The sequence below is a fragment of the Actinokineospora sp. genome (assembly GCF_052390155.1).
In the GTDB taxonomy this organism is placed as follows: Bacteria; Actinomycetota; Actinomycetes; order Mycobacteriales; family Pseudonocardiaceae; genus Actinokineospora.
Genome location: NZ_JBQTHF010000007.1, coordinates 1 through 114,898, shown reverse-complemented (window position 1 = coordinate 114,898; position 114,898 = coordinate 1). Strand labels below are relative to the sequence as shown.

The 114,898-nt window shown below is 71.8% G+C and carries 104 protein-coding genes and 1 tRNA gene (1 of these 105 cut by a window edge); 37 read left to right on the top strand and 68 right to left on the bottom strand.

From position 1 onward, the window contains the following. The 5 genes from ACT4N7_RS03775 to ACT4N7_RS03755 form a co-directional block, all read right to left on the bottom strand. Positions 1-594, bottom strand: the 5' portion of a protein-coding gene (locus tag ACT4N7_RS03775) for a hypothetical protein (protein WP_444827148.1). 837 nt of this gene lie to the left of the window's left edge; the window shows 594 of its 1,431 coding nt (coding positions 1-594); the start codon lies at positions 592-594; its stop codon lies off the left edge, out of view. A gap of 176 nt (positions 595-770) precedes the next feature. Continuing rightward, positions 771-1,106, bottom strand: coding sequence for a hypothetical protein (locus ACT4N7_RS03770; RefSeq protein ID WP_444827147.1), 336 nt, complete (start codon positions 1,104-1,106; stop codon positions 771-773). Further along, positions 1,103-1,468 carry a YbaB/EbfC family nucleoid-associated protein gene (locus ACT4N7_RS03765; protein ID WP_444827146.1) on the bottom strand — a complete coding sequence of 122 codons (366 nt, stop codon included), beginning with the start codon at positions 1,466-1,468 and terminating at the stop codon, positions 1,103-1,105. The genes ACT4N7_RS03770 and ACT4N7_RS03765 overlap by 4 nt, the downstream gene beginning before the upstream one ends. Before the next feature lie 18 nt (positions 1,469-1,486). Beyond that, on the bottom strand, positions 1,487-2,584 hold the full coding sequence (locus ACT4N7_RS03760) for a WXG100-like domain-containing protein (protein ID WP_444827184.1): 1,098 nt from the start codon (positions 2,582-2,584) through the stop codon (positions 1,487-1,489). A 127-nt stretch (positions 2,585-2,711) separates the two neighbouring features. Further along, entirely contained in the window at positions 2,712-4,454 is a 1,743-nt protein-coding gene (locus ACT4N7_RS03755; protein ID WP_444827145.1) for a DUF2207 family protein, read from the bottom strand. Between the two features lie 554 nt (positions 4,455-5,008). Between ACT4N7_RS03755 and ACT4N7_RS03750 the strand changes: the two genes are divergently transcribed. Next, complete coding sequence (locus ACT4N7_RS03750) at positions 5,009-5,725, top strand: neutral zinc metallopeptidase (protein WP_444827144.1); 717 nt, start codon at positions 5,009-5,011, stop codon at positions 5,723-5,725. A 2-nt stretch (positions 5,726-5,727) separates the two neighbouring features. Here the strand turns inward: ACT4N7_RS03750 and ACT4N7_RS03745 are convergent, their stop codons facing one another. From ACT4N7_RS03745 to ACT4N7_RS03725, 5 genes are all read right to left on the bottom strand, one after another. After that, positions 5,728-6,150, bottom strand: coding sequence for a hypothetical protein (locus ACT4N7_RS03745; RefSeq protein WP_444827143.1), 423 nt, complete (start codon positions 6,148-6,150; stop codon positions 5,728-5,730). 29 nt (positions 6,151-6,179) lie between these two features. Beyond that, the gene (locus tag ACT4N7_RS03740) at positions 6,180-7,226 is read right to left on the bottom strand and encodes a potassium channel family protein (RefSeq protein WP_444827142.1); all 1,047 of its coding nucleotides are present in this window, start codon (positions 7,224-7,226) and stop codon (positions 6,180-6,182) included. A 58-nt stretch (positions 7,227-7,284) separates the two neighbouring features. Further along, positions 7,285-10,569, bottom strand: coding sequence for an ATP-dependent helicase (locus ACT4N7_RS03735; protein WP_444827141.1), 3,285 nt, complete (start codon positions 10,567-10,569; stop codon positions 7,285-7,287). Positions 10,570-10,585: 16 nt separating this feature from the next. Continuing rightward, positions 10,586-11,161, bottom strand: a complete 576-nt coding sequence (locus ACT4N7_RS03730) for a Uma2 family endonuclease (protein ID WP_444827140.1) — start codon at positions 11,159-11,161, stop codon at positions 10,586-10,588. Between the two features lie 70 nt (positions 11,162-11,231). After that, entirely contained in the window at positions 11,232-14,417 is a 3,186-nt protein-coding gene (locus ACT4N7_RS03725; protein ID WP_444827139.1) for an ATP-dependent helicase, read from the bottom strand. 248 nt (positions 14,418-14,665) lie between these two features. Between ACT4N7_RS03725 and ACT4N7_RS03720 the strand changes: the two genes are divergently transcribed. Continuing rightward, positions 14,666-15,760: an alpha/beta fold hydrolase gene (locus tag ACT4N7_RS03720; protein WP_444827138.1), complete on the top strand. Its 1,095-nt coding sequence runs from the start codon at positions 14,666-14,668 to the stop codon at positions 15,758-15,760. 2 nt (positions 15,761-15,762) lie between these two features. Then, complete coding sequence (locus tag ACT4N7_RS03715; protein ID WP_444827137.1) at positions 15,763-16,083, top strand: MGMT family protein; 321 nt, start codon at positions 15,763-15,765, stop codon at positions 16,081-16,083. Positions 16,084-16,108: 25 nt separating this feature from the next. On the opposite strand, the gene ACT4N7_RS03710 is transcribed toward ACT4N7_RS03715, so the two are convergent. Together ACT4N7_RS03710 and ACT4N7_RS03705 are read right to left on the bottom strand one after the other, a co-directional pair. Beyond that, positions 16,109-16,300, bottom strand: a complete 192-nt coding sequence (locus ACT4N7_RS03710) for a hypothetical protein (protein ID WP_444827136.1) — start codon at positions 16,298-16,300, stop codon at positions 16,109-16,111. A gap of 376 nt (positions 16,301-16,676) precedes the next feature. Further along, positions 16,677-17,591: an oxidoreductase gene (locus ACT4N7_RS03705; protein WP_444827135.1), complete on the bottom strand. Its 915-nt coding sequence runs from the start codon at positions 17,589-17,591 to the stop codon at positions 16,677-16,679. Positions 17,592-17,674: 83 nt separating this feature from the next. On the opposite strand from ACT4N7_RS03705, the gene ACT4N7_RS03700 reads away from it, so the two are divergent. From ACT4N7_RS03700 to ACT4N7_RS03690, 3 genes are all read left to right on the top strand, one after another. Further along, a complete protein-coding gene (locus ACT4N7_RS03700; RefSeq protein WP_444827134.1) occupies positions 17,675-18,214 on the top strand; it encodes a TetR/AcrR family transcriptional regulator in 540 nt (179 codons plus the stop codon). Positions 18,215-18,578: 364 nt separating this feature from the next. Then, positions 18,579-19,208, top strand: coding sequence for an ArsR/SmtB family transcription factor (locus ACT4N7_RS03695; protein WP_444827133.1), 630 nt, complete (start codon positions 18,579-18,581; stop codon positions 19,206-19,208). Positions 19,209-19,210: 2 nt separating this feature from the next. Then, positions 19,211-19,921 (top strand): SRPBCC family protein, encoded by a 711-nt coding sequence (locus ACT4N7_RS03690; RefSeq protein WP_444827132.1) that lies wholly within the window; start codon positions 19,211-19,213, stop codon positions 19,919-19,921. A gap of 187 nt (positions 19,922-20,108) precedes the next feature. Here ACT4N7_RS03690 and ACT4N7_RS03685 read toward each other — a convergent pair. From ACT4N7_RS03685 to nirB, 7 genes are all read right to left on the bottom strand, one after another. After that, a tRNA-OTHER gene (locus tag ACT4N7_RS03685) sits at positions 20,109-20,190 on the bottom strand. Between the two features lie 87 nt (positions 20,191-20,277). After that, positions 20,278-21,261 (bottom strand): pirin family protein, encoded by a 984-nt coding sequence (locus ACT4N7_RS03680; RefSeq protein ID WP_444827131.1) that lies wholly within the window; start codon positions 21,259-21,261, stop codon positions 20,278-20,280. Between the two features lie 50 nt (positions 21,262-21,311). Further along, complete coding sequence (locus tag ACT4N7_RS03675; RefSeq protein WP_444827130.1) at positions 21,312-22,604, bottom strand: BtrH N-terminal domain-containing protein; 1,293 nt, start codon at positions 22,602-22,604, stop codon at positions 21,312-21,314. Positions 22,605-23,033: 429 nt separating this feature from the next. Continuing rightward, entirely contained in the window at positions 23,034-23,714 is a 681-nt protein-coding gene (locus ACT4N7_RS03670) for a sirohydrochlorin chelatase (RefSeq protein ID WP_444827129.1), read from the bottom strand. 14 nt (positions 23,715-23,728) lie between these two features. Further along, positions 23,729-24,883, bottom strand: coding sequence for a uroporphyrinogen-III synthase (locus ACT4N7_RS03665; RefSeq protein ID WP_444827128.1), 1,155 nt, complete (start codon positions 24,881-24,883; stop codon positions 23,729-23,731). Then, a complete protein-coding gene (gene nirD / locus ACT4N7_RS03660) occupies positions 24,880-25,224 on the bottom strand; it encodes a nitrite reductase small subunit NirD (RefSeq protein ID WP_444827127.1) in 345 nt (114 codons plus the stop codon). The genes ACT4N7_RS03665 and nirD overlap by 4 nt, the downstream gene beginning before the upstream one ends. Next, entirely contained in the window at positions 25,221-27,734 is a 2,514-nt protein-coding gene (gene nirB / locus ACT4N7_RS03655; protein WP_444827126.1) for a nitrite reductase large subunit NirB, read from the bottom strand. The genes nirD and nirB overlap by 4 nt, the downstream gene beginning before the upstream one ends. A 202-nt stretch (positions 27,735-27,936) precedes the next feature. On the opposite strand from nirB, the gene ACT4N7_RS03650 reads away from it, so the two are divergent. Both ACT4N7_RS03650 and ACT4N7_RS03645 read left to right on the top strand, forming a co-directional pair. After that, entirely contained in the window at positions 27,937-28,521 is a 585-nt protein-coding gene (locus tag ACT4N7_RS03650; protein ID WP_444827125.1) for a hypothetical protein, read from the top strand. A gap of 129 nt (positions 28,522-28,650) precedes the next feature. Then, on the top strand, positions 28,651-29,460 hold the full coding sequence (locus tag ACT4N7_RS03645) for a DUF1206 domain-containing protein (RefSeq protein WP_444827124.1): 810 nt from the start codon (positions 28,651-28,653) through the stop codon (positions 29,458-29,460). On the opposite strand, the gene ACT4N7_RS03640 is transcribed toward ACT4N7_RS03645, so the two are convergent. The 3 genes from ACT4N7_RS03640 to ACT4N7_RS03630 form a co-directional block, all read right to left on the bottom strand. Further along, positions 29,457-31,001, bottom strand: a complete 1,545-nt coding sequence (locus ACT4N7_RS03640; protein WP_444827123.1) for an MFS transporter — start codon at positions 30,999-31,001, stop codon at positions 29,457-29,459. The genes ACT4N7_RS03645 and ACT4N7_RS03640 overlap by 4 nt on opposite strands. A gap of 118 nt (positions 31,002-31,119) precedes the next feature. Beyond that, positions 31,120-32,562, bottom strand: a complete 1,443-nt coding sequence (locus tag ACT4N7_RS03635) for an FAD-dependent oxidoreductase (protein ID WP_444827122.1) — start codon at positions 32,560-32,562, stop codon at positions 31,120-31,122. After that, positions 32,559-34,622 (bottom strand): molybdopterin oxidoreductase family protein, encoded by a 2,064-nt coding sequence (locus tag ACT4N7_RS03630; RefSeq protein WP_444827121.1) that lies wholly within the window; start codon positions 34,620-34,622, stop codon positions 32,559-32,561. Before ACT4N7_RS03630 ends, ACT4N7_RS03635 begins: the two co-directional genes overlap by 4 nt. 326 nt (positions 34,623-34,948) lie before the next feature. Between ACT4N7_RS03630 and ACT4N7_RS03625 the strand changes: the two genes are divergently transcribed. Then, entirely contained in the window at positions 34,949-35,653 is a 705-nt protein-coding gene (locus tag ACT4N7_RS03625) for a lipase family alpha/beta hydrolase (protein ID WP_444827120.1), read from the top strand. Positions 35,654-35,715: 62 nt separating this feature from the next. Here ACT4N7_RS03625 and ACT4N7_RS03620 read toward each other — a convergent pair whose 3' ends face one another. The 4 genes from ACT4N7_RS03620 to ACT4N7_RS03605 all read right to left on the bottom strand — a co-directional run bounded on the left by ACT4N7_RS03620 (position 35,716) and on the right by ACT4N7_RS03605 (position 40,092). Further along, a complete protein-coding gene (locus ACT4N7_RS03620) occupies positions 35,716-36,507 on the bottom strand; it encodes a TIGR02569 family protein (protein WP_444827119.1) in 792 nt (263 codons plus the stop codon). A 229-nt stretch (positions 36,508-36,736) separates the two neighbouring features. Next, positions 36,737-37,915, bottom strand: coding sequence for an adenylyltransferase/sulfurtransferase MoeZ (gene moeZ, locus ACT4N7_RS03615; RefSeq protein WP_444827118.1), 1,179 nt, complete (start codon positions 37,913-37,915; stop codon positions 36,737-36,739). Between the two features lie 98 nt (positions 37,916-38,013). Continuing rightward, positions 38,014-39,057, bottom strand: coding sequence for a DUF3152 domain-containing protein (locus ACT4N7_RS03610; RefSeq protein WP_444827117.1), 1,044 nt, complete (start codon positions 39,055-39,057; stop codon positions 38,014-38,016). A gap of 54 nt (positions 39,058-39,111) precedes the next feature. Next, entirely contained in the window at positions 39,112-40,092 is a 981-nt protein-coding gene (locus tag ACT4N7_RS03605) for an alpha/beta fold hydrolase (protein WP_444827116.1), read from the bottom strand. Between the two features lie 49 nt (positions 40,093-40,141). On the opposite strand from ACT4N7_RS03605, the gene ACT4N7_RS03600 reads away from it, so the two are divergent. The 4 genes from ACT4N7_RS03600 (at position 40,142) to ACT4N7_RS03585 (ending at position 42,868) form a co-directional block, all read left to right on the top strand. Beyond that, on the top strand, positions 40,142-40,612 hold the full coding sequence (locus ACT4N7_RS03600; protein WP_444827115.1) for an SRPBCC family protein: 471 nt from the start codon (positions 40,142-40,144) through the stop codon (positions 40,610-40,612). A 139-nt stretch (positions 40,613-40,751) separates the two neighbouring features. After that, positions 40,752-41,387 carry a TetR/AcrR family transcriptional regulator gene (locus ACT4N7_RS03595; protein WP_444827114.1) on the top strand — a complete coding sequence of 212 codons (636 nt, stop codon included), beginning with the start codon at positions 40,752-40,754 and terminating at the stop codon, positions 41,385-41,387. Positions 41,388-41,405: 18 nt separating this feature from the next. Beyond that, a complete protein-coding gene (locus tag ACT4N7_RS03590) occupies positions 41,406-42,179 on the top strand; it encodes a PP2C family protein-serine/threonine phosphatase (protein WP_444827113.1) in 774 nt (257 codons plus the stop codon). Further along, positions 42,167-42,868, top strand: coding sequence for a hypothetical protein (locus ACT4N7_RS03585; RefSeq protein ID WP_444827112.1), 702 nt, complete (start codon positions 42,167-42,169; stop codon positions 42,866-42,868). Before ACT4N7_RS03590 ends, ACT4N7_RS03585 begins: the two co-directional genes overlap by 13 nt. A 51-nt stretch (positions 42,869-42,919) precedes the next feature. Here the strand turns inward: ACT4N7_RS03585 and ACT4N7_RS03580 are convergent, their stop codons facing one another. The 3 genes from ACT4N7_RS03580 to ACT4N7_RS03570 all read right to left on the bottom strand — a co-directional run bounded on the left by ACT4N7_RS03580 (position 42,920) and on the right by ACT4N7_RS03570 (position 45,340). Beyond that, the gene (locus tag ACT4N7_RS03580; protein ID WP_444827111.1) at positions 42,920-43,234 is read right to left on the bottom strand and encodes an SH3 domain-containing protein; all 315 of its coding nucleotides are present in this window, start codon (positions 43,232-43,234) and stop codon (positions 42,920-42,922) included. A gap of 181 nt (positions 43,235-43,415) precedes the next feature. Next, positions 43,416-44,636, bottom strand: a complete 1,221-nt coding sequence (locus ACT4N7_RS03575; protein WP_444827110.1) for an NADP-dependent isocitrate dehydrogenase — start codon at positions 44,634-44,636, stop codon at positions 43,416-43,418. Positions 44,637-44,776: 140 nt separating this feature from the next. Then, a complete protein-coding gene (locus ACT4N7_RS03570; protein WP_444827109.1) occupies positions 44,777-45,340 on the bottom strand; it encodes a GNAT family N-acetyltransferase in 564 nt (187 codons plus the stop codon). Positions 45,341-45,399: 59 nt separating this feature from the next. On the opposite strand from ACT4N7_RS03570, the gene ACT4N7_RS03565 reads away from it, so the two are divergent. After that, the gene (locus ACT4N7_RS03565; RefSeq protein WP_444827108.1) at positions 45,400-46,209 is read left to right on the top strand and encodes a metal-dependent hydrolase; all 810 of its coding nucleotides are present in this window, start codon (positions 45,400-45,402) and stop codon (positions 46,207-46,209) included. A 49-nt stretch (positions 46,210-46,258) separates the two neighbouring features. Here the strand turns inward: ACT4N7_RS03565 and ACT4N7_RS03560 are convergent, their stop codons facing one another. Next, positions 46,259-47,551, bottom strand: coding sequence for an MFS transporter (locus ACT4N7_RS03560; protein WP_444827107.1), 1,293 nt, complete (start codon positions 47,549-47,551; stop codon positions 46,259-46,261). A 219-nt stretch (positions 47,552-47,770) separates the two neighbouring features. On the opposite strand from ACT4N7_RS03560, the gene ACT4N7_RS03555 reads away from it, so the two are divergent. Both ACT4N7_RS03555 and ACT4N7_RS03550 read left to right on the top strand, forming a co-directional pair. After that, the gene (locus tag ACT4N7_RS03555; protein WP_444827106.1) at positions 47,771-48,763 is read left to right on the top strand and encodes a Fic family protein; all 993 of its coding nucleotides are present in this window, start codon (positions 47,771-47,773) and stop codon (positions 48,761-48,763) included. A gap of 23 nt (positions 48,764-48,786) precedes the next feature. After that, positions 48,787-49,356: an HhH-GPD-type base excision DNA repair protein gene (locus ACT4N7_RS03550; RefSeq protein ID WP_444827105.1), complete on the top strand. Its 570-nt coding sequence runs from the start codon at positions 48,787-48,789 to the stop codon at positions 49,354-49,356. Here the strand turns inward: ACT4N7_RS03550 and ACT4N7_RS03545 are convergent. Beyond that, a complete protein-coding gene (locus tag ACT4N7_RS03545; RefSeq protein ID WP_444827104.1) occupies positions 49,325-49,987 on the bottom strand; it encodes a spermidine synthase in 663 nt (220 codons plus the stop codon). The genes ACT4N7_RS03550 and ACT4N7_RS03545 overlap by 32 nt on opposite strands. A 41-nt stretch (positions 49,988-50,028) precedes the next feature. On the opposite strand from ACT4N7_RS03545, the gene ACT4N7_RS03540 reads away from it, so the two are divergent. The 3 genes from ACT4N7_RS03540 to ACT4N7_RS03530 are packed head-to-tail and all read left to right on the top strand — an operon-like array spanning position 50,029 to position 51,052. Further along, positions 50,029-50,502: a protein kinase domain-containing protein gene (locus ACT4N7_RS03540; protein ID WP_444827103.1), complete on the top strand. Its 474-nt coding sequence runs from the start codon at positions 50,029-50,031 to the stop codon at positions 50,500-50,502. Beyond that, a complete protein-coding gene (locus ACT4N7_RS03535) occupies positions 50,444-50,632 on the top strand; it encodes a DUF1918 domain-containing protein (RefSeq protein WP_444827102.1) in 189 nt (62 codons plus the stop codon). The genes ACT4N7_RS03540 and ACT4N7_RS03535 overlap by 59 nt, the downstream gene beginning before the upstream one ends. A gap of 39 nt (positions 50,633-50,671) precedes the next feature. Further along, positions 50,672-51,052: a bacteriophage spanin2 family protein gene (locus ACT4N7_RS03530; RefSeq protein WP_444827101.1), complete on the top strand. Its 381-nt coding sequence runs from the start codon at positions 50,672-50,674 to the stop codon at positions 51,050-51,052. A gap of 62 nt (positions 51,053-51,114) precedes the next feature. Here the strand turns inward: ACT4N7_RS03530 and ACT4N7_RS03525 are convergent, their stop codons facing one another. Both ACT4N7_RS03525 and ACT4N7_RS03520 read right to left on the bottom strand, forming a co-directional pair. Then, positions 51,115-51,519: an SsgA family sporulation/cell division regulator gene (locus tag ACT4N7_RS03525; protein ID WP_444827100.1), complete on the bottom strand. Its 405-nt coding sequence runs from the start codon at positions 51,517-51,519 to the stop codon at positions 51,115-51,117. 131 nt (positions 51,520-51,650) lie between these two features. Next, positions 51,651-52,238: a TetR/AcrR family transcriptional regulator gene (locus ACT4N7_RS03520; RefSeq protein ID WP_444827099.1), complete on the bottom strand. Its 588-nt coding sequence runs from the start codon at positions 52,236-52,238 to the stop codon at positions 51,651-51,653. Positions 52,239-52,407: 169 nt separating this feature from the next. On the opposite strand from ACT4N7_RS03520, the gene ACT4N7_RS03515 reads away from it, so the two are divergent. Beyond that, complete coding sequence (locus tag ACT4N7_RS03515) at positions 52,408-53,334, top strand: zinc-binding dehydrogenase (RefSeq protein WP_444827098.1); 927 nt, start codon at positions 52,408-52,410, stop codon at positions 53,332-53,334. Positions 53,335-53,373: 39 nt separating this feature from the next. On the opposite strand, the gene ACT4N7_RS03510 is transcribed toward ACT4N7_RS03515, so the two are convergent. After that, positions 53,374-54,357: a malate dehydrogenase gene (locus ACT4N7_RS03510; protein WP_444827097.1), complete on the bottom strand. Its 984-nt coding sequence runs from the start codon at positions 54,355-54,357 to the stop codon at positions 53,374-53,376. Positions 54,358-54,559: 202 nt separating this feature from the next. On the opposite strand from ACT4N7_RS03510, the gene ACT4N7_RS03505 reads away from it, so the two are divergent. After that, a complete protein-coding gene (locus ACT4N7_RS03505) occupies positions 54,560-55,456 on the top strand; it encodes a helix-turn-helix domain-containing protein (RefSeq protein WP_444827096.1) in 897 nt (298 codons plus the stop codon). 4 nt (positions 55,457-55,460) lie between these two features. On the opposite strand, the gene ACT4N7_RS03500 is transcribed toward ACT4N7_RS03505, so the two are convergent. From ACT4N7_RS03500 to ACT4N7_RS03480, 5 genes are read right to left on the bottom strand one after another with little or no spacing between them, the layout of a single operon-like run. After that, a complete protein-coding gene (locus ACT4N7_RS03500; RefSeq protein ID WP_444827095.1) occupies positions 55,461-55,763 on the bottom strand; it encodes a DUF3017 domain-containing protein in 303 nt (100 codons plus the stop codon). Then, positions 55,760-56,605 carry a bifunctional methylenetetrahydrofolate dehydrogenase/methenyltetrahydrofolate cyclohydrolase gene (locus tag ACT4N7_RS03495; RefSeq protein WP_444827094.1) on the bottom strand — a complete coding sequence of 282 codons (846 nt, stop codon included), beginning with the start codon at positions 56,603-56,605 and terminating at the stop codon, positions 55,760-55,762. The genes ACT4N7_RS03500 and ACT4N7_RS03495 overlap by 4 nt, the downstream gene beginning before the upstream one ends. A 10-nt stretch (positions 56,606-56,615) precedes the next feature. Next, a complete protein-coding gene (locus tag ACT4N7_RS03490; protein WP_444827093.1) occupies positions 56,616-57,560 on the bottom strand; it encodes a DMT family transporter in 945 nt (314 codons plus the stop codon). Between the two features lie 4 nt (positions 57,561-57,564). Then, entirely contained in the window at positions 57,565-58,551 is a 987-nt protein-coding gene (locus tag ACT4N7_RS03485) for a helix-turn-helix domain-containing protein (protein ID WP_444827092.1), read from the bottom strand. Positions 58,552-58,583: 32 nt separating this feature from the next. Then, positions 58,584-59,795, bottom strand: coding sequence for an MFS transporter (locus ACT4N7_RS03480; protein WP_444827091.1), 1,212 nt, complete (start codon positions 59,793-59,795; stop codon positions 58,584-58,586). A gap of 130 nt (positions 59,796-59,925) precedes the next feature. Here ACT4N7_RS03480 and ACT4N7_RS03475 point away from each other — a divergent pair, with 130 nt between their 5' ends. After that, entirely contained in the window at positions 59,926-63,567 is a 3,642-nt protein-coding gene (locus tag ACT4N7_RS03475; protein WP_444827090.1) for a glycohydrolase toxin TNT-related protein, read from the top strand. A 74-nt stretch (positions 63,568-63,641) separates the two neighbouring features. Here ACT4N7_RS03475 and ACT4N7_RS03470 read toward each other — a convergent pair whose 3' ends face one another. The 12 genes from ACT4N7_RS03470 to ACT4N7_RS03415 form a co-directional block, all read right to left on the bottom strand. Continuing rightward, positions 63,642-64,229 carry a pentapeptide repeat-containing protein gene (locus ACT4N7_RS03470; RefSeq protein ID WP_444827089.1) on the bottom strand — a complete coding sequence of 196 codons (588 nt, stop codon included), beginning with the start codon at positions 64,227-64,229 and terminating at the stop codon, positions 63,642-63,644. Positions 64,230-64,407: 178 nt separating this feature from the next. After that, complete coding sequence (locus tag ACT4N7_RS03465) at positions 64,408-67,722, bottom strand: error-prone DNA polymerase (protein WP_444827088.1); 3,315 nt, start codon at positions 67,720-67,722, stop codon at positions 64,408-64,410. A gap of 112 nt (positions 67,723-67,834) precedes the next feature. Further along, positions 67,835-69,394, bottom strand: a complete 1,560-nt coding sequence (locus ACT4N7_RS03460; RefSeq protein WP_444827087.1) for a DNA polymerase Y family protein — start codon at positions 69,392-69,394, stop codon at positions 67,835-67,837. A gap of 173 nt (positions 69,395-69,567) precedes the next feature. Then, on the bottom strand, positions 69,568-70,449 hold the full coding sequence (locus tag ACT4N7_RS03455) for a hypothetical protein (RefSeq protein WP_444827086.1): 882 nt from the start codon (positions 70,447-70,449) through the stop codon (positions 69,568-69,570). Positions 70,450-71,057: 608 nt separating this feature from the next. After that, the gene (gene purH, locus ACT4N7_RS03450; RefSeq protein WP_444827085.1) at positions 71,058-72,632 is read right to left on the bottom strand and encodes a bifunctional phosphoribosylaminoimidazolecarboxamide formyltransferase/IMP cyclohydrolase; all 1,575 of its coding nucleotides are present in this window, start codon (positions 72,630-72,632) and stop codon (positions 71,058-71,060) included. Continuing rightward, positions 72,629-73,249: a phosphoribosylglycinamide formyltransferase gene (gene purN, locus ACT4N7_RS03445; RefSeq protein WP_444827183.1), complete on the bottom strand. Its 621-nt coding sequence runs from the start codon at positions 73,247-73,249 to the stop codon at positions 72,629-72,631. Before purN ends, purH begins: the two co-directional genes overlap by 4 nt. A gap of 64 nt (positions 73,250-73,313) precedes the next feature. Continuing rightward, positions 73,314-74,690 carry a cell division protein PerM gene (locus tag ACT4N7_RS03440; RefSeq protein WP_444827084.1) on the bottom strand — a complete coding sequence of 459 codons (1,377 nt, stop codon included), beginning with the start codon at positions 74,688-74,690 and terminating at the stop codon, positions 73,314-73,316. Positions 74,691-74,820: 130 nt separating this feature from the next. After that, positions 74,821-75,489: a DUF5336 domain-containing protein gene (locus ACT4N7_RS03435; protein ID WP_444827083.1), complete on the bottom strand. Its 669-nt coding sequence runs from the start codon at positions 75,487-75,489 to the stop codon at positions 74,821-74,823. A 172-nt stretch (positions 75,490-75,661) separates the two neighbouring features. Next, entirely contained in the window at positions 75,662-76,552 is an 891-nt protein-coding gene (gene sucD / locus ACT4N7_RS03430) for a succinate--CoA ligase subunit alpha (RefSeq protein WP_444827082.1), read from the bottom strand. Between the two features lie 13 nt (positions 76,553-76,565). Then, complete coding sequence (sucC, locus tag ACT4N7_RS03425) at positions 76,566-77,738, bottom strand: ADP-forming succinate--CoA ligase subunit beta (protein ID WP_444827081.1); 1,173 nt, start codon at positions 77,736-77,738, stop codon at positions 76,566-76,568. A 100-nt stretch (positions 77,739-77,838) separates the two neighbouring features. Next, positions 77,839-78,126: a hypothetical protein gene (locus ACT4N7_RS03420; RefSeq protein ID WP_444827080.1), complete on the bottom strand. Its 288-nt coding sequence runs from the start codon at positions 78,124-78,126 to the stop codon at positions 77,839-77,841. Next, entirely contained in the window at positions 78,123-79,919 is a 1,797-nt protein-coding gene (locus tag ACT4N7_RS03415; protein ID WP_444827079.1) for a hypothetical protein, read from the bottom strand. The genes ACT4N7_RS03420 and ACT4N7_RS03415 overlap by 4 nt, the downstream gene beginning before the upstream one ends. 546 nt (positions 79,920-80,465) lie before the next feature. Here ACT4N7_RS03415 and ACT4N7_RS03410 point away from each other — a divergent pair. Further along, positions 80,466-81,146, top strand: a complete 681-nt coding sequence (locus ACT4N7_RS03410; protein ID WP_444827078.1) for a M23 family metallopeptidase — start codon at positions 80,466-80,468, stop codon at positions 81,144-81,146. On the opposite strand, the gene ACT4N7_RS03405 is transcribed toward ACT4N7_RS03410, so the two are convergent. Beyond that, positions 81,136-81,444, bottom strand: a complete 309-nt coding sequence (locus tag ACT4N7_RS03405; RefSeq protein ID WP_444827077.1) for a hypothetical protein — start codon at positions 81,442-81,444, stop codon at positions 81,136-81,138. The two genes, ACT4N7_RS03410 and ACT4N7_RS03405, sit on opposite strands and share 11 nt — an antisense overlap. A 79-nt stretch (positions 81,445-81,523) precedes the next feature. Continuing rightward, the gene (gene pcrA, locus ACT4N7_RS03400; RefSeq protein ID WP_444827076.1) at positions 81,524-83,902 is read right to left on the bottom strand and encodes a DNA helicase PcrA; all 2,379 of its coding nucleotides are present in this window, start codon (positions 83,900-83,902) and stop codon (positions 81,524-81,526) included. Positions 83,903-84,160: 258 nt separating this feature from the next. Between pcrA and ACT4N7_RS03395 the strand changes: the two genes are divergently transcribed. The 7 genes from ACT4N7_RS03395 to ACT4N7_RS03365 all read left to right on the top strand — a co-directional run bounded on the left by ACT4N7_RS03395 (position 84,161) and on the right by ACT4N7_RS03365 (position 90,937). Further along, positions 84,161-84,457, top strand: coding sequence for a chorismate mutase (locus ACT4N7_RS03395; RefSeq protein WP_444827075.1), 297 nt, complete (start codon positions 84,161-84,163; stop codon positions 84,455-84,457). Between the two features lie 64 nt (positions 84,458-84,521). Further along, positions 84,522-84,830, top strand: a complete 309-nt coding sequence (locus ACT4N7_RS03390; RefSeq protein WP_444827074.1) for a hypothetical protein — start codon at positions 84,522-84,524, stop codon at positions 84,828-84,830. Positions 84,831-84,938: 108 nt separating this feature from the next. After that, positions 84,939-85,649, top strand: coding sequence for a PIG-L deacetylase family protein (locus ACT4N7_RS03385; RefSeq protein WP_444827073.1), 711 nt, complete (start codon positions 84,939-84,941; stop codon positions 85,647-85,649). Between the two features lie 57 nt (positions 85,650-85,706). Further along, entirely contained in the window at positions 85,707-86,615 is a 909-nt protein-coding gene (locus tag ACT4N7_RS03380; RefSeq protein WP_444827072.1) for a hypothetical protein, read from the top strand. Between the two features lie 215 nt (positions 86,616-86,830). Continuing rightward, positions 86,831-87,661, top strand: a complete 831-nt coding sequence (locus ACT4N7_RS03375) for a hypothetical protein (protein WP_444827071.1) — start codon at positions 86,831-86,833, stop codon at positions 87,659-87,661. Between the two features lie 242 nt (positions 87,662-87,903). Continuing rightward, positions 87,904-89,214, top strand: coding sequence for a serine/threonine-protein kinase (locus ACT4N7_RS03370; RefSeq protein WP_444827070.1), 1,311 nt, complete (start codon positions 87,904-87,906; stop codon positions 89,212-89,214). A gap of 13 nt (positions 89,215-89,227) precedes the next feature. Beyond that, positions 89,228-90,937 carry a protein kinase domain-containing protein gene (locus tag ACT4N7_RS03365; RefSeq protein WP_444827069.1) on the top strand — a complete coding sequence of 570 codons (1,710 nt, stop codon included), beginning with the start codon at positions 89,228-89,230 and terminating at the stop codon, positions 90,935-90,937. 3 nt (positions 90,938-90,940) lie between these two features. On the opposite strand, the gene ACT4N7_RS03360 is transcribed toward ACT4N7_RS03365, so the two are convergent. Further along, positions 90,941-91,837, bottom strand: a complete 897-nt coding sequence (locus tag ACT4N7_RS03360) for a LysR substrate-binding domain-containing protein (RefSeq protein WP_444827068.1) — start codon at positions 91,835-91,837, stop codon at positions 90,941-90,943. Between the two features lie 118 nt (positions 91,838-91,955). Between ACT4N7_RS03360 and ACT4N7_RS03355 the strand changes: the two genes are divergently transcribed. After that, on the top strand, positions 91,956-92,855 hold the full coding sequence (locus ACT4N7_RS03355; RefSeq protein WP_444827182.1) for a DMT family transporter: 900 nt from the start codon (positions 91,956-91,958) through the stop codon (positions 92,853-92,855). On the opposite strand, the gene ACT4N7_RS03350 is transcribed toward ACT4N7_RS03355, so the two are convergent. Then, entirely contained in the window at positions 92,852-93,556 is a 705-nt protein-coding gene (locus ACT4N7_RS03350) for a response regulator (protein ID WP_444827067.1), read from the bottom strand. The genes ACT4N7_RS03355 and ACT4N7_RS03350 overlap by 4 nt on opposite strands. After that, entirely contained in the window at positions 93,553-94,869 is a 1,317-nt protein-coding gene (locus ACT4N7_RS03345; protein ID WP_444827066.1) for a PspC domain-containing protein, read from the bottom strand. The genes ACT4N7_RS03350 and ACT4N7_RS03345 overlap by 4 nt, the downstream gene beginning before the upstream one ends. A 118-nt stretch (positions 94,870-94,987) precedes the next feature. Here ACT4N7_RS03345 and ACT4N7_RS03340 point away from each other — a divergent pair, with 118 nt between their 5' ends. Together ACT4N7_RS03340 and ACT4N7_RS03335 are read left to right on the top strand one after the other, a co-directional pair. Continuing rightward, on the top strand, positions 94,988-96,181 hold the full coding sequence (locus ACT4N7_RS03340) for a PspC domain-containing protein (protein WP_444827065.1): 1,194 nt from the start codon (positions 94,988-94,990) through the stop codon (positions 96,179-96,181). Further along, on the top strand, positions 96,174-96,392 hold the full coding sequence (locus ACT4N7_RS03335) for a hypothetical protein (protein WP_444827188.1): 219 nt from the start codon (positions 96,174-96,176) through the stop codon (positions 96,390-96,392). The genes ACT4N7_RS03340 and ACT4N7_RS03335 overlap by 8 nt, the downstream gene beginning before the upstream one ends. 59 nt (positions 96,393-96,451) lie before the next feature. Here ACT4N7_RS03335 and guaA read toward each other — a convergent pair whose 3' ends face one another. Then, positions 96,452-98,005 (bottom strand): glutamine-hydrolyzing GMP synthase, encoded by a 1,554-nt coding sequence (gene guaA, locus ACT4N7_RS03330; RefSeq protein ID WP_444827064.1) that lies wholly within the window; start codon positions 98,003-98,005, stop codon positions 96,452-96,454. A 53-nt stretch (positions 98,006-98,058) separates the two neighbouring features. Between guaA and ACT4N7_RS03325 the strand changes: the two genes are divergently transcribed. Further along, the gene (locus tag ACT4N7_RS03325) at positions 98,059-99,516 is read left to right on the top strand and encodes an aldehyde dehydrogenase family protein (RefSeq protein WP_444827063.1); all 1,458 of its coding nucleotides are present in this window, start codon (positions 98,059-98,061) and stop codon (positions 99,514-99,516) included. A gap of 60 nt (positions 99,517-99,576) precedes the next feature. On the opposite strand, the gene ACT4N7_RS03320 is transcribed toward ACT4N7_RS03325, so the two are convergent. The 3 genes from ACT4N7_RS03320 to ACT4N7_RS03310 all read right to left on the bottom strand — a co-directional run bounded on the left by ACT4N7_RS03320 (position 99,577) and on the right by ACT4N7_RS03310 (position 103,959). Beyond that, positions 99,577-101,118, bottom strand: coding sequence for an FAD-binding oxidoreductase (locus tag ACT4N7_RS03320; protein ID WP_444827062.1), 1,542 nt, complete (start codon positions 101,116-101,118; stop codon positions 99,577-99,579). Positions 101,119-101,449: 331 nt separating this feature from the next. Then, positions 101,450-102,997, bottom strand: coding sequence for an FAD-dependent monooxygenase (locus tag ACT4N7_RS03315; protein WP_444827061.1), 1,548 nt, complete (start codon positions 102,995-102,997; stop codon positions 101,450-101,452). Continuing rightward, complete coding sequence (locus ACT4N7_RS03310; RefSeq protein ID WP_444827060.1) at positions 102,994-103,959, bottom strand: MBL fold metallo-hydrolase; 966 nt, start codon at positions 103,957-103,959, stop codon at positions 102,994-102,996. Before ACT4N7_RS03310 ends, ACT4N7_RS03315 begins: the two co-directional genes overlap by 4 nt. 163 nt (positions 103,960-104,122) lie before the next feature. On the opposite strand from ACT4N7_RS03310, the gene ACT4N7_RS03305 reads away from it, so the two are divergent. Together ACT4N7_RS03305 and ACT4N7_RS03300 are read left to right on the top strand one after the other, a co-directional pair. Then, complete coding sequence (locus ACT4N7_RS03305) at positions 104,123-105,673, top strand: amidohydrolase family protein (protein WP_444827059.1); 1,551 nt, start codon at positions 104,123-104,125, stop codon at positions 105,671-105,673. 47 nt (positions 105,674-105,720) lie between these two features. After that, positions 105,721-106,326 carry a plasmid pRiA4b ORF-3 family protein gene (locus ACT4N7_RS03300; RefSeq protein ID WP_444827058.1) on the top strand — a complete coding sequence of 202 codons (606 nt, stop codon included), beginning with the start codon at positions 105,721-105,723 and terminating at the stop codon, positions 106,324-106,326. A gap of 15 nt (positions 106,327-106,341) precedes the next feature. Here ACT4N7_RS03300 and ACT4N7_RS03295 read toward each other — a convergent pair whose 3' ends face one another. From ACT4N7_RS03295 to guaB, 6 genes are all read right to left on the bottom strand, one after another. Next, entirely contained in the window at positions 106,342-106,533 is a 192-nt protein-coding gene (locus ACT4N7_RS03295; RefSeq protein WP_444827057.1) for a DUF397 domain-containing protein, read from the bottom strand. A gap of 20 nt (positions 106,534-106,553) precedes the next feature. Beyond that, positions 106,554-107,093: a DUF5753 domain-containing protein gene (locus ACT4N7_RS03290; RefSeq protein ID WP_444827056.1), complete on the bottom strand. Its 540-nt coding sequence runs from the start codon at positions 107,091-107,093 to the stop codon at positions 106,554-106,556. Between the two features lie 223 nt (positions 107,094-107,316). Further along, the gene (locus tag ACT4N7_RS03285) at positions 107,317-109,044 is read right to left on the bottom strand and encodes an FAD-dependent oxidoreductase (RefSeq protein ID WP_444827055.1); all 1,728 of its coding nucleotides are present in this window, start codon (positions 109,042-109,044) and stop codon (positions 107,317-107,319) included. Between the two features lie 96 nt (positions 109,045-109,140). Then, positions 109,141-109,629 carry a GNAT family N-acetyltransferase gene (locus tag ACT4N7_RS03280; protein ID WP_444827054.1) on the bottom strand — a complete coding sequence of 163 codons (489 nt, stop codon included), beginning with the start codon at positions 109,627-109,629 and terminating at the stop codon, positions 109,141-109,143. Then, positions 109,626-110,768 carry a GuaB3 family IMP dehydrogenase-related protein gene (locus ACT4N7_RS03275; protein ID WP_444827053.1) on the bottom strand — a complete coding sequence of 381 codons (1,143 nt, stop codon included), beginning with the start codon at positions 110,766-110,768 and terminating at the stop codon, positions 109,626-109,628. Before ACT4N7_RS03275 ends, ACT4N7_RS03280 begins: the two co-directional genes overlap by 4 nt. 23 nt (positions 110,769-110,791) lie before the next feature. Then, entirely contained in the window at positions 110,792-112,303 is a 1,512-nt protein-coding gene (gene guaB, locus ACT4N7_RS03270) for an IMP dehydrogenase (protein WP_444827052.1), read from the bottom strand. Positions 112,304-112,537: 234 nt separating this feature from the next. Here guaB and ACT4N7_RS03265 point away from each other — a divergent pair, with 234 nt between their 5' ends. Next, a complete protein-coding gene (locus tag ACT4N7_RS03265) occupies positions 112,538-112,906 on the top strand; it encodes a DUF5319 domain-containing protein (RefSeq protein ID WP_444827181.1) in 369 nt (122 codons plus the stop codon). 54 nt (positions 112,907-112,960) lie between these two features. On the opposite strand, the gene ACT4N7_RS03260 is transcribed toward ACT4N7_RS03265, so the two are convergent. Continuing rightward, positions 112,961-113,998: an anti-sigma-D factor RsdA gene (locus tag ACT4N7_RS03260; protein ID WP_444827051.1), complete on the bottom strand. Its 1,038-nt coding sequence runs from the start codon at positions 113,996-113,998 to the stop codon at positions 112,961-112,963. Between the two features lies 1 nt (position 113,999). After that, positions 114,000-114,572 (bottom strand): sigma-70 family RNA polymerase sigma factor, encoded by a 573-nt coding sequence (locus ACT4N7_RS03255; protein ID WP_444827050.1) that lies wholly within the window; start codon positions 114,570-114,572, stop codon positions 114,000-114,002. Positions 114,573-114,898: the final 326 nt, after the last annotated feature.

Here is a 114,898-nt window from a genome sequence, read left to right as displayed (position 1 = left end):
GTTCTCGTGGATGCGCAGGAACAGGCCCGGCGCCAGCTCGATGCTCTCGTACGCGGGGGAACCGTGGATCTCCAGCGCGAAGGTGCGCACCTCGTCGCTGCCCGGGTTGGCCACGACGAAGGTGACCAGGCCCCAGCCTGCCTTGCACTGGACCTCGATGTCCAACTCGCCCTTGCCCGGGTCGAGGTCGGCGCACGGCTTCACCACGACCGGCACGCCGTCGGCCGCCGAGTCGGCGCCCTCGATCTCGACGGTGTACTCGCCGACCGGAACCGGGCTGAACACGGTCCGGTGCACGGCGTGGTCCTCGTCGAACTCGGTCTCCCTGGCGGGCAGGTCGGAGCCCTTGAGGATGACCTTGTACGGCTCCAGGCGGTCCTCGATGATCACCTCGACGCCAGACTTGCCGCCGTCGCACACGGCGATCGCGCTGGTGATCGTCGGCTGGGGAACCTCGACCGGGTCGGCAGGCTCGGGCTGCGCCACGACCGAAGACTCGGCGGGCTGCTCCTGAGCGGCGGCGGGCAGCGAGGTGGCGGCCATGGTGAGGCCGACAGCGGCCGCCAACACGACACGGGTCACTGTGGTGAGCAACGAGCCTCCCCAGAACACCATTCGAGTGAATGGTTGACGGTGAAAGTGGGCGAACGGTACCCCGTGTATCGATAGGTCCGCCAGGCGCCCCCCGAATGAGGTTTTCGCTGCTCAAACGGGGTAACGCGATCAAGATCACTAGCGATATTCCGTGTCCGCAGGTGATCGGATACGCGCTAGCGCAGGCCCATCGACCGAACACCGGCGAACTGCCTGGCCGCGTCCGCGTCGGTGCCCACGTACTCCGTCGCCGACGCGGTGCCTGCCGCCGAGGTCGCGCCGAACGCGCCGGGAATGCGCCCGGCCGCCGCCCGCACCGACTCGGCGGCAGGCCCGTAGTTCGGCCGGAACGCCGCCGCGAGCCTGCCGCCGCCGATCGCACCCTCACCCGCGCTGATCACTCCTTGGTGGCTCTGCCACTCGACGCCGAAGCGCTCCCCCGCGGCGGACAGCAGCCGCATGGCGTCCCCCAGTTCCGCGGGCGCCATCGACACGCCACCGACGTCACTCATGTCGGGTCCCCGTTCATCTGTCGGTCCAGTTGGTGCAGGAAGGGGTCGAACACCACGTCAGTGCTGTCCACCCGCGCGGTGCTGGGCAGAAACGGGCGGCAGTGCTCGAACGCTTGGCGCCGGGCCGATTCGACAGCCTCGGCGAGGGTGTCCTTGATGGTCGAGGCCAGCGCCGCGGAGTCGGTGCCGCGGTAGATCCGCGGGTCCAGCGCCAGCGTCAGCAACTCGCCCCGGCCGCTCACCGTCACGCTGACCAGGCCATCATCCGAATAGGCGATGGCCGACGCCTCATCGAGCTTCCGCCGCGTCTCGCGCACGTCCCGCGCGAGCTGCGCGTAGTCGTCGTAGAGCCCGCCGCTCATCAGGTCCCCCATCCCGCGTCAGCGCGGCGCCGATCGGGTGTGGCCGTTCTGTCCGAGGCCGGGAAACGCGTCGCTGATCACCGGTGAGGTTTCCTTCCACGGCGACATCTCCTTGCTGCCCAGGAGCCGGGTGCCGCTGTCGCGGTACTGGATGAACTCGCCGTCCGGGTAGTCGTCGCCTCGGTTGCTCACGTGGATGCCGTCCGGTTCCAACTCGATCAACAGTCGCCCGTTGGCCTCGCCGACCGGAACCGGAACGCCGCTGTTGAGCACGTTGTATTCGACGTTCAGCCGGTCGGGACCGGCCTCGTGCACGATGAAGTTGTTGGGCGAACCGCCCGGGTCGGTGTTGATCGGATGGGCACCGATCGGGTGGTCCTCAAACGCCCTGGTGCTCGGCAGGACAGTGAGGCTGACCTCCCCGGTACGGGTGTCCCAGGCGACCGAGAACCGGTGACCGGCATTCGGATCGGTGCTGGGGCCGCGACCATCCCCGTGCAGGAGGCCGAACGCCGCTCCCTCGTCGGCGATGAAGAAGCGGCTGACGATGATCCCGTCCCCGCCCCCGGGGACGATGGCGCCGGTCTGCAGAATCATGCGCTGCGCGCCGGGCGGGGGCTGGCCGAAGAACACGTCTCGGGCCGCCGCCAGGTCCGCCGCGCCTGGCTCGCCTTGCGCATAGGCGGCGGGGTGCGCCGACGAGTAGCCCGCCACTTCGGCCACTTGCTGGTCGATCACGCCGTTCAGGTGTCCGGCGACGGCGGTGACAAACAGTTGCGAGGCGCTCCCCGGCAGTACGAGCGCGAGTTGGTACAGATGCTCGTTGAGCGCCATCGTGTCGGCGATCGCCGACTTCGTGGCCAGGACGGCTCCGGCGAAGTGCCGAGTCTGCCCGGCCAACCTGCCGAACTCGTCCTTGACGCGGGTGGTCTGCGTCGGCGTGCTCAAGGCAGTGGCCAGCGTGCTGCCCGCCGAGTCCAGCCAGGACGTGGCAGTGGCCGTGGCCGACGCCTTGGCGCTGTCGAGCGCCGATTGCGCGCTGCCCGCGGCCGCGTCCCATGCGCCCGCGACAGCGGTGAGCTGGTCCTCGTCGCTGTCCGGCCAGCCGCCGATCATGGGCTTGACCTGGCTCCAGAGCTGACCCGACGGCTCAGCGACGACCATTACCCACTCCCCAGCCGATCCGATTGTCAGCAGAGTGCACGTCCGCACAGGCGGAACGGTCGGCGATGGCCTGTTCAGGTCACCGCGTCGTGCGAAGGCTGTCGAAGACTCCGTCGAGGGCGTCGAGCAATGCCTGGAAGCGCGCGGCGAACCGGGCCTGGTCGTAGGTCTCGTCCTGGGTGCCATACCAGTACAGCCCCGGCGTGCCGTCCGCGGCGGCGTCGAGCCCGGCGTACCTGGCCAACCACTGCTCGGTCTCGCCCAGCGCGACGGCGTAGGGCAGCGACCTGGAGAACACCAGCTCGCGGTCGGCGGCAGGCACCGCGTCGGGACGCGCCCCGCGCAAGTAGCCCAGGACGCCCCGGACCTGCTGCACCAGCACGCTGCCGCGCCTGGTCCGCGCGGGCAAGAGCCGCGCCCCCAGCGCCAGCGCGATGCCGCCGATCACCAGCGCGACGCCGAGCAGCGCGTGCGCCGCGGTCAACGCCAGCGCCGCCGTGACCCCCGCGCCCAGCACGGCCAGCACGACGCCGACGACGACCAGACGGCCGGGCCCGCGGGCGAGCCAGCCGTGCGCGACAGCGTCGGTGTAGACCGCCGCGCGGACAGCGGAGACGTCCGGCGGCGTGGCGCGCAGCGTGGACACGGTGACCGACTCGGCGCCTTCGGGCAGCAGCGCGCGGTAGACGGCGCGCTCATAGGCCGTCAGCGCGTCGTCGGCAGGGTTGCGGCGGACAAGCTGCCAGTCGTCGCCGGTGACCTCGGCGATCCACAGGTAGTTGCGGACGGCTAGGTCGACCACGGTCGCGCTCAGGTCGCGCGCGTCTACCCGCTCGTCGACGACGGTGCCCGCCTGGCCGGGCAGCACCCCGTCCGGCGAGGCGAAGGCCACCCGGTCCCCGTCGCCGACCAGTACGTCGACCGGGCCGACCTCGGTAACCAGGGCCTTGGTGTCACGGCCGCGGGCCAACCACAGCGCGGCGAACCCGCCGAGCAGCAGCAGGGTGAGCAGGCCCAGGCCCGCACCGCTGAGCGGGGTGAGCGCGAACGGACCCGCCACGCCCGCGGACCGCTCGAACCGCGCGTTGACCGGGACGGTGCCCGGCGGCAGGTCGGCGGCGAGGTCGACCCGAGCCCCGGAGTCCAAATCGGACTGGATGACGCGCAGCACGCCGCCGGAGTCGGTGAGCGCGGACTGGCAGCGCCGCTCGGTGCCCGCGGGGCCCGCCAGACAGACGAAATCGCGGCCCTGCTTGGGAGTCAGCAGCGAGGCGCGCAGGAAGACCAGCTTGGTGTCCCACCCGCTCGCCACCTGCCAACGGAACTGCAGGTGGTCGCCGAAGTCGGCGATCGCACCGTCCACTGTGTACTTGACGGTGGTCGCGCCCTCGCCGAGCCGGATGGTGAACGTGTCGCCGCTGACCTCGGCGGTGCCGTTGCCCTCGACGGTCGCGTCCCGGACGGTGAACACACGGTCGCCGACGCGCAGCGGCGCCGTGCGGGTCATCGACCCCCGGGCCTGCACGATGACCTGCTCGACCACCGTCAGGCTGCCGTCGCGCTCCACTTTGAGCTGGATGTTCACACTGCGCGGGAGCACCGGCCTGCCGACGCCCGGCGGTCGCGACGGCCTGCCCTCGGTCGCCGTCGGCGGGATCGGGTCGATGGTGGGCGGCGTCCTCGTGCCGACCGGGCCGGGCTTGGGCACCGGGAATCCGATACTCGGCGCGTCCGACGGCGGCGCCGGGAACGACGGCTGAGCAGCGGTGAAGGTGACTCCGGCCGCCAACACCGTGGCGGCCACCCCCCATTTGGTGAACACGCCGGCGAACGATAGCCGAGCGCCAATATGCTCACCGGCGGTCCGCCGAAAACGGTCGGGCCCGGGGATCTCGACACCGGGGGAACGATGACTCAGCCGCCAGTGGGGCCGTGGCGTCCACACGGGCCGTATCCGCCGCCGAGGCCGGTGGCGCCGCCGCCGCGGGTCCAGCCGCTGCCGCCCGCCCCGGGCTACCCCCCGCGTCAGCAGACCGCGCCCTACCCGTACGGCCCGCCCCAGTACGGGCCGCCGCAGTGGGTTCAGCCGTATCCGCCGATGCCCCGCAAGTCCAACGCCGGGCCGATCACGGCGATCATGGTCGTCGCGCTGCTGCTGGTCGGCGCGGGTGTGTTCGGCACGATGCAGCTCACCAGGAAGAAGCCGAACGCGGGCGACGTCGGCTACTCGTACCCGACCACGAGCTACGCGCCGTACTCGACTTCCGAGCGCCCGACACGACGACGCGCACGACCACGACCACGACCACGACAGCCCGCACCACCCGGTCGACCCCGACGACCACGACCCGCACCACGCCCGCGGGCCCGCGGCCGGTGTTCGCGCTGGCCGACAACCCGGTGCACAGCCCGAACAACGGCGTCAGCGTGGTCACCTGCACGCTGCCCGCGTGGCGCACCGACCCGCGGAGCGCGGCGAACTTCTTCACCGCCGCGCTGCCGTGCATGGAGCAGGCGTGGGCGCCGGTCATGGCCCGGGCGAACCTGCCCTACCGCACCCCCGGCCTGCAGTTCCCGACCGGGAACCAGTGGGAGAGCCCGTGCGGCTCGGCGAACGGGGCGACCTGGTCGGCGTTCTACTGCTCCCGCAACAACACCATCTACATGCCGTTCGAGGGCCTGCAGACCACCCTCTACGGCAACCAGTCCGGCGTCTACCTCGGCGTGCTGTCGCACGAGTTCGGACACCACATCCAGGCGCTGTCAGGCATCTCCGACACCTACTGGGACGCCCGGTACGAGGCGGGCGACCAGACCGCGGCCGGGCTGGAGCTGTCACGACGCTCGGAGCTGCAGGCGCAGTGCTTCGGCGGCATGTGGTTCGCGGGCGGCCAGCAAGGCGGCGGCTCGGTCAACGACAAGGTCATCCGCGAGGTACTCGCCGACGGCTACACCCGCGGCGACTGGAAGCAGGGCGCGCCCGCGGACCACGGATCGCCCCAGCACTACGGCGCGTGGCAGGAGCACGGGTTCACCAACAACCGCACCGCGCCGTGCAACACGTGGGCGGCCCGCCCGCAGGACGTGGCCTGACGTCAGGCCGCCCGACGCCACAGGTCGACGAATCCGGCGCCCGCGATGCCCGCGAAGACCAGCAGGACCAGCCCCATCGGCCGAGCGTCGGTGGCCGCGCCCGTCGTCGCCCGCGCGAGGTGGACCACCGGGTCGTCGTCGCGCACCGCGATCTCGACCGACTCGCCGGACTGGTGTCCACAGGCATCCAGCGGCGCGCGACGCTCGGCGCCGTCGCGGCTGTAGGTGACTTCCTCGGTGGCCCCCGGCGGGGTGCACGGGACGCCGGTGACGACGGTGGCCGTCGTCCGCGCATGGGTCAGCGGTGCGCTCGACCACAGCCCGAGCGCACCGGTCAGCGCGATGAGAACGGCCACGAACACGGCGAACACCGCCACACCAGCCACCTTGGCGGCGGGCCCCTGGAATCCCGGCGGCACACGCACTCTCGGATCGTCGCAGACCGCGCAAGGGGTCAGTCGTCGGCGGGCGTGACCTTGCGGATGTAGAGCAGGCGGTCGCCGACCTCGATCGCGTCGGCCCCGGAAGAGTCGACCCGGTACAGCTTCCCGCCGCGGACCAGACCCAGGACGATGTCGGACAGGTGCCGCGGCGAGCCGCCGACCTCGCTCGGCTCGACCTCGCGCTCGGCGATGGCCAGCCCCTCGTCCGGGGTGATCAGGTCCTCGACCATGTCGACCAGGGTCGGCGTGTGCGTGGCCATGCCGAGCAGCCTGCCCGCCGTCTCGCTGGACACGACGACCTGGTTGGCGCCGGACTGGCGCAGCAGATGAACGTTCTCGGTCTCGCGCACGGCGGCCACGATCTGCGCCTTGGGCGCCAGCTCACGCGCGGTGAGTGTGATCAACACCGCCGAGTCGTCCCGGCTCGCCGCGACGACGACCGACCGCGCCCGCGGCACCCCGGCGACCCGCAGCACGTCCGACCGGGTGCCCGAGCCGTGCACGGTGACCAACCCGAGCAGCGACGCGGCGTCGAGCATCGCCTGGTCGGTGTCGACCACCACGATCCGGCTGGGTTCGACGCCGTCGGACAGCACCGCGCTCACCGCCGAGCGACCTTTGGTGCCGTAGCCGACGACCACCACGTGGTCCCGCACCTTCGACCTCCAGCGTTGGATCTTGAAAACCTGGCGTGAGCGTTCGGTCAGCACCGCGAGCGTGGTGCCGACCAGGACGATGAGGAACAGGATGCGCAGCGGGGTGATCACCAGGATGTTGATCAGCCGCGCGGAGTCGCTGACCGGCGTGATGTCGCCGTAGCCGGTGGTGGAGAGCGACACCGTGGCGTAGTAGACGGCGTCGAGCAGGGAGATGCCGTCGTCGTTGAGGTCGCGATAGCCGTCGCGGTCGAAGTAGACCAGGGACACGGCCACGGACAGCGCGAGCAGCGCCCAGAGGATGCGCCGGATGATGGAGGTGACCGGGCTGACCCGGCTCTCCGGCATTCGGATGATGCCGGACAGGTCGGTGTCGGCGCGGACCGGCCGCGGCCTGCTCATCCTGTGCTTCCCAGCGATATCCGATCCACGGCGGAAGGTTAGCCCCCTGCCCGTGCCCTCAGGCGTCGGGGACGGTTCTGAGCAGGGCGCGGATTCCATCGGCGTCGAGCAGGTCGGCGGGGCGCAGGGTGGCGTCCTGGCGGACGTAGTGGAACGCGGCACGCACCCTGGTCACGTCCACATCGGACAGACCGGCCCAGGCCAGCCGGTAGGCGGCCAACTGGACGGTGAGCGCGGGCAGCCGCTCGTCGTCGGGCAGCCGCCCGGTTTTCCAGTCGACCACGGTCCAGCCGCCGCCGGGTTCGGCGAACACGGCGTCCATGCGGCCGCGGATGACGATGCCGTCGATCTCGGTGGAGAACGGCACCTCCACCTCGTGCGGCACCTTGTCGGCCCAGTCACTGCGCAGGAACGCCTCGCGCAGGGCGTCGAGTTCCTCGTCGGGGGCGGCGTCGTCGTCGGCGGCGCCGGGGAGTTCGTCCAGGTCGAGCAGGGCGCGGGAGCCGAAGCGGCGCTCCAGCCAGGCGTGGAACGCGGTGCCGCGCCGGGCGACCGGGTTCGGCGGGTACGGCAGCGGCCTGCGCAGCCGCCGGGCCAGCGCCGCCGGGTCGGCGGCCAACTCGACCAACTGGCTCACCGAGAGCTGGTCGGGCAGCGTCACCTGCTCGCGGCGGCCCGCGAACGCGGCGCGCTCGGCGAGCAGCACGTCGGTGTCGCGGACCCAGCCATCGGGGTCGTCGGGGTCGTCGCCCGCTTCCTCGCCGTCGCGCAGTGCGGTCAGCTCGGCGCGGACCAGCGCGGCGCCGATCGCCACGTCGGGGCGTCGGTCGCGCAGCGGGTCGGCGGGCCAGCTGGCCGACTTCACGGCTGTGGCCAGCGGGTTGTCCGCGCCGTCGACGGGCTCGGGCTCCCACAGGTCGAGCACGTCGGGCGGCCACCCGCGCTCGGTGATGTGCTCGGCGAGGTCGGTCAGGAACTCCGACGGGCCGCGCGGCTTCGTGCCGGTGCGGCCCCACCAGTGGCCGGAGACCAGCAGCACGCGCTCGGACCGGGTGAGCGCGACGTAGCAGAGCCTGCGTTCCTCGACGAGGCCGCGCTCGGCGAAGTCCTCGTTGTGCGCCTTGAGCGCCAGCTCGACGTCCTTGCGGTTCTCGGCGCTCTCCAGGGCCAGTTTGGGTAGGTCCTGGGCGTCGCCGCGCAGGTCGGCAGGCAGCTCGGTGACCGCGCGCAGCCAGCTCCCGCCGCGCCGCGAGCTGGGGAAGACCTCCTTGACCAGGTGCGGCACGGCGACGACCTCCCATTCGAGGCCCTTCGCCGAGTGCACGGTGAGGATCTGCACCCGGTCCTCCGCGACCTCGACCTCGCCGGGCTCCAGGCCGTCCTCGGCCTGCTCGGCGGTGGCCAGGTAGTCGAGCAGCGCAGGCAGGCTCGCGGACGGGCTGGCCCGGGCGTAATCGGCGACGACGTCGGCGAACGCGTCGAGGTGCGCCCGGCCCGCGCCGCCCCGGCGGGCGGTGGCCTCGATGTCGAGCTGCATGGTCCGCTCGACGTCGGCGACGAGTTCCGGCAGCGGCTGGTCCAGCCTGCGGCGGAGCATGGTCAGCTCGGCGCCGAGCGCGCGGATGCGGTGGTATCCGAGTTCGGAGTACGCCTGCGCGGGGCCGGGATCGTCGATCGCGTCGACGAGCCCGGCCTGTTCGGCGCCCTCGCCGGGCAGGACGTCGAGCGGGCCCGCGTCGGCGGGCTTGGTGGCGTAGGCGCCCGCGAGTTCCCCGGCGCGGCGCCAGAGCGCGGCGAGGTCGGCGGCACCGACGCGCCAACGGGAGCCGGTGAGCAGCCGGGCGGCGGCGGTGCCCGCGAGCGGGTCGATGAGCACGCGCAGCGCGCTGACCAGGTCGCGCACCTCGGGTTCGTCCAGCAGCCCGCCGAGGCCGACCACCTCGACCGGCAGACCGCGCTCGCGCAGGGCGGTAGCCAGGTCGGCCATGTCGGCCCGGCGCCGGACGAGCACGGCGGCCGTCGGCGGCTGCTCCCGTTCCTCGATGGTGGCGTACCAGCGGTCGGCGACCTGGTTCGCCACCCACTGCACCTCGGTGTCCACATCGGACAGCAGGGCGAACCGGATGTCACCCGGCGGCGCGTCGTCGCGGGCGCGCAGCTCGTCCACCTCGATGCCCTGGGCGCGCAGCGGGGCGCAGATGGCGTTGGCGAGATCGAGCACCTCGGGCGGGTTGCGGAAGCTGGTGAGCAGCCCGTAGCGCGCGGCGGGAAGTAGTTTTCCGTTGTCGCGCTGGGGAAAGTCGGTGGTGAACCGGGGCAGGTTGGCCGCGCTGGCGCCGCGCCAGCCGTAGATGGCCTGCGCCGGGTCGCCGACGGCGGTGACCGTCATCGGCTTGGCGTTCGGGTGTTCCAGCGAACTGCCGAACAGCGATCGGAGCAGCACGCGCTGGGAGTGCCCGGTGTCCTGGTACTCGTCGAGCAGCACTGCGCCGAACCGCTCGCGCTCGCCCCGCACGACCTCGACGTGCCCGGCCGCGAGCCGGGCGGCCAGCGACATCTGGTCGCCGAAGTCGACCGCCCCCGTCCGCCGCTTGCGGTCGGCGTAGGCCGCCACGAGCGGCAGCAGAGCTACCCGAAACCGTTGGGTGACAAGGACTTTCTGCAAGTCCTGGGACATGTCCGCCCGCTGTCGGGGCGCCCGGGGGGCGGCTTCGACCAGCCCGCACATGATCTCCGCGTGCCGCGCGAGGACCGCGTCATCGACCATGTGCTCGGACAGTTCGCCCGCGAGGGCGAGCAGGTAGCGGGTGATGGTGGCGGGCACGAGGTCGGTGTCGAGATCCTGGCTCCAGGTGGCCACGACCCGGTGGGCGAGCTGCCAGGACGCGGTCTCGGTGAGCAGCCGCGCCCCCGGCTCCACCGGCAACCGCAACCCGTGCTCGGCGACGAGCCTGCCCGCGTACGCGTGGTAGGTCAGGATCGTCGGCTCCCCGGCGAACACGGCGGCACGGCGCTCGCCGGTGGGGTCGAGCTTGTCGAGCAGCCTCGACCCGGCGAGCCTGCGCAGCCGGGAGCGGACGCGTTCGGCGAGCTGGCGGGCGGCCTTGCGGGTGAAGGTCAGGCCGAGCACGCGCTCGGGCGTGACCAACCCGTTGGCCACCAACCACACCACGCGGCCCGCCATCGTCTCGGTCTTGCCCGCCCCCGCCCCCGCGACGACCAGCGCGGGCTCCGGTGGCGCGGCGATGACGTCGGCCTGCTCGGCGGTGGGCGCGGGCAGGCCGAGTTCGTAGGCCAGCTCGCGCGGGTTGACCAGGGCGAGACCGGGCAGGGGCAGACTCATGACCGATCCCACCCCCTCACACGGTCAGCGCGTCGAGGTCGATCCGCAGCGGACACGGCTCCTCGACAACCAGCACATGCTCTGCCCGCTGCGACTCCTCGTAGTGCCCGTCGACGAGCATGAAGACGTTGATGGTCACCGGCGGCTCAGGATCGACCAGCCAGTACTGCGGAATGCCCGCCTCCGCGTACTCCACTGGTTTGATCACCGTGTCCGTTCGCCGCGACCCAGGCGACAGAATCTCCACGGCGATCAGGATCTCCGCGGCGACAGTCAACCCCGGCCCGTCCAGCGCGCAGGCGAGAGCGATCGTGACGTCGGGCGCGCGCACGACCGGAGGTGTCGACTGGAGATCGACATCGATGTCCGGGAGCACCAACAACCCCGCCGGTAGCTGCGGCCGGATCTGCATGTGCAGGTCACCGACGAGGAGCATGTGGCGAGGCACTGGCGTTGGACTCGCGATGACCACGCCTTCTTGGAGTTCGTACCGACGGGACCGGTCCACCGGTAACGCCGCGAACTCCGCCACTGTGTAAAGGCGTCGCGAATCGTGCACCTCGTGCCAGTCGTCGTGTGGTGGCGAACTCATGGGACTTAATCTACCCCCGGGGTCCGACGATTCCGGGCCGTCCGCCATTCGATCACCTGTTCGAGTGGATTTACTCCGTTACCTGCCTGCCGCTGGGGTGGATGGGGCATGCGGTGCGGACCGGACACCGAGGACAGTCCGGGTTCTCGACCGCCGTGTACTCCGGCCCCACGGTCGACGCCGCCGCGTCGCGGACCACCGATAGCCAGTGCTCCAGCACTTCACCCTTGACCGGTTCCTGGACTCGTTCCGTGGCACCGGTTTTCTTGTTCGCCTTGGACACGTACAGCAGCCGCGCCCCGCCCGGTTCCCGGCTGAGTCCGTCTTCCGCGAACGCGCCGTAGGCGACGGCGAGCTGGTACACCGCCATCTGCGGGTGTTCCTGGGCGTTGCCCGCGCTGACCGGAGCCTTGCCCGTCTTGACGTCCACAATCACCGGGCGCCCCCGCGCGTCCACCTCCAGCCGGTCGACCCGACCGCGAACCGTGATGGCGTCGGGAAGTTCGACCGACATGTCACGTTCCACGGCGACCTGGGTGAGCTCGGCGCGGGTGGCGTGCAGCCAGGTGAGGAAGGTGTCGACCATGCCGCGCACGCGCTGCTGTTCACGCCGGGAGAACCACGGCGCGCCCGCGTCGACCGACGCCCACGCCCGGTCCAGTTCCGCCATCAGATCTTCGCGGGTCGCGCCGGACGCGGCGGCCTGGGCCAGTGCGTGCACTAGGGTGCCGGTGATGGCGGCCAACTCCACCGGGTCCTGGCCGCCATGTCGCTCGACGACCCACCGCAGTGGGCATTTCGCCAGTATCTCCACAGTGGACGGTGAGACCCGAACCGGGTCGCCCTTGCCGCGCAATGGTTCCACTGTGGACACTTCGGGCAGGCCGTACCAGCTATCCGGGTGCGCGCCCGGGATGCCCGCCTCCGCGAGGCGGGCGAGCTGGCGGGCGGCGAGTCCGCGGCGGCCCTGGTCGACGCCGTTGTCGCAGACCACTTGGCGCAACTCGCCCACCAGGTCGGCCAGCACCAGTGCGCGCTCCGGCTTCGCGATCGGCACCAGCGCCTCGGCGTCGTCGGTCGCCTCCACGCCCGCGAGTTCGGCGAGGAATCGGGACGGCTGCTCCTCTTCCCCGCGCACCGCGCTGACCAACAGCTTGGTCCGCGCGCGCGACGCGGCCACCAACAACAGCCTGCGCTCCTCGGCGAGCAGCGGGGCCGTCGCGGACACCGGGTCGGTTATGTTCACCCCGGACACCAGGTCCACCAGCCGCTCGACGCCGAGCAGGGAGCCGCGCAGGCGCAGGTCCGGCCAGGCACCCTCCTGCACCCCGGGCACCGCCACCACTGTCCACTCGCGACCCGCCGCCGCGTGCGCGGTGAGTACGACGACGGCTTCGCCCTGCGGCGCGGTGGGCGCGAGGGTGTCGCCTGCGATGCGGTGTCCGATGAGGTGGTCGGCGAACGCGGCGATGCCCGCGCCGGGCAGCCGCTCGGTGTAGCGCTCGGCCGCGTGGAACAGCGCGACGATCGCGTCTAGGTCGCGATCCGCCTGCGCGCCAACGGGTCCGCCGCGGGTGGCGGTCGCCACCCAGCGCGCCTCCAGGCCAGCACGCTGCCAGATGTCCCACAGCACCTGCTCGACGCTGACCCCGTCCGCGATTCCCTTCTGCGCCAGGGTGAGCAGGCCCGCCACCCGGCGGACGGGCGCGGCCTCGGCGTCGCCGAGCGCGGTGAGCTGGTCGTCGGCGGAGAGCACCTCCACCAGCAGGTCGTCGCTGGACTTGTCGCCGCCGCCCGCGAGCTCCAGCCTGCGCAGGCCGCGCCGCAATCGCCGCAGTGCCAACGGATCGGCGCCGCCGAGCGGCGAGGACAGCAGCAGCTCGGCCATCGCCGGGTCGAGCAGCGCGGGGGTCGCCGCGCACCGCAGCAGGGCCAGAAACGGCCGCACGGCAGGCTGTTGCGCGAGCGGCAGCTCGTCGCCGGGCGCGGCCACCGGGACCCCGGCCGCCGCGAGCGCGCGGTGCAGTACCGGCACCGATCGGGTCGCCGAGCGGACCAGCACCGCCATGTCCGACCACGGCACGCCGTCGAGCAAGTGCGCGCGCCGCAACTGATCGGCGACCCAACTCGCCTCCGCCGCCGACGACGCGTGCAGCCGCACGGTGACCGTGCCGCCTTTGTCGCGGCCCTTGTCGACCCGGCGCCTGCCGCCGCCCGGCAGCCGCGCCGCGAGGTGCGACACCGCGCGGCGCACGGCGGGCGCCATCCGGTGGCCCGTCCCAAGATGCACGGTGTCGCCCGCCGCGTCGCGCAGCAGCCGGGGATCGGCGCCACGGAAGGAGAAGATCGCCTGATCCGGGTCGCCCGCGACGACGAACTCCGTCGCCGCCGTCCCGATGCCGCGCACCAGCCGGTACTGCAGCGGGTCGAGGTGCTGCGCGTCGTCGACCAGCAGGTAGCGCACCCGCGCGCGCTCGGCGGCCAGCAGCTCGTCGTCGGTCAGGAACGCCAGCACCGCGCTCGCGACCAGCTCGGCGGCGTCGAGCGCGGGCGCGCTGGTGTGCGCGACGGCGCTGTCCGATGCCCCGCGCAGCAGCGTGACCTGCTCGTACTGCTCCCAGAACCGGCCTGCCGCAACCCATTCGTCGCGAATGTGCTGGTGGCCGAGGTCGATGAGGTCCTCGGGGCCGAGGCCGCGCTCGGCGGCGCGCAGGATCAGGTCGCGCAGTTCCTCGGCGAACCCGGGCACCGCCAGCGTGGGCCGCAGCCGCTCCGGCCAGTGCTCCGCGCCGAACTCCAGGTCGCCTTCGAGCAGTTCGCGGATGACCGAGTCCTGCTCCGGGCCGGACAGCAGCCGGGGCCCGGGGCCGCCGTGCAGCATCGCCTGGATGCGCAGCACGGCGAAGGCGTACGAGTGCACGGTCCGCACGAGCGGTTCGCGGACGGTCCGCAGCGGGCCGTCGTCGCCGTGTTCGGTGAGCAGCACCGTGATCCGGGAGCGCAACTCGGCGGCGGCGCGACGGCTCGCGGTGAGCACGAGGAGCTGTTCGGGGTCGACGCCGCCACGCAGGATGCGGTCGGCGGCCACCTCGGCGAGCAGCGTCGTCTTGCCGGAGCCGGGGCCGCCGAGGACCCGCACGAAGCCGCCGATGCCCGCGAGCACCCGCCGCGGTTCGTCGTCCCACTGGTGCGCGCGCCGCTTCGCCGCCTGCCGCCGCACGAGCAGCGGCGCACGAGTCGACTTCCCGGCTGCCACGGTGACGATTGCATCACGGCCACCCCCGAACCCCGGCAGCGGCACGCCCAACGCGGCGGACGCAATGCCGCATCGCACCGACAACGACAGTCGGCGCGGACGCAACTCCGCCGCCCACCTTCCCGCAAAGCGCAACCACGCACAGCAACCGCCAAACGAAGACATCAGGAGCAACGACGCCGCTCCCCGCACGATGCAACCGCGCACGGCAACCGTCAGCGGAGACGACGGATGCGATGATGCCGCCCATGTCCGACTCCCTGCACGTGCACACCTTCGGCCCAGAGGACGCGGCGCCGCTGTTGGCACTGCACGGCATCACCGGCCACGGCGGGCGCTATCGGCGCCTCGCCGAGCACCAGCTAGCGGGCCGTCGGGTGCTCGCGCCCGACCTGCGCGGCCACGGCCGGTCGCCCCGGCTGCCGCCCTGGACACTGGAGCAGCACGCCGCCGACCTGCTCGCCGTTCTCGACGCCCATCGGCTCGACTCGGTACCGGTCGTCGGCCACTCGTTCGGCGCGCTGGTCGCCATCCATCTGGCCCGGCTCGCGCCGCAGCGGGTGCGCAAGCTGGTGCTGTTGGACCCGGCCGTGAGCGTGCGGCCCGCCGACGCGCTGGCGTGGGCGGAGACCCCGGTGAAGACCTGCGCCGACCGAGCCGAGGCACTGGCGACCCAGCGCAACGACTGGCCGGACGCCGTCGACCCGGAACTCATCGAGGAGGAGGTCGACGCCAACTGGGTGCCGATAACCCGCGCTACCGCCCAGGCCAACCCCGAACAAGACCCGGCCCACCAGCCCGACCCCCACCAGACCAATCCCCCACAAGTCACCCCCGCACAAGGCACGCATGCCCGGCCCACACAAAGCCCTCCCGCACAGAGCCCCCGCAGCACACCCCCGCACGCCACTCCCCCACCAGCCGCTCCCCCACAACGCCCGACCCCGGCCACCCTTTCGCAAGGCAATTCCCCCCAAGACAAACCCCCACCCACCTCGGGGGGACAGCCCTGCTCCAGTCTATCGGCGGGTGGGGGTGGGGGAAGGGGGGCGCGAAATCTGTGGATGGATTCGGGGGATGTGGACTGGCGGCCCCGGTATTGCCCGGCGGCGGTGACCACGGCGTGGAGTGAGATGTGTCGGGCCACCCGGCTTCCGCCGCCCGGCACGCCGACGCTGGTGGTGCGGGCGCTGCGGGAGGCGTTCGTCGGGCCCGAGTTCCTGCAGGCGTGCAAGGTGGAGTTGGGCGCGGATTTCACGCTGGTCGACCTGGATTCGGGGCACATGGTCTACCTCGAAGAGCCTGATCAGGTCGCCAGGCTCATCGACGGGTTCCTGGAGTGAGCGTGGACGAGGATCTGCACGAGCGGATCCGCGCCGCCGTCCGGTCGATCCCGGCGGGCAGCGTTGCGTCCTACGGCGACATCGCCGACCTGACCAGGGCACCGTCGCCCCGGCTGATCGGCCGCATCCTGGCCGAGGACGGGCACGACCTGCCGTGGCACCGCGTGCTCAGGGCGAACGGAACCCCCGCGCCGCACATCGCCCGCGAGCAGCTCGAACGGCTGCGCGCGGAAGGCGTGCTCGCGAACGGCGAGAAGGTCGACATGCGGACCTACCGCTGGTCGGCGGTCCGGCCCGACCCGGAACCCGGATTGTTCGACTGAGCTCCCGCGCCAGTCGAACCCGGCGTCAGGAGCGTTTGGCCGCCGCCGGGTCGAGGCCCAACATCTCCAGCAAGTGCAGGCAGTCGGCCACGTCGGCGGCGTGGTCGGCGACGGTACGTGCGGCCTTGCTGCACTGTTCGGCCATGTGCATGGACTCGACTTCGCGGGCAGCGGCGATCCGGCTCACGGCGGGGCCGGCATCGTGGGCAAGCGTCATTGAGCACCTTCCTTGGGGCGGCCGCCGCGAGGAAGAGCATCGAGGTTGCTCACAGGGTTTCCAACGGCGTGCCGGCCGGGAGTCCATTCACTCTTTCAGCCGAGTGTTGGCCGCACAACCCCCCGAACGGAAGCGCCTCGAAGGGTAAGCGACGCGTCACTGCCCGCTACAGTCGTGCCTGGTCAGGCCCGCCGGGCGAACGCGATGAGGCCGGCGAGGAGGAAGACCCCTCCGAGCACGACGGCGATCAGTCCGATTCCCATGTCCTGTGGACGCGCGGGAGCGGCTGAGGTTCACCGCAGGCCCGGAGGCGCTGTCCGCGCCGGCACGGCTCAACCACGCGGTTTTCGTACTTCGGTCCGATGTGGAGCGACGATCACCAGGAGACCTTCGCGGGGGCGAGCAAGTCCATCGACAGGTCCCAGAGCTTCGCGGCCAACTCCGCGTCGCGCGCGGTCCGGCTGGGCGTCTCGGGGACGGCGGTGCCGAACGCCATCATCCGCGGGCCGTAGAGCGCGCCCTGGACCGCGTCGGGATCGGTGGCGGCGCGCAACGTCGGGACGGCGCCTGCTGCGGCCGACTGGGCAACGATCCGGTCGCTGAAGCTGAACAGCGTGGCGCGCAGCCCGGGATCATCCTTGCCGAGTTCGGTGCGGGAGTAGCCGGGGTGGGCGGCGGTGGACAGCGTGCCGGCGCCCGCCGCGTCGAGGCGCCTGCCGAGTTCGGCGGTGAACAGGATGTTGGCCAGCTTCGACTGGAAGTAGGCCCGCCAGCGGCCGTGGCGGCCCTGCTCGAAGTTCGGGTCGTCGAGCCGGATGCGGCCGGGCCGGTGCCCGAAGCTGGTGACCGTGACGACCCGCGCGCCCGCCGTCTCGTTCAGCACGGGGAGCAGGCGCAGCGTCAAGGCCATGTGGCCCAGGTGGTTTACGCCGAACTGGGTGTCGAAGCCGTCCGCGGTCTTGGACTCGGCGAGGCCCATCAGGCCGGCGTTGTTGATCAGCAGGTCGAGGCTGTCGTACTCGGCCTTGATCTCGTCCGCAAACGCTTCGATGGACCCCTGGTCGGCCAGGTCGAGGGCACTGACGCGGACCCGCTCGGGCGCGACGCCGTGGCTGAGCACCAGGTCACGGGCCGCGTTCGCTTTCTGCTGGTTGCGGCAGGCCATCACCACCGTGGCACCGCGCTTGGCGAGCACCCGCGTGGTCTCGAAGCCGAGGCCGACGTTGGCGCCGGTCACGATCGCCACCTTGCCCTCGACGGCGGGTACGTCCTGTTCGGTCCATCCGGTCATGCCATCTCCCTCGTAACCTGAACCTGCGTTCACCCTCTATAGTGAGCCAAGGTTCAGGTTCTGGCAAGCGGGAGGGGGACGCCATGGTCCGGGCCGACTCCGTCCGCAACCGCTGCAAGATCCTCGACGCCACCCGGCGCCTGTTGTCGACGCGCGGCAACCAGGTCGGCATGGACGAGATCGCCTCACACGCCGGGGTCGCGGTCGGCACCCTGTACCGGCACTTCCCGACCAAGGCCGACCTGATCGACGCCACCGTGGCCGAGCTGAGCCAGGACCTGGTGACCAGACTGGCGGCCGCGGCCGACCGGGTGGCCGCGGGCGCGGACCCGATCGCCGAGTTGGGCGTGCTGCTGCGCGAGTTCACCGAGATGGCCGCCAACGACCGCGCGGTCAAGGCCGCGGCGACCGGGCTGGCCGCGGAATCGTTGCGGCAGTTGGAAGAGCGCGGACTGGCCCAGTTGCAACGAATCATCGACGCTGCGCGCGCACGGGGCCTGCTGCACCCCGACATCACCACCGCCGACTTGGCGCTGCTGGTCGCCACCGCCCCGTCGGACACCGTTCCGGCGGTGGCCCGCGAACGCTGGCTGCAACTCGCGCTGCGCTCCCTGACGCCCTGACGCACCGCGCGGTGTCCACACCCACCCACTGACCTCGCGACACCGCACCCGACCGGCGCTCGCTTGCGTGGCCCCTTCCCGACGGCGACCTCACCGCCACACCCACACCCGCCGGCGACTTGACCGCCGCACCCCGCGCGCCCCTTCGGCTATCCCCGCAGGCGACCTCGCCGCCACACCTGCGGCAGGCGGCCGCGCATCCACCCCCGCCGAGGTCCGAGCACCGCTCATCCCATACCCGCATCGCACAACCGGGCCAGGGCCGCCCACGCGGACCAGTCCTGCCGGTCGAATTTCCTGGCCACCTTCCGCCGACAAGTCTTTCCGCCTTGACAACTTTTCTGTTCGGTGAGACCGTTGTCCCATGTTCGAAGTAGGAGTGATCGACGACCCGGCCGCGGCCGAGGTCTCCCTGGACCCGGTGCGCGCCCGGCTGCTGGCCGCGCTCGCCGAGCCGGGTTCGGCCAGTTCGCTGGCCGCCCAGACCGGTCTGACCAGGCAGAAGGCGAACTACCACCTCAAAGAGCTGGAGAAGCACCGCCTGGTCGAACTGGTCGAGGAGCGGCGCAAGGGCAACTGCACCGAGCGGGTGTTCCAGGCGACCGCCGCCTCCTACGTCATCACCCCCGCAGCCCTCTCCGCGGTCGCCCCTGACCCGTCGCGGGCGCCGGACCAGCTCAGCGCGCGATGGCTGCTGGCCGTCGCGGCGCGGCTGGTGCGGGAGGTCGGCGACCTGATCACCGCGGCGACCAGCGCCCAGCAGCGGCTCGCGACCTACGGCATCGACGGCGAGGTGCGCTTCGCCACCGCGGCCGACCGGGCCGCGTTCGCGGGCGAGCTGCAGGACGCCGTGGCCGACCTGATCCGCAAGCACCACAACGAGGCCGCGGCAGGCGGCAGGCCGCACCGGCTGATCGTCGGCCTGCACCCGAGCATCACCAAACCGTTGAACACCAAGCCGTCGAGCGCCACACCGTCCACTGAGGAGCGTTAGCCATGTCGAAGAACTTCGAGATCCGCCGCGAGGTCGTCCTGGCGGCGACCCCCGGGCAGGTGTTCGCCGCGGTGACCGGCGGGACGTCGGGTTGGCTGTTCCCGACCGCCCAGCCCAGCCCGGACGGCACCCCGGACGAGGAGGGAAACCGGGTCGTCACTTGGGAACCGCCGAACCACCTGCTCGTGCGCACCGACGGCGCGGACGGCTGGTTCAACGCCTTGGAGCACATCATCGAGGGCGAGGACAACGGCACGACCGTGGTCCGGTACGTCCACAGTGGAATCTTCGTCGACGACTGGGACACCCAGTTCGACGGCGCGGGCAAGCACACCGACTTCTACCTGCACTCGCTAGGCCAGTACGTGCGGCACTTCGCGGGCCGCCCCGTCACCTACGTCGCGGCAGATCCCGAGGGCCCGGCCGCCCGCGCGCCGGGCGCCACCGAGGTGCTGCGCAAGACGCTCGGTGTGCGCGCCGTGGGCGACCGTGTGCTGATCGACGTGCCGGGCCTCGACCCGGTGGACGGCGAGGTCGACTATCTGACCGAGCACTTCATCGGCATCCGCTCGGCCGACGCGCTCTACCGCTTCTACGGCCGCGAGTCCTGGGGCGCGCCGGTTTCGGCCGCGCACCACCTGTTCGCCGCCGACGCCGATGCGGAGAAGGCGACCAACGCCTGGCAGTCCTGGATCAACAGCAGCTACGCCTGAACCGAGAGATGGGGCTTTCCGATGGCAACGACCGACCTCAAGAAGATCAACCTGGACCGGCTCGTCGGGCCCGTGCTGTCCGCGACCCGAATCGTGGGATTCCTGTTCGTGTGACGGTACGTCGTGGGCCGGGGCTGGGTAGCAGGGGAAACCCACCCCCGGCACACGGTGCGCGCCGATGGTCCGGCGGAGAGGGCAGGATTCGAACCTGCGTGGGCCGAAGCCCTTCCTGAAACAGGAACCCGTTGAGCCGCTCCGGGCACCTCTCCCGTTCTTCTTGCTGGAACCCACAATGCCAGGCGGCGCTGACCCGCCGCTGACGGTGAACTGATCACCGTCAGCGGCGGTCGCGATGGTCAGCTCAGCTTCTCGTCGGCGCTCGTCCGGTGGGCGGCGGGGATCTTGCCCAGCCTGCCCGCCTCGTAGTCCTCGAACGCCTGGATGATCTCCTGCCGGGTGTTCATCACGAACGGCCCGTAGCGGGCGATCGGCTCGTTGATCGGCCTGCCGCCCAGCACCAGGATTTCCCAGCCGGTAGGCGAATTTACGGGCTGGACGTCCGCCGCCCGCAGCGTCAGCGCCTCACCTCCGCCGAACACGGCGAGCTGCCCCTCGTCGAGCGGCCGCCGCTGCGCGCCGACGGTGCCGTGTCCGGAAAGGACATACACCATCGCGGTGAAGTCCGCGGGCCACGGCATGGCGAGCCGCGCGCCCGCGTTGACCGTCGCGTGCAGGTAGGTGATCGGCGTGTAGGTCGACCCCGGACCCTGGTGGCCGTCCAACTCGCCCGCGATGACGCGGACCAGCGCGCCCCCGTCGTCGCTCGACAGCAGCCGGGCGTCGCGGGCCGCGATGTCCTGGTAGCGCGGCTGCGCCATCTTCAGGGTGCGCGGCAGGTTGACCCAGAGCTGTACGCCGTGGAACAACCCGCCCGCGGCGACCAACTCCGGTGGCGGCACCTCGTTGTGCAGGATGCCCGCGCCCGCGGTCATCCACTGGGTGGAGCCGTCGGTGATCAGGCCGCCGCCGCCGATGGAGTCGGTGTGCTGCATGGCGCCGTCGATCATGTAGGTCACGGTCTCGAAGCCGCGGTGCGGGTGCCACGGGGCGCCCTTGGCCTCGCCGGGGCCGTACTCGACCGCGCCCATGTGGTCGAGCAGCAGGAACGGGTCGGCCAGCGAGAGATCGACACCCGGGAACGGCCGACGCACCTGGAAACCCTCGCCCTCCAAGAACTTGCGTGCCTGCACGACCCTGCGCACCCCGCGCCAGGTCGTGACCGACTCGGGCAGGTTCGGCAGGCGGGGCAGGGTCAAGGTGTCGGCGGTGATCGCAGGCATCTCGTGCCTCCTCATCACATTCGGCCGCCCGGGCGGCGACCACTCGAACCCTACAATGTAGTTGCGATCTCAATTATTCCCGCGATCCCCGCCACCTCGGCGTCGTGGATCTCCGCCACCGCCGCACCGACTCCCGCGAACACGCCATCAATATCAGGGAACGGGCTGGTCCGGGCGTATTCGGCGCGCAGTGCCCACAGTTCCGCGGCGGCCTCGGCCCGCTCGTCCGCGCCGTCGTCGCCGTCGCCGATCGTGGTGGTGACGGTCGCCGTCAGCGTGCGCAGGCGCTCGACCACCGGCAAGTCCGCCGGCAGCGCGGTCTCGGCCAGCGCGTGCCACCGCTGCGCGATCTCCCGCCAGCGGGTCGCCTCGGCAGCCAGGGCCGGCCGGTCGAGGATCAGCGCGGCGCGGTCGAGGAAGTCGGCGAACAGGCCGCGCAGATTGCCGCCTGTCATCCCCGCCGGCTCGACGGCCTCCCACACCGACGCGAGGGCGTCCAGCACGCCGACGCGGTCGGCGAAGACCTTCGGCCACGCCTTGGCGGCGCGCTGGTCGGTCATCATCCGAGACCACTTTCGCCACGCGGGCAACGAGAACGAGTCCGAAGCCTGCGACAGATGCTCGCCGACGTCGACCAGTCCCGCGGCGACCGCGTGCCGCAACCGCTCGGGGGTGACGATCTTGTCGGTGTCGGCGATCGTGACGGCCAGGTTCTGGTACGACCCGACGCGAGCACGCGCGCGCTCGAAGTCGGCCGCGGCCACGGTGAGCGGGGCCAGGTTGCGGTCGTCGAGGTGGACCCGCCCGTCGACGTGGGCGTAGGCGACGACCGGGTGGCCGCCGTGTCCGTCGAGGTGGTTCGGGACGTTCCAGTAGCCGATGTGGAAGCGGTCGGGCCAGACCAACGCGGGCCTGCCCACGTCGTGCAGGTGCCGGGCCGCGGCTTTCGCGCCGCTGGTGCGGTGTTCGGTGATCGCGATCCCCAGCCGGTCGGCGACCTTGCGGCTGGGGACGGCGATGCGCTGCCACTGGTTGGTGAAGGCGAGGACGACCGAGCGGGAGTCGTCGTGCTTGAACTCCCAGAGGATGTAGCCCGCGCCGATCCCGCCGCCGATCCCGAACAGCAGCGGCTCGTCCAGTTCGTGGCTCGACCTGATGTCCGCGTGCGCCAGCATGCCGACGAGCGCGGCGGACTCGGGCTCGACCCCACCGCGCAGGGCCCAGCCGTGGTCGAGCACCGGACCTTGATCGCCGACCAAGTGGGCGCGGGCCGTGGAGTAGCGTTCGCCGGTCTTGGCCATGCGGGCCCGGATCCGGCCTTTGAGCTGCTTCTTCGACGTCATCGCAGATCGCTTCCCGGCTGCGTGTTTGGGCACGGACGGACCCCACGCGCCATCCCGCCCCGCAGCCAGTGCGTTTCGCGGTCGTCGGTCACGTCCCGAGGCGCTGTGCGTCCCCTTTGCCCCCGCATCCGCCCGGCGGCGTGGGTACCGGGTCTGGAGGTTCGGCGCGGAACTCGCCGAACCCAACGATAACCCGGCCCCAGGCTCCCGGCTACACCCCCGACCGACCGGGGCCACCCCTTTTTCAATCGCACGAGCCCCCCAAGGACACCCCCCGCCCATCCCTTGGGGGCACTGCCCTTGGCCAGTCTATCGGGGTGGGGGCGAGTTTGGGGTGGTGGGCGTTTGGCTGTGGATGGTTGTGGGGCATGTGGACAACGGTGGGGTGGAGGCGAGGGACGCCGGTCCGGCAGCAGGTGGGCGAAGCGGTCAGGCGGCGGCGCGGTGGATGCGGGCTTCGGTGTAGCGGCGGACGATCAGGTCGGCGATGCGGGGGTGGGGGCCGAGGGGTGCGGCGATGACATCGGCTCCGCAGTCGGCGACGATGGTGTGGAAACGGCCGGGGGCGAGTAGCCAGGAGGCGACCGCGATCCGGGTGGCATCGCGGCGCACCTCCGCGACGACATCCCTGATAGCCGGCGATGACGTTGCGGCGTAACCGATTCGCACTACCGAGCCGGTGCGCGCGCCGAGCAGCAGGGCGGCGCGGCGGATGTCGGCGTGGGCGTGGTGGTCGGACGAGCCTGCTGCCGCGAGCACCACCGCGTCCCCAGGGCGCCAGCCTGCCTCAGCGAGGCGGTCGTGCATGGCGGCGACCAGAGCAGGCGCGGGGCCCAAGGCCGCCGTGATCACCGTCTCATATGGACACTCCGCAGCGGCGACCTGTCCAGGTACGTCGACCCGAACGTGATAGCCCGAGGCCAGGAAAGCAGGGACAACGACAGCGTGGCCGCGCACCGACCGCAGGACCGTGGTCACGTCCGGCGCCCGCACATCGGCGAACGCCACCTTCACCGGGACCTCGGGCAGCAGCTCGCGAACCTCGTCGGCGAGGGTGTGGGTTGATCGCACGCCTGCGTCGGACCTGGTGCCGTGGGCGACCAAGACCAACGGCCAACCACTCCTCACACTGCCACCGCCAGACGGTATCCGCGTTTGACCACGGTCTGCACCAGGCCGGGCTCGCCGAGCGCCGAGCGCAGCCGGCCGACCGCGGTCTCCACCGCGTGTTCGTCCACTCCAGACTCTCGGCCGGAGTGCCTGCGCAGCACGCCGACCAGCGCGGGGCGCGACTGCACCCGGCCCGGTGCGGCGGCCAGCGCGCGTAGCAGGGCCATCGGGGCCGGTGGCACGGGCCGTAGCTCGCCGTCGACGACGACGGCCTGGCCGCGCAGCTCCAGGTCCAATCCGCCCACCGACAACCGAACGGCCCGTGCGGGCAGCGCCACGGCCAGTTCGCGCACCAGTGCGCCGACGCGGGCGCGGTCGGGCTGGGTGACCGGAATTCCCAGACGCACCAAGGGACCTGCGGTGATGGAGCCGACGCCGACCACGAGTACGCGGTCGCGCAGCATGGCCAGCAACGGGTCCAGGCGGCCCAGGCGGTCGGCGGTCTCCAGCACGCTGGCGGCGGCAGGCGCGCTGGTGAAGGTCAGGGCATCGATCTGACCGGCGAGCACGGCATCGATGAGCCGCTCCAATGGACCCGAGTCCGCCGGGCCGGTCCAGCGGTACACCGGAATCTCGACCACTTCGGCACCGGCCGCGCGCAGGATGTCGACGAACTCGCGCAACGGTTCTCCGTGCAACTGAACGACAATCCGCTTACCGTCCACACCGGACCGCAGCAGGTAGTCCAACAGCTCCGGGCTCGCCTCCGACTCAGGAGACCAGGTCTCCACCAGACCGGCCGCGCGGACCGCGCCCTTGGCTTTCGGGCCGCGGGCGAGCAAGTCCGCCGTGCGCAGGACTTCGACCAGTTGCGGACCGAGGCCCCAGCCCTCGGCCGCCTCGATCCAGCCGCGGAAGCCGATGCCGGTGGTGGCCACGGCCACGTCGACCGGGCCGCGCAACAGACTCGTCGTCGCGGCCAGCAGGTCGCTGTCGTCGGCGAGCGGGATGATCCGAATGGCGGGCCCGTACAGCACGCTGGCGCCGCGCCGTTCCATCAGCGCGCCCAGTTCGTCCGCCCGGCGCGCGGCGGTGACGCCCACCGTGTATCCCGCGAGCGGGGCGATCTGCGGACCGGTCACCTCGGGCACCTCCAGGAGCGTCGTCACGGCTGCCCCAGCAGGATCGTCGCATCCACCACGCGGACCGGGTAGGTGGCGACCGACACAGCCGGGTCGTCCAGGCACACCCCGGTGCGCAGGTCGAAATGCTGTTTGTGCATCGGCGAGGCCACCACCGGGATACCCGCCAGGTCGCCGACTATGCCGCGGGAGAGCACCGCCGCCCCGCTGAACGGGTCCACATTGCCCACCGCGTACACCTCGTCGTCGTGGGTGCGGAACACCGCGACCTGGTTCGCGTCGGGCAGCAGCGCCGCGACGCCCTGTTCCCTTGTCAGCTCGGCCATCGCACACACCCGCAGCCACACTGTCTCGGCGAGAGCGGTCATCGGGCGAACACCTCCGGGGTGCCGAGCAGCACCGGGACCCGCTGGCCGCGTTCCTCGCGGAAGGCGATGGTCGGGTCCGGCGTGCCGGGCGCGTTGACGAACGAGCTGAACCGGGCGAGTTTGTCCGGGTCGGCGAGCACGTCGGCCCACTCGTCGGCGTAGCCCGTGATGTGCGCGGCCATCTGGTCCTCCAGTTCGGCGCACAGGCCGAGGCTGTCGTGCACCACGACGTCACGCAGGTGGTCTAGACCGCCCACCATGGCGTCCAGCCACACCGAGGTGCGCTGGAGCCGGTCGGCGGTGCGGATGTAGAACATCAGGAAGCGGTCGATGACCTTGAGCAGCGTCTCTTTGTCCACTTCGGACACCAGGAGGTCGGCGTGCCGGGGCAGCATGCCGCCGTTGCCGCCGACGTAGAGGTTCCAGCCGTTCTCGGTGGCGATGATCCCGAAGTCCTTGCCGCGCGCCTCCGCGCATTCCCGCGCACAGCCCGAAACCGCGGCCTTGAGCTTGTGCGGCGCGCGCAGGCCGCGGTAGCGCAGTTCCAGTTCTATCGCCAGACCGACGGAGTCCTGCACGCCGTAGCGGCACCAGGTGGAGCCGACGCAGGACTTCACCGTGCGCAGCGCCTTGCCGTAGGCGTGGCCGGACTCGAAACCGGCTTCCACCAAGCGTTTCCAGATCGCGGGGAGCTGATCGACCGTGGCACCGAACAGATCGATCCGTTGCCCGCCGGTGATCTTGGTGTACAGCCCGTAATCCTGGGCAACCTGGGCGATGGCCATCAGCTTGACCGGGGTGATCTCCCCGCCGGGGATGCGCGGCACGACCGAGTAGGTGCCGTTGCGCTGCAGGTTCGCCAGGAACCGGTCGTTGGTGTCCTGCAGGCCCGCCTGCTCGCCCGCGAGGATGTGCCCACCGCCGAGGGAGGCCAGGATCGAGGCCACCGCGGGCTTGCAGATGTCGCAGCCGCGGCCCGTGCCGTACCGGGCGACCAGCTCGCTGAACGTCGTGATCCGGGTGACCCGGACGATCTCGAACAGCTCCGCCCGCGACTGTCCGAAGTGTTCACACAGCGCCTTGGACTGCTCGACGCCGCATGCCGCGAGCAACTGCTTGAGCATCGGCACGCACGACCCGCAGGAGGTGCCCGCCTTGGTGCGGCCCTTGATCTTCGGCACGTCGGCGCAGCCGCCTTCGACGATGGCCGCCTTGATCGCGCCCTTGCTGACCGCGTTGCACGAGCAGACCTGCGCGTCGTCGGGCAGCGCGTCGATCCCCACTCCCCCGCCGCCCGCCGGGGCGAGCAGCGCGCTGGGCTCGCCGGGCAGCGCGCGGCCGACCATCGGACGCAGCGTGGCGTAGTCGGCCGCGTCGCCGACGAACACGCCGCCGAGCAGCGTGCTGGCGTCGTCCGAAATCACGAGTTTCTTGTAGGAGCCCCGAACCGCGTCGTTGAGCACGACCTCCATGGCGCCCTCGGTCGCCGCGTGCGCGTCGCCGAAGCTGGCGACGTCGACGCCGAGAAGCTTGAGTTTGGTGGACATGTCGGCGCCCGGGAAGCTCGCGGTGCCCCCGAGCAGCCGGTCGGCGACGACCTCGGCCATCGAGTAGCCGGGCGCGACCAGGCCGTAGGTCCGGCCGCCGAGGCTCGCGCACTCGCCGATCGCGTAGATGTCAGGATCGCTGGTGCGGCAGCCGCGGTCGACCGCGACACCACCGCGTTCGCCGACCGCCAGTCCCGCGTCGCGGGCGAGCTGGTCGCGCGGCCGGATGCCCGCGGAGAACACCACCAGGTCGAGGTCCAGCTCGGTGCCGTTGGCCAGCCTGGCGAGCAGCCTGCCCCGGTCGCGCTCGATGGCCGCGGTGGACGTGCCCGCGTGCACCGTCACGTCGAGGCCCTCGATGAGCCGCTTGAGCAGCGCGCCGCCGCCCTCGTCCACCTGCAAGGGCATCAGGCGCGGTGCCAGCTCTACCACATGCGGCGACAAACCTATGTCCCGCAACGCTTTCGCCGCCTCCAGGCCGAGCAATCCGCCGCCGACGACCATCGCGGCGCCGCGACCGCGGCCGCCGCTCGCGCGCCCGGCGGAGGCCCGGATGGCGTCGAGGTCGTCGATGGTGCGGTAGACGTGGCAGCCGGGCAGGTCGCGGCCCGGGACCGGCGGCACGAACGGAGCGGAGCCGGTGGCCAGGGCGAGCGCGTCGTAGCGCCGCACGATCCCGGACGCGGAGCGCACCGTGCGGACCGCGCGGTCGATGGCGACCACTGGATCACCCAGGTGCAGCTCCACCGCGTCGTCGCCGGGGAACTCGGCGCCGTCGAGCTGCAGCGCCGCCGGGTTCCAAGTGTCTACATAGGACGTCAGCGCCACCCGGTCGTAGGCGGGCCGGGATTCCTCGGCGAACACGGCGACGCGCCAGCTTCCCCCGGCGTCGCGGTCGCGCAGCGCCTGGACGAGCCGGTGACCGACCATCCCGTTGCCGACGACGACGAGTGTGCGCGCCATCCGGTTCCTCCTCGCGGGGTGCGTGGGCTGTGCACACCATGCTGTGGTCCGCCCGTGTCGCACCCGCGTCCCCACTGTTGCGCCCCGGTTACGGAGCCCTCTCTGCGCAGGTCAGCCCCCCGTGCGGGTGACCGGTGCCACGATCGGAGGAATTCCGGCCGCTGCCGGGGCACGAACCGGGCGGCCGGCCTACGGTCTGCGGGTGCTCCCCCGACGTACCGCGTGGCCCGCCCTGCTGCTGGCCGCGCTGACCCTCCCCGCCTGCGCCACCCCCGCCGCGAGCCCCCGCCCGCCCGCGCCCGCGCGCTCGACGACAACCGCCCCGCCCACCACGACGAGCACCGAGGTGCTGTCCGCGGTCCTCGCGACCGTGCGGATGCCGAAGCGGGTGCCCGCGATCCTCGACTGCGCCGAGTTCGTGCCCGCGCTGGCCCGCGTCACCGGGACGAGGGTCACGGTCAAGGCCGACGAGTCCTCGGCCGAGCTGTGCCGCTACCGCCTGCCCTACCCGCGGGGCACCACCGGCGCGTCGATCCTGTTCCGCGCCGAACCGCCCGGCACCCCCAGCTACCAGCCGATCGGCGACCTGTTCGGCAACACCGCCTACCAGGTCGGCGGCGTCGGCGGGAAGGACTGCGGGCTGTCGGTGGCGCTCGACCCGGGCAGGCAGCCGCACGAACACGGCTCCCACCTGACCGTGCTCGGCACGTACGAGGGCGTCGAGCAGCCGTGCGCGCTCACCCGCAAGGCGATCGAGGCGGTGTTCAACCTGCTCGCCGACGGTTGACCGACCCTTTCCGGGGGTACGTAGCGCCCGGGCAGGGTGGGCGAGGAGGGCCGTCGTGAGCGTGCTTGCGAGCGAACCACTGTCACAGGGCGTCCGCGAGCGGCGTCACCGAGCCTGCGAGGGGACGTCGTGAGCACTGCGGCGCACGAGGTCAGGCGGAATCCGGTGGTCCAGGTGCTGGGCCGGGTCGGCATGGTGTTCTACGGCGGCGTGCACATCATCATCGCGTGGCTCGCCGCGCAGGTGGTGCTGGGCGACACGGGCGAGCAGACCGACTCCAAGGGCGCGCTGGCCGAGATCTCACAGACCACCGCGGGGCCGGTGCTGCTGTGGGCGTTGACGGTCGGGCTGTTCCTGTTCGCCGCCTGGCAGTTCATCGAGGGTATAGCCGGCTACAACTATGTGAGCAAGCCGCGCAAGCGCTTGTACAAGCGGATCGGCGCAGGCGCGCGGGGCATCACCGGCACCGCGATCGCCATCGGCGCACTGCAGTTCGCGATGGGTGAGGGCAGCACCGACTCGACCGGCAAACAGCAGGAACTGACCGCGAAAGTGCTCGCGCTGCCGTACGGACAAGTGCTGGTGGGGGCGGTCGCGGTCGGCATCCTGGTGATCGCGGTGGTGATCCTGCGCAAGGGCGTCAAGCGCTCGTTCGAGCAGGATCTCGACATGGACTCGCTGCCTGACGGCTCCCGGCGCTGGGTAGAGCGCGTCGGCCGGATCGGGTGGATCGGCAAGGGTTTGGCGTACGCGGTGATCGGCGGACTGGTCGGCCTCGCGGCGGTCAACGCCGACCCCGAGCAGTCGGGCGGGATGGACAAGGCGCTGCACACCGTGGCGGACCAGCCCTACGGCGTGCTGCTGCTCGCCGTGATCGCCTTCGGACTGGCCGCCTTCGGGGTGTACTGCTTCCTCGCCGCCAAGGCCCACCGGGACTAGACCCCGGCGTAGGCAAGGCTCGGGACGCGGGCGGATTCGGTTGTCTTGCGCAGGTAGAAGAACCACGTCATCGCGGCGAACACGACGTAGCCGACGATGAAGATGCCCAGGGCCGAGGTCGACCAGTCGGCGTTGGCCACCGCGGCGGCCGCTTTGTCCTCAATGGACTTCGCGCTCGACACGGCAGCACCGACCGGCACGCTGGCGAGCCGGAAGACCTGCTGGATGAGGAACCCGCCGAACGCGCCGATCGCGCCCGCGATGCCGATGACGGCCGCCGCCTCGCGCTTGAAGCGCAGGGTGGTCGCCGCCGGGTCGGCGCCCTTGTCCGCGATCTCCTTGCGGCCCAGCGCACCGAAGATGACCGGGATCATCCGGTAGGTAGAGCCGTTGCCCGCGCCGGACAGCGCGAAGATGACCATGTACGAGCCGAAGAAGACGGCGAAGCTGCGCTGGTTCACCCCGTACATCGCGAGCAGGGTGAACGCGGCCATCGCGACGAACACCCACAGCGTGACCCGGGCGCCGCCGATCCGGTCGGACAGCCAGCCGCCGAACGGGCGGGTGACCGAACCGATGAGGGCGCCGAGGAAGCCGAGGCCGGCGAGATAGGTGCCGATGAACGGGTTCTGCGCGAGGAACTCCGGGAAGGTCAGCTTGATCACCAGCGGCAGCGCGAACGAGAACCCGATGAACGAGCCGAACGTGCCGATGTAGAGGATCGACATGATCCACGTCTGCGGCTGCCGCAGGCACGACAGATACGAGCGGCTGTCGGCTTTCGCCATGGTGAGACTGTCCATATAGAACCAGGCGGCGACCATCGCGGCGATGATGAACGGCATCCACATCAGCCCGGCGTAGGCCAGATGCACCGGGTGGACCGGATTCTTGGCGATGGCGAACGGCACGCCCACGATGATCACCAGCGGCGTCAGCAACTGGACGACGGCGACGCCGAGGTTGCCGCCCGCGGCGTTGAGGCCCAGCGCCAGGCCCTTGCGCTTCTCCGGGTAGAAGAAGGAGATGTTGGCCATCGACGAGGAGAAGTTGCCACCGCCGAAGCCCGCCAGCGCGGCGATGACCAGCATGATCGTGAACTGGGTGTCGTGCGATTGGTTGCGCACGTAGTCGAAGTGCACCATCGCGGCCAGCGCCGCAGTCGGGATCAGCAGCAGGGCGGCGCTGATCACTGTCCACAGGCGACCGCCGAACTTGGGCACGGCGAAGGTGTACGGGATGCGCAGCGCCGAGCCGACCAGGTTCGGCAGCGCGGTCAGCAAGAACAGCTCACTCGGCGAAAACGGTGTGCCGCCACCGAAACCCGCGTTGGACAGGTTGAGCACCACCACCGACCACAGCACCCAGATGGAGAACCCGAGGTGCTCGGCGAAGATCGAGAAGATGAGGTTGCGGCGCGCGACGGTCTTGCCGGTCCGCTCCCAGAACTCCTCGTTCTCCGGGTCCCAGTGCTCGATCCACCGCCCCCTGCGCAGCTTGCCCGGCTGGTCCGTTGGCGGGGTCTCGACGGCGACGCTCATGGACATCCTCCTCGTGCTGACGTTGCGCAGACGCTACGAAGCGGGGATTTCCCGGGCATGGCGGGCGGTGACGCGCAGGGCACGTTGTCCGCACGCCGCCCCCGACCGGGCGGTGAGGTCATGCGCGCGTCAGCCAGTCGGCGATGCCGCGGACGGCTTCCGCACAGCCGCCGCAGCCGGTGGTGGCCCGGGTCGCGGTGGCCAGGTCGGGCACCGTCACCGCGCCGGAACGCCACGCCGTGACCAACTGGCCCTTCGTGACGGAGTTGCAGCGGCAGACCACCGCCGACGCGGGCAGGTCGGCCGGGCTGTGCGCGACGACACCCGCCGACGGCAGCGCCCGGCCCAGCAGCAGGGCCAGCCGGTCGGTGGGGACGGGGGTTTTCGCGTCGTAGAGCTGGGTGATGGTGGCCGCGGCGTCCGGCAGGCCGAGCACGATCGCGCCCACCACGCGGTCCTCCCGGATGACCAGCTTCGCGTACCGTCCGCGCACCGGGTCTTGCAGGCACAGCACTTCCGCGTCCGCACTGTCCACTTCGGCGTGCACGTCGCCGAGCGCGGCGAGGTCGACGTCGCGGGCCTTGAGCCGGGTGACGACCGGCGTGCCCCGGTAGCGGGCGGCCGGATTCGTGCCGGTGAGCAGGTCCGCGAGCACCTCGGCCTGCTCCCACGCGGGCTGTACCAGCCCGGCCACGGTGTCCGGGTGCTGCGCGCAGTCGCCGATGGCGTGGACCCGGGAATCGCTGGTGCGCAAGGCATCATCCACGATCACGCCGCTGTCGACGGCCAGGCCCGCCGACGCCGCGAGTCCCGTCTCGGCCCGCACCCCCGCGGACACCACCACCAGGTCGGCGGGGACGTGGCTGCCGTCGTCAAGCTTGAGGCCGTCGCCGGGGACGTAGCGGGCGGCCGTGCGGCCCAGCCGGAACTCCATGCCCAGCGCGCCAAGAGTGCGGGCCAGCACGCCGCCGCCCGCCGGGTCGAGTTGCCGTTCCATCAGGTGGCCCACGGGATGCACGACCGTCACCAGGTTGCCGCGGCCCGCCAGTCCGCGGGCGGCCTCCAGGCCGAGCAGTCCGCCGCCGAGCACCGCCACCGGGGCGCCGGGACGGGCCGCCGCCACGATCGCGGCGCAGTCGTCCAGGTCGCGGAAGGTGACCACGCCGGGGGCGAGCGCGCCGCCGTCGCCGCGCAGCCCCTCGGTGGGCGGCACCCAGGCACGGCTCCCGGTGGCAAGCACCAGCGCCTCATAGTCCACAGTGGACTCATCAGACAGCGTCACACACCGGGCCGCGCGGTCGATGGCGCGGACCGAGACGCCCAGCCGCAGGTCGACCGCGTGCTCGGCCGCCCAGTCGGAACCGTGCAGCCGCACCGAATCCGGCGACATCGCCCCGGCGACGACCGCCGAGAGCAGCACCCGGTTGTAGGCCGGATGCACCTCGGCGCCGACGACCGTCACCGCGACCCGGTCGCCGCCGCGGTCGCGCCGCCGGATCTCCTCGGCCAGGCGCGCCCCCGCCATCCCATACCCGACAACGACAACCCGGCGCGTGCTCACGCGGCCTCCAACCGAACAGCACAGACCTTGAACTCGGGCATCCGACTGGTCGGATCCAGCGCCGGGTTGGTCAGCAGGTTCGCCCGCTGATCGCCGGGGAAGTGGAAGGGCAGGAACACCGTGTCCGTGCGCATCGACGGCACGTGCCGCACTCGCGCGCGCATCGCGCCGCGCCGGGAGGACACCGTGGCCCAGCCGCCGTCGGTGAGCCCAGCGCGGTCGGCGGTGTCCGGGTGCACCTCGACGAACGCCTCGGGAACAGCGTCGTTCAGCTCGCCGACGAGCCGGGTCTGGGCGCCGGACTGGTAGTGCTGCAGTACCCGGCCGGTGGTGGCCAGCAGCGGGAACTCGTCGTCCAGCGGCTCGGCTGGTCCACTGTGGTCGACCGCGACGAAGCGCGCGCGGCCGTCGAGATGGGCGAAGCGGTCGAGGAAAACCCTTGGCGTGCCGGGATGATCCTCGGACGGCACCGGCCAGTGCAGTGCCTCGCCCGCACGCAGCCGCGGGTAGGTCACGCCCGCGTAGTCGGCCGGTCCGCCCGCCGACGCGCGTCGCAACTCGGCGAACACCGTCTCCGGGTCGACCGGGAACCGCTCGGCGGGCTGTCCCAATCGGACGGCCAGGTCGTGCAGCACCGCGAGGTCGCTGCGCACGCCGTCCGGCACGTCCACTGCCCTGGTGCGCAACAAAACCCGGCCTTCGAGGTTGGTCATCGTGCCGTCCTCCTCGGCCCACTGGGTGACCGGGAGCACCACGTCGGCGCGCGCCGCGGTCTCGGACAGCACGAAGTCGGCGACCACCAGGAAGTCCAAAGCGGACAGTCGCTCGGCGATGTGCGCCGAGCGCGGCGCGGACACGATCACGTTGCTGCCGAAGACAAGCAGCGCCCGCGGCCCGGCGGGTGTGCCGAGCGCGTTGAGCAGTTCGTAGGCCGAGCGGCCGGGGCCGGGCAGCGATTCCGGTGGTATCCCCCAGACTCCGGCCACATGCGCGCGGGCCGCCGGGTCGTCGATCTTGCGGTACCCGGGGAGCTGGTCGGCCTTCTGGCCGTGCTCGCGGCCGCCCTGCCCGTTGCCCTGCCCGGTGAGGCAGCCGTAGCCCGAACCGTGCGTGCCGGGAAGTCCCAGCGCCAGCGCCAGGTTGATCCACCCGCCGACCATGTCGGTGCCGCGGGCATGCTGCTCGGTGCCGCGCGCGGTGAGGACGTGGGCGTTGCGTGCGCGGGCGAGCAGCGCCCCCGCGCGCCGCTGGTCGGACGCCGCCACCCCGGTAACCCGCTCGGCGCGCTCCGGCCACCACGCCGCCGCGATCCGCCAGGCCGCGTCGAACCCGATCGTGCGCTCGGCGAGGTAGTCGTGGTCCAGGTGCCCATCGGCGACGACGGCGTGCAGGATTCCCAGTGCCAGCGCCAGATCCGTGCCAGGCCGAGGTTGCAAGTGGAGGGTCGCCTGCTCGGCCGTTGGCGTGCGGCGCGGATCGACCACGATCAGCCCGCCCGACCCGGCGGCGTGCCCGAGGTGCTGGACGAACGGCGGCATCGTCTCCGCCGGGTTGGCGCCGACCAGCAGCACCGCGTCGGCGGCGGCGACATCGCTTACCGGGAAAGGCATTCCGCGGTCGAGGCCGAAAGCGCGCAGCCCCGCGGCGGCGGCCGAGGACATGCAGAACCGGCCGTTGTAGTCGATCTGCGAGGTGCCCAGCGCGACCCGGGCGAACTTACCGAGCTGGTAGGACTTCTCGTTGGTGAGCCCGCCGCCGCCGAACACCGCGACCGAGTCGGCGCCGTGCGCGGCGCGCAGCGCGGACACCTTCGCCGCCACCAGATCGAGCGCGACCCCCCAGGACGCCTGCCGCAGTTCGCCGTCGACGCGGACCAGCGGCGTGGTCAGCCGGGCCGGGCTACGCAGCAGCGCGCCCGCCGTCCAGCCCTTCTGGCACAGGCCGCCGCGGTTGGTCGGGAACTCGCGCGGCTCGACCAGGGCGCCGGTCATCCGCATGCCGCACTGCAGGGCGCAGTAGGGGCAATGCGTGTCGACGGCGGGCGCGGCCACCTGAGTCATACCCGGCTCCAGGGTCGGGGGTGGGGTCGGGTCCGACGGTAGGCAGATCGTGTTACCCGATGATGCGGCCGTGTTTCGGGCGTGCGAACTTGCCTGCGCGGCGGCACCTTACCGGCCGTGAGCAGTGGCCCCGTTCCCATTCCCAGTTGGCTCCACGATGGCGGCGACAGGTGGCAATAAACCCGTGATCGATTGTGGTTGTGAACCGCTAACCACTAACGCTACGGTGAGCCGAATCACAGTTACCGGTGGGTAACCACCGTTAGGGCAAGGAGGCCCAGGTGATCCGTCGTCTCGTCGGGGTATTAGCCGTCACACTCGGAATGGTGACGGCAGGCGCCGTCACCGTGCCGGCGACCGCCGCAGCGGCCGCACCCACTCCGGTGGTCATCGTGGCAGGCACGTTCGGACCGGCGTTCTTCTATGAGCCGCTCGCCGCCAGACTGCGCGCGGACGGCCACCGGGTCGCGATCTTCCAGTTGACCGCCCTCGGCACCGTCGACATCCGCACCACCGCGCGCAACCTCAACTCCTTCGCCGACGGCTTCCGGTCGAGCATCGGCGCGTCGAAGGTCGACCTGATCGCACACTCGCAGGGCGGGCTCGTCGCCCGGCAGTACATCAAGTTCGAGGGCGGCGCGAACGAGGTCGGCGCCCTGATCAACATGGCCGCGCCCAACTACGGCACCGTGGTCGCCACCATCGCCGACTTCTTCGGCGGCGGCAACTGCCTGACGATCGTGGCCTGCCAACAGATGAAGGTCGGATCGAGCTTCCTGAACACGCTCAACGCGGGCGACGACACCGTCGGCTCGGTCAGGTACACCAACTTCTACACGCTGCTCGACGAACTCGTGCGGCCGGTGGGCAACGCGGCGATGAACGACGGCGCCACCAACGTACTCACCCAGTCGCAGTGCCCGTTCCGCGTGATCGACCACATCAACATGCCACTTGACGGCACCGTTTACTCTGGAATCCGCGACGCCCTCGCCCGGGCGCCGATCAGCCTCAACTGCTTCGCGCTCTGACCACGGCACAAGGTGGCTTCCCCCGGGGAAGCCACCTTGTTTCGTGTCAAGAGAAAGTCGTGTCAGGAGAGCAGCGCGGTCACCTGCCGCGCGGCCCGCTCCAGGCCCAGCATCGACCGCGGCGTGGACTTCGGGTGCAGCGCGTGCACGGCGAGCCGGAACAGCAGCGCGTGCAGCAGAACCTGCGGCCACTGCGCGAGATGCGACCACCGCTTGCCGAGCGCGTCGTCCGCCCCGCCCCAAGCCAGGGCGTCCACCACGACCACCGCCGCCGCCCACTCGGCGGGCCGGTGGAAGGCAGTGAAGTCGATGATGCCCGGCGCGGCGTCGCCCGCGAACAGCACGTTGCCGAACAGGTCGCCGTGCACCACCTGGTTGGGCAGGCGCACCTCGCGCCGCGACTCGGCGTGCAGGTCGAACAGCCTGCCGCCCAGACCCGCGTCCAGCGGCGCCTTCTCCTCGCCCCACGCGGCGCGGTCGGCCATCGCGAAGACGTCGGCGCGGGCGTTGAGGAACCGCGGTTTCGGCAGGTCGGCGGTGGCCTTGTGCAGCCGCAGCGACGCGGCGACAACCTCGTCGTAGCGCGGCTCCGCCCGGCCCTCGATGAACCGGAAGCCGACCCAGCCGCCGACCACGTACCGGCCGTCGCTGGCCCGCACGGGCTGGGCTATGCGCAGATCGGGAACGTCGAGGTCGCCCAGGGTCTGTGCCACCCAGGACGCCTCGGCGGGACTGCTCGCCGGACGCAGGGCCACGTCGTCACACCGCCACACCGGCCCGTGCTCGATCAGCTCGGGCTCGGCCGACTTCGCGCCGAACGCGGCCCGAACATGCTGGGGAGGCGGAGTACTCACGACGTCCCCTCGCAGGCTCCGTGACGCCGCTCGCGGACGCCCTGTGACATTGGTTCGCTCGCAAGCTCGCTCACGAACGCCCCCTCGCAGGCTCCGGGACGCCGCTCGCGGACGCCCTGTGACATGGTTCGCTCGCAAGCTCGCTCACGGGCCCGCACGCTACCCGCCCATCCGCCTGTCCCCAGCCATCCGCAAGCGTGTCCCGCCGTTCGGCCCAGCGGTGCGCGCCTCAGTAGGTGGGCAGGCTCGGGTCGATCTCCCGCGCCCAGCCCAGGACACCGCCGCCCACGTGCACGGCGTCGGAGAAGCCCGCCTTGTGCAGCGCCGCCAACGCCTCCGCCGAGCGGGCGCCGGACTTGCAGTGCAGCACGATCGGCTTGTCCTGCGGCAGTTCGGCGAACGCCTCGCCCGAGAGGATGCGGTCCTTCGGGATCAGCACCGAGCCCTCGATCTTGACGATCTCGTACTCGTGCGGCTCGCGGACGTCGATCAGGGCGAAATCGTCGCCGCGGTCGAACTTCTCCTTCAGCTCGCGCGGGGTGATCGTGCTGCCGACAGCCGCGGCCTGCGCGTCGTCGGACACCACGCCGCAGAACGCGTCGTAGTCGATCAGGCCCTCGATCGGCTTGCTCTCCGGGTCCTTGCGGATCCTGATGGTCCGGTACGACATCTCCAGCGCGTCGTAGACCATCAGCCGGCCGAGCAGCGGATCGCCGATGCCGGTGAGCAGCTTGATCGCCTCGGTGACCATGATCGAGCCGATCGACGCGCACAGCACGCCCAGCACGCCGCCCTCGGCGCACGAGGGCACCATGCCCGGCGGCGGAGGCTCGGGGTAGAGGTCGCGGTAGTTGAGGCCCTGGCCGTTCGGGGCGTCCTCCCAGAACACGCTGACCTGGCCCTCGAACCGGAAGATCGAGCCCCACACGTACGGCTTGCCCAGCAGCACCGCGGCGTCGTTGACCAGGTAGCGGGTGGCGAAGTTGTCCGTTCCGTCCACGATCAGGTCGTAGTCGCGGAAGATGTCGAGGGCGTTGGTCGAGTTCAGGTGCTCCTGGTGCAGGTTCACCGTGACCAGCGGGTTGATCTCCGCGATGGATTCCTTGGCGGACAACGCTTTCGGCTTGCCCACGTCGGACTGGCCGTGGATCACCTGGCGCTGCAGGTTGGACTCGTCGACGATGTCGAAGTCGACCACGCCGAGGGTGCCCACGCCCGCGGCGGCCAGGTAGAGCAGCGCCGGGCTGCCCAGCCCGCCCGCGCCGACGACCAGCACCTTCGCGTTCTTGAGCCGCTTCTGCCCGTCCACGCCGACATCGGGGATGATCAGGTGGCGGCTGTAGCGGGCGACCTCGTCCTTGGTCAGCTCCTGCGCAGGCTCCACGAGCGGCGGCAAACTGCCTGACATCGGCTCCTCCTAGAACACGGTGTGCGCGGCGATTCTGCTCCGATACAACGCCGCTCTCCCACCCAGTCTTCCCCGCCTCCCACGATCCGGGACGGAGGTCACCGCGCCAGCGGGTTGGGCCACGCGTTGGGCTTGCACACCAGACCGTCGGCCTTCACCAAGTCGCGCACGCCGACGGCCCGGTTGAGCTGGGCGACGTAGTCGTTGGCCACGCCGAAGCTCTGCTGCATCATCACCGGCGCCAGCGCGCCGTCCTGCCCGCAGCCGACGTGGCTGTTGCGGAAGGCGTGGCCGACCTCGTGGTTGATCGCGTACTGCCGGTAGGTGAGGATGTCGCCCGCGAAGGCGACCGCGCCGCGCACCCAGCGGGCCAGGTTGATCAGCACCCGCTTCTCGCTGCCGCGATAGCAGGACGCCTCGTACTTGATCGAGTAGCCGCACATGTCCGGCCGATGCGCGGTGTCCGGGCTGGCGAGGCTGATCCGAAAGCTCGGGTTCGGCACGGTCGGCTCGACCCGCTGCACCGAGATCTCGCCGAGGCCGGTCCACCCGCGCGGGTCGGCCAGGGTCTGGTCGATCAGCTTGGCGAAGGCGTCGTCGCCGCCGTAGGACGCCGGGTCGATGCCGTCCTCGACCTCGACGGTATAGGTGTAGAACTTCGGCCCGGTGCCGACCTTCGGGCCGTTGCCCGGCACACCGTGCCACGTGACGTCGCCCGCCTGGGTGAACGGGCCGCCGTTGGGCAGCTCGGCCGACGGGATGTTCACGTCGATCGGGCCGGGCGGCTTCTCGGTCGCGTCGGGCGGCAGCGACTCCTCGGTCGGCACTTGGGCCACCAGGCCGTCCGCGGCGGCGGTGTTCTGTCCGGCGGGTACCTGCTCCCCCGCCGTCTGCACCACGACGAGCGCGGTGACCGCGAGCAGCACTGGCAGCGCGTACACCCGCCAGCCGTAGGCGGCGAGCACGCCCCGCACCCCGCGGCGGCGCTTGGCCCGGCGCCCGGTGCGCTCGGCGGGCCGCGGCCGCCAGGACGCCTGCAGCGGCTCGGCGGACGTGCGCCGCGCGCCAGGGCGGTACCGGTCGTGGGTGCTCGCTGCGGAGCGTGACTGTCCAGGGGGCGCCTCGCGCTCACCTTGCGTCATCCGGCTCACGGGACCAGGGTGCCACATCACTGTGCGCGAGCACCGCGACCCGCGTCACCAGCGGTCCGCGGCGGCCGCCTCCCACAGCCCCAGTACGGCCCTGGCGACCGTCGCGGGCCGCTCCATCTGCGCGACGTGACCGACCCTGGGCAGTACCAGCAGCCGGGCCCGGGGCAGCAATCTGGCGGTACGCGGTGCTTTTCGCACGGTCATGAGCCGGTCCTCGGTTCCCCAGACGACCAGCGCGGGCGTCCCGATGCGCGGCGCGAGCGTCCACATCGAGCGCGACGGGGGCGCGAGCCACGCCCGGATCAGGCCCATCGTGCTGCGCGCGAGCGCCGGATTGGCCCACGCCAGCGCCGCCCGATCGGCGTATTCTCGCTCGGCTTCCGCCACCCGTTCGGCCGATACCTGGCTCGGGTCGGCGAAGCACAGGTCGAGCAGCTGCATGGCGCGCTCACGCGGGGTGAGCCGGGCGAGCTGCCTGCGGACCGGCGGGCCGACCAGCGGCAGGAACGCCAGCGCCAGCCGCGGATCGGACATCCGGTTGACGCTGGGCCGCAGGTCGGGGACGGCGGGCGAGATCAGCGTCAGGGTGCGCAGCAGGTCGGGGTGCCGGGCGGCGAGCACCATGGTGATCGCGCCGCCCATGGAGTTGCCCAGCAGGTGCACGGGGCCGAGGTCGAGGCCGCGCAGCCAGGCCGCGAGGGCATCGGCGTGCGCTTCGAGGGTGTAGTCGAAGCCCTCGGGCGGGGCCGAGCGGCCGAAGCCGGGCAGGTCGACAGCGATGCCCGGGGCGTGGCCCGCGAGCTGGCCCGCGAGGTCGGTCCAGTTGGTCGCCGAGCCGCCCAGGCCGTGCACGTAGAGCGCGGTGACCGGCCCGGTGCCCGGCGTGCGCCGCACGTGCAGCCGGATGCCCGCGGACTCGACCTCCTCCCCCGGCCACGGCGGGGACGTCAGGTCGACCGGGGGCAGCTCGGCCGCCGACAGCGGCACCTGGGTGAGCGGCGCCCGGGAGGTCGCGGCGGGGTTCATCGGTCAAGTCTGCCTCGCGGTCGCACGGGCGGCCATGAAAAGGTGCCGCATGACCATTGAGACAACTGAGCGGGTCGAGGTACAGCGGGAGATCGCGGCTGCCCCGGCGAAGGTGTTCGAGCTGCTGTGCGACCCACAGGGGCACGTGGCGATCGACAGCTCCGGGATGCTCCAGTCCGCCGAGGGCGACCCGGTGCGGCAGGTGGGTGACACCTTCGTCGTGCACATGGACCGGGAGGCGCTCAACGACCTCCCGATGGGCCGGTACGACGTCACCGTGATCATCACCGAGTTCGAGCCGGACGCCCTGATCGAGTGGACGGTGTCCGGCGTCATCCAGCCGCCGATCAAGCACCGCTACGGCTACCGGCTCGAACCCAGCGCGACCGGGACCCGGCTGACCTCGTACTACGACTGGAGCCAGATCGAGGAGCGCTACCGCCCGCACCTCAAGTTCCCGATCCTGCCGGAGGGCGCCCTGCGCGCCACCCTCGGCATCCTGGCCCGGACCGTGGAGTAACTCACACCGAGCACTCGCCAGGGCGACTTTCCGGTTGGGCACATACCCCGATCGGGTCTACTGGCAAGTATGGTCGAAACCACCTGCGCGGGTTGGCGATCCCGGTCGGCGCGAGGCACGTGAGCGAGGGTGGAGACGGATGTCTGAGACGGTTCAGCAGATCGGCATCGGCCGTGGGGCCAGACTGCCCCGGACCGCGCGGCGGGCCCAACTCCTCGCCGCCGCCCAAGACGTGTTCGCGGCCAACGGCTACCACGCGGCGGGCATGGACGAGATCGCCGAGCGCGCGGGCGTCAGCAAGCCCGTGCTGTACCAGCACTTCCCCGGCAAGCTGGAGCTCTACATGGCGCTGCTGGAGAAGCACGTCGACGAGCTGATCCGCCGGGTCACCGACGCCATGGACTCCACCACCGACAACAAGCTGCGGGTGCGCAACGCGGTCGGCGCGTACTTCGATTTCGTCGACGGCGAGAGCCAGGCGTTCCGGCTGGTGTTCGAGTCCGACCTGCGCGGCGAGCCGCTGGTGCAGGACGCCGTGGAGCGGGCGACCAGCGCCAGCGTCGACGCGATCACCGCCACCATCACCGCCGACGCGGGCCTGGACGAGCAGCGCGCGCGGCTGCTCGCGGTCGGGCTGGTCGGCGTGAGCCAGGTGGCCGCGCGGGCCTGGCTGGCCGAGAACCGGTCCATGCCGAAGGAGGAGGCCATCGCGCTGATCTCCAACCTGGCCTGGCGCGGCATCGGCGGCGGCTTCCCGCTGCACCCGCACGACTGATCGACTGATCGACTCCGGGTGGGTGAGCGCTCCCCCTACCGGTCCGGCCGCCCGGCAGGCACCTTGGTGGGTATGGACATGCGGCTTTCCGTTGCCGGGGTGAGCGTCGTCGGCGGACGTGAGATCAACGAGGACGCCTGGCACGCGGACACCAGACTGGTCGTCGTGGCCGACGGCGTGGGCGGCTCGCCCGCGGGCGAGGTGGCGTCCCGGCTGGCGGTCGACACGGTCGCCGCGGCGCCGGTGAGCACGGACCCGGTGGTCGCGGCCTGGCACGCCAACTCGGCCGTGCGAGCCCGTTCCACGGCCGACCCGGACACCGCGGGCATGGCCACCACCCTGGAGATCGCGGTCCTGCTGCGCCGCGACGACGGCTGGTGGCTGCGCGGCGCGCACGTCGGCGACAGCGTCGCCTTCGGCCCCGGCGGGCGGCTGACCGAGCCGCACACGCTGGCCGCCGAGCTGGTCGCGGCGGGCCACCTGACCGAGACGCAGGCCGCCCGGCACCCCAACCGGACCGCGCTGGTGCGCGCGGTCGGGATGGAGGCCGCGGTCCGCCCCGACGCGTGGGAGCGCCCCGCGGTGCCCGGCGAGCGCTACCTGCTGTGCAGCGACGGCCTGACCGACGCGCTCGGCGAGGCCGAGGTGCTGTCCCGGCTGGCCGACCTGACCGGCGCCGACCCCGCGGCCTGCGCGCACACGCTGGTGCGGCTGGCGTGCGCGGCGGGCGCGCGCGACAACGTCACCGCGGTTGTCGCCGACGTGACCGGAGGTGCGGGTTGGCCTGCCTGACCGTCGACTACCACGCGCTGCCCGAGCCGCGGGCGGTCTCCCCGGACGAGCAGGTCTCCCTTGACCGCGACTTCCTCAGCGGCGGCACCGACGAGGCCATCTCCCGCGCCCCGAACGCGCCCTACCTGCGGCACATGGACGGGCGCTGGTGGCTGGTCAACGGGCACGCCAAGCAGGCCCCGCTCGCGGTGTACGTCGCCGCGGAGAGCAGGCGCTTCACCGTCGGCGAGCGGTGTGCGTTTCCCTTGCCGGACGGCGAGTCCGAGGTGTACGTCTGGGATTCGCGCTACCGCGTGCGGCTGGTCGTCAGCGACTCACCGGCCCGCCCGGAACTCGCGATCACCGGGCCGGAGACGACGATCGGGCTGTCCGGGGCGGCCGTGCGGGTGCAACTCCTGCTCAGCCGCAAACCGCGCCACCGGGCGGTGCTCGCCGCGTACTACCGGGAGTACTTCACCCCCGGGATCGCCTCGCCCAGGCCGCAGGACCGGATGCGCACCCGGCTGTGCCTGGGGCTGCCGTCGTTCACGGCGCTGGAGCGGGCGCTCAACGAGGTGGTCACCGAGATCTGGGGCGAGCCACAGGGCCACCGGCACGAACTGCCCGACTACCTCATCCGGGAGCGGCTGCTGGTGGCCGCCGACCAGGACCTGGTGCCGCACAAGCTGTGCGGCCACCTGCCGAAGTGATCGAATCCTGGTCGCACCTCGAACTCCACGAGAACGTCGACATCGCTGGAACTAGCCACAGGTGCGGCCTTCGAGCGGCTTGAGGTACTCGGTGGCGGCCCAGCGGTTCGCGGCGAGTTTGCGGAACCCGTTCTGCACCACGATGTCGGCGTCGGTCTCGGCGCCCTGCTTGAACTTGCCGACGATCTCGGCCTTGGCGTCCGGCGCGGAACGCACATTGAGCACGTCGGCGGTGACCGAGACGCGGCACTTGGCGGTGCCGCTGGTCGGCGAGCTGCCGTTCGGCGCGTCGACCGACGACGAGTACATGACGACCACGGCTACCAGTGCACCGCCCACCAGCAGTGCTCGCTTCGGCACCAGCACGTCCCACGCTCCTTGTCGCCAACCGTTGGTACCACGGTCCCGCATCGATACCGGTCCGCGCCAGTCTTCGGATTGCCAACCACCCGCTGGGGCCAACGCCCGCCACGCTAGGTGATGAAAACCGTTGTCGCAGACGCCGGGAGGCCCCGGTCGCGACCGGGGCCTCCCCAACGAGCGAAACTCAGCCTGCCATCTTCTTCTGCAGGTTCTCGTCGAGGGTGTTCAGGAAGTCCTCGGTGGTCTGCCACTCCTGGTCCGGCCCGACCAGCATCGCGAGGTCCTTGGTCATCCGGCCGCTCTCGACGGTCTCGATGACGACCTGCTCCAGCTTCTCGGCGAACTCGGTCACCTCGGGGGTGTTGTCGAGCTTGCCGCGATGCATCAGGCCGCGGGTCCAGGCGAAGATCGACGCGATCGGGTTGGTGGAGGTCGGCTTGCCCGCCTGGTGCTGGCGGAAGTGCCGGGTCACCGTGCCGTGCGCGGCCTCGGCCTCGACGCATTTGCCGTCCGGGGTCATCAGCACCGAGGTCATCAGGCCCAGCGAGCCGAAGCCCTGCGCCACGGTGTCGGACTGGACGTCGCCGTCGTAGTTCTTGCACGCCCAGACGTAGCCGCCCTCCCACTTCATCGCGGCGGCGACCATGTCATCGATCAGCCGGTGCTCGTAGGTGAGGCCGTTGGCGTCGAACTCGGCCTTGAACTCGTCCTCGAACACGCGCTGGAAGATGTCCTTGAAGGCGCCGTCGTACGCCTTGAGGATGGTGTTCTTGGTCGACATGTAGACCGGGTAGTTGCGCTGCAGGCCGTAGGCGAACGAGGCGCGCGCGAAGTCCTCGATGGACTTGTTGAAGTTGTACATGCCCATGACGACGCCGCCGTCCTCGGGCATCTCCACCACGGTGTGCTCGATCGGGTCGGAGCCGTCGGTCGGGGTGAAGGTGATAGTGACCGTGCCCGCGCCGGGAACCTTGAAGTTGGTCGACTTGTACTGGTCGCCGTGCGCGTGGCGGCCGATGATGATCGGCTTGGTCCAGCCGGGGACCAGCCGCGGCACGTTGGAGATGATGATCGGCTCGCGGAACACCACGCCGCCGAGGATGTTGCGGATCGTGCCGTTGGGCGAGATCCACATCTTCTTCAGGCCGAACTCCTCGACCCGCGCCTCGTCGGGGGTGATGGTGGCGCACTTGACGCCGACCCCGTGCTTCTTGATGGCGTTCGCGGCGTCGATCGTCACCTGGTCGTCGGTCGCGTCCCGGTGCTCGATGCCCAGGTCGTAGTACTCCAGGGTGACGTCCAGGTACGGGTGGATCAGCTTGTCCTTGATGAACTGCCAGATAATGCGGGTCATCTCGTCGCCGTCGAGCTCGACGACGGTTCCCTGGACCTTGATCTTGGCCATGAGCCGCGATGCTCCTCTCGCCTGTTTCTGCCGCGCGCGTGTAAACGGTACAAGCGTACTGCTAGCTGGTCGCGCGGCTCGTGCATGTGTGCACAGTCACCTGCCGCCGATCGTAGAGCGCGGCTCTCCGGGCGCCCCTGTCAGGAGTTCAGCTCGCGCCATTCGTGGGCGAGCATGGCGTAGACGGCCTCGTCGGCCCAGCGGCCCTTGACGAACTCGTTCTGCCGAAAGTGGGCCTCGTGGCGCATGCCGAGCCGTTCGAGCAGTCGGGCGGACGCGCGGTTGTCGGCGTCGAGGCGGCCGACGACGCGGTGCAGGCCCAGTTCCTCGAAGGCCAGGCGCAGCAGCGGCGTCGTGGCCTCGGCCGCGTAGCCCTTGCCGTGGTGGTCGGGGTGGAAGATGAAGCCGATCTCGCCGCCGCCGTGCTCGGCGCTGAGCCACATCAGGTTGACGTAGCCGATCAGCTCGCCGGTCGCGGCCAACTCGACCGCGAGGACCAGCCCATCGCCCTCTTCCTCCAGCGTCGTCAGCGCCATCCGCTCCGGGTGGCCCGCCACGACCTCGGCCAGGGTGCGCGGCTCCCAGTAGAGGTACTTGGCGACGTCCGGGCGAGACTGGATCATGAACACCGCGTCGAGATCGTCTTCGGCGAACGGGCGCAGGATCAGTCGGTGGGTCGTGATCGGATACGCGGGGCGCAGCACCCCGCCGATCCTAGGGCGGTCGCGCCGATTCGGCTTTCGAGTTTCGCAGGGGGTAAGCGGTGGCGACGGGACCGACGCACGCGATGAGCGGGCTGACGGCGTGGGCGGCGGTCACCGCGTTGGCCGCGGACAGCGCTATCGGGAACCTGTCGGTGAAGGGGTGGCTGGTCGGCGCGGTCCTGGCCGCGGGGGCGGCGCTGTTACCCGACCTCGACCACCCGGAGTCCACGGTGTCGAGCACGTTCGGCCCGGTGTCCGCGGCCGGGTCGAAGCTGATCAACGCCGTGAGCCATGGCGTCTACCGGGTCACTCGGACCAAGAAGGACTCCAACCGCGACGGCGGCCACCGCGGCCTGACGCACACCCTGGTGTTCGCGGCGGTCGCGGCGGTGGTGACGACGGCGATCGTGCAGACCAGCCAGAAGTGGGCGCTGCCGGTGCTGATGTTCTTCTTCTGCGGCCTCGCGGTGCGCGGGATCATGCACAAGTGGTGCCCCCGCAACGATGCGCTGTGGATCACCGGCACCGCCCTGGTGCTCACCTTCGCCTGTCTCAAGTGGACAGACCAGACCTCCGCCGACGCGGCGGCGTGCGGCGTGGCCGTCGGCATCGGCTGCATCGCCCACTACCTCGGCGACGCGATCACCGAGCAGGGCTGCCCGATCCTCTGGCCGGTCCCGATCGCGTGGAAGACGTGGTACCCGGTGGCGCCGCCGAAGATCATGCGCATGCGCACGGGCGGGAAGGTCGAGATGGCGCTGGTCGGGCCGGTCCTGACGCTGCTGGCCATCTGGATGTCGGTGATCGCACTGCACCGCGCGGGCGCCCTCCCCATCCTCGACGGCATCCCGCTGGCCCCCTGGGCGTGACCCGTGCGACCCGATCCGACTCGCCATCGCCCAGGTTCCCCCCGGCTGATCAACTCCGGGTCTTGGTGCGCTTGCGCAGGGCGGCGATGGAGAACAGCGACACAACCGCCAGGATCATGATGTAGCCCGAGACCGACAGCGACGTCCCGGTGGACTCCAGCAGCAGCACCATGATGAACGGCGCGAGGCCGCCGCCCAGTACGGAGGCGAGCTGGTAGGCGAGCGAGGCGCCGGTGTAGCGGATCTCCGCGTCGAACAGTTCGGCGAACAGGGCGGCCTGCGGGCCGTAGATGCAGCTCAGGAAGGTGGCGCCGATCAGTTGGGCGATGATCAGCCCCGCGATGGTGGCCGTGTCGATCAACAGGAACATCGGGATGGCCCACACCAGCAGGCCGACCACGCCGATCGTGTAGACCCGGAGCCTGCCGAACCGGTCGGAAAGCTTGGCCGCCAACGGAATCGTCACCATCTGCGCCCCGGCCACGATCATCGTCACGACCAGCACCGAGCTGCGCGCCATCCCCAGCTCGCGCGTCGTGTAGTCCAGCGCGCCGGTGATCAGGATGTAGAAGGTGGCCAGGTGCACCGCGAACGAGCCGCCCGCGAACAGGACCGTGCCCCGGTGGTGGCGCCACACCTGGCGCAGCGGCGAGCGCTGGGGGTTCTGCCGGAACTCCGGGGTCTCGTCGATCTTGGTGTGGATGAACCAGGCGAGCAGCAGCACCAGCGGGCCGACCAGGAACGGGATGCGCCACCCCCAGCTCCCGAACGCCGACCCGGTCGACTGCTGGATCACCACGAACGAGAAGTTCGCCAACACCACCCCGACGACCACGCCGACCTGCACGAAGCTGCCGTACAACCCACGTTTGCCCGGCGGCGCGTACTCGGTGGCCAGCAGCATCGCGCCACCCCACTGCGCGCCGACCGCGATGCCCTGCAACAGCCGGAGCAGCACCAGCAGCACCGGGGCGGCGATGCCGATCGCGGCGTAGGACGGGATCAGACCGATGCCGGTGGTCGCCACGCCCATGATGATCAGCGCCAGGACCAGCGCGGGCTTGCGCCCGTACCTGTCCCCGAGCTGACCCGCGATGGCCGCCCCCACCGGACGCACGATGAACCCGACCGCGAACGTCGCGAACGCGGCCAGCACCCCCGCCACCGGGCTGACCGCCGGGAAGAACACGTCGCCGAGCACGAGCGCGGCGGCGGTGCCGAAGATGAAGTAGTCGTACCACTCGAAGGTGGACGCGAGGAAAGCCGACACCGCCACCCGCTTGTGGCCTTTGGCGCCCGTCGAGGTGACGGCGCCCGGAGCTGCTGCGGTGGTCTGGGACATGGTGGACTCCCACGGAGGTCGGCTGCCCGATATCCCCGATCGTGATCTTCCGCGCCGCTGACAGCATCTCCGTCGATGCGCAGGTCGATCCCCTCGGCAACGAGACCCACCGTCCCGAGCGAAAGTTGTTCGGTTCAATTAGCTGAGCGACTACCGAACAACCGAGCTAGTTGTTCGGTACAGTTAGTTCAGCGCATACCGCACAACTAGGAGTTGGGTGTGGCCGGACGACCAAGCCGAACGGCCGTCTACCAGCGACTGGACGAAGCGGTAGCCGATCTCCGCGGTCGCCTGGGTGGCCTTCCAACTCCTGCCGAGGCCGATGCCATCTGGGCGGACATCTGGCACCAAGAGGCCCACAACAGCACCGCCATCGAAGGCAACACCCTGGTGCTCCACGAGGTCGAACGACTGCTGGACGAGGGGCAGACCGTAGGCGCCAAGCCCCTCCGGGACTACTTGGAGGTGCAGGGCTACGGCGACGCGGCCAAGTGGGTCTACGGACAAGCTGCCGAATCGAGCGAGTGGGCGGCGGGCGACCTGGTCACCCTGCAAGAGATCCGCCATGTCCACCACCTGTGCATGACTCCGGTGTGGACCGTCGCTCCACACCCCCATGCCACCGACCACGAGGAGCCCGGAAACTTCCGACAGCACGAGATCGCAGCCTTCCCGGGCGGGATGAAACCGCCGACGTGGCCTGACGTCGACGCGCTCATGCGCGACTGGGTCACCGAAGTCAACGGCCTACGGAAACCGACGGCGCCACTCCCGGAGGAACTGGGCCGGATCCACAACCAGTTCGAGCGAATCCACCCTTTCCTCGATGGCAACGGCCGTACTGGTCGCCTACTCCTGAACCTGTTCCTGGGGCGACTCGGCTACCCTCCGGCGATCATCTTCAAGCGGGACCGAGAGCGTCACCTGCAGACCATGCGGAAAGCCGACCGAGGCGACTACGGCCCACTGGGCGAACTCATCGCCCGCAGCGTCACAACCAACCTCTACAAATTCGTCATGCCCACCGTCGCGGGTCCCGTCAAACTGGTCCCGCTGGCAGCCTTGGCAACCCACGACCTCTCCGAGAACGCCCTCCGCGTCGCCGCCAGCCGCAACCGCCTCAAAGCCGTCAAGGGCGATGACGGCCACTGGCAGAGCAGCCGAAACTGGGTCGACGAGTACCGCGCCACCCGTCACCAGCGCATCAGGTGAGCATCCGTGTCACCATGGCGTCCATGAGCGTCAAGCTGTGCATCGCCCAGAACCCGGAGGCGGACGCACTCCTCGAACGCGAGCCCCTCGCGCTGCTGATCGGGATGCTGCTCGACCAGCAGATCGGGATGGAAGTCGCGTTCCTCGGGCCGAAGAAGCTGGCCGACCGGCTCGGTGGGATCGATGCGCGCAAGATCGCGGAGCACGACCCCGAGACGTTCGTGGCGCTGGCCTCGACGCCGCCCGCGGTGCACCGGTTTCCCGGGTCGATGGCCAAGCGCATCCAGGCGCTGTGTCAGTACCTGGTCGACAACTACGACGGCGACGCCGCGGCGGTCTGGACTCGCGATGCGCCGTCCGGGGCCGAGATTCTCAGCCGGCTCAAGGCGTTGCCGGGTTTCGGGGAACAGAAGGCGAAGATATTCCTTGCCCTGCTTGGCAAGCAGCGCGGGTTGACCGCCGACGGGTGGCGCGCGGCCGCGGGCGCCTACGGCGACGATGGCTCGCACCGCTCGGTGGCCGACGTGGTCGACGCGGCGAGTCTGGCCGAGGTGCGCGCGTTCAAGAAGGCCGCGAAGGCGAAGAACGCCTAGCCAGAAAGACGACGTCCGGCTCGCCCCGCGCGACCGGGACCGCCAGCGTCTCGACGTCCTCGAACCGGCTGCCCAGCCGATCGGCGAACTCGGGGCTCGCCGCCGCGCTCCACACCGCGAGGACGCCGCCGGGCGCCAGTCGGGTGGCGAGGAGGTCGAGGCCGGAAAGCGAGTAGAGGGAAGCGTTGTCGGCGCCGAGTGTCCACTCTGGACCGTTGTCGATGTCGAGACAGACCGCGTCGAACCGGTCCTCGACCGACGCGAGCCAGCGGACCAGGTCCGCGGGCACGCACCGCACCCGCGGGTCCGCCAGCGGGCCCGCATTGCCCAGCGCGCCGCGATTCCAGCCGATGACCGCCCGCTCCCGCTCCACCACGACCACCGCGCCGACCCGCGGCTGCGCCAAGGCTTCGCGCAGCGAGAAACCGACGCCGAGGCCGCCGACGAGCAGGGTGCCGCCGGGGCGCATGCGCTCGGCCGCGGCCCGCACCAGCAGCCGCTCCGACTCGCCCGCGCGGGTGTCCATCAGGAACATGCCGTTGGCGATGATCTCGTGGTGCTCACCGACCCGGCGCAGCACCAGTTCGCCGCACTCGCCGTCGGCGCGGTCGATGATCGCGCTTCCGTCCATCCGCGCCACCTTAGTGATCATCAAGGTCGTAGATTGCCCCCGTGCACCCCACGATCCCCGGCCTGACGCTCGGGCGCCCGCTCGGCCAGGGCGGGTTCGGCACCGTCTTCCTCGCCCGCCAGGTCAACCTCGAACGCGACGTCGCGGTGAAGGTGGACAACCGGGTGCTCGCGGGCGAGCGCGACCGCGTCCGCTTCCTCCGCGAGGCCCGCGCCGCCGCGCGGCTCTCCGGTCACCCGAACGTGGTCAACGTCTACGACGCGGGCGTCACCGCGGACGGCCGCCCCTTCATCGTCATGGAGCTGTGCACCGGCGGCTCCCTGGCCGACGAACTCGCCCGCGACGGCGCGCTGCCGGTCGAGCGGGTGATCGAGATCGGCGGGCAGCTCGCCGACGCGCTGGCGCACGTGTGTTCGTCGGCGGATAGCCGTACGCTGGGAACCCGGAGGTGGCCCTATGCGAGCAGCGGTAGGCGATCGGCTTCACGTCCACGGTCGCAAGGTCGGCAACCCTGATCATCTCGGCGAGATCGTCGAGGTTCGCGGTGCCGACGGTGCCCCGCCCTACCTGGTGCGCCATCCCGACGGCCACGAGAGCCTGGTGTTCCCGGGTCCAGACTGCGTCGTGGAGCAGGCGCCCGGCTAACCTGGCCCCCAGGTTTCCCACTCCTCACCTGGGGGCACGATGCGTTCTCGGCTTGCGACCGTCCTTGCCGCTGCGGCACTTGTCGGCGGCCTGACCGGCTGCGAGTCGGTCCGCGAGGCCACCAGTGCGGCGAACGCGGCGACCGACCAGGCGAGCATCTGCCTGGAAGCGGTGAAGCTCGCGGGCTTCTACCCCGACCTGTCGAACCCCGAGCAGGCCGCCAAGGACGCCGAGCAGACCGCGGCGGACCTCAGCACGCTGGCGGAGAAGGCCGCGGACACCACGCTCAGGCAGGCCCTGACCGACATGTCGGAGAAGGTCGGCGAACTCGGTCCCGGCAACCTCGACCCGTCGAATGTGGCCCGGTGGGCGAACGACAAGGTCTCCGCGGTAGACGCGCTGAGCCAGGCCTGTCTGTAGACCGTTGACGGCCGCCTGTCCCAGGTCGGGACAGGCGGCCGTCGCACGCCGCGGGAACGGGTCTAGACGTTCGTGATCTCCTCGATCAGGGCATCAATGTCAAAGTGGTCGCTCTCCGTGCCCAGCGGAACGATCTCCGCGGTGGCGTCGAGGAAGGACTCCACGGCGTCGTGCTCCATTTCCAGCCGGGCGTGCCCCTCCGGCGAGGAGATCTCCAGCACGAGCATGGTGCGCCCGCCGGAGAAGTCGGGCCGCATCCGCACGTCGCCTTCGCCCGCGGGGCAGGTCAGGCCCTCGACCAGCAGATCGCGGGCGAACACCCACTCGACCCAGCGGTCGCGGTCGGTCTGGAACGCGGCGGTGATGGTGAACGGCTCACCGGCCCGGTACGTCCACCGGGAAAGCACTGGGGTGCTGCCGCCGTAGAGCGAGATGAGCTGCTCGGAGTGCTCGGCGTTCCTGTCCATCTCGTCGACCTCCTGTCCCGCTGTTCGCTCGTGGTGGTGGCGAACTCGTCAGCAGGGAAACGTGCGTCCCGGCGATCCGTGATGCCGAGACCGACACGTTCACGCTTTTGGGGGATACAGCCACGACCGGGTTACATATCGATCACGGCATCGACCTCGGCGCGGTAGAGCTGCGCCCCGTCGAGACCCATCACCTCGAACTGGCCCTCGACCTCCAGGCTGAGCACGCCGTGCATCCGCGTCCACCCGGCCACGGCTCGCCGCAGCGCGGACGGCGACAGGTCGCCGTCCCGGTTCTTGAGCCACGTGGCGAACATCCGGTCGAGGCCGGGGTGGGCGGTGGTCTCGGGGATGTCGGCGAACGCGCGGGCGAACGCGGCGAGGGTGCGGTGCGCGGCGTCGGCGGTGGCGTCCGGCGCGCGGTAGCCGGGCACGGGGGTGCCGAACAGCAGCAGGTAGCGGTGCGGTTCGGCGATCGCCCAGACGCGGAAGGCTTCGGCCATCTCCCGCACTCGTGACTTCGGTGAGCGCCGGGCGGCCCGGTCGGCGGCGGCTTCGACGGCGTCGGCGAGGTCGGTGTACGCGTCGGCGATGAGGTCGGTGAGCAGGGCGTCGCGGCAGGCGAAGTAGCGGTAGAGCGCCGGGCCGGTCAGGCCCATGGCCTTGGCGATGGCGTTGACCGAGATCCCCGCCGCGCCGAACTCCGCGAGCTGCGCCATGGCTCGACCGCCTCCCCGGATTTAACCCTGGTGGGAACGTTTGTGTTGACACTGTCCGGTTTGGCGGATGCCGGTGGCTGGGTCGCGTCCCGTTCCCCTTAGGTGCGGCTGGCAGCCACGTGGTGCTGCCTGGCGACCTGATGTCGACACCACGCGCCACGGCGGTCCCGTGGTGCTCCGGCTCCAGCGCCACGAGTTCACCCGGGACCCGGCGAAAGCGCTGGTCCGGGTCGAGGCGGCGGGGATCGCGCCGGTGGATCTGGAGATGATGCGGGGCCGGTTCGTCACCCAGCCGAAGCTGCCGTTCATCGCCGGGTACGACGTGGTGGGCACCGTGGTCGAGGGGCCCGCCGAGCTGGTCGGGACGCGGGTGGCGGCGATGCCCAGGACCGGCGGATGGGCGAGCCAGGTGGAACTGGACCCGGCGACGCTGGTGCCGGTGCCGGCAGGGCTCGACCCGGCGGAGGCCGTCGCGCTGGTCACCAACGGCGTCACGGCCTGGCAGTTGGTGCGCGCCGCGCGGATCAGGGCGGGCGCGACCGTGCTGGTACACGGCGCCTCGGGCGCCGTCGGCTCGCTACTGGTGCGGTTCGCGCTGCGCGCGGGCGCCCGGGTGATCGGCACGGCGTCGCGACTCGACGCGGTCCGCGCGGCGGGCGCCACGCCGGTCGACTACCGGGGCGACGTGGCGGCGGCCGTGCGGGCGGCCGCGCCGGGCGGAGTGGACGCGGTCTTCGACCCCCTCGGTGGGCGCTCGCTGGCCACGTCGTATCGGCTGCTGGCCCCGGGCGGGACGGTGCTCAGCTACGGCGCTCAGTCCACAGAGGACGGTCCGAGAATGGCGCCGTACCTGGCAATGGGCCTCCGGGTGGCGGGCTGGGAGGCGCGCAGGCTGGTCGGTCTCGGCCGAGGCAGGCGTGCGCGGATCTACAGCGTCACGCCGGACGCGCGGTTCCGGGCGGACCTGGCCGAGGTGCTGGCACTGGCAGGCGAGCTCCCGGTGGACGTGTCCCGCTACGCGCTGGCCGACGCCCCGACGGCGATCCGGGACCTGCTGGCGCGCGAGGTGAAAGGCAAGGCGGTCCTGCTGCCCTGATGGTGCCCTTCGCGGAAGGACACCATCAGGGCGCGGGGTTCAGAGCAGGCCGAGGCCCTTGACCGCGTCGCGCTCCTCGGCCAGTTCGGCCACGGACGCGTCGATGCGGGCGCGGGAGAACTCGTTGACCGCCAGACCCTGGACGATCTCGTACTTGCCGCCCGCGCAGGTCACCGGGAACGACGAGATCAGGCCCTCGGGCACGCCGTAGGAGCCGTCCGACGGGATGGCCATCGACGTCCAGTCGCCCTCGGCGGTGCCGTTGACCCAGTCGTGGATGTGCGCGAGGGCGGCGTTGGCGGCCGACGCGGCCGAGGACGCGCCCCGGGCCTCGATGATCGCCGCGCCGCGCTTGGCGACGGTCGGGATGAAGGTGTCGGCGAGCCACGCCTCGTCGTTCACCGCCTCGGCGGCGTTGCGGCCGCCGACCTCGGCGTTGAACAGGTCGGGGTACTGGGTGGCCGAGTGGTTGCCCCAGATCGTCAGCTTCTTGATCTCGGTGACCGGCACGCCCAGCTTGGCGGCGAGCTGCGAGATGGCGCGGTTGTGGTCGAGCCGGGTCATCGCGGTGAACCGCTCGGCCGGGACGTCCGGCGCGTGCGCCTGGGCGATCAGCGCGTTGGTGTTCGCCGGGTTGCCCACGACGAGAACGCGCACGTCGTCGGCCGCGCCCGCGTTGATGGCCGCGCCCTGCGGCTTGAAGATGCCGCCGTTGGCCTCAAGCAGGTCACCGCGCTCCATCCCCTTCGCCCGGGGGCGCGCGCCGACCAGCAGGGCCACATTGACGCCGTCGAACGCCTTGGTCGCGTCGTCGGTGATCTCGATGCCGCGCAGCAGCGGGAAGGCGCAGTCGTCCAGCTCCATCGCCGTGCCCTCGGCCGCCTTGACCGCCTGCGGGATCTCCAGCAGGCGCAGGCTGACCGGGGTGTCGGCGCCGAGGAGCTGGCCGGAGGCGATGCGGAAGAGCAGGGCGTAGCCGATCTGGCCGGCCGCGCCGGTGACCGTGACGTTGACAGGTGCCACTTTGGCAATTCCTCCCGAAATGAGACGAGTGAGTCCTCGGGCGCGTCCACGCGGCAGGGCTGCCCTGTCAGCAGCGTCGCCCGGCACGGGGAGGCTACCAAGGGCCCGGACGGCCCCGACCCGCGCGGTGAGCAGCGTCTCGGTGTTCCCCATCGGGTGGTTCTGCGCCGACAGGCCCCTGAACTGCGTGTTCCGGCCGCCCGTGACCTCGATCATGAACGTCACCGACCACCGCGCGAGGGGATCGCACCTGACCATGGTTCCGCACCACCCGGATTCGACCGTCCGGCTCGAACTGCTCGGCGAGGATCTGCGCGCCCACCGGGAGGCGGCCGGGTTCAGCCTGGCCGACGTGGCGGGCAAGATCGGCATCAGCACGTCAAAGCTCAGCCGGATGGAGAACGGCCGCAAGCCGCAGAAAGCCGAGGACGTCGCCGCCCTGCTCGCCATCTACGGCGTCAAGGGCACGCGGCGCGAGGACCTGCTGGCCCTGGCGCGCAGCGCGGGCGACCCGGCGGGCGGCCCGGGTATCGCGCCCGCGAGCAGGCTCGCGACGCTGCGCATCCTGGAGGCCAAGGCCACCATGCTGGTCGACTACCAGTCGTCGCTGGTGCCCGCGCTGCTGCAGACGGTGCCCTACGCGCAGGCCGCGCTGCGCGAGGTGGGCATGGTCGACGAGGACTCGGTCGAGGAGCAGTGGACCACCCGCATCCACCGGCAGGCGGTGCTGCGCCGCGTGCAGCCGCCGCAGTTCTTCGCGATCATCGCCGAGCCCGCGCTGCGCGTGCCGGTCGGCGGCCGCGAGGTGCTGCGCGGGCAACTGCGATACCTGCTGGAGGCAGGCCAGAAGAAGTCGATCGCCATCCGGGTCGTCCCCGACCGGGGGCACGGCCACCCGGGCCTCGGCGGACCGTTCGAGCGCCTCCAGTTCGACCAGCGCGGCGCTGTCGTCGTGCTGGAGAACCGGACGTCGACGCTGTTCGTGGAGGATCTGGCGGAGATCAAGCTCTACGACCGCGTCTTCGTGGAACTGCTGAGCGTGTCGCTGGGCAAGAAGGACTCGCTGGCCATGATCGCCGACCTCGCGGACGCCCTGTGACGGCTCACCGGCTGAGCGGGCCGCCTTCGATGGTCAGCGCGACGGCGATCACCAGGACACCGAAGATGGTGTAGCTGAGCACGTCTATCGCTCTCGACCGGATCGCGATCAGGCCCGCCTGCTCGTCGCGGAGCAGGGCGCGCAGGCCCGCGGCCAGCAGCAGCGCGAGCCCGATCCACACCGTGCCCTCGCGCCAGTAGTACTGCAAGATCCGTACCAGGCCGACCACGACCACCGCCATCACCAGCCCGAACGGCAGGTGCACCAGGGCCGGATGCTTACCGCTGCGCTGAGGACTGCCAGTCACGCGCGCTCGGCCGCCTCGACGGTGTTGCGCAGCAGCATCGCGATGGTCATCGGGCCGACGCCGCCGGGCATCGGGGCCAGGAAACCCGCGACCTCGCGCACGTCCGGGTGCACGTCGCCGATGAGGCCCGCGTCGGTCCGGGTCACCCCGACGTCCAGGACGGCGGCGCCCGGCTTGATCATGTCGGCGGTGATCAGGCCCGCGTTGCCCGCGGCGGCCACCACGATGTCCGCGCGCCGGACCTCGGCGGCGAGATCCTTGGTTCCGGTGTGGCACAAGGTGACCGTCGCGTTCTCGCTGCGCCGGGTCAGCAGCAGCCCGAGCGGGCGGCCGACCGTCACCCCGCGGCCGACGACCGTGACCCGGGCGCCCGCGATCGGGACGGCGTAGCGGCGCAGCAGTTCCACGATGCCGACCGGGGTGCACGGCAGCGGGCCCGCGTCGCCGAGGACGAGCTTGCCGAGGCTGACCGGGTGTAGGCCGTCGGAGTCCTTCGCCGGGTCGATGCGCTCCAGCACCCGGCCCGCGTCGAGGTGGCCGGGGAGCGGGAGCTGCACCAGGTAGCCAGTGCAGTCGGGGTTGGCGTTGAGCTCCTCGATGACCGCTTCGAGTTCGGCCTGGGTGGTCTGCGCGGGCAGGTCGCGGCGGATCGAGTTGAGGCCGATCTTCTTGCAGAAGTTGTGCTTGCTGCGCACGTACGCCTGCGAGCCGGGGTCGTCGCCGACCAGCACGGTGCCCAGCCCGGGGACGATGCCGCGCTCGGCGAGCGCGTCGACCCGCAGGCGCAGTTCGGCGAGGATGGCGTCGCGGGTGGCCTTGCCGTCAAGAATCGTCGCGGTCACGGCGCCCATCCTAGGCGGGGCGCCCCCGACTACTCGGGACGGCCGCGATGCCCGCCGCGAGCAGCGTGACGACGACGCCGACGACCGTGGCCACCTCGACACCCCCGCCCGGCGGCGGCGCGACGATGTCGAGCAGCAGCGCGCCGAGCACCTGGCCCGCCACCGCGCACAGGCCGAGCAGCAGCACGCCGATCTGGCGCACGGCGAAGACCGCCGTGCACAGCGCGACGATCCCGAGCACGCCGCCCGCGTAGAGCCACCACTGCCCGGGCAGCGGCGCGGGCAGCCCGCGCACCGCGATGTCCACAGTGGACGCGAGCAGCAGCGCGACGGTGCCGACGCCGAAGTTGACCGTCGTCGCGACGACAACACTGTCGGCGGCCGCCCGGACCAGCCCGTTCACCGCCTGCTGCCAGCCCAGCGCCGCACCCGCGAGCGCGGGCACCAGCGCGAGCCAGAGCTGCGCGGGCGTGCCGAACTCGTCGGACACCGCGACCCCGACCGCGACCACGGCGAGCGCGGCGCCGACCGCGCGGGTCGGGGTGATCGGCGCGGCGTCACCCGGACCGATGCCCGCACGGTCGACCAGCAGGCTGCTGACCACCTGCCCCGCGACCACCGCGACGGTGAACACCGCGACGCCGAGCAGCGACACCGTCAGCCCCTGCGAGGTCACGTAGCAGGCGCCCGCCGCGCCGCCGAGGCACTGCCAGGGCCGCAGCCTGCGCGTGCGGAGGCTGTCGACGAACCTCGCCATACCCGCGCGCAGCACCGGCACGGCGGCCACCGCCGCACTCAGGATGACCAGCCCGACCAGGAACGAGATCAACGCGGCCACCAGGCCGTCGCCGAGCAGGCTGCCGAGCTGCCCGTTGACCCGGCTCTGCACGGCGAGCATCACCCCGCCGAACGCCGCCAGCACCGCCCCGACCACCCGCACGCCCGGGCGTCGCACCGCCCTAGATCCAGCGGTGCCGCACGGCGTGCACGGCGAGTTGGAAGCGGGACGTGGCGCCCGCGTGGTCCATCAGCCGCTGCAGGTGCCGGAACACCGTGCGCCTGCTGACGCCGAGCTGGCGGGCGATCGAGTCGTCGTTCGCGCCCGCGGCGAGCAGGCCGAGCAGCCGCTGCTCGATCGGCTGCACCGGCGACGGCGCGCGGGCGCCCGCGTGCAGCGGCACGGCCAGCCGCCAGGACGCCTCGAACAGGCCGACCAGCGCGGACAGCAGGCTGCTCGGCCGCACCACGAGCAGCGAGCGGTTGACGTCGGCCTCGGCCACCGGCAGCGACACCGTGGCGAACTGCTGGTCGACGATGGTCAACTTCACCGGCACCTCGGGCAGCACCCTGGCCTGTTCCCCCGCCGCGACGCACGGCTGGATGTTCTGCGCGTAGCGGCCCGGGTCCTCGATGGACGCGCGGGCGTAGACGACCTTGTAGGTCACCTCGCCGCGGCCGAGCTGCTCCAGCTCGGCGTTGTTGACGTGGCCCTCGGTGAAGTACGGCGGCGAGTCGAGCCTGCGGATCTCCTTGCGGGCGCTCAGTTCCATCTGCTGGATGCGCTGCGCGATGGCGGTGCCGGTGACCACCTCGATGAGGTCGTCGGTGCGCTGCGGGGACACGGCGCGGCGGAACGTGTCGTAGGCGTTGAGGGTGGCGACCCTGGCCTGCTCCAGTTCCGACTCGCGCCTGCGGCTGAGGATCTGCAGGCCGGACGCGGGCGGGACCGGGGTGACGATCGAGCCGTCCGGGCCGCCGGAGCCGACCAGGCCCGCGTCGACCAGGTTGCGCATGGCCTTGCGCACGATGACCATCGGCTCGGCCGAGCCGACCGCTGTCTCCTCCACTGTGGACGGACCGGTGCGGAGCAGGTACAGGTAGGCGCGGATCTCGTCGTCGGGCAGCCCGAGACGGGACAGGTGCGGCGCCAGATCGCCGTCGGACATGGGCCCAGATTGGCACAGTTGGGACGCTGGCATCAAATGGCGTTCACCGGCACCTTCGTCGGCACGTTCTTCGGCATCGCGACCGCCAACCCGGCCGCTGCCAGCGCCAACGCGCCCGCGGCCGCCGCGACGGCGGCCGGGCCGAGGTGGTCGAGCAGCCAGCCCACCATCGGCAGGGTGGCCGCCGAGCCCAGCGTCGCGGCGGTGACCAGCCAGCCGAAGGTCTCCGCGGCGCGGCCCGGCGGCGAGAGGGCGCCGACCACGGAGTTGGTCGTGGCCAGCGCGGGCGCGATCGCCAGGCCGCCGACCGCGAGCACCGCGCCGATCAGCCACGCCGGGCCGTCGTTCACCGGGGGCAGCACCGGCACCAGTGCCAGGATGCCCACCGCCATCAGCAGCACACGGCGGGCGAGCCGGGGCGCGGCCGTGCGAGCGCCCGCGACGAGCCCGCCGACCATGGAGCCGATCGCCCACACCGCGACCAGCACCCCGGCCGCCGCCGTGGAGCCGTACTCCCTGGCCCAGGCGACGATCATCATGTCGAGCGTGGTCAGCGGCACGATCAGGCACAGCGACAACAGGATCGCGACCGGCACCCCCGGCGCGCCGAGCACGGAGCCGCGGCGCCCGGACACCGGCACCGGCTCGCGCAGACCCACCCGGTGCATCGCCGCCGCGAACCCGACCGCGCCCGACAGCGCGAGACCACCGCACAGCAGTACTGCCGCCCGCGCGTCGATGACGGCTACCGCCATCGCGGTGAGCACCGGGCCGACGACAAACAGCACCTCCTGCAGCGTCGCCTCCACCGTGAACAACGACTCCCGCGCGGCGCCCTCGGTCAGCCGGGGCCACGCCGCCCGGCTGATCTGGGTGACCGGGGGCTGGAGCAGGCCGGTGACCAGCGCGGGCGCGGCCATCAACGGCCAGGCGCCCGCGGGAAGTAACGACGGCGCGAAGGCCAGCGCGACCATGCCCGTCGCGTACGCCGTGCCCAAGACCAGCAGGATGCGGACCGGGTCGCCCCGGTCGGCGGAGCGCCCGCGCAACGGTCCGCCCAGCGCGACGCCGACCGTGTAGGCGCCGCCGATGACGCCCGCCGGGATGTAGGAGCCCGTCCAGCCCGCGACCAGGAAGGCCATGGCCAGCGGGGTGCCCGTGAGGTGCAGCCTGCCCAGCAGCGACCAGGTGAGCAGGCCCAGCAGACCGGGCACGGCGGCGAGTTGACGGTAGGGACCGAACATGGGGGTCACTGTGCCGTATGGCACCGACAAGACCCGACGGGCTGATAACCGTGTGTCATCGTCGCAGGCAGAGCGTTACCGTCCCCCTCCACCGTATGCCGATGGCATCCCGACAGGAGAAGATGTCCGGGTGGCACAACCGACGCAGCTTAACCCGACCGAACAGGACGCCTTGGTCAAGCAGATCGGGCTGGCGTTGCTCCGCGCGGCACCGGAGGACTGGGAGTCCATCAGTGTCGACTTCCGGGCCATCGGCAGATACACGGAGGCCACCGGCCGGATCACCTTCGCCGACGAGTCCACGGAGGAGATGCCGATCTCCCCGGACCTCGCGGGCCTGTTCGCCCGGCTGCGCGCGGGGATGTACCGGGAAGGCCGCGGCACCTGGTACAACGCGCGCTACCAGCTCGACCAGCCCTCGGCGTACAACCTGGAGTACGACCGGGAAGAACCCCGGTGGGCCGCGATCCCGCCGCCCCCCGCCTTCGCCGACGACCTGCGCATGTTCCCCCGCGACGAGGAGAACGTCCCGGACTGGCTGGTGCGCCGCATCGCCGCCGCCCGGCCGCCGTTCCGAATGGCCCGCATCTTCGACGGCACCGGCCCGACCGGCCGCCCCGCGATCCACCGCGCTCCCCTGGACGAGTCGTCCCGCGACGACCTGCTGCGCTACCTGGACACCGCGCCCGTGGTCGGTCCCCCGCGCGGTTTCGACACCGACCACCTCGACGAGGAGGGCAGGCAGTCGGTCCCCGTCGCCTTCCACACCGACGGCGTCTGGATCTGGCCCGCGGCCGTCAACTACTACCTGCGGACGCACGGGGTCCCCCCGGAACCCGACCTGCTCGACCACATCCGGCGCGCGGGCTTCACGGTGCCGGAGGTCGAGGACCAGGCCCGCGCCGGTGCGGCGGCGTTCGTCGGCCGCGGCCCGCGGCGACCGGTCGGTCCGCGTCCCGGGATCCCCGGCGGGCCGCCTGGGATGGGTGCGCCGATGCCTGGTGGATCTGGACCCCACGGGGTCGGCGGGCCCGGGATCGGCGGACCTGGTGGGCCCGGGATCGGCGGGCCGGAGGGCCTCGGTGTCGGTGGACCGGGCGCAGGCGGGCCCGGGATCGCTGGTCCTGGTGCCGGTGCTCCTGGGATCAGTGGGCCGGGCGTGGTGGGAATCGGTGGCCCTGATCCGGTTGCCCCTGCCCTGCCGGACAGTCGCGACTTCGCGGGCAAGCAGGCGAGCCCGGCCGACTTGCCTGCCGACCCGACCGTCCTCGATGAACCGTCCCACTCGAATGCGCCTGATGCCGAGGCGGACGAACCCGCGCTGGACAGCCCCGACACAGCCGAGTCCGACTCCGCTGAACTGTCCGAAGATCCAGCAGGCCCGCACGACCCCGAAGCCGAGTCCGGTGCGCCCACAGGCGCCCATGCCGCGGACGACGACATTGCCCACGACGACCTGGCCCACGACGACCTGGCCCACGACGACCTGGCCCATGACGACCTGGCCCATGACGACGTTGCCCACTACGACCCGGTCCAAGACGACCCGGTCCAAGACGACGTTTCCCATGACGACCTGGCCCACCACGACCTGGCCCACCACGACCTGGCCCACGACGTCGCCGTCCAAGGCGTCGAGGACGCGGGTGTGCCTGCCGAAAGTTGGGATTCCGGTCTCTCGGAGTCCTGGGGCCGGACCGCGCCGAGTGAGTCCGCGACCGCCGAGGAGGCCACGGTCGCGCCAGTCGGGACGTGGTCTCCGGCGGCGCAACACCACGACGTAGCCGCGCCGGCACCGGACACGCCCGCCGTGGCGCTGCCGGTTCAGCGGCCGACCGCGGAGACCGTCGACACCGTGCGCGCCCGTCTGGCCGACCTCGGCGTGCCCGACTCGCGGTACCGAATCGGCTCGCCAGAGGGCGCGGCGTGGACGATGGAACAGACCGGCGACGGCTGGCGAGTCGGCTGGTTCGACCGGCAGTTCGTGGCGCCCGCGGTGTTCACCGACGCAGCCGACGCGGCGGCGTTCCTGATGGGCAAGATCCTGCTCGACCCCACGCCCGCGCAGGCGCCCGATCCCGGCCCCAGCACGGTCCGCGCGTCCATCGCCGACCTCGAAGACGACGACGATGACGAGTACGACCGCCGCACCCGGCGCCCAGTGTCACCGTCGCCGCGACCAGTCCAATCCGGCCCCACGGGCGACGACCTGTTCCAACCCGCACACGTCGGCAGGCGGTCGAGCGGTGCGCGGCCGGTCCCGTCCGCGACAGTGGCGGCGCCGGTCCCGTCGTTCGACACCGTGAGCATGCCGGAGCCCGCCCGATCCCACAGCGACGATCCAGTCGGCGACGAGACCAGGCCCGAGGAAGCGTTCACCCGCACTCCCGCAAACCCACTCAGCGACCCGACCAACGGGGAACACGATCCGTCCGCCGGCGCGACCTCACTCTTCGGCGACACGGACGTGTCAGACCCGCCGGGCGCACTGTTCGACTCCAGCGCGCCAGACCGCGCGTTCGGCGGCGAACCCCAACGCCCGGCGAACTCCCTCTTCGGCGGCGCTGACACGCCGGAGCGCGATCAGGCCGTGGACAGCGGCGCACGGGATCGCAGACTCTTCGACAGCACCAGCGTCCCGGAGCACCACACGCCGAGCCCACTGTTCGGCGGCACCACCAAGCCAGAACAGGCGGCATCGGAACCACTCGGCAGCACGCCAACCCGGTCGTTCGGCGAGGCAACCAAGCCGGAACCCTCGGTGTCTGACCCCGGCGACAACACACCGGAACCAGGCCACTCGTTCGGCGGCACCACCACGCCGGACCCGATTTTCGACGACACCAGCAGGCCCGAGCACCGATTCGGCGCCACACCGGAACCGGCAAGCCCACCATTCGGCGGCAGCCGCGAACCCGAACACGCCACGCCACGCCAGGCGTTCGGCAGCCCCACCCACGAACACGCCGCCCCAAGCCCCACCTTCGGCAGCCCCACCCACGAACACGCCGCCCCAAGCACGCCCGAACACGCCGCGGCAAGCCCGACGTTCGGCGGCAGCGCACCAGCGCCCGCCACACCAAACCTCATCTTCGGCGGCACCGCACCAGAGCACGCCACGCCCAGCCCCACATACGGCAGCGGCACGCCAGAGCACGCCGCGCCCAGCCCGATGTTCGGCGGCACCACGGCACCCGACCACCCGACATCCGGTGGCGCGCGCCGGGCGGAGCCGGCCCCGACGGTCACCGCCCCCGTCTCGTCCTTCGGCGGCTCAGGCAGGCCGGAGCCGGAGCCGACGATGGCGGCCCCCATCCCCCGATTCGACGACGACGATGACGACCTCGAACCCCGCCGCACCGCGCCCCGCAGGGTCGAACCGGCGGGACAACCGGGATCGGTCCGCAGGCCACAGGACTGGCCGATCCAGCCCCGGCCAGGCGAGCCCCCGCTGACCCTGTTCCGCGGCAAGCAACTGCTGGAACTGGCGCCCGGCACCGAGATCGACCGATACGGCGAGCCCGGCGGCAACCTGACCTACGCCGCGGGCACACCGTTCGAGCGTCGGTCGCTGGTGCCGGACTGGGTGAGCAGGCCCTACCGCGCCTACCGGGTGATGCGGCCGACGGAGGCGTTGACCGGCGTCGCCATCCCGTGGTTCGAACAGCCGGGCGGCGGCACCGCCTACCTGCTCGGCCGGTCGGTCGCCGAACTGGTGGACAGCGGACACCTGGTCGAGGTCGCCGATCGGGAGCCGCCAAGCAGGCCCTGACGCGCCCGGAGCCGTCATGCGCGGCAACAAGCGCCGCCCAGTCCGTCGCGGCCGGAGCCATCCACCGAAGTCGACTAGTCGATCACCAAGCCGTGGGCGGCGGCGAACGCGACAGCGGTGTCGAGGTCGACGCGGGCACCGCGCAGGTTGGCCTGGACCAGGCCGTCGGCGGTGATGCGGGCACCCCGCAGGTCAGCGCCGCTGAGGTTGGCGCCGCGCAGTCGGGCGCCGGACAGGTCGGCCTCGCGCAGGTCGGTGTCGCGCAGGTCGGCTTCGATGAGGTTGGCCTCGCGGAAGCGCAGGCCGGTCAACGTGGTCGTGCGCAGGGCGGCGCCGGTCATGCCGACGAGGGTGAGGTCGGTGTCGCGCAGGGTGAGCGGGCGCAGCCTGCAGTCGAGGAATGTGGAGCCGATGAGGCTGCACGCGACGAAGTCGCTGTCGGTGAGCGTGGTGCGGTCGAAGGTGCACGAGCGGAACGCCGTGGCCTTGTGTTTGGACTCGCCGAGGTCGGCTCGGGTGAAATCGCAGCGGGTGAAGGTGCAGCCGGACGTGACCAGGCCGCGCAGGTCGGCGTCGCCGAAGTCGCAGTCGGTGAAGTGCCGCTGCTCCCAGTGCCGGCCGTGCAGGTCGCTGTCGCGGTAGTCCTCACCGATGGTCTCCACGACCCCACCCTGTCACGCCGCCCCGACAGTCCGGGACCTACCAGGTGATCCGCACCCGGGAATTTGCGCGCCAGCCGCCCCCGCCTCGAACTGGAGGAGACCGTGGAGGGCCGCCCCGCAACTCGCGGGCTGCGCGACCCCCGCGTTGCGCAGTGACCAGGATGTGCGACCACCGGGGTCAGCGAAAGTCGCGGGACTTCGCCGGGATGCGCAGTTCTAGGTGCTGTAATCGGTCGGCGTAGAGGCTGACCACGCCGTCGACGCTCTCCACGATGCCGCGGACCAGCAGGGCGGAGCTGCCGCGGGCGACGCGGCGGTAGCGGGTCCACAGGCCGGGTGAGCAGACCACGTTGACCATGCCGGTCTCGTCCTCGATGTTGAGGAAGGTGACCCCGCCCGCGGTCTGCGGGCGCTGCCGGTGGGTGACCGCGCCGCCGAGCAGGACCCGGGTTCCTGTGTCTACTTTGGACAGTTCGGCGGCGGACCGGGCGCCGAGGCGGGTGAGGTGCTCGCGGATGAACTGGGTGGGGAAGCTGTCCGGGGACAGGCCGGTGGCCCACACGTCGGCGACGGCGACCTCGATCTCGTCCATGCCGGGCAGTTCGGGCGCGTGCACGCCGACCGCGGTGCCGGGCAGTCGGTCGGGCCGTTCACCCGCCACGGCCCCCGCCGCCCACAGGGCCGCGCGGCGGCGGAGGCCGAAGCAGCCGAACGCGCCCGCCGTGGCCAGCGCCTCGATCTGGGCGCGGGCCAGCGGGACGCGGCGGGCCAGGTCGACCATGTCGCCGTAGGGGGTGGCGCCGCGCTCGGCGACGATGCGGTCGGCCAGGTCGTCGCCGATGGTGCGGACCGCGCCGAGTCCCAGCCGCACGGCCTGTTCGGCGCCGCCCGGCTCGACCGGTTCCAGGGTGGCGTGCGCGCGGCTGGCGTTGATGTCGGGCCCGCGGACGGTGACCCCGTGCCGCCGGGCGTCGGCGACCAGCGACTGGGGCGAGTAGAAGCCCATCGGCTGCGCGCGCAGCAGGGCGGCGCAGAACGCGGCCGGGTGGTACAGCTTGAACCAGGCGCTGGCGAACACCAGGTAGCCGAAGCTCAGCGCGTGGCTCTCCGGGAAGCCGAAGTTGGCGAAGGCCATCAGCTTCTCGTAGATGCGCCCGGCCAGTGCCGCATCGATACCGTGGCCCGCCGCGCCCGCGTAGAAGCGCTCGCGCAGCCGCTCCATCCGGCGGGTGGACCGTTTGGCGCCCATGGCGCGGCGCAGTTCGTCGGCCTCGGCCGGGGTGAAGTCGGCGACGTCGACGGCCATCTGCATCAACTGCTCCTGGAACAGCGGCACCCCCAGCGTCTTGCGCAGCGCGTTCTCCAGGCGCGGGTGGTCGTAGGTGATCTTCTCCAGTTTGTTCTTGCGCCGGATGTAGGGGTGCACCGAACCGCCCTGGATCGGGCCCGGGCGGATCAGCGCGACCTCGACGACCAGGTCGTAGAACTCGCGGGGCCGCAGCCGGGGCAGCGTCGCCATCTGCGCCCGACTCTCCACTTGGAACACTCCGACCGAATCGGCGCGGCACAACATGTCGTAGACGGCCGCGTCGGCCAGGTCGAGCGCGCCGATGTCGACCCGGACTCCGTGGTGCTCGGCGACGAGGTCGACCACGTAGTGCAGCGCGGAGAGCATGCCCAGGCCCAGCAGGTCGAACTTGACCAGGCCGACGGCGGCGCAGTCGTCCTTGTCCCACTGCAGGACCGTGCGGTCGGCCATCCGGGCGGGCTCCACCGGGCAGACCTCGCTGACCGGGCGGTCGCAGATGACCATGCCACCGGAGTGGATGCCCAGGTGGCGCGGGAAGTTCTCCAACTGCCCGGCCAGTTCGAGCACCGCATCGGGGACGTCGAGGTGATTGTCGCCCATCGTGGACCGCAGCGGCCCCCAGCGATCGATCTGCTTGCTCCACGCGTCCTGCTGGCCCGGGGAGTAGCCCAGCGCCTTGGCCATGTCGCGGATCGTGGACTTGGCCCGGTAGGTGACCACGTTCGCCACCTGCGCGGCGTGGCGCCTGCCGTATATGCGGTAGACGAACTGGATGGCCTCCTCGCGGCGGTCGGACTCGATGTCGAGGTCGATGTCGGGCGGGCCGTCGCGGGCCGGGGCGAGGAACCGCTCGAACAGCAGCTCCCAGCGGACCGCGTCGACCCGGGTGATGCCGAGGGCGAAGCAGACCGCCGAGTTGGCCGCCGAACCGCGGCCCTGGCAGAGGATGTCGTTGTCCCGGCAGAACTTCACGATCTCCCAGACCACGAGGAAGTAGCCGGGGAACCCCAGCTCCTCGATGACCCGCAGCTCGTGCGCGAGCTGCGCGTAGGCGCGCGGGCGCTCGGCCGCGGACCCGTACTCCCGCGCGGCGCCCTCGTAGGTCAGCTTCCTGAGGAAGGTGATCTCGGTGTGCCCGTCCGGCACGTCGAAGGGCGGCAGCTCGGGGGCGACCAGACGCAGGTCGAAGGCGATCTGCACGCCGAGCACGGCCGCGCGCCGCACCGCGCCCGGGTGGCGGGCGAAGCGGGCGTGCATCTCCTCCCCCGTGCGCAGGTGCGCGGTGGGCGACGGGGGCAGCCAGCCCGCCAGCTCGTCGAGGCTGCGGCGGGCGCGCACCGCGGCCATGGCGGCGGCGAGGTGGCCCCGGGCGGGGTGCGCGTAGTGGACGGCGTTCGTGGCGATCGTGGGCAGGCCGAGGTCGGCGGCCATCTTGGCGAGCACGTCGTTGCGGTCGGTGTCGTCGGGCAGGCCGTGATCGACCAGTTCCACGAACACCCGGTCGGGGCTGTAGGCGCTGACCAGCAGGCGCAACTGCTCGAACGCGGCCGCCGGACCGGACTCGGCGAGCGCGCCGCGGACCGCGCCCTTGCGACAGCCGGTGAGCACCACGCAGTGCCCGCGGGTCTCCTCGACGACCTCGACCAGGTCGTAGACCGGCTTGCCCTTCTCCTCGCCGCGCAGGTGGGCGGAGGTGAGGACGCGGCACAGCCGGTGGTAGCCCTCCTGGCCGTCGGCGAGCAGCAGCAGATGCTCGCCATCGGGGTCGGCGGCGCCGTTCTGCGGGGCGGTCAGGCCCAGGGTCAGCTCGGTGCCGAACACCGTGCGCATGCCCAGTTCCCTGGCCGCCTCGGCGAACCGGACCACCCCGTACATGCCGTCGTGGTCGGTGAGCGCGACCGCGTCGAGACCGAGCAGCGACGCCGCCTCGACCAGCTCCTCGGGGTGGCTGGCGCCGTCGAGGAAGCTGAAGTTGGAGTGGCAGTGCAGCTCGGCGTAGGGCACGCGGGAATCGCCGTCGGCGTGGTCGGTGACGCCGGGCGGGCCGACACCCGCCGGGGCCACGTACCGGTCGCGGCGCCGGGTCCAGGCGGGGCTGTCGCCGCCGTCGCCGATGTCGGGTGGGCGGCCGGAGAGGATGCGCTCCAGCTCCGACCAGCGCACCGGGGGGTTGTGCCAGCCCATCAGCGCTCCGGCGGGCCGTTCTCCGGGGAGCGGCGCTGCTCCGGGATCAGGGCGGCCAGATCCAGCAGGTCGATCCAGTCGACCGCGGCGGGCTGCTCGTCGTCGTAGGTCATCAGTCGTATATCCCTTCCACGGACCATTTCTCGTTTTCGCGCACCAGCAGGAGCGCGTCTTGACTGTCCTCTTCGGACTGCTCGGCGAGCAGCACCTGCAACCGGGCGCGCCTGCGCGCGACCGCTGGGTCCCACCAGCGCTCGTCGGCGGGCCACGGCCCAGCCCAGCCCACGACCCGCCGCGGCCTGCCGCCGCCGACGGCCACCCCGGCGGGCTCCCCGGAGAGCCGGAAGCGGCCGGTGACCTGGACCTCGGCGCCGTCGCGGTCGAGCACGACGGCGGGCAGCGGCCGGACCGGCACGGTGGCCGGGGACGGGGCGGGTAATCGGCCCGGCCAGGGTTGGTCGGGGGCGGCGGCGGGGGTGCGCTCGTCGCCCCAGGGGACCAGGCGGACCTGGTCGGCGGGGCCGCGGCCGCCGCCGAGGACCGGGGTCAGCACGCCGTCCGGGCCGAGCAGGCCCTGCACGTGGACCATCGCGCGGGCGGCGCGCTCGGCCTGCTCGTCGTGGCCGCCTTGCCAGAGGCCGAGTTGCAGGGCGCGGCCCTCGACGGTCTCCTCCGGTTCGAGGCGCAGCAGGGTGATGCCCGCACTGGGGCGGCTGGTGCCGCGGAGCCAGCCGTCGAGCTGCCAGCGGACCCGGTCGGCGATGCCGGACGGCGTGAGCGGCTCGGCGCAGCGCCACACCCGGCTCAGCTCCTCACCGTTGGCCGTGGCCGCGTGGATGCCGAGGCGCGTGCACGCCAGGCCGTGCGCGGCCAGCCCGGCGTGCAGCCGCTCGGCGAGGCCGCGGGCGACGAAGGCGGCGGCGTCGACCCGGTCGATGGGCGGGTCGGGGTTGTGCGTGACGGACAGGTCGGCAGGCGGGCGCCTGCGGGACGGCGGGCGTTCCTGCAGGCCGCGGGCGAGGCGGTGGGCGAACTCGGCGTCGGCGCCGAACCGGGAGGCCACGTCGCCCGGGGCGAGCGCGGCGAAGGCGCCGAGGGTGCGGATGCCGAGCCTGCGCAGCAGGTCGACCAGCTCCGCGCGGCTGGGCCGCAGCTCGCGGATGCTCAGCGGGGCAAGGAACTCGGCGCTGCCCCCGGGCGCGACGAGCAGCCCGCGGTGGGCGGCGAGGGTGGCGGCGAACAGGCCGTCCGCGATCCCGATCTGGCACTCGGCGCCGGTGCGGGCGGCGACCTGGTCGATCAGCCGCTCGGCGGCGGCCTGCTCGGTGGTGAAGTAGGAGGAGGGCCCGCGCGCCGGGACGGCCACCAGCCCGGGGTGCACCACCTCGACCCCGACCGCCAACTCCTCGACCGCCGCGACCACCGGCTCGAACAGCCGGGCGTCGCGGTCGGGGTCGTCGGGGAAGACGTCGAGGTCGGGGCAGCTGCCCTGGGCCTCCCGGCGGCGCATGTCCCGGTGCACGCCCTCGGCACGGGCGGGCGCGTTGGCCGAGACGACCCGGTTCGCGGCCACCACCACGGCCGGGGCGTCGACGGAAAGCCCGTTGACCGCGCCAGCGGCGACGACCGGCCAGTCAGGACACCAGACGACGAGCAGGCGGACGGCGGACACGGCTTCTCCCCATGGTCAGGCTGGTAGGCGGGGCGTTCGTCGTGGGGAGCCGACTCGCGCTGAGATCGAACATACGTTCGATGGGAGAAGTCGTCAAGTCGGGGGTGTGGACAACTACGCTCGGCGGATCGCGATCGGTGTGGTCGATTCGCCGCGCCGTTCGGCCCGCCTGCTCATCCGACTGCGGAACGATCATGTGCGGGCGGCGGCGGAGGGCTCGGCGAACCCTGCAAGGTGAGGGAGACGCGGACCGGGCGGGCGGCGGCACCGCGGCCCCGAGCGTGGACGTCGACCTGACGGGCACGGAGGTGCCCGTGGCCCGAGCCGAGGCCCGACCAGCGGCCGCGGGTGCAGCGCAGTTCGAGGTCGGCGCCCGGCCACGCGCCGAACGGAAGCAGGACCGAGCCGCGGCTGCGGGCCCGCGCCGAGAGCCTGCGGGCGTGCGCGTCGGTGATCTTCGGGATGGCGACGGCGACCATGTCGAACCCGTCGAGCAGGGCGGCGACCACGCCTGGCAGATCGCCGCCCGGACTGGGCACCAGCGCGAGCCGGTCGACCGCCACCCCCAACTCCCCGGCGGCGAGGACACCGAGGTCGGGCAGCCCCACCACCGCCCCCCACCAGCCGCGAGCGGTGGGCTCGGCCAGGAGGGTGAGTAGCAGGGACGCGGAGTCGCGGACCGCGACGGTGCCGCCGCGGCGCAGGCCGCCCCACGGCAAGAGGGCGGCGAGATCGGCTCGGACGGGGAGAAGTCGGCTCTCACCGGACGCATCGGGGACGCGCTTGTCGGCGCGGGGGTGGCTGCGGGCGCGGGCTTGGGCTTCGCGCGCGGTGGCGAGGTTGGTGGCGGTGTCGCGGGTCAGGTCGGGACGGCGGTTGGACAGGGCGGTGGCGCGGAGGTGGGACGGGAAGGGATCGCGAACGCGGGCGGAACGGCGATTGCGCGAGACGACCAGGCTCCCATCGAACGGGATGGGGCGGCCATCGAGCGGGGGGCAGCGGTCATCAACCGGGATGGGGCGGTCATCAACCGGGATGGGGCGGTCATCAAACACAGCGGCGGCCACTGAACGGGGCGGCGCAGCCGCCGGATGAAGCGGAGCGGCCATCTAGCACGGCAGAGCAGCCATCCAAGAAGGCCAAGCAATGGCCATCGGGCGAGGCGCAGTGGGCATCGAACCGAGGGTCGGAGCGGGGCGAAGCAGCGGGACGACAGAACGGCGTGATCCCCGAGCGACCACCGAACGAAGTCGCCGAGCCACGGTCAAACGCGCCGACCGAGCGGTCAACCCGAGTGACCGGGCCATCGACCAAACCAGCCGAGCGATCGACCAGAGTGACCGGGTGATCAACCAGAGTAACGAGACGAGGGACCACGCGGGATGACCCCGAATAGCGCCCACCCGTGGCGGACCCCTCGACCGGAGACGGACCCTCACTGTCCACTTCGGACGAAACAGGATCGCTGGCTGCTCCCGGATACTTCCCCGCGCCGAAAGCAGCCAGCGACCACACCGCGACCTCCCCACGTCGTCACGCGTACCGCTCAATACGCGGAACAGCCGTGGGGAGACGGCGGCCGGGACAACGGCCTCGACCCCGTCACCCGTTCGAACACTTGTTCGACATCGCCAACACTACCGCGCCCTCCAGCCCTGTCAAGCTAGTGCGCGAAGTGGCGTGTCCCGGTGAGATAGAGCGCCACGCCCGCTGCCTCGGCGGCGGCGATGACCTCGGCGTCGCGCACCGAGCCGCCCGGTTGGACGATGGCGCGGACCCCGGCGTCGACCAGTACCTGCAGGCCGTCCGGGAACGGGAAGTACGCGTCAGACGCTGCCACCGCGCCGGTGGCCCGTTCGCCCGCGCGGGACACCGCGAGCCGGGCGGCGTCGACGCGGTTGACCTGGCCCATGCCGCAGCCGACGGTGGCGCCCGCGTGGGCCAGCAGGATGGCGTTGGACTTGACCGCGCGACAGGCCCGCCACGCGAAGGCGAGGTCGGCCAGGGTGGCGTCGTCGACGGCCGCGCCGGTGGCCAAGGTCCACTTGGCGGGGTTGTCGCCCTCGGCATCGAGGGTGTCCATGGTCTGCAGGAGCAGGCCGCCGGTCACCTGGCGCAGTTCGGCGCCGCCGCGGCGGGGTGGGACGGCCACCAGGACGCGCACGTTCTTCTTGCGGGCCAACACATCCACCGCGCCGTCGGCGTACGAGGGGGCCACCACGACCTCGGTGAAGACCTCCGCGACCTGCTCGGCCATGGCCACGCTGACCTCGCGGTTGGCGGCGATGACCCCGCCGAACGCGCTGACCGGGTCGCACGCGTGTGCGTTGCGGTGCGCGTCCGCGATGTCCACATCGGACACCGCGATGCCGCACGGGTTGGCGTGCTTGATGATCGCCACGCAGGCCGCGGTGTGGTCGTGGGCGGCGCGCCAGGCGGCGTCGGCGTCGACGTAGTTGTTGTACGACATCTCCTTGCCGTGCAACTGCGTCGCGGTGGCCAGGCCAGGGGAACCGTCGCCCTGGGTGTAGAGGGCGGCGCGCTGGTGGGGGTTCTCGCCGTAGCGCAGCACGTTCCGGCGCTGCCACGTCGCGCCGACCCAGCCGGGGAAGCCCGAACCCTCGTCGTCGGGGGCGAGGAAGCTGCCCATCCAGGACGCCACCGCGACGTCGTAGGACGCGGTGTGCCGGAACGCGGCGCCCGCCAGCGCCTGCCGGTCGGCCAGGGTGAAACCACCCGCGGCGACCTCGGCGAGCACCCAGTCGTAGCGGGCTGGGTCGACGACGACAGCCACGCAGGCGTGGTTCTTGGCCGCGGCGCGCACCATGGCCGGGCCGCCGATGTCGATCTGCTCGACGCACTCCTCGACCGACGCGCCCGACGCCGCCGTCTTCACGAACGGGTACAGGTTCACCACGAGCAGGTCGAACGGCGCGATGCCGAGCTGGTCGAGCTGCTCGACGTGCGCGGGGTTGCGGGTGTCGGCGAGCAGACCGGCGTGCACGTGCGGGTGCAGTGTCTTCACCCGGCCGTCGAGCGACTCGGGGAAGCCGGTGACCTGCTCGACCGGGGTGACCGGCACGCCCGCGTCGGCGAGGGTCTTCGCGGTGCCGCCGGTGGACACGATCTCCACCCCGGCCGTGTGCAGGCCGGTGGCCAACTCCAGGAGACCGGCCTTGTCCGACACGCCGATCAGCGCTCGGCGGACCGGCCGCCGCCGCTGGGCAGACTCCGTCACGGGATGCTCACCTTTCGTCCGTCTACGGTGTATCCGTCGCGCGCCATCCTGGTCACCACGTCGACCAGGAGCCGCCGCTCCACCGCCTTGATCCGTTCGTGCAGGGTGGCCTCGTCGTCGCCCGGCGCCACCTCGACGGCGGCCTGGGCGATGATCGGGCCGGTGTCCACGCCGCTGTCGACCAGGTGCACTGTGCTGCCGGTGACCCGAACGCCGTAGGCGAGCGCATCGGCGACCGCGTGCGCCCCGGGGAACGCGGGCAGCAGCGCGGGATGGGTGTTGACCACGCGACCGCCGAACCGGTCGAGGAACGCGGGGCCGAGGATCTTCATGAACCCGGCGGACACCACCAGGTCGGGGCGGTGCGCGGCGACTGCCTCGGTGAGCGCCTTGTCCCAGGCCGCCCGATCCGGGTGATCACTGAGCCGGACGGCGAACGCGGGCAGGTTCGCGCGTTCGGCGCGGGCGAGGCCCTCGATGCCGCCCCGGTCGGCGCCGACGGCGACCACGCGCAGCGGACCGCTGGTCTCGTCGAGCAGGGCCTGCAACAGGGTGCCGGTCCCGGACACCAGAACGACGACCCTGGCGGGCGCGGCGGGCTGGTACTGGGCGGTCAGCGTGGACTCCTGCGAGGGCTGGAACGGGATAGCCCCAGCGTATTCCGTGCGGGATTGATCTTGCTCAGCGGCCCGCGACTGGCTCCTCGGGCTCGTCGGGGTCGGCGTCGGTCTCTTCGAGGGACTCGTCAACGGCCTCTTCGGCAGACTCATCGGCAGCATCTTCAGCAGGGTCTTCAGCGGAGTCTTCGGCAAGATCCTCGGCAGGGTCGTCCTCGACGGGATCTTCGTCCGAGTCGTCCTCAGCGTCGTCCAACAGGCCGGTCGGGCCGTCCGAAACCGGGTGCGGTCCGCCGAACCACGCCACCAGCGCGCCCGGCACGGCGACCCAGCCGACCAACGCGACCGACAGCAGCGCGGCCCGCAGGTCGAGCGGGTCGAAGGGGCCGCCGCCGAGCGCGCCGCCCGCGCTGCCGCCCAGGATCGCGAAGCTCAGCGCCACCACCACCGAGGCCACCGCGACCGCGCGCAGCCGCGCTGTCGGCGATTCGTCGACATCCCGCAGCACCCTGCCCACCAGCACGCCCACCGCCGCGGGCAGCGCGAACAGCAGCAGCCACCACGGCGCGTACCGCTCGGGCAACGCGCTGAGCAGCGGCAGCGCGGGCACCGGACCGCCGGAGAAATCCAGCGGCCCGACGGACACCGACCCCAGCGCGAACCCCGGCCCGGCCGCGAACGCGGTACCCGCGACCACGGCGTTGGGCAGGTAGCCCGCGGACAGCAGGAGCATGCCGACGCCGCCACCCAGGCCGTCCAAAGCGAACATGCCCTTGGCCGTGTCGAACGACGTGACCAGGCCGAACGCCGTCACCAGCGCGCCGACAGCCAGCAGCGCCGCGACCGCCAGCAGCCCCGCGCGCAGGCCGCGCAGGGCGAGGACGTCGACCCGCTCGGCCACCCACGCGGGCAGCCCGGCCTGGCGCACCACGCCCAGACTCGCGGCCAGCCCGGCCAGCAGCGCCGGGTAGTAGAACCCCGCCAGCGGGTCGACCGTGACCTCGCCGCCGGAGATGAACAGGGCCACGGCCAGACCGAACGCCGCGTGCGCGGCGACGACGACGAACACGACGTGCGCGGCGTCGCGCGGGCCGCGCACGCCGATCCGCTCGGCAGCGCCCGCCGCGGTGCGGGCGACCATCAGCAGCACCAGCAGGGTCGGCAACAGCGGCAGCGCGCCCAGCAGGTGGCCCTGCACGCCGAGCGGGACCTGGTGGGCGGCGAGCCAGCCGGGCAACGCGGCGCCGAGCACGCCGACGGTGGAGAAGTGCGCCAGCGGCGCGATCGCGGTGACCAGCGCGAGCAGCGCGGCCACGGCCGCGTACCCGGCGAGCAACGGACCGAGGGCCGCGACCGCCAGCACCCGCGCGCGGACAGCCGCGCCGACCTGCGGTTCGACCAGGTCGGCGTCGGCCTCCACCAGGTCGGACGGCAACGCCATGCGGCCACTCTGACAGCACGGCCGCGCCCGGCCGACCGAGCCACGCCGCCTGTCAACCGATCCGGTGAACACGGTCACAAACGACAGGGGCGGCACCGGATGTCCGGTACCGCCCCTGTCGTGGAAGCTCTCAGCCCTGCTGCTGCGGGTAGCCGCCCGGGGGCGTACCCGGCGGCGGCTGCTGGCCGAACTGGCCCTGCTGCGGCGCGAACGTGGTCTGCTGGCCGGGAATCGGCTGACCGTACGGGTTGGGCTGCATCGGCTGCTGGAACTGGCCGGACGCCGGGTTGTAGCCGCCGGGCTGGCCGAAGTGGCCGGGCTGGGCCATACCGGGCTGCGGCGGCTTGATGACGCCGACCTCGAACAGCAGCGCCACCACGGCCCCGATGGACTGCAGGATGCCGAAGATGAGCACCATGATGGCGCCCGCCTTCATCTCCGCGTCGAAGGCGATGACGGTGAACAGAAAGCCGAGCGCGCCGCCGAGGGTGACCGCGACCGAGCTGACGCCGACCTTCCGGTCGCCCGGCAGGATCGCGCCGAGCGCCAGCATGCCGCCCATGAACAGCAGGGCGGGCACCCAGCCGAACGCGCTCTCGTAGAAGCCCGCCTCGCCCGCCACCGACGCGAAGCCGAGGAACAGGTTCAGCAACCCGAGGCCCGCGACCGCCAAGTGCAGGATCTGCGCCATGCCGAGCTTGGGGCCGCCGCCCGCGACGGGTGCGGGGCCGTAACCCTGCGGTGGCTGCTGCGGTCCTGGGCCCGGGTATCCGCCCGGCGCACCGCCTGGGTAGGTCATCGCGTGCATCTCCTCAAGTTCGACTCGACGCGATTGGAACATTCAGAGCTGGCGAAAACGCTAGCCCATCTCGACATTTCGACGGACACCGGCAGGTGCGGGTTCCGTGCGGGCCGGGAAACAGCCGGGGCGGGACGCTACCTGCGTCCGGCCCCACCATGCCGGCAATCGATCAGCCGCGCGCCTGGAACAGCTCACGCGCGAGGGACGCGGTCTCCGACGGCGTCTTGCCGACCTTGACCCCGGCGGCCTCCAGGGCCTCCTTCTTCGCCTGCGCGGTGCCCGCCGAGCCGGAGACGATGGCGCCCGCGTGGCCCATGGTCTTGCCCTCGGGGGCGGTGAAGCCCGCCACGTAGCCGACAACCGGCTTGGTGACGTGCTCGGCGATGTAGGCCGCGGCCCGCTCCTCGGCGTCGCCGCCGATCTCGCCGATCATCACGATCAGTTCGGTGTCCGGGTCCTGCTCGAACGCGGCGAGCGCGTCGATGTGCGTGGTGCCGATGATCGGGTCGCCGCCGATGCCGACCGCCGACGAGAAGCCGATGTCGCGCAGCTCGAACATCATCTGGTAGGTCAGCGTGCCGGACTTCGACACCAGGCCGATCTTGCCCGCGCCGGTGATGTCGGCCGGGATGATGCCCGCGTTGGACTTGCCGGGACTGATCAGGCCGGGACAGTTCGGGCCGATGATCTGCGTCGCGTTGCCCTTGGCAACCGCGTGCGCCCAGAAGTACGCCGAGTCGTGCACCGGGATGCCCTCGGTGATGATCACGGCCAGGCCGATCCCGGCGTCGATCGCCTCGATGACGGCGTCCTTGGCGAACTTCGGCGGCACGAAGATGACCGAGACGTCCGCGCCGGTCGCCTCCATGGCCTCGGCGACGGTCGCGAAGACCGGCAGCGAGACGCCCTCGATCTCGACCTTGGTGCCCGCCTTGCGCGGGTTGACGCCGCCGACGATGTTGGTGCCGGACTTGAGCATCCGGCCCGTGTGTTTGGTGCCCTCGGAGCCGGTCATGCCCTGGACGATGACCTTGCTCTGCTCGGTGAGGAAAATCGACACAGCAGATCGCTCCCTATTCCGCTGCCGCAGCCGCGAGCTCGGCGGCCTTGTCGGCCGCGTTGTCCATCGTGTCCACCACGGTCACCAGCGGGTGGTTGGCCTCGGCCAGGATGCGCCTGCCCTCGTCGACGTTGTTGCCGTCGAGCCGGACGACCAGCGGCTTGGTGGCCTCGTCGCCCAGTAGCTTGAGCGCCTCGACGATGCCGTTGGCGACCTCGTCGCACGCGGTGATGCCGCCGAAGACGTTGACGAACACCGACCTGACCGCGGGGTCGCCGAGGATGATGTGCAGGCCGTCAGCCATCACCTCGGCGGACGCGCCGCCGCCGATGTCGAGGAAGTTGGCGGGCTTCACACCATTGTGCTTCTCGCCCGCGTAGGCCACGACGTCCAAAGTGGACATGACCAGACCGGCGCCGTTGCCGATGATGCCGACCTCGCCGTCGAGCTTGACGTAGTTGAGGTCCTTCTCTTTGGCGGCGGCCTCCAGCGGGTCCTCCGCGTCCTTGTCCACCAGGTCGGCGTGCGCCGGGTGCCGGAAGCCGGCGTTCTCGTCGAGGGTGACCTTGCCGTCCAGCGCGATGACCTTGTCCTGCGGGTCGCGGACCAGCGGGTTCACCTCGACCAGCGTCGCGTCCTCGGCCACGAAGGCGGCCCACAGCTTGACGATGACGTCGGCGGCCTGGTCGGCGACCGCGGCCGGGATCTTGGCGGCGGCGGCGATCTCCCGCGCCTTGGCCAGGTCGACGCCCTCGATGGCGTCGATCGCGATCTTGGCCAGCGCCTCCGGGCGCTCCACGGCGAGCTGCTCGATGTCCATGCCGCCCTCGGCCGACGCCATCGCGAGGAAGGTGCGGTTGGCGCGGTCGAGCAGGAAGGAGAAGTAGTACTCCTCGGCGATGTCGGACGCGACGGTCACCAGCACCTTGCGGGTGATGTGGCCCTTGATGTCGAGCCCGAGGATGGCCTCGGCCTTGGCGTGGGCGTCGGTCGGGTCGTCGGCGAGCTTCACGCCGCCCGCCTTGCCGCGTCCGCCGGTCTTGACCTGCGCCTTGATGACAACGGTCTGGCCGAGCCGCTCCGCGATGCCGCGGGCTTCCTCGGCGGTGCTTGCCACGTCGCCCGGCAGGACCGGGACCCCGTGGGCGGCGAAGAGATCCTTCGCCTGGTACTCGTACAGGTCCACTCGACAGTCTCCTGACTCCGGTGTCGACGTGCTGCTGTCGGACGCAGGAAACCCTAGCGACCAGCGCATTCGGTCGACACTTGGCACCCGGTGAGTTCGGTCACCGGCCGTGGTGGGCGGCGGCCCAGGCCACCGCGTCGCCGAGACCCAGCACCACGATGTCGGCGGCGTCGCGCTCGGCGAGCAGGGCGGCCACGGTGTCACCGCGCTCGTCGACCGCGACGGCGTCAGCATCCTCCTGCAGCACGGTGTCCACGACCTGGGCCGGACTCGCCGCGTGGCCGGTGTAGATCACCTCGGCACCCGCGTCCCGCAGTTCGCGCGCGACGGGGTGCGCGGCGGAGTCGGCGCCGAGTTCGGCGAGCACGACCCGCAGCCGGGCGCTCACCGGCGGGCACTCTCGGGCGCCCGGGTGGCAACGGCCACCACGGCGGCCACCACCAGTGCTGCCACGCAGGCCAGCGACAACCAGGTGCCCGCGCCGGGGGCCGAGTTCTCGGCGCGGGCGGCGGTGAGCGGGTACTCCAGCAGGTGCGTGCCGACGAGCCCGGCGGCCCCGAGCAGCAGGGCGCTCGCGCGCGCCTGCCGCGCGACCGGGGCGATCGCGATGACCGCGAGCAGGACGAGCAGCGCCAGCAGCAGGCCCCAGGAGGCGAGCCGGAACTCGGTCCAGACGCCGGGGGCGACCAGGGCGGGCGCCTTGATCGCGGGCAGGCCGAAGGCGCCGATGCCGAAGAGGGCGGCGGCCGCCAGCGGCGCGGTCAAAGTGGTGTTGGCGCGGCGCTCGGTGAGGTCGACGTCGTCGCGCTCGGCGCCACCCGCGATAGCCGCGACGGCGGCGGCGGCGCCGGACAACAGGATCGCGGCGCCCGCGAACCAGACGCCCGCGCCGACCTGGACGGCGTCGGTCACGCCGGAGGCGGTGAACGCGGCGTCGAGCGTGCTGGCACCCGCGAGCGGCACCGCGGCCAGCGCGACGGTGAACGCCGGGCGCACCCCGGCCGCGGCGCGCGGGATCAGCAGGGCGACCGCGAGTCCGAGGACCAGCAGGCCTGCGGGGACGAACAGCCGGTTGGAGTAGCCGACCGGCGCGTCGAGCCCGTCGGCGACCACGAGCTGGGTGCCGAACGCCGCGGCCAGCGCGGCCGCCCCGGTGACCAGCCCCAGCACGCCCGCGGCGAGCCGCAGTCCGCCCGACTCCAGCCGCACCGGCGACTCGGCGGTCCGCACGGCGGGCTCCGGCCGGGTGAGCAGCCAGACAGCTGCGGTGAGCAGCAGCATCCCGCCCAGGGCCAGGTACGGCCCGGGTGCGGGCGTCAAGCGGTCGACGGTCTGGCCTGCGACAACCTGCGGGACGGTCACCGCGGCGACCCCCGCGGCCACACCGAGCATCACGCCGCGGGCGACCGAGCGCCGGGCAGAGCCCGCCGCGAACACCGACGCCGCCGCGGCGGCCACGGCGAGCGCGAGCGTCCCGTACCGGGCGAACGCCGGGCTGTCGATGACGTCCTTGGCGAGCTGGAAGGCGTCGGCGGAGCGGAACGGCGAGAGCAGCAGCCCGATCGCGACCACGGTGCCCGCGAGCAGGGCGAGCAGCAGCGAGGCGCCCTGGGCGCCGGTCGAGCGGTCGGCGGAGTGGTCGTCGAACTCGGTGGCGTAGGCCGTGCCCGGCAGGGCGCCCGCCCGGCCGACCGCGAGCGCGCCCGCGACCCCGAGGGCGAGGTGGCCCCCGAGCAGTACCCACAGGCCTGCGCTCGGGACCAGCGGCGTCAGGCTCGTCGGCACCAGGATCTCCGGCCGCGAGGTCAGCAGCGGGTCGGCGACGAACTGCAGGTCGACCAGGGCGCGGCCGGGTGCCAGCAGTGCCGCCCCGACCAGGACCCCCGCCGCCGCCACCGGCCTGCGCGCGGCGACGAACCCCGCCGCGAGCAGCGGCGGCAGCGCGGCGAGCACGAGGAGCAGCGGAACGGCGGCGAACCCGCGGGCAGGAGAGTCGGCGACCAGGCCTTGAACCGGGCCGACGACCTGCAGGACCGCGCCTGCGACCGCGAGCCCGAGCGCGGCGCGGAGCCGAGTGGGGACCTCGGACCACCCGATCCGCTCGCCGGGAGCGGGGACAGGATGGGGGTTGCCCACTCGGTCCGCGGCGCGGACGAGCGGCAGGTTGGTCCGCGAAGTCATCGAGACAACGCTAGCAAGCCGATTTCCGGCCCGCGCCCACCCCGTACCGGGCCGGACCGTTACCCGCGCAGCACGGCAGCGCCCCTCCGACGCCCTGAATCTGCCACCCGGATGGCCGATTGAAACGAGACGGGGATCACATTAGGGCCGTGACATCAACTTAACTTTGCGTAGTAACCCCTGGACAGGAACGACCACACCACCGCCCGCTTGGCACACACGGGTCACACATGTTGCCCCTGTCGGTATCTCCCCGTTACTGTCCCCAAGTCCGTTGTCACAGTCCGATCACGAATGGGCAGGGAAGGCATCCAGACCCGCCGACCCAAGCCGGGACCCCCGCCCGGTGCCCGCACCAGATGCTCGTCCCCCGCGAGCAGGTGTTCGAGACGGTCTCCCCGAAGGCGGAAGGCTTAGGTCTTGTCCCGACATCGCTCCACCGGCGGTGAACGCGAGTTCGCCGCGCTAGACGAAGCACTCGAACGCACGAACCGAGTTCGCGGCGCACACCGCATCGCACCACCGTCATCCGCTGTTCGCGGACGCGTGGTCGTCGTCGCTGTCGCTGTCGGCGCCTTCGCCGCCGCTGCCGCGGGCCAGACTCTCCAGGCCGCCAGTTCTTCCTCCTCGGATGAGATATCGCCGCTGGCTGGAACTCGTGACGCCGCCGCGTCGATGGGCATGGGCGGCAACGCCCCCATCGCCCCCGAGCTGCTCACCCTGACCAAGACCTCCGACGGCGCCCTCGAAGCCAAGAAGATGGCCACGACGGAGCGCGTCACCCAGGCCCGCGACGCCCGCGCGGCCGAGGTGCGGGCCAAGCAGGAGGAAGCGGCCCGCCCGAAGGTCGCCAAGCCGACCGTCGGCACTCTCACCTCCGCCTTCGGCGCCCGCTGGGGCACCACCCACTACGGCCTCGACATCGCCAACCGCATCGGCACCCCGATCGTCTCCGTGTCCGACGGCGTCGTCGTCGAGGCGGGCTCGGCCAGCGGCTTCGGCCTCTGGGTCCGCGTGCAGCACTCCGACGGCACCGTGACCGTGTACGGCCACGTGAACGACTACGTCGTCCGCGAGGGCCAGAGGGTCAAGGCAGGCCAGTTGATCGCCCACATGGGCAACCGCGGCCAGTCGACCGGCCCGCACCTGCACTTCGAGGTCTGGGACTCCAGCGGTCGCAAGATGAACCCCATGCCGTGGCTCAACGCGCGAGGTGTCAGGTTCTGAAGCCGCTGGACATCACCTCCCCCTCGCCGGGGAGCCTGCGCACGAAGTAGGCGCCCGCCACCCGCCAGACGGTGCAGAAGGCCGGACGCCTCGGCCCCGCCCGCGCCAGGTGTTGACGACCGCAGCCCGCGCACCGCGCGCCTGCCTGCCGGTGCAGGCCGAGCAGGGCGCGCCACGACGCGGCCAAGCGCCGCAGCTCGATCGCGACCACGGCCTGCTGTCTGCCCGCGAGCCGGTCCACCGCGTCGAGGTAGTGACTCACGGCCTCGGCGAGTGCCCGGTGCAGTCTCTCGTCCATCCTGTCTCCCCAGGTCGTTCGGTTGGGGACAGTAAAGCGCGGGGCACCGACAATTCTCGAACTGGCGTTCGAGCAGGGGTCAGAGCTTGACCATCGGGACGCTGCCGATCAGCATCAGCCGGATCGTGCCCGACGTGCCGAAGTCGATCGTCGCCGTGGCGCGAGGGCCGACACCATCGGTGGCGACGACCATGCCCAAGCCGTATTTGTCGTGGTTGACGCGGTCGCCGACGTCCAGAGACAGCGCGGCGGTCTGCTGCCAGCCCTTGCCCGGCGCGGGCCGCAAGGTACGGCCCGCGACCCCACCGCCGCCCGAGTCGCCGCCGGAGCGGCCGCCCCAGGTGGTGGTGCGGGTCGGGGCGGACCGCTCGGGGCCGGTACGCCGCCAGTCGATCAGTTCGGCGGGGATCTCGTCGAAGAAGCGGGACGCCGGGTTGGCCATCGGCTGGCCCCACGCCGCGCGGACGATCGCGCGGGACAAGTACAGCCGCTCCCGGGCCCGGGTGATGCCGACATAGGCGAGCCTGCGCTCCTCGGCCAGCTCGACTGGGTCGCTCAGCGCGCGCATATGCGGGAAGATCCCGTCCTCCCAGCCCGTGCAGAACACCACCGGGTACTCCAGGCCCTTGGCGGTGTGCATGGTCATCAGGGTGACCATGCCGCCGGACTCGTCGTCGGGGTCCGGCACGGAATCGGCGTCCGCGACCAGCGACACCCGCTCCAGGAACGCGGCCAGCGACCCCGCGATCGGGCCCGTCTGCTCGACCGGAGCCGTGTCGGCGGGGGCGTCGTCCGATGGCGGCGCGGGCAGCTCGGTGAACTCCCTGGCCACCGTCACCAACTCGGTCAGGTTCTCCAGCCGGGAGGCGTCCTGCGGGTCGTCGCTGGCCTCCAGTTCGGCGCGATAGCCGGTCTGGTCGAGCAGGGTGTCGAGGATCTCGGCGACGTCCTGGCCGTCGTCGACGAACCGGCGCAGGCCGTCGATCAGCTCGACGAACCCGGCGATGGCCCGCTGCGACCGCGGGTTGAGCAGCGCCACCTTCCCCTCGGACGCGTCGCGCAGCGCCACCGCGAAGGAGACGCGCTCACGGTCGGCGTGGGCCGATACGCACGCCTCCGCGCGCTCGCCGATGCCCCGCCGCGGCACGTTGAGGATGCGGCGCAGGCTGACCGTGTCCTCCGGGTTGGCCAGCACGCGCAGGTACGCCAGCGCGTCGCGGACCTCGCGCCGCTCGTAGAACCGGACGCCGCCGACCACGCGGTAGGGCAGGCCGAGCCGGATGAAGATTTCCTCGAACACGCGGGACTGGTTGTTGGTCCGGTAGAACACCGCCACGTCGCCGTTGTGCGCCAGGCCGGCGTCGCCCAACCGGTCGATCTCGCGGGCGACGAACCCGGCCTCGTCGTGCTCGTTGTCGCCGACGTAGGCGACGATCTTCTCGCCGTTGCCGTGCGCGGTCCACAGACGCTTGTCGCGGCGGTTGGCGTTGCGCGAGATGACCGCGTTGGCCGCGTCGAGGATGGTCTGTGTGGAGCGGTAGTTCTGCTCCAGCATGACCGTGGTGGCCTGCGGGTAGTCGCGCTCGAACTCGACGATGTTGCGGATCGTGGCGCCGCGGAAGGCGTAGATGGACTGGTCTGCGTCGCCGACGACGCACAGCTCGGCGGCGGGCACCTCGGCGGTGCCGCGCCCGACCAGCTCGCGGACCAGCGTGTACTGCGCGTGGTTGGTGTCCTGGTACTCGTCCACCAGCACGTGCCGGAACCGCCGGTGGTAGTACTCGGCGACGTCCGGGTAGCCCTGCAGCAGCTCGACGGTGCGCATGATCAGGTCGTCGAAGTCCATCGCGTTGGCCTGCCGGAGCCTGCGCTGGTACTCCACGAAGACCTCGACGACCCGACGCTCCAGGTCGTTGGCCGCGTTGCCCGCGGCTGTCTCGGCGTCGATCAGCTCGTTCTTGAGGTTGGAGATGTGCACGGACAGCGAGCGCGCGGAGTAGCGCTTGGGGTCGAGGTCGAGATCGCGGGTGACCAGTGTGATCAGCCTGCGCGAGTCGTCGGCGTCGTAGATCGAGAAGTTCGAGGTCATGCCGAGGGTCTTGGCCTCGCGGCGCAGCACCCGCACGCACATCGAGTGGAACGTCGAGACCCACATGGCGTTGGCGCGCCTGCCGACCAGGTCGGCAACGCGCTCCTTCATCTCGGCGGCGGCCTTGTTGGTGAAGGTGATCGCCATGACCTGGCCGGGGTGCACACTGCGCTCGGCCAGCAGATAGGCGATGCGGCGGGTGAGCACCCTGGTCTTGCCCGAGCCCGCGCCTGCGACCACGAGCAGCGGGGAGCCGATGTGCTCGACAGCGCGGCGCTGCTGGTCGTTGAGGTCGTCGAGGAGCGCCGCGGAACCCGACGGGCGGGGGCGGGGGCGAGGTGTTGTGGGGAGGTCGAAGAGGGCTTCCATCGTGCGATCAACGGTACCGGGACCCACCGACGAAGACGAAGTCCCACGGATTAGGAAGGCCGTGTCGACCGGGTCGGCGCCCTGTGTCACACTCGCGTACGTGCAGCGCTACTTCGAGTTTTTCTACGGGAACCGGATTCCGGCTCCCGTCGTGGCGTAGCACCGCAGACCACAACGAAGCCCCGGAGTCCCAGGACCCCGGGGCTTCGGCTCGCGTAGGGGTCTGGAGTACTCCGCCTGACATCCCCGAGGATCACGATGACCCCCAGGTCAGAAGAAACCGCAGCCACGTCGGGTATCGAGTTGCCCGCGCCTGCCGAGGTCGCCGAGCTGCGCAAGGAGATCGACCTGCTGGACCGGGAGATCCTGCGTTTGGTCAAGCGCCGCGCCGAGGTCTCGCGCACGATCGGCGCCGCGCGGATGGCCGCGGGCGGCCCGCGCATCGTGGTCAACCGCGAGATGGACGTGCTCGCCCGCTACCGCGAACTCGGCCCGGCAGGCCGGATGCTCGCGATGGCCCTGCTCGACCTGGGCCGCGGCCAGATGGGCCGGTAAAGATCAGGGCCGACTCCGGGCGATCCCCCATACCCGCGCCGCCGGGCTGGGGCAGACTGGAGTCATGTTGGATCTGATCGCCGTTCTCGTCGCCATCGTCGCGCTGGTTGCCACGCTGGGCTATGTCGGCTACCTGGCCATGTTGAACTCCGCGGCGCGCAAGCGGGGCGCGAGCGGGTCGTCGGTCTCGCAGTACGTGCGCAGCCGGTGGCCGGTCGCGGGCGTCACCACCGCGGGCGCGGCGCTGGCGTGGCTGCTCACCAGCGGCGGGGGGTTCGCCGACGTGCTGGCGATTCTGCTGGCGGCGGGCTCGGGCGCGGTGGCGGGTAGCTCGCTGTCCACCACGATGACCAAGTACCGCAGCGGGGGCTGAGTACACAGCGGAGAGCCGCGCCAACCGATGTCACCCTAACGAGTGGTGTAACGCCGAGTTACAGCGTAGCCGGCCCGAACGCTGCGCTACGCCTTTAGTCTTGTCTGAGTGAGCACGGTGACACCACGCGGCGACGTACGCAGGGCGCTGGTGGTGTGCGCGCACCCGGACGACGTCGACTTCGGCGCGGCGGGGACGGTGGCGAGCTGGACGGCGGCGGGCATCGACGTCGCCTACTGCGTCTGCACCTCCGGCGAGGCGGGCGACGCGGCCCCCGAGACCCGGCGCGCGGAGCAGATCGCCGCGGCGGCGGTGGTCGGCGTGCACGAGGTCACCTTCCTCGACCACCCCGACGGCGCGCTCACCGCGTCGCTGGAGCTGCGCCGCGACATCACCAGGGTGATCCGACGATTCCGGCCCGACCGGGTGCTCACCTGGACCCCGGAGATCAACTGGGACATGGTCGTCACCGCGCACCCGGACCACCGGGCGACCGGGGCGGCGGCCTTCGCGGCGGTCTACCCGGACTCGCGCAACCCGCACGCCCATCGGGAGCTGCTCCGCGACCAGGGCCTGCCCGCGTGGACCGTGCGCGAGCTGTGGCTCGTGGACGCGCCCGGCCGGCTGCGCAACCACGCCGTGGACATCACCGACACCTTCGACAAGAAGCTGGCGGCGCTGCACGCGCACCAATCCCAGATCGACTCGGACACGAGCATCGACGTGCGGCTGCGGCGGCACTTCGGCGAGGTGGCCGCCCGGTACGACCTACCGGAAGGGCGGCTGGCCGAGGACTTCCAGGTTGTCGACACAGGCTGATCGGTAATCGGTCGGCGACACGGCGTCACGACCGGGGAGGACAGGAGTCTCCACCACATGGCGAGCGGGCGGGACACCGGACACGGACTGCCGGGCCGAGGCAGGCACCGGCACCGGGCGGACGGGACGACGCGGACACCACCGGCCGAGCGGGCGGCGATCGAGGAGCCGAGCCCGGAGGAGGACACCGACGTCCTGCCGGTCGTCTCGGTGCGCTATCTGGACGGCACGGCCACCGGACTCGCCAAGTTCGACCTGGGCAGCATCCCGGCATCGGTCACTCCGCCCCGCTCCTGGCGGCACGCGGCCTGGTTCGCGGTCGCCGCGTCGATCCTGGTGCTGGTCGGCCTGGCCTACGCGGCCGTCACGCTGGTCACCGGCCCGCGCAAGCCCGAGGTGATCGACGCGCTGCCGAGTCTGCCCAGCCAGGAGTTCCTGACCGACTTCCCCGGCGACGTCGCCCCGACCGAGCGCCCCACGACAAGCCCGTCGAGCACCTCGTCGCCGTCCGCGACCCGAGGGCCGACGCGGTCTCCCAGCCCGCGGCCCACCGTGTCCGCCACCGGCGACGGCCCCGCCGCGCCGTCCGCGCCGCCGAGCGCCCCCGTCGCCAGGCCGACCCGCAGCACGGTGACGAGTCCGATGCTAGTGCCGCCGCCGAACAACCCGATGACGATGGGCGACCGGACGGAGGCGTACTACGCCCAGGTGGTCGACAACCCGGACGCGGCCTACGCGCTGACCACCGGCCCGCTGCGGCGCGAGGGCGCCGACTCGATCGAGCGGCGCTACGCCGATGTCGCGCGCGTGGCGGTCGAGCGGATCGTCATCGACCCGAACCGCTCGAAGACCCGGTCGGTCCTGCGCGTGACCCGCAAGGACGGCACGGTGACGACCGAGGAGCGCGAGCTGACCTTCACCTTCGGGGCCGACCCGAAGATCAGCAGCGACGCCGTCACGGCGTGAGCCGACGGGGATGACCTGCGCGCACTCGGCGGTTAGGCCGATCGAACTGGGCCAACCGGGTTGCCCGGAGCAGGCAGTCACCATTGCTCTTTTCGGGTGATGATTCGGCCCACCCATCGCCTCGATCGGGTGAAGAGCCGAGAAAGAGTGGTGTGACCCCCCGGCATCACGGTACGAGTTGGCCCGAAGAGCGACTCAGGCGGAGGACATCGGCAGTGGATCGCCCGACGGCAGGCAGGCGGCGGATGCGCAGCGGCTCGGTGCACGTCACCGAGCTGATCGGCAGACAGGCGCCGGTGTTCGACCTGCCGCCGGAAGCCGACGCGGAGCCGACCGAGACCTTCGCCATGGTCGACATCGAGCCCGCCGAGCACGGCGCGCACCGCAGGCCGCTGTCCCGGCGCGCCCAGGTCGCCAAGATCGTCGGGTTGGGCGTCGCCACGATCACCCTGTGCGGCGCGGTCGCCGCCGCGACGATGATCAGCCGCGACCGGGCGGCCGTCGCCACGGACCCGAGCACCCGGCCGAGCCTGCAGATCACCGGCCAACGCGCCCTGCTGCCACACGAGCTGAACCCCACCGCCGACGACGCCGGGCCCGCCGTGCCCGCGCCGCGCACGGGCGCGGCATCGGCGACCGTGCGGATGACGCCCGCCCGCACGGCCACCACGCCCGCCCCTGCCCCGGGCACCGACGCCACCACTCGGCCCGCGCGCGGCGTGGACACCGTCGTGCGGCCCACGACGTCGAGTCGCGATCTGGTGCTGGAGTACTACCGGCTGATCGAGAGCAACCCGGGCGGCGCGTTCGGCCTGCTCTCCGGGGAGACGCTCGGCGTCAGCCTGGTCGAGTTCCTCGGCGCGTGGACCTCGGTGGTCGGCGTCGATGTGCTGGAGGTCGTGGAGCAGCCGGACGGTGTCCTCGCAGTAGTTCGGATGCAGCTCGTCGGCGGCACCGAACTCCGAATCCGGCAACTACTGAAGGTAGCCGGCACGACACATCGACAGATCGTCGGCGCCGAACTTCTCTCCGCACAGTTGAACTAGACCGCACGATCGGCCCATCCACGGGCCAAATTGTGACAGTATGTAGCCGCCAACGCGCCGATCCGGTGGTGTGGGACTGCGTTCTGTGTGCGCAGCGTGAACGCCTAGCCTGGAGCGGTCGGCCACCAGGGCGTCGTGTCGCGTGATCACACCGATTCCCGGGTATGCACCGATGGTGCGTACCCGCGCGCCGTACACGAAGTCCGCGAGCCGCCTCGCGGGCAAGGGAGGTTCCGGTCGGGATGAGCGACGAAGGCCGGCTGGTCGCCGGGCGCTACCGGCTGGTGGAGCGCATCGGCAGCGGCGCGATGGGCGTGGTCTGGCGCGCGGTCGACGAGCGGCTCAACCGCCCGGTGGCGGTGAAGAAGTTGCTGCTGCAGCCCGGCCTGCCGCCCGACGAGGCCGACGAGGCGGTGGCCCGCTGCATGCGCGAGGGCCGGATCGCCGCGCGGCTGCATCACCCGAACGCAATCGCGGTCTTCGACGTCGTCGACGAGGACGGCGTGCCCTGTCTGATCATGGAATACCTGCCGTCGGTGAGCCTGGCGATCGCGCTCAACGAGCAGGGGGCGCTGCCCGCGGTGGAGGTCGCCAGGATCGGCGCCCAGGTCGCCGCCGCGCTGGCCGCCGCGCACATCGCCGGGATCGTGCACCGCGACATCAAGCCGGGCAACATCCTGCTCGGCGACGACGGCTCGGTGAAGATCACCGACTTCGGCATCTCCCGGGCCACCGACGACGTCACGGTCACCAAGACCGGCCTCATCGCGGGCACCCCGGCCTACCTGGCGCCCGAGGTGGCGATCGGCCGCGAGCCCGCGGCCGCCTCAGACGTGTTCTCCCTCGGCTCGACGCTCTACGCCGCGGTCGAGGGCGAGCCGCCGTTCGGGCTGAGCGAGAACACGCTGGGGCTGTTGCACGCGGTGGCCTCTGGCAAGATCAACCCGCCGGAGCAGTCCGGCCCGCTCACCAACGTGCTTGTCGCGCTACTGGCCACCGAGCCGGAGCACCGCCCGTCCGCGGCCAAGGCCCGCGACCTGCTGGGCGCGGTCGCCCGCGGCGAGGAACCCGACGTGCCGTTGCCGCTGGTCGCGGTGGCCGCCGGGGACGACGAATTCACCCGCCTGCTGGTGCACCAGGCCGACCCGACCGACCTGGTGCGCGCGCCGATCGCCGTGCCGCCGCCGCGGCAGGCCCGGTCGCACAAGCCGCTAGTGTTCGCCAGCGCGGCCGTGGCCGCGATCCTGGGCGTGGGCGCATGGCTGATGCTCAGCGGCGGGGCGGCGAACCCGAGCGACCGGAAGGACCCGGTCGTCGGCACGCAGAGTTCGGTCCCGGTGACCACGTCGGAGTCGGCGGCGCCGCCGGTCACCTCCACGACGAAGGCTGTCGTGACCACGACAACCAAGGTGGTCCCGACGACCACGACGACGGCCCCGCCCACGGCGTCGAGCCCGCCCAGCACGAGTTCGTCCAGCGCCGCGCCGACAACCACGCCACCGCCGACAACCACGACGACATCCGAGCCGACCGCGTCTCCCCCCTCACCGTGAACCAGGAGCTGCCATGACCAGCGAGCAGATCATGGTCGCCGGGCGCTACCGGCTCGGTGCGCGCATCGGCAGCGGCGCCATGGGCGTGGTGTGGCAGGCGCACGACGAGCGCCTGCACCGCACCGTGGCCGTGAAACAACTGCTCTCCCAGCCCGGCCTGTCCGACGCGCAGGCCGAGGAGGCCCGCCAGCGCGCGATGCGCGAGGGCCGGATCGCCGCGCGACTGGCCCACCCCAACGCGATCACCGTCTACGACGTCGCCGAGCACGACGGCGAACCGTGGCTGATCATGGAGTACCTGCCGTCGAAGAGCCTGGCGACGGTGCTCAACGAGCGCGAGTCGCTGGCGCCCGCGGAGGCCGCGCGGATCGGCGCGCAGCTCGCCGCCGCGCTGGTCGCCGCGCACGCGGCTGGCATCGTGCACCGCGACGTCAAGCCCGCGAACGTGCTGCTCGGCGAGGACGGCACGGTCAAGATCACCGACTTCGGCATCTCCCGGGCCACCGGCGACGTCACGGTCACCGCGACCGGGATGCTCGCGGGCACCCCCGCCTACCTGGCGCCCGAGGTGGCCAAGGGCGAGCAGCCGACCTCGGCCGCCGACGTGTTCTCGCTGGGCTCGACGCTCTACACCGCGGTCGAGGGGCACTCGCCGTTCGGCCTGAGCGAGAACACCCTGGCCCTGCTGTACGCGGTGGCGGCGGGCAAGGTCATGCCGCCGCGCCAGGCAGGTCCGCTGACAGCGCTGCTGATGCAGCTCCTGCGCGCCGACCCGACCGAGCGGCCGACGATGTCCGTGGCCAGGGAGGCGCTCGCGGCCGTGGCGGCGGGCAAGCCGCTGCCGTCGGTCGCGCTGGCGAACCAGCGCACCGACCCGTACCCGAAGATGTCCCGCCCGGCCATGGGTCCGCCGATGGGCACACCGCCGCACGGCCACCCCGGCACCCGGCTCGACGCGCACCCGTTCTCCGAGCCGCTGCCGTCCGGGCCGGGCACCGCGATCCGCCCCGACCAGCTCCGCCAGGGCCCGCCGCCGATGCGCACGGGCGGCTCCGGTCCCCGCACGCCCAACGGCGGCTCCGGCCCGCGTCCGCCGTCGGGCGGTGGCTCGGGTCCGCGCACGCCGTCGGGCGGCCTGCGGCAGGCAGCCGCGGCTCCCCCGCCCGCGAAGCGCGACACCCGGTCGATCGTGCTGACCGTGCTGGCCATCGTGGCGGCCGCGCTCGTCGGCATCCTCGTCGCGAGCCTGCTCAACGGGAACCGGGACTCCCGGGCGGGCGGCAGCCAGAGCACCAGCTCGCGGGCCGCGCCGACCACCGCGCCCAAGACGTCGACCAAGCCCACCACCAGCGCGCCGACGACGACCACCGTCGCGAAGCCCTCCGCCGCCGACTACATCACCGCGGTCCGCGAGTACTACGCCCTGCTGCCCGGCGACACGGACGCGGCATGGGACCGGTTGACCGACCGGGCCCGGCGCAAGTCCAAGGGCCTCGACGGGTACAAGAGGTTCTACGAGCGCATGTCCTCGGTGGAGTTGTTCAACGTCCGCGCCGAGGGCGACCGGGTCGCGGCCGACGTTCGGTTCACGCTCAAGGACGGCAAGATCAGCACGGAGCCGTACTCGTTCGCGCTGGTGGAGCAGGACGACCAGCTCAAGATCGACAACTTCGTGGCGACCGGCTCCGACGAGGACGGCGAGAGCAACGGCGAGGGCGGCTGACCCTCAATCGGACGCGGCGTCGCGCAGGGCGTCCAGCAGTCCGCGCAGCGCGGGCATGCCCAGGGCGGCCTCGCGTACGGCCGCGTGGATCACCCGCACCGGCTCCGGCCTGCGCAGCCTGCGGACCACGACGCCGGGGTGCCGGTTGCCCAGGCCCATCTGCGGGATGAGGCTCACGCCCAGCCCGGCAGCCACGAACCCCTGCGCCGTGGCGTAGTCCTCGCTCTCGACGGCGAAGCTCGGGCTGAACCCGGCCGCCGCGCAGGCGTCGAGCATCACCTGTAGGCACGGGCCCGGCGGCCACTCGTTGCCCACCCACGGCTCGTCAGCCAGGTCGGCCAGGTCGATCACGCGGTTGGCGGCCAGCCGGTGGCCGCGCGGGAGGACCGCGCGGTACGGGTCGTCGAGCAGGTGTACCAGCCGGATGCCCCGGCGCATCGGCCCCTGCCGCGGGTGCACGACGATCGCCAGGTCGGCGCGACCGCGCTCGACCTCCGGCAGCGGGTCCTCCGGGTCGATCAGCTTGAGGTCGACCTGCACGCCCGGGTGTTCGCGGCGCAGCCGGGCGAGCGCGGGCGGCACCAGGGCCGCGCCCGCGGTGGCGAAGTAGCGGATGGCGAGCCGCCCGGTGCGGCCCGCGCGCAGGTCGGCCAGGGCGGTCTCGGCTTCGGCGAGGTTCTTGCTGATGATCGCCGCGTGCTCGGTGAGCAGCAGGCCGGCCGCTGTCGGCTGGACGCCACGGCCGACGCGTTCGAGCAGGGCGACCCCGGCCTGCTTCTCCAGCGCCGCCACTTGCTGGCTGATCGCCGAGGGCGTGTAGCCGAGGTTCGTCGCGGCGGCGGTGACCGAACCACTGGTGACCACCGCGCGCAGCACCTGCATCCGTCGCACATCCAGCATGCAGCTCAGCTTAACGGTTGATGCACTTCTTTTCACTTGTCCTGTCGAGTCGAGTGCGGCACCGTTCCCGGTGAGACGACTGGACGGAGCGCGAGTGATCAACGGGACCTTGGTGCGGATGGGCCTGCTGGCGCTGCTGTGGGGGTCCAGCTTCCTGTGGATCAAGCTGGCGCTGACGGGTCTGTCGCCGGTCCAGATCACCCTGGTGCGCTGCGCGCTGGGCGCCGCCGTGGTCGTCGTGCTGTGCTACTCGGCCCGCCACCGGCTGCCCACCGACCGGCGGATCTGGGGCCACGTGGTCATCGCCGCGTTCTTCGGCAACGCGCTGCCGTTCGTCCTGTTCGGCATCGGCGAGCAGACCGTCGACTCGGGCGTCGCCGGGGTGCTGAACGCGACGACCCCGCTGTGGGCGCTGCTCATCGGCATCGTGATCGGCACCGAGCGCGGCCTGCGCCCGATCCGGCTCGCCGGCCTGCTGCTCGGCTTCGGCGGGACGCTGCTCATCTTCGCCCCGTGGCAGCAGGCCGGGGTCGCGAGCTGGGGCGCGTTGGCGATCACGGCCGCCGCCGTGAGCTACGCGATCAGCTACACCTACATCGGCCGCAAGCTCTCCGGCAAGGGCACCGCGCCCATCGCGCTGTCGGCGGCCCAACTGCTCACGGCGACCGGCATATCGGCCCTCGCGCTGCCGGTCGGCGGCCTGCAACCGGTCCACCTGAACACCACGGCGCTGATCGCGGTCGCGATCCTCGGGGTGTTCGGCACCGGGTTCGCCTTCGCCCTCAACTACCGCCTCATCGCCGACGAGGGCCCCACCAACGCGACGACCGTCGGCTACCTGCTGCCGGTGGTGTCGGTCCTGCTCGGCGCGGCCGTCCTGGACGAGGCGCTGACCCTGCGGGTGGTCGCGGGGATGGTCGTGGTGCTGATCGGGGTCGGCCTGACGCGGTGGCGGCGGCGGACCCCGTCGCCGGTGATCGCCGAGGACGAGACCGCGGTGCTCGTGAGCAGGCCCTAGACCAAGCGGCGGTCGGAGGCCCAGCGGGACAACTCGTAGCGGTTGGAGAGCTGGGTCTTGCGCAGCACGCTCGACACGTGAGTCTCGACCGTCTTGACCGAGATGAACAGCTCGGCCGCGATCTCCTTGTAGGCGTAGCCGCGGGCCAGCAGCCGCAGCACGTCGCGTTCGCGCGGGGTCAGCAGGTCGAGTTCCGGGTCGCTGATCGGGGCGGCGCCCGGGCGGTCGGCGAAGGCGTCGAGGACGAAGCCCGCGAGCCGCGGGGAGAACACGGCGTCGCCCTCGGCCACCCGCAGGACAGCCGTGGCCAACTCCTGGCTGGAGATCGTCTTGGTGACATAGCCCCGGGCGCCCGCGCGGATGACAGCGATGACGTCCTCGGCCGCGTCGGACACCGACAGGGCCAGGAACACGACTTCCGGGTGGGACTTTCGGGCCTGCCGCAGAACTTCCGCGCCGCCGCCGTCGGGCATGTGCACGTCGAGCAGGACGACGTCCGGGTGCAGGTGGCCGATGCCCGCGACAGCCTCGCCGACGGTACCCGCCTCGCCGATGACGGCGATGTCGTCGGTGATGGTGTCGAGTTCGGCGCGCACCCCCGCTCGGAACATGCTGTGGTCGTCCACCAGGTAGACCCGGACCGGCCGCCGGGGCTCGGTCGGCTGGACTGGGTCTGCCTGCTGGCCGGGGGTCTCCGTCATGAACTCACCTTCGCACGCGGCATGTGCAGCTGAACCTCGGTGCCGTCGCCGGGTGCGGTGCGCAGCCGGATCTCACCACCGTTGCGCTCCATCCTGCCCCGGATCGAGTCGGCGAGGCCATGGCGGTCGTCGGGGACGGTGTCCGGGTCGAAGCCCTTGCCGCGGTCACGGACGAAGACGGTGACCTTCTCGGCCTCGACCTCGGCGTACACCGACACCTCGGCGACGCCCGCGTGCTTGGCCGCGTTGACCATGGCCTCGCGGGCGGCGAGCACCGCCGAGACCAGGCGTTCGTCGAGCTCGCAGTCGCCGACGACGACGTGCTGCACCTTGATGGCGAAGCTGTCCTCCACCTCCCCGGCCGCCCGGGCGACCGCCTCGGACAACGACCCGGTGGCCATGCCCTCGGGCATCGCGCGGCCGTAGCCGGACGGTCCGTAGAGCCAGCTCCGCAACTGGCGCTCCTGGCCGCGGGCCAGCCGCAGGACCTCACGGGGCGCCTCGGCCTGCTTCTGGATCAGAGCGAGGGTCTGCAAGACGGAGTCGTGCAGGTGCGCGGCGATCTCGGCGCGCTCCTCGGTGCGGATGCGGGCCCGGCGCTCCTCGCCGAGGTCGCGGACGAGCCGCAGCCACCACGGGACGGTCACCATGGCCACGCCGACCAGCGCCGCGACCACCGCGAGCAGGGCGAACTGCACCTGGCCGAGGCCGATGCTGCTGAGCAGGAAGATCGTGATGCCGGTGAGCACGAACACGGCGCCGGTAAGCACGCGGACCACCGCCGCGCGACCACCCGCGCCGAGGACGGCGCCCTTGGCCCGGCGGCGCTGCGACTGGTCGGCCTCCCGCCAGATCAGCGCGGCGCCGACCAGCACGACGCTGAGCGCGCCCGCGACCCAGCCGCTGACCGCGCCGGACAGCGTGCCCGCGCCGATCGTGAGCCCCGCGCCGAGCGCGATCAGGCCGAACGCCTGCTGGCGCTCCCTGGTCGAGATCGCAGCCGCGGCCTGGTCCGCGGGCTGCTGCGGGGCGAAGATCCAGAGCAGCCCGTAGGCGATCACCCCGGCGCCGCCGAGCGCGCCGAGCAGCGCGAACGCCACTCGGACCCACAGCACGCCGATGCCGAGGTGGTCGGCGAGACCGCCCGCGACGCCCGCGATGGCCCGGCCGGACCGGCGCCGGTGCATACGGACCTGGCCCGACACCGCCACGGCGCCGGGCGCCGCGCGCTCGATCTCCGACTCCACCACCGGCCTCTCGTCCACCTGCGCTTCCACCCCAGAATGGTCACACGTCGGACCGCCCGGCAACATCGGGTAGGACCCTGAGCACAATGTCAGGGTCGTTCCCCGATGCCGAAACCCCAGCCCGAGGGCGATGCTCGTAGACGTGAGTGGTACATCGACAGAAAAGGCGCATGGCGCACCGGGTGTGGAAGACACCCTCAAGGACTTTTGGGCGACCCGCCCGAGGCGGCCCCGGCGGGGCCGCAAGATCGCGGGCGTCGCGGCGGCCATCGGCAACCGCTATGGCATCGACCCGATCATCGCCAGGGTCGCGTTGGTGGTCGCGGCCTTCTACGGCGGCGCGGGCGTCCTGTTCTACCTGCTGGGCTGGCTGTTCTTCGCCGAGGAGGACGACGAGGTCTCGCCTGCGGAGGCACTGCACGGCAAGGGCCGCAGCTCCAGCTCCATCCCGTTCACCATCGTGCTCTGCCTGGCGATGATCCCGGCGTTCACCTGGTTCTACGGGGACTTCAGCGGCCTGTTCGGCACCGTGATCGGGTTCGGGCTGCTGTTCCTGCTGCACCGCCACCGCGGGCACCTGGGCACGCCGACCACCCCGCCGCCGGTCGCGGCAGGCATGCCGATGGCGGTCCCGGTCGGCGCGTACGACCAGACCGACCAGTACCCGACGACCCCGCCCGCGTGGGACCCGCTCGGCGCGGCCCCGTTCGCGTGGGACCTGCCGGAGCCGAGCAGCGTGGCGCCGGACCCGGAGCCACCCGCGCCGCGGCACCGGTCCAAGGTGGGCGCGGTGACCTTGGCCGCGGTGTTCCTCACCGTCGGCGCGGCCGTGCTGGCCGAGCCGTACCTCGGCGGCTGGGTGACCGCGCAGCACGTCATCGGGGTGGTGCTCGGCATCCTCGGCATGGGCATGTGGGCCGGGTCGTTCACCAGGAGCGGACGCGGCCTGATCGGCCTCGCCGTGCCGCTGTCGGCCGCCGGGATCGCGCTGACCGTGGTGTGGCCCAACGGGTTCACCGCGGACGGTGTCGGCGACATCGACGCACGGCCGCTGAGCATCGAGCAGGTCGACGACCAGTACCGACGCAACATCGGCTCGGTGAACCTCGACCTGACGGCGCTGCCGAACGCGGGCTCGGTGGAAACCGAGGTCGGCGCCGACGTGGGCGACGTGACGGTGATCGTGCCCGAGAACGCCGACGTCTTCCTGAAGTGCGCCGTGGGGGTCGGCGAGGTCACCTGCCTCGGCGAGCAGTCGAGCGGGCCGGGCGCGGAGATCGCGAAGACCGACTTCGGCGCCGACGGCGAGGGCGGCCTGCGGATCGAACTGGACGTCGAGGTCAGCGGACCCGGATCGGTGGAGGTGCGGCGTGGCTGAGCGCGACGAGACGCAGGTGGGCCGCAAGCGGCCCGACTTCCTCACCATGGCCGCCGGGATCGCCACCATGCTGGTGTCGGCCTACGTGCTGACCGACGGTGCGATCTGGGTGCCGACCCTGGACCCGCGCTGGCTGATCGCGGGCGGCGCGGTGCTGGTCGGGCTGCTGCTGCTGGTCTCATCGATGCGGGGCAACCGCAAGCGCCGCTGACGTCGGCACCACTCACCCACGGCCCGGTCACCCTCGCGGTGGCCGGGCCGTTCGGCGTCCTACTCCCACTCGATGGTGCCCGGCGGTTTGCTCGTCACGTCGAGCACGACCCGGTTGACCTCGGCCACCTCGTTGGTGATCCGGGTGGACACGCGCTCCAGCACGTCGTAGGGCAGCCGGGTCCAGTCGGCGGTCATCGCGTCCTCGCTGGACACCGGGCGCAGCACGACGGGGTGGCCGTAGGTGCGGCCGTCGCCCTGCACGCCGACGCTGCGCACGTCGGCCAGCAGCACCACGGGGCACTGCCAGATGTCGCGGTCGAGCCCGGCGGCGGTCAGCTCCTCGCGGGCGATGGCGTCGGCCGAGCGCAGGATCTCCAGGTTGTGCGCGGTGACCTCGCCGATGATCCTGATGCCCAGGCCCGGCCCGGGGAACGGCTGCCGGTGCACGATCGTCTCGGGCAGGCCCAGCTCCAGGCCGACCCGGCGCACCTCGTCCTTGAACAGCGTCCGCAGCGGCTCGACCAGCTCGAACTCCAGGTCTTCCGGCAGGCCGCCGACGTTGTGGTGGCTCTTGATGTTCGCCGCGCCCGCGCCGCCGCCGGACTCGACCACGTCCGGGTAGAGCGTGCCCTGGACCAGGAAGCGGTACTTGTCGCCGTCCGCCTGCAGGTCCAGTTCGGCCTGCTCGAAGACCCGGATGAACTCCCGGCCGATGATCTTGCGCTTGTCCTCCGGGTCGGTCACGCCCGCCAGAGCGGCGAGGAAGCGCTCGCGCGCGTCCACGGTGACGAGCTTGACTCCGGTGGCGGACACGTAATCGCGCTCGACCTGGGCCCGCTCGCCCGTGCGCAGCAGCCCGTGGTCGACGAACACACAGGTCAGCCGGTCGCCGATGGCCCGGTGCACCAGAGCGGCGGCCACGGCGGAGTCGACACCGCCGGACAGGCCGCAGATGGCCTTGCCGTCGCCCACCTGGGCCCGGATGCGCTCGATCTGGTCGTCCACAATGGACGAAATCGTCCACTGTGGACGGAGACCGGCGATCTCGTGCAGGAACCGGCGCAGCACCTCCTGGCCGTGCGGGGAATGCGCGACCTCCGGGTGGTACTGCACGCCCGCGAACCGGCGCTCGACGTCCTCGAACGCGGCGACCGGGGCACCCTCCGACGACGCGGTGACCGTGAAACCCGCAGGCGCCTTGGTCACGCAGTCGCCGTGGCTCATCCACACCGGGTGGCGGCCGGGCAGGTCGCCGTGCAGGACACCGCCCGCGGCGCCGAGGTCGGTGCGGCCGAACTCGCGGGTGCCGGTGTGCTCGACGGTGCCGCCGAGGGCGCCCGCCATGGCCTGGAAGCCGTAGCAGATGCCGAACACCGGGACCCCGGCGTCGAACAGGGCCGGGTCGAGCCGCGGCGCGCCCTCGGCGTAGACACTCGACGGGCCGCCGGACAGCACGATCGCGGCCGGGTCCTTGGCCAGCAGCTCCGCCACGGTGGCGGTGTGCGGCACGACCTCGGAGTAGACCTGCGCCTCGCGCACGCGGCGGGCGATCAACTGGGCGTACTGGGCGCCGAAGTCCACCACGAGGACTGGCCGCTGACGATCGGTCACGGCTCACCGTAGCTTGGCGAGCCACGCGCCCGACGCGGGCCTACGGTTGAACCATGACCGACGAAGAAGACGCTGTGGTGGCCAAGCCCCGCCCGTTCTGGGTCGCAGGCAGGCCGCGGACCAGCGACGACATCCTCGACGTGCATCACCCGTACGACGGCACCGACGTGGCCAGCGTGGCCATGCCCACCGCCGAGCACGTGGAGCAGGCCGTGGCCGCGGCCGTCGCGGTGATCAGGGAATTCCGGTCCACCCCCGCGCACGTGCGCGCGACCGCGCTGGACCACGTGTCCCGGACGCTGACCGAGCGGTCGGAGGAGATCGCCGAGACGATCACCGCGGAGAACGGCAAGCCGCTCAAGTGGGCCGAGGTCGAGGTCGCGCGCGCGGCGTCGACGTTCCGCTTCGCCGCCGAGGAGGCCCGCCGCTTCGTCGGCGAACTGCAGCGGCTCGACACCGACGGCAACGGCGAGGGCAGGCTCGGCATCGTGCGGCGGCGGCCGAGGGGGCCGGTGCTGGCCGTGGCGCCGTTCAACTTCCCGCTGAACCTGGTCGCGCACAAGGTGGCGCCCGCGCTGGCCGTCGGCGCGCCCGTGATCATCAAGCCCGCCTCGGCGACGCCGCTGTCCGCGCTGATGCTCGGCGAGATCCTGGCCGAGACCGACCTGCCGCTCGGGGCGTTCTCCGTGCTGCCGGTGCGCGGGTCGGCCATGTCGGCGCTGGTCACCGATCCCCGGCTGCCGGTCATCTCGTTCACCGGCTCCACCGGGGTCGGCTGGGGCATCATGGACGCGGCGCCGCGCAAGCACGTGGTGATGGAGCTGGGCAGCAACAGCGCGGCCATCATCTGTCCCGATTGGACAGACCTGGACCACGCGGCGCGGCGGATCGCCACCTTCGGCAACTACCAGGGCGGCCAGTCCTGCATCGCGGTGCAGCGCGTCATCGTGCACCGCGACGTCGCCGAGAAGTTCGTGCCGAAGCTGGTGTCCGCCGTGCGCGCCCTGCGCACCGGCGACCCGCACGACCCCGAGGTCGACGTCGGCCCGCTGATCGACCTGGACAACGCCGAGCGGGTGGCCGACTGGATCGCCGAGGCCACCGCCGCGGGCGCCAAGGTGCTGACCGGCGGCGAGCGCAGCGGCACGACCGTGCAGCCCACCGTGCTGGCCGACGTGCCCACCGACGCGAAGGTGTGGCGCGAGGAGGTGTTCGGGCCGGTGCTCGTCGTGTCCGTTGTGGACAGTGTGGACGAGGCGTTCGAGCAGGCCAACGGCACCGATTTCGGTCTACAGGCCGGGGTGTTCACCCGCGATGTCCAGACCGCCTTCCGGGCGGCGGCGGAACTGGAGGTGGGCGGCGTGGTGATCGGCGACGTGCCGTCGTTCCGGGCGGACCAGATGCCCTACGGCGGGGTGAAGGGCTCGGGCACCGGGCGGGAAGGTGTCCGGTCGGCGATGGTGGACTACACGCAGGAACAGACCATGGTGCTGTCGGGCCTGGACCTCTGACCGATCAAGGACCGTACTTGTTCGCGTGCGGCTAGAGACACACGGCTGGGACCCGCGGAGTCAGGCGCGGGAGACGGACTGGGGGAACGTGAAGAGGGCGTCCGGGTCGTAGCGGCGGGCGACCGTGCGGAGGCGGTTGAGATTCGCGCCGTAGTACATGATCCCCCAGTCCGGCATGGCGGCCTCGATGTAGTTGACATAGCCGCCGCGGGCGCCGAGCCGGGCCAGGCCGTCGCGGACCTCGGCGACGGCCTGCGTGGCCGCCTGCGGCGCCTCGACGGTGGCCTTCTGGTAGATCTGCACGCTGGCCAGGGCCCCGCGGTGCGGGAACGCGGTGGCCGTCGGGGCGACGCGCGAGATGGCGCCGCCGAGCGAGTCGACCAGGAGATCCATGCCGCTGCGGCCCGTGACGAGGTCGACCAGGGCGGCCGGGTCGCGCAGCGGCCCGTCGATGATGCGCGACGACGCGGCGAAGGTCTCCCGCGGCAGGGTTTCCGGGGTGCACTGGGACAGCGGGCGCTGGCTGCACCCGGCGAAGTAGCGCATGCCGTCGAGGTACCGGCGGGCCTGGGCGAACCGGCTGGTCGGGCGGGTGCCGGTCTTGGCGGCCAGCGCGTCGAGCAGAGGGTTGAGCGTCTCGGCGGTACCGACGAAACAGCCCCCCACACGGCAGCGCGGCGGGGCCCCGGCCGAGATCACCACGTTCGACCAGAGTTCGTCGGGCGCGGCCGCGATCCACTCCTGCCAGGCGCCGAGGACGGCGGGCACGGAGCCCGGCGGGAACGTCAACTGGAAGACGGTCACCTCGGGCGCCGGGTCGGTGGCGAAAGTGAACGACGTCGCGATGCCGAAGTTGCCGCCACCACCGCCGCGCAGCGCCCAGAACAGGTCGGGCTCGGCCTCGGCGGACGCCGTGCGCAGCATCCCGTCGGCCGTGACGACCTGCGCGGCCACCAGCTTGTCGCAGGTCAGGCCGTACTTGCGGGTGAGCACGCCGATGCCGCCGCCCAGGGTGAGGCCTGCGATACCGACCGTCGGGCACGAGCCCGCCGGCAGCGACCGCCCGGCGGCGGCCAGCGTCGCGTAGACGTCGATCAGCCGCGCCCCGGCCCCGACCACGGCCGTGCCGTCGGGTCGGACCTCGATGCCGGACATCCCCCGCAGGTCGACGACCAGCCCGCCGTCGGGCACCGAGTAGCCCGCGTAGCTGTGCCCACCGCCGCGCGCGGCGATCGGCAGGTACGCCGCCCGGGCGACCTCGACGCACGCCTGCACGTGCTCGGGAGTGGCCGCCGTGGCCACCGCGGCGGGCGCGCGCCGGTCGAACAGCGGGTTGTACGACCGACTGGCCGCCGCGTAGCCGTCCTCACCGGAGACGCGCAGGGCGCCGCCCAGCCGCGCCCGCAGACCGTCCCAGTCCGGCGGCACCGCGGCCGGGCGGCTGGACGAGGGAACGATCACGGTGCTCCCCGGCGGAGTCGGCGGCGCCGTCGACGGCTGCCGGGCAGGCGCACCGGGCGAGCACGACGCGACCGTGGCCGCCCCCACCCCCGCGACCCCGATCCCGGCCACGTGCAGAAACGCCCGTCTGCTGATCCCCAAGTCCCCGCCACCTCCCGCCCGCGATGGCCTTGATCTCACCACCGTGCGCGCCCGGGTGCTACCCGCAGCGGTTCCCAGAACCCGCCGACCCGCCGCGGTGTCCCCTCCAAGCGATCACCACGACGACGCAACTCCACCACCGCGAGCGCCAGCCGCGGCCGGACCCAGCACGCCACGCCACGGGCCCCAGCTGGCAACCGCACCCGCAGCCGCACCCGCACGGTGGGTGCCCCTGGCACGGCGGGTGGCCCTGGCGTCACCACCGCCTGCGAACTGATGCTCCCCGCCGCTCGTCAGGATCCTGACCGCGCGGCACTCGTTCAAGCGACCATCAACCACCCCATCCAGCGGCGCGACGCAACGCGCCCGTCAGGCCCGCCGGGAGCTGGTCGGCGGGCAGGACGGCGGCGAGGTAGCCATCGGGGCGGACCACCGCGGCGCCGTCGCCGCCGAGGCGGAGCAGGTCGGCCACGTCGGCAGGGAGCCGCAGCACGGTGGCGTCCGGGGTGGTGACCGGGATGCCGACCTCGGCGTGCGGGGCCGCGAGCACGGTGAACCGGGCGGCGAGGCCGTCGCGCAGGCGGCCACCGTTGGGGAGTTGGGCGTCCGGGCAGAGCACGCCGGGCAGCGGCGGTCTGGGCAGGCCCGGGTCGGTCGGGAACGCGGCGAGGTCGTCGGCGGCGGCCGGGGTGGTGAGCGGGGAGTCGAGGTACCAGAAGGGCTCCGCGAGCTTGCCCGAGTTGATCTCGGCGCGGGCGGCCGGGTCGCGCAGGCTGCGTTCGAGGACGTCGTGGCGGTGGGCGCGTTCGGCGTCGTCCGCGGGGACCAGGAACCGCATCGTGGTGGCGGTGACCCGCAGGTTCTCCGTCGCCGCGGCGCCGCGTTCGCGGTCGTAGGTGTCGAGCAGACCGGGGCCGCCCCAGCCGGTGCGGGCGGCGGCGAGCTTCCAGGCCGCGTTCTCCACGTCGGCGAGGCCGGAGTTCATGCCGCGGGCGCCGAACGGGCTCATCAGGTGCGCGGCGTCGCCCGCGAGCAGCACCCGGCCGACCAGCATCCGGGGCACCCGGCGCTGGTGGAACCGGTAGGACGAGGCCCAGATCAGCTCGTAGTCGATGTCGCCGATCACTTGGCGGACCCGCTGGTCGAGACCGCCGCCCGCGCGCTCGGCGTCGAGGTCGAAGTCTCGCGGGACCTGCCAATCGATGCGCCAGACCGACTCGGGCTGCGGGTGCAGCAGTACCTGCCTGCCCGGATTCCACGCCGGGTCGAAGTAGAACCGGCGCTCCGGCACCGGGTTGTCGAGCTTGGCCCGGACGTCGGTGATCAAGAACCGGTCGTCGAACGAGTGCCCGTCGAACGGCAACCCCAGCAGTCCGCGGACGGCGGACCGGCTGCCGTCCGCGGCTATGCAGTGCGTACCGCGCACCGTCGTCGGACCGTCTGGTGTGGACAGTCCTAAGGTGACACCCTCGTCGTCCTGGTCGAGCCCGACGACGGTGTGGTCGTAGCGCAGGTCGATGAGCGGCTCGGCCCGAACCCGCTCCTCAAGCAGGCGCTCGATCAGGTTCTGCGGGGTGTTCACGAACGGCGGGAACTGCCCGGGCGGCGGCTCCGGGAAGCTCATCGCGAAGACCTCGTGCTCCCGGTAGAACATCCGGCCCGAGTACCAGGTGACCCCGGCGTCGACCACCCCGCGGCCCATGCCGACCCGTTCGAGCAGGTCGAGGACGTCGCGCTGGACGCAGATCGCGCGGCTGCCGACCGACACACGGCCGGGCAGCGTCTCCAGCACGACGCTCGGCACCCCGTGCCGGGCCAGCAGCAGCGCGCCCGTCATCCCGACCGGACCCGCGCCGACGACGAGAACCGGCTCGATCACTGATCCCCCCGCAACGCCGCCCAGACTTGACGATCCCGCTCGGCCGTCCAGACGACCGGCCAGTCGAGTCCGTCGAGCTCGTCCCAGTAGCGCTGCACGTCGAAGGGCAGGCAGTGCTCGAAGATCGGCCAGCGGCCGTACTCCGGCTCCAGCGCGGCGTGCGTGGCGCGGAACGCCTCTCCGACCGTGCCTTTGCGCGCGTGCACCTCGCGCACGAGGCGGCGCAGCTCGTCGAGGAAGTGTCTGCTCTGCGCGATCGCCGCGTCGACCTCGGCCCGCCCCCGCGCGACCGCGCCCCGCCCGCCGACCAGCGTCTCGGCTTCGAACGCGGCCACGTTGTCCAAAGTGGACGTCGCCCAGTCGTCGTGGAAGGCGTCGCCGGTGTAGAGCGCGGCCCGCGACTCGACCAGGTCGCCGCCGAACAGGATCTTGTGCTTGGGCAGCCAGGCCACGATGTCGCCCGCGGTGTGGCCGCGTCCGCAGTACGCCAAGACAAGATCGCCTCGGTCGCCGCCGAGGGGGATGGTCAGCCGGTCGGTGAAGGTGATGGTCGGCCAGGTGAGGCCGGGGATGCTGTCCGGCTCCTCGAAAAGCCTTGGCATGCGGCCGAATTCGCTGGCCCAGTCCGCTTCGCCGCGCTCGGCGATCAGCAGGCGCGTGGCCTCGTGGGTGACGATCTCCCGCGCGTCGAACGCGGCCGCGCCGAGCACCCGAACCGCGTGGTAGTGGCTCAGCACGAGGTAGCGCACGGGCTTGCCCGTGCGCTCACGCACCTGGTCCAACCACCGCTTGGCGGCGACCGGTGTGGCTCTGGCCTCGAAGCAGACCAGAAAGTCCTCCCCCTCGATGGCGCCCACGTTCGGGTCGCCCTCGGCGGTGAGCGCGTACACGCCCTCCGCCAGTTCGGTGAAGGTCTCGACTTTCCGGTTCAGGTCTGCGCTGGAGGCGAATGCTCTGGTCACGACGGCCACCTTGCCATCGGTCCCGGCCGCGGTACAGGGGTCCCCGCGGACCTGTGGACAAACTTCGGGCCACCCGATCGACCTGTGGACAACGACTTGACCGAATGCCGCGGCGGGGCGAGCCTGGTCTGGGACATCACACCGAATCGCCTGGGGGAACGGCATGTCGGATACGGCACGAGGCGGGACGAGCAGGCGGGAATTCCTGCGCTGGCTGTCGGTGAGCGGGGTCGGCCTGGCCGCCGCGGGCGGTGCGCTGCCGACCGTGCTCGCGTCGAGCGCGCTGGCCGCGCCGGAGCTGAACGTCACCGTGCTGACGCACGCCACGGTGATCGACGGCACCGGCGCGCGGCCGCGGCGGGACACGTCCGTGGTGCTCGTCGGCGACCTGATCGTCTGGGTCGGCGACCACGACCAGGCCCGGCTGCCCCATGGCGTGCGGATCGTGGACGTCCGCGGCAAGTTCGTGATCCCCGGCCTCTGGGACATGCACACCCACGGGACGGTGTACGAGGAGATCTTCGTTCCGCTCTACCTGGTCAACGGGGTCACCGGCATCCGGGAGATGTGGGGCTACCCCGAGGTGCAGGCCGTCCGGGAGCGGATCGACAGCGGCCAGGTGCTCGGTCCGCGGATCGTGATGGGCAGCGGGATCATCGACGGGCCGGTCACGCTGCTCGGTCCGCCGGTGATCAAGGTCAGCACGCCTGCCGAAGCCCGCGCGGCGGTGCGCGCGGCCAAAGCGGACAAGGCCGACTTCATCAAGGTCTACTCCTATCTGAGTCGGGAGTCCGTCGCGGCCATCGCGGCCGAGTCCAGGCGGCTGGGCATGCCCTTCGCCGGGCACGTCGCGTATCGGTACTCGATCGCCGAGGCCAGCGCGCTCGGCCAGCGCAGCTTCGAGCACTTCTTCGACGTGCCCATCTCGACCTCCAGCCGCGAGGCCGAGTTCCGCCGCATCCTGGCGGACACACCGTTCGACCCGGCCGCTCCACGGACCTTCTTCGACCTGAGCCGCGAACTGGACCGGCAGGCGGTCGCGAGCTTCGACCCGGTGCGGGCGGCGGCGTTCTTCGCCCGCCTGCGGCGTAACGGGAGCTGGCAATCACCGACCCTGACGGTCAACCGGGTCATGTCCTCCCCGGCGGAGACCTACGCCAACGACCCGCGGCTGACGTACATGCCCGCGGATATCAGGGCGTTCTGGACCGAGGTGGTCCGACGCGCCGCGCCGTCCACCCCGGAGGCGATCGTGCAACAGCGCGAGTTCTTCCAGGCGCGGCTGCGGCTGCTCGGCGCCATGCACCGGGCGGGCGTCGGCATCATCGGCGGCACCGATTGCCTCAACCCGTACTGCTTCCCCGGCTTCGGCAGCCACGACGAACTGTCCCTGCTGGTCGACGCCGGGCTGACGCCGCTCGAAGCGATCCAGACCATGACCAAGGGCGCCGCGGATTACCTCGGCTTCGGGCGCTCCATGGGCACGGTCACCCCGGGCAAGGTCGCCGACCTGGTGGTCCTGGACGCGAACCCGCTGGCCGACATCCGCAACAGCCGGCACGTCCACGCTGTGGTGACCAAGGGCAGGCTGATCACCAAGGCCCAACGCGAACGCATGCTCGCCGACGTCGAGACCGCCGCGAACGGGACACCCGGCCCAACCGCACGCCTCCAGCGCGCCGCCCCACAATGCGGCTGCCACGCCATGACCTAGTGCGGCGATGGTCGCCAAGCGAGTGGCAGGATGACCGCATGTCAAGCGTGGGCGATGCCCGGCGGGGTCAGGGGACGGCGTCAGCGGCGAGAGTCCACACAATCAAGGTCACCTTGCGCGGGGTGCGGCCCCCGATCTGGCGACGTCTGGAGGTGGCGTCGAACAGCACGCTGGAACAGGTGCACCACATCATCCAGCGAGCCTTCGGCTGGGAGAGCTACCACATGTGGGTGTTCGACACCCCGCAAGGCGAGTTTGGTGTCGAGGACCAGGAACTCGGGCATCGCAGCGCCGCATCGAAGTCGCTGCGTTCAAGCGCCCCTCGCGTCGGGAGCCACCTTCGCTACACCTATGACTTCGGCGACGATTGGGAACACGACATCCTGGTGGAGCACGTCGGCGCCGCGGCCTCGGATACCGCCTACCCGCGGTGCCTCACCGGTCGCCGCGCCTGCCCGCCCGAGGACTGCGGCGGCGTCTGGGGATACCAGATCCTTGTCGAGATCCTCGCCGATCCTGACCACGAAGAGCACGACGAACGCCTGGAGTGGCTCAGCCTCGCCTCGGCCGACGACTTCGACCCCGCCGCCTTCGACGCGGCCGAAGTCAACGCCGAGCTGTCCGACCTGGCCGTCACGCTGGTCGAGACCTGAGCGAACCTAGGACGCCTACTGGACGCGGGTGAGCAGCGCGCGCACCGACGTTGTCGGGAAGCGCAGCGCGGGGCCGGTGGCGTTCTTGGAATCGCGCACGCCGGTCACCGACGGGAGCACGGCGATCTCGACACAGTTGCCGCCGTTCCCGCTGCTGCGGCTGGACTTGCGCCAGGTGGCGCGGGAGAAGTCGTGTCCGGTGGTCATCCCGCACCCTTTCGGTGGGCCTACAGTTGCCTGGCCAGCCTCCCGATCAGCGCGGCGGACTTGCGTTCGTCCAGCGAGACATCGGCCAGGCGGCCGAATATCAGCCTATACCTGGCCAGGTCGATGGCCCGCTCGGGATACAGCCCGCCCGGCTCGATCTCGACATACACCGTGGACAGCGCTTCGACCTCGAACTGCAGGATGGAGAACGCGCCGTTCATCCCGGGGTGCGCGCCCGCCGAGAACGGCAGCACCTGGACATGCACGTGGTCGAGGTTGGCCCGGTCGGCCAGGTGCTCCAGTTGTGCGCGCATCACCTCCGGCGAGCCGACCACCCGGTGCAGCACGGCCTCATTGATCACCGCGTGGAGGTGTGGCGCCGCGTTGCCGATCAGGTGTTCCTGCCGATCGCGGCGCAACCAGGCATGCTGCTGCGCGTCCTCGTCGGTGGCCTCCGGCCAGAAAGCGCGGCGGACCGCCGACGTGTAGTCCTCGGTCTGCAACAGGCCGGGGATGAACTCGCACTCGTAGGTGAGGATCTGGTCGGCGTCGGTCCCCATGCCGATACTCCAACGCGAATGGCTGGTGCGATGCAGCTTCGACGACGACGACTTGGCCGTGTGCTCGGTCGAGGCTGAAGACGGCCGGGTGGTCGTCTACCTGCCCGACCACACCCACTTCAGCCTGTCCGGTCAGCGATCAATCGGGTTCGCGGAGGCGCTGCGAGGCGCCATGGTCACCGCGAGCCGCGATCGCGCTATATCGCGCAAACGACCTTCTCAGCTATGACGTGATCGGCAGCCGCAGGGCGCCGGGGGCGTCGGCGGGGACGGCGGGGCTCGCGGGCGGCACGGCGGCGATGCGCTGGTAGCCCGACTCCTGGGCTGGGCGGGGGTCGGCGTCGCCCTTGTTGGGCCAGAAGGAGAAGGCACGCTCGGCCTGGGCGGTGATCGTCAGCGAGGGGTTGACGCCGAGGTTGGCGGTGATCGCGGCGCCGTCGACGATGGAGATGCCTGGGTAGTTGTAGACGCGGTGGTAGGGGTCGATGACGCCGTTGGCGGCGTCCGAGCCGATCGCCGCGCCGCCGATGAAGTGGGCGGTCAGCGGGATGTCGAAGATCTCGCCCCAGGTGCCGCCCGCGATGCCGCCGATGTGCTTGGCGGTCAACTCGTTGGCCTCCTGGCCTGCGACGATGTAGCTCGGGTTCGGCTCACCGTGGCCCTGCTTGGAGGTGTAGCGGCGTCGGCCGAACAGGCCGGGCTTGGTGTAGGTGGTGATCGAGTTGTCCAGGCTCTGCATCACCAGCAGGATCACGGTCCGCTCGCTCCACCGGTAGCCCTGCAGCAACTGCATCGTCCGCACCGGATGCCGAAGCATGAACCGTGCGGCCTGCTTCCACCGCGGCACGGCGGAGGCGCCGTCGGTGGCGATGGACTGCATCAGGCTCATCGCGTTGCTGCCCTTGCCGTAGCGGACCGGCTCGATGTGCGTGGACTCGTTCGGGTGGATCGAGGAGGTGATGGCCACACCGCGGCTGTAGTCGTGCGCCGGGTCGACCTTCGGCCTGCCCGCACCGATGATCGACTCGGAGTTCGTCCTGGTCAGCTCGCCGAGCCGGGCGGACAGCTTGGGCAGCGCGCCCGTGTCGCGCATCTCGTGCAGCAGGTTCTGGGTGCCCCAGGTGCCCGCGGCGAGCACCACCTGACCGGCGGTGATCGTGGTGCGGAAGAGCTTCGACATGGTGCCGGTCTTGCGCAGGTCGATCTCAAAGAAGCCACTGTCGGAATCAACACCGCCGCGCGGGCGGACGGCGGTGACCGTGGTCAGCGGGACGACCTGCGCGCCGCGCTGCTCGGCGAGGTAGAGATAGTTCTTGACCAGCGTGTTCTTCGCGCCGACGCGGCAGCCGGTCATGCACGAGCCGCACTCGGTGCAGCCGGTGCGGGTCGGGCCCGCGCCGCCGAAGTACGGGTCGGCGGCCTGCGCGCCGGGTTCGCCGAAGTACACCCCGACGGGCGTCGGGTGGTAGCTGTCGGCCACGCCCATGTCGGCGGCCACCTTCTGCATCACCTCGTCCGACGGCGTCACCGTCGGGTTGGTGACCACGCCGAGCATCCGCGACGCCTGGTCGTAGTGGGGGGCAAGTTCGGCCTCCCAGTCGGTGATGTGCGACCACTGCTTGTCGCCGTAGAACGGCTTGAGCGGCCGGTAGAGCGTGTTCGCGTACACCAGCGACCCACCGCCGACGCCCGCCCCGGCCAGCACGACGACATCCTTGAGCAGGTGGATGCGCTGGATGCCGTAGCAGCCCAACTGCGGCGCCCACAGGTATTTGCGCACGTCCCACGAGGTCTTCGCGAACTCGTCGTCGGCGAAGCGGCGGCCCGCCTCGACCACGGCCACGCGGTAGCCCTTCTCGGTGAGGCGCAGCGCGGCCACGCTGCCGCCGAACCCGGAGCCCACCACGACGACATCGAAATCCGCGTTGTTACCGACGAGTTGCGTAGCCATGAGCAGAGGCTAAAGGCTGGGCAACAGGCCGGGCTAGAGGACGATCGGGATTCTTCTGTAACCGCCGGTAACACACCGGAGTCAGGCGAGCACCGGTCAGTCGGATCGGAGCACGCCGTAGAGCACCAGGTCGCGCCGGACGCCGCCGCGGAGCTGCGCGCCCCGCACCACGCCCTCCCGGCGGAAGCCCGCCGACTCCAGCGCCTGGCGCGCGGCCGCGTTGTCGACGTCCGTGGCCGCCTCGACCCGGTCGAGGTCCGTGGTGCCGAACAGGTGCGCGGCGACCAGCCGCAGCGCCGCCGCCCCCGCACCGCGGCCGCGCGCGGTGGGCAGCAGGCCGATGCCGACGTTCCACGCCGCGCAGGCCCGCGTGCGACCCCAGCCGACCTGGTGCCAGCTCACCGTCCCGAGCAGCTCACCCGTCACCGCGTCGACCACTGCCGCCCTGGTCATCGCGACCGGCGCCTGCTGCGGCCGGTCGTCCTGGTCGACGTCGAACGCGCCGTCCCAGGCCGACTTGGTGTCGTCGCTGTCGAGGGGCACCGCCACGGCGATGCGCGAAACCGCGGCGAGAATCTGCCTCACGAGCGGACCGTGAGGCCGACCTTCTGGAACTCCTTGAGGTCGGAGTAGCCGGTCTTGGCCATCGCCCTGCGCAGCGCGCCGAACAGGTTGACCAGGCCGTCGGCGTCCGCGGACGGGCCGAACAGCAGCGTCTTGAGGTCGACCTCCAGGTCTTCGCCGATCGACACCACCCGGCTGCGCGGCAGCGACGGGTGCGCCGCCGCCGAGGTCCAGTACAGGCCCTGACCGGGTGCCTCGCTCGCGACCGCGAGCGGCGCGCCGAGCATCACCGCGTCGGCGCCGCAGGCGATGGACTTGGCGATGTCGCCGCTGGCCAGGACGTCGCCGTCGGCGATGACGTGCACGTATCGGCCGCCGGTCTCGTCGAGGTAGTCGCGGCGGGCCGCGGCGGCGTCGACGATGGCGGTGGCCATCGGCACCCCGATGCCGAGCGAGCTGTCGGTGGTGGTGACCCCCACGCAGTGGCCGTAGCCGACGATGACGCCCGCGGCACCCGTGCGCATGAGGTGCATCGCGGTGCGGTAGTCGTGCACGCCGCCCGCGATGACCGGCACGTCGAGGTCGGCGATGAAGCTCTTCAGGTTCAGCGGCTCGTCGGTCGACTCCCGCGCGACATGCTCGGCGGAGACGATGGTGCCCTGCACGACCAGGATCTCCACGCCCGCGGCGAGCAGGTCAGGAGTCAGCTCGGCGGCGTGCTGCGGGCTGACCCGGGCGGCCACCGTCACGCCGGACTCGCGGACCTGCTTGATCGCCTCGGAGAGCAGGTCCACCCGGATGGGCGCGGCGTGCAACTCCTGCAGGATGCGCACCAGCGTCGCCGGGTCCTCACCCTCCTCGGCGGCCGTGACCAGCCGGAACAGCGCCTCGTCGACGTTCGGGTGCCGCGCCCACAGGCCCTCGGCGTTGAGCACGCCGAGCCCGCCCAGCTCGCCCACCGCCACGGCGGTGCCCGGCGAGACGATCGCGTCGGTCGGGTGCGTGATCAGCGGGATGTCGAACCGGTAGGCGTCGATCTGCCAGGTCGTGGACACGTCCTTGGACGACCGGGTACGCCGCGACGGCACGATCTCGACCTCGTCGAGTCCGAAGGCGCGCCGGGCGGTCCGGCCCATGCCGATGTCGACGAGATCGCGCACTGGGGTGGTCCCTTCGGTCAAGCTCAGCGGGTGGTGTAGTTCGGCGCTTCCACGGTCATCGTGATGTCGTGCGGGTGGCTCTCCTTCAGGCCCGCCGCGGTGATCCTGATCAACTGCGCCTGCTGAAGCTCGGCGATCGTAGCGGCCCCGGTGAAGCCCATTCCCGCGCGCAGGCCGCCGATGAGTTGGTAGACGACCTGCGACAGCGGGCCGCGGAAGGGCACCCGGCCCTCGATGCCCTCGGGTACCAGTTTGTCGTCGGACAACACGTCGTCCTGGGCGTAGCGGTCCTTGCTGTAGGACTTCGCCTCGCCGCGGGAGCGCATCGCGCCCAGTGAGCCCATGCCGCGGTAGCTCTTGAACTGCTTGCCGTTGACCAGAATCAGCTCGCCGGGGGCCTCGGCGGTGCCCGCGAGCAGGCTGCCCAGCATGACCGCGCTCGCGCCCGCGGCGATGGCCTTGGCGATGTCGCCGGAGTACTGGATGCCGCCGTCGCCGATCACCGGGATCTTCGCCGGGGCGGCGGCCAGCGACGCCTCGTAGATGGCGGTGATCTGCGGCACGCCGACGCCCGCGACCACGCGGGTGGTGCAGATGGAGCCGGGGCCGACGCCGACCTTCACGCCGTCGGCGCCCGCGTCGACCATGGCCTGCGCGCCCGCGCGGGTGGCCACGTTGCCGCCGACGACGTCGACCGCGTCGCCGAGTTCCTTCTTCAGCCTGGACACGATGTCGAGCACGGCCCGCGCGTGGCCGTGCGCGGTGTCGACCATGAGCACGTCGACACCCGCGTCGAACAGGGTCATCGCGCGCTTGTAGCCGTCCTCGCCGACGCCGACCGCTGCCCCGCAGATGAGCCTGCCGTCCGGGTCCTTGGTGGCGCTGGGGTACTGCTCGGTCTTGACGAAGTCCTTGACCGTGATCAGGCCGCGCAGCTTGCCCTCGCCGTCGATGATCGGCAGCTTCTCGACCTTGTGCCTGCGCAGCAGCCCGAGCGCGGCCTCGGCGGACACCCCGACCTGGGCGGTGACCAGCGGACCCTTGGTCATGACCTCGCTGACCAGCCGGGTGTGGTCGACCTCGAAGCGCATGTCCCGGTTGGTGATGATGCCGACGAGGGTGCCCTCGGCGTCGGTCACCGGCAGACCGGAGATGCGATAGCGCGCGCACATCGAGTCGACCTCGGCGAGCGTGTCGCCGGGCGAGCACGTGACCGGGTCGGTGACCATACCCGCCTCGGACCGCTTGACCGTCTCCGCCTGCCGCGCCTGCTCCTCGATGGACAGGTTGCGCTGCAGGATGCCGATGCCGCCCTGCCGGGCCATCGCGATCGCCATGCGGGCCTCGGTGACGGTGTCCATGGCGGCCGACGCGAGCGGGATCCGCAGCGTGACGTTGCGCGAGATCCTGGTCCCGGTGTCCACCGTGCTCGGGATCACATCCGACTGGGCGGGCTGGAGCAGGACGTCGTCGAAGGTGAGGCCGAGGGTGGCGAACTTGTGCGGGACTCCGTCAGCGTTGAGCTCGCTGGTCATGGTGGGTGGCGGACCTTCCTGCATGGCTGGCGGACCAGGTGGCCGGGCCGCGGTTCGGCATTGCCCTGCCACCGCGCCCGAGTCCGCGAGTTTCCGCACGCGGCGCGGTTCCACCATGGTATCCGGGGACACGTCAGGACTCGCCCGGTACCGTGCGTGGTCGTGCCGCATGACGCAGTTCCCCCGAGCCCCTTCGCGGGCGGTCCGTGGGATGACAAGTCCCCCACGAGCGCCCTGCCGCCCGACCCGTTCGCGGGCGACCCGGACGACCCGGCGCGGTTGGTCGAGCCGGACGAGGACGAGGTGCCGCCGATGAGCGCGGACGAACGCGCCGAGCTGCTGGGCGACCTGGCCGACCTGGCCGTCTACCAGGCGCTGCTGGAGCCGCGCGGGGTGCGCGGCATCGTGGTGGACTGCGCGGAGTGCGAGGAGCCGCACTACCACGACTGGGCGCTGCTCGCGGCGAGCCTGGAGCAACTGCTGCACGACGGCCGGATGCGCCCGCACGAGCCCGCCTTCGACCCGGACCCGGTTTCCTACGTGAGCTGGGAGTACTGCCGGGGCTACGCCGACGGCGTCACCGCCAGCGAGAACGCCCACTGACCTCGGACAACAGCGAAGGGCCCGCCGCTCGGCGGGCCCTTCGTCGTTCAGGGGTCACGGACTTCCGGGCGGCTCCCCGGGCGATGCGGGTCCGGTCGGGCTCACGTCCGGCTCGACGCGCGGCCCTTCGGTGAGCGGCGCCGTCGGCGTGGTGGTCTGCACCTCGGTGGTGGTCGACGGCGGCGTACTCGGCGTGGTCGTGGTCGCGGGCGGCGAACTCGGCGACGAGGTGCCCGTCGGCGTGGTCGTCGGCGCGGTGGTCGATGGTTCCGTGTCCGCGGTGGACGGGTTGGCCGACGGCGGCGGGATGACGCCGTCCGCCGGGCTGCCCGGCAGCTTCGCCATCAGGTCGGCGTGCTGGGCGGTGAGGTCGGCCTTGCCGTCCTCGGTCGCCACGACGGACAGATCCTTCTGGGCCTCTTCGAGCTTGGACTTGGCCTCGGCGAGCTTGCCCTCGGCGAGCGCGGTCTGCGCGATGCTCAGATCCTGGCGGACGTTCGCGGCGGCCTCGACGGACCGGGCGTGGTCGGCGTAGAGAACCTTGGTCAGGCCCCACAGCGGGTCGCCCGGCACGGCGTCCTGCGCGGCCAGGCTGGCGCCGGTGAAGGCGATGGCCAGGACCGCCGCGGCGGCGGCGAAGGGCACCAGCAGCCGGGGGCGCCTGCGCTTGCGGGCGCGGGCGGCGAACACCGTGGCGATGGCGAGCTTGGTGTCGACGATGTCGCCGATCGGCTCGGCGTCGACCTCGTCGCGCCAGGAGGACAGCAGCGCGGCCAGCTCGTCGTCGACCAGGTGGTGGTCGGCCAGGTCGCCGTGGAAGCTGCCGTCGAGAGTGTCGGCGCGGACGGCGGCACCGAGCGCGTCGAGGAACATGTCGTCGGCGTGCACGCGGGAGAAGTCGATGGGGTCCTCTGCTTCGCCTGCCCCGACGAAGTGGTCCAGGTCGAACTCGTCGTCGAGCCGCAGGCCCGAGCCGAAGGCGACCGGGATCACGGTCGCGTGGTCGCCGTTGGCCGCGGCGCCGTTGGAGCCTGCCTCGTTGGACGTGGTCTCACCGTAGCCAAATTCGTCACGATCGCCCTGGTCAGGCACTTCAGACCACCTCCTCCGCGGACAAAGTCTTGCGCAACCGGGCCAGCGCCCGGTGTTGGGCCACCCGGACGGCGCCCGGGGTCGAACCGACAGCCTCCGCTGTCTCCTCCGCGGACAGCCCCACCACCACCCGCAGCACCACGATCTCACGCTGCTTGTCGGGCAGAACCCGCAGAAGATCGCTCATCCGCCTGCTGAGTTCCCCCTGGATCGCCCGCTGCTCGGGACCGGCTTCGATCTCCGGTCCGTCAGGTACGTCGGCGACGGGCTCGGATCGGTTACGGGCGGAGGCCCGGTGGGCGTCGGCCACCTTGTGCGCGGCGATGCCGTACACGAAAGCCAGAAACGGCCGACCTTGGTCGCGGTAGCCGGGCAACGCCGTCAACACCGCGAGACACACCTCCTGGGCTACGTCGTCCGCCGAGGCGTACGAACGTTCCTGCCTTCCGACACGGGCACGGCAATAACGCACAATCAGCGGACGCACGGACGCGAGCACACGCTCGATTGCCCGAGGGTCACCCTCGACGGCAGCGCCTACTGACGCGTCCAGTCCGTCCCCCAATGTGGTCATCGCAGCATGCAGCCTTGGTGTTACGAGAGCGGTCAGTTTCAGGACAAGACACGAAACGACGTCGCGTGTCTTCGGCGCCCACCGTACCGCCCGGGTCGGAACCGGCGAGGCGGAGTGCCTGCGACGGTGGGTCGATGGACCTGGACCTGCGTGACAGCCGACACAGTATCGGCCAGTTTGCAGATCGCAACTTTCGCCATCGACAGTGTGACCTGGGAAACACGGCGAGCCCGTGGGGGGGGGGGGCGGGGCCGGCACCCGCCCGGCCCCCCCCGCCCGGGGGGGGGGGAGGGGACCAGGGCCGGCCCCACGCCCAGGGGGCACGC

Coding starts and splice junctions, on each gene's coding strand:
- ACT4N7_RS03770 (WP_444827147.1), bottom strand. CDS start 1,106: ATGAGTGACGTCGGTGGCGTGTCGATGGCGCCCGCGGAACTGGGGGAC.
- ACT4N7_RS03765 (WP_444827146.1), bottom strand. CDS start 1,468: ATGAGCGGCGGGCTCTACGACGACTACGCGCAGCTCGCGCGGGACGTG.
- ACT4N7_RS03760 (WP_444827184.1), bottom strand. CDS start 2,584: ATGATCGGCGGCTGGCCGGACAGCGACGAGGACCAGCTCACCGCTGTC.
- ACT4N7_RS03740 (WP_444827142.1), bottom strand. CDS start 7,226: ATGAGCAGGCCGCGGCCGGTCCGCGCCGACACCGACCTGTCCGGCATC.
- ACT4N7_RS03735 (WP_444827141.1), bottom strand. CDS start 10,569: ATGAGTCTGCCCCTGCCCGGTCTCGCCCTGGTCAACCCGCGCGAGCTG.
- ACT4N7_RS03730 (WP_444827140.1), bottom strand. CDS start 11,161: ATGAGTTCGCCACCACACGACGACTGGCACGAGGTGCACGATTCGCGA.
- ACT4N7_RS03720 (WP_444827138.1), top strand. CDS start 14,666: ATGTCCGACTCCCTGCACGTGCACACCTTCGGCCCAGAGGACGCGGCG.
- ACT4N7_RS03710 (WP_444827136.1), bottom strand. CDS start 16,300: ATGACGCTTGCCCACGATGCCGGCCCCGCCGTGAGCCGGATCGCCGCT.
- ACT4N7_RS03705 (WP_444827135.1), bottom strand. CDS start 17,591: ATGACCGGATGGACCGAACAGGACGTACCCGCCGTCGAGGGCAAGGTG.
- ACT4N7_RS03700 (WP_444827134.1), top strand. CDS start 17,675: ATGGTCCGGGCCGACTCCGTCCGCAACCGCTGCAAGATCCTCGACGCC.
- ACT4N7_RS03695 (WP_444827133.1), top strand. CDS start 18,579: ATGTTCGAAGTAGGAGTGATCGACGACCCGGCCGCGGCCGAGGTCTCC.
- ACT4N7_RS03690 (WP_444827132.1), top strand. CDS start 19,211: ATGTCGAAGAACTTCGAGATCCGCCGCGAGGTCGTCCTGGCGGCGACC.
- ACT4N7_RS03680 (WP_444827131.1), bottom strand. CDS start 21,261: ATGCCTGCGATCACCGCCGACACCTTGACCCTGCCCCGCCTGCCGAAC.
- ACT4N7_RS03675 (WP_444827130.1), bottom strand. CDS start 22,604: ATGACGTCGAAGAAGCAGCTCAAAGGCCGGATCCGGGCCCGCATGGCC.
- nirD (WP_444827127.1), bottom strand. CDS start 25,224: ATGACCGCTCTCGCCGAGACAGTGTGGCTGCGGGTGTGTGCGATGGCC.
- nirB (WP_444827126.1), bottom strand. CDS start 27,734: ATGGCGCGCACACTCGTCGTCGTCGGCAACGGGATGGTCGGTCACCGG.
- ACT4N7_RS03640 (WP_444827123.1), bottom strand. CDS start 31,001: ATGAGCGTCGCCGTCGAGACCCCGCCAACGGACCAGCCGGGCAAGCTG.
- ACT4N7_RS03630 (WP_444827121.1), bottom strand. CDS start 34,622: ATGACTCAGGTGGCCGCGCCCGCCGTCGACACGCATTGCCCCTACTGC.
- moeZ (WP_444827118.1), bottom strand. CDS start 37,915: ATGTCAGGCAGTTTGCCGCCGCTCGTGGAGCCTGCGCAGGAGCTGACC.
- ACT4N7_RS03610 (WP_444827117.1), bottom strand. CDS start 39,057: ATGACGCAAGGTGAGCGCGAGGCGCCCCCTGGACAGTCACGCTCCGCA.
- ACT4N7_RS03605 (WP_444827116.1), bottom strand. CDS start 40,092: ATGAACCCCGCCGCGACCTCCCGGGCGCCGCTCACCCAGGTGCCGCTG.
- ACT4N7_RS03600 (WP_444827115.1), top strand. CDS start 40,142: ATGACCATTGAGACAACTGAGCGGGTCGAGGTACAGCGGGAGATCGCG.
- ACT4N7_RS03595 (WP_444827114.1), top strand. CDS start 40,752: ATGTCTGAGACGGTTCAGCAGATCGGCATCGGCCGTGGGGCCAGACTG.
- ACT4N7_RS03575 (WP_444827110.1), bottom strand. CDS start 44,636: ATGGCCAAGATCAAGGTCCAGGGAACCGTCGTCGAGCTCGACGGCGAC.
- ACT4N7_RS03560 (WP_444827107.1), bottom strand. CDS start 47,551: ATGTCCCAGACCACCGCAGCAGCTCCGGGCGCCGTCACCTCGACGGGC.
- ACT4N7_RS03550 (WP_444827105.1), top strand. CDS start 48,787: ATGAGCGTCAAGCTGTGCATCGCCCAGAACCCGGAGGCGGACGCACTC.
- ACT4N7_RS03545 (WP_444827104.1), bottom strand. CDS start 49,987: ATGGACGGAAGCGCGATCATCGACCGCGCCGACGGCGAGTGCGGCGAA.
- ACT4N7_RS03535 (WP_444827102.1), top strand. CDS start 50,444: ATGCGAGCAGCGGTAGGCGATCGGCTTCACGTCCACGGTCGCAAGGTC.
- ACT4N7_RS03530 (WP_444827101.1), top strand. CDS start 50,672: ATGCGTTCTCGGCTTGCGACCGTCCTTGCCGCTGCGGCACTTGTCGGC.
- ACT4N7_RS03525 (WP_444827100.1), bottom strand. CDS start 51,519: ATGGACAGGAACGCCGAGCACTCCGAGCAGCTCATCTCGCTCTACGGC.
- ACT4N7_RS03520 (WP_444827099.1), bottom strand. CDS start 52,238: ATGGCGCAGCTCGCGGAGTTCGGCGCGGCGGGGATCTCGGTCAACGCC.
- ACT4N7_RS03485 (WP_444827092.1), bottom strand. CDS start 58,551: ATGTCCGACGGCGATCTGGCGCCGCACCTGTCCCGTCTCGGGCTGCCC.
- ACT4N7_RS03480 (WP_444827091.1), bottom strand. CDS start 59,795: ATGTTCGGTCCCTACCGTCAACTCGCCGCCGTGCCCGGTCTGCTGGGC.
- ACT4N7_RS03465 (WP_444827088.1), bottom strand. CDS start 67,722: ATGGGCTGGCACAACCCCCCGGTGCGCTGGTCGGAGCTGGAGCGCATC.
- ACT4N7_RS03440 (WP_444827084.1), bottom strand. CDS start 74,690: ATGGCGTTGCCGTCCGACCTGGTGGAGGCCGACGCCGACCTGGTCGAA.
- ACT4N7_RS03435 (WP_444827083.1), bottom strand. CDS start 75,489: ATGACCTACCCAGGCGGTGCGCCGGGCGGATACCCGGGCCCAGGACCG.
- ACT4N7_RS03415 (WP_444827079.1), bottom strand. CDS start 79,919: ATGACTTCGCGGACCAACCTGCCGCTCGTCCGCGCCGCGGACCGAGTG.
- ACT4N7_RS03405 (WP_444827077.1), bottom strand. CDS start 81,444: ATGGACGAGAGACTGCACCGGGCACTCGCCGAGGCCGTGAGTCACTAC.
- pcrA (WP_444827076.1), bottom strand. CDS start 83,902: ATGGAAGCCCTCTTCGACCTCCCCACAACACCTCGCCCCCGCCCCCGC.
- ACT4N7_RS03395 (WP_444827075.1), top strand. CDS start 84,161: ATGACCCCCAGGTCAGAAGAAACCGCAGCCACGTCGGGTATCGAGTTG.
- ACT4N7_RS03390 (WP_444827074.1), top strand. CDS start 84,522: ATGTTGGATCTGATCGCCGTTCTCGTCGCCATCGTCGCGCTGGTTGCC.
- ACT4N7_RS03380 (WP_444827072.1), top strand. CDS start 85,707: ATGGCGAGCGGGCGGGACACCGGACACGGACTGCCGGGCCGAGGCAGG.
- ACT4N7_RS03370 (WP_444827070.1), top strand. CDS start 87,904: ATGAGCGACGAAGGCCGGCTGGTCGCCGGGCGCTACCGGCTGGTGGAG.
- ACT4N7_RS03365 (WP_444827069.1), top strand. CDS start 89,228: ATGACCAGCGAGCAGATCATGGTCGCCGGGCGCTACCGGCTCGGTGCG.
- ACT4N7_RS03360 (WP_444827068.1), bottom strand. CDS start 91,837: ATGCTGGATGTGCGACGGATGCAGGTGCTGCGCGCGGTGGTCACCAGT.
- ACT4N7_RS03355 (WP_444827182.1), top strand. CDS start 91,956: ATGGGCCTGCTGGCGCTGCTGTGGGGGTCCAGCTTCCTGTGGATCAAG.
- ACT4N7_RS03350 (WP_444827067.1), bottom strand. CDS start 93,556: ATGACGGAGACCCCCGGCCAGCAGGCAGACCCAGTCCAGCCGACCGAG.
- ACT4N7_RS03345 (WP_444827066.1), bottom strand. CDS start 94,869: ATGTTGCCGGGCGGTCCGACGTGTGACCATTCTGGGGTGGAAGCGCAG.
- ACT4N7_RS03325 (WP_444827063.1), top strand. CDS start 98,059: ATGACCGACGAAGAAGACGCTGTGGTGGCCAAGCCCCGCCCGTTCTGG.
- ACT4N7_RS03305 (WP_444827059.1), top strand. CDS start 104,123: ATGTCGGATACGGCACGAGGCGGGACGAGCAGGCGGGAATTCCTGCGC.
- ACT4N7_RS03295 (WP_444827057.1), bottom strand. CDS start 106,533: ATGACCACCGGACACGACTTCTCCCGCGCCACCTGGCGCAAGTCCAGC.
- ACT4N7_RS03290 (WP_444827056.1), bottom strand. CDS start 107,093: ATGGGGACCGACGCCGACCAGATCCTCACCTACGAGTGCGAGTTCATC.
- ACT4N7_RS03285 (WP_444827055.1), bottom strand. CDS start 109,044: ATGGCTACGCAACTCGTCGGTAACAACGCGGATTTCGATGTCGTCGTG.
- guaB (WP_444827052.1), bottom strand. CDS start 112,303: ATGACCAGCGAGCTCAACGCTGACGGAGTCCCGCACAAGTTCGCCACC.
- ACT4N7_RS03255 (WP_444827050.1), bottom strand. CDS start 114,572: ATGACCACATTGGGGGACGGACTGGACGCGTCAGTAGGCGCTGCCGTC.